This window comes from Dyadobacter sp. 3J3 (assembly GCF_009801115.1).
Classification (GTDB): Bacteria; Bacteroidota; Bacteroidia; order Cytophagales; family Spirosomataceae; genus Dyadobacter.
The window spans coordinates 57,672-173,014 of the sequence record NZ_VTOL01000013.1; the positions used below are offsets into that span (position 1 = coordinate 57,672).

Sequence of the window (115,343 nt, forward strand, 5' to 3'; positions counted from 1 at the left end):
TTTTCCTGCTCCATAGGCAACGTCGAAAAGCTGCTTACCTGGCAGAGGATAATGATTCTCCCAGTTATTTTGGGCGTTCGCATTGAAGATATTCAAGAGGAGAATTCCTGTGATCAACGTGTTCAGGATATAGCGATGTGATACGGTTGTGAATAATTTTTTCATGACTAATAATTAATTGAAAATTGAGTTTGAAATTGGGGAGTGACGGTATTTAGTGCTACTCTCCCAGATTAAGATTGAAAATGCAGGAGGTAAGTCCGACAAATAAAAAGAGATTACTTTTAAAGCGATTTTCCATAGCAACGGAAGTAAAATTTTGATTGTAAAAACTGTAAACTGTTTTGCCTGACCTGAACATATTGCTGTGTTTCGGAAGGCAATGCAAACTTAGAGCTGACAAAAAGCTGTTGCAATTATTACAGGTACACAAAAGGTAAACGACGATAAAAAGAAAGTATACAAAAAGTGAACAGACTCAAATTGGGTCTCATAATGTGGGAGTTACAGATCAGGTATATCGGTATTACATCAGCTTGTTGTGACCGGATCCGGGTAATTCTCCTTGCAGATTCAACAGATATTGTAGAAAAAAGCTGATTGTGAAGTTGACATATTTGAGGTTTTTACATCTGTTATGTGAAAATATTTTACCGCAATACTCGAATTTTTCTCTGCTCGGTCAACTGGTAAAGTGAAAGTTGATGGAGTCATCAACCATCGTGGAGGCGTAGAGGAGAGTTGCTGGTTTAGTAATTTTAAGACTAAGCTATCACATTAAACTACCAATTACCTGGTTTTGAATCTGCTCAAAAAGTCATTCTGCGGCAAAAAACTATGAAAACTAACTATTTTAGGTAGGACGGGATAGGTTTGGACTTTTGATTATTTAGCCGGGTAAAATGGTGTTATTATCACTCCATGTTTTAAATTCATTACATTATGCATCGCAAAATTTTGCTCGTCACCGGGGATGGTGGCGAAAGTTACGAAACGCTCTACGCCGTTCATCGCTTTCAGGAAGAAGGCGACATCGTGAGGATTGCTGCCCCCAGCAAACGCCGGCTTAACCTGGTGATGCACGACTTCGAATCCGGTTGGGATACGTATGTAGAGCGGCCTGGCTATTGCCTGGTTTCAGACATGACGATCGAGGAGGTGGTAGTAGATGACTATGACGCCATTCTGCTGTTGGGTGGCCGTGCCCCCGAATACCTGCGTAACCATGCTGCGCTGTTAGAAGTAGTACGTGAATTTGACCGGAAGGGGAAATGGGTCTTTGCCATCTGCCATGGTATCCAGATTCTGGTTACTGCCGGATTAGCCAGGAATCGAAAATTAACGGCTTACGAACATGTGCGAACCGAAATTGAAATGGGTGGTGGCATATATTCTACACAACAGGCAGTTCGCGACGGAAATATTATAACCGGACAGACTTGGCAATCACACCCAGAGTTTTATCGCGAAGTTTTTGCCTGTTTTAAAAAAGTAGAACTCATGGAAGCTTAGATGCCAAATCGGTAGCCTATTGTTCTGCCTTCTTCATTCTTTTGGTGGAGAAGGCAGAAACAAAAGAGTACTGTTTTAAGCCAATATATGGACAAAGATCCGGACAAAATTATCCATCTTTGCTTCATTCGTAATATGATCGCTAAATGTCGCTCAAAGAGTATAATGAGGTCAAAAGGAAGTTATATCCTACACCTGTAACAGGAAATCAAGAGGGTGCATTCGTTAAATGTCTTCTATCGGATTATAAATACTTACGAAAAACAAAAATATTTACTTGACGCCCTGGTATTCTTCGACAAAATAATGAACCAGATCTGCGAAGAACGTTTATAGCACATTATTGAAACGTGTTGGTTTTTGAAACAGGTAAATCACTTCGTAGAAAGATCAGAACGCAGTGCGGTAGGTGCCATGCCGAACTTCTTCTTGAAAGAATATGAAAAGTGTGAGAGGCTTTCAAACCCCAGGTCAAGATAAATGGCCGAAGGTTTTTGATGTTTGGTTTCGATAAGGTGTTTTGCTTCTGTAAGCCGTTTGTCCTGCAGCCATTGACGAGGTGGAGTACCAAATGTTTTCATGAAATCGCGTTTGAATGCTGCCAGGCTTCGTCCCGTAAGCTGGGCGAATTTTTCAATAGGAATATTGAAATGAAAGTTACTGAGCATGAACTTTTCCAGGTCGATCTTACAAGGTTCTGCAAAGTTGAATAAAAAATTACGAAGGCCTGGTACGGCCAGTAGTAATAATTTAATTCCTTCTTTTATTTTCAGTATACCCATTTCATCCGTCATAGCGGCTCCTGAGCTTCGCGCATATGGAATAATAGACTGAAAATATCCCTGGAGGAATTCGTTATATGGAATTAAGATATTGAGTGGGCCAATATATTTCTGGTCAGCTTCAAGCTTTTCTTCCAATACAATCTTGCGTAAAAGGTCTTCTTGCAGGGATATTACGATTGTTTCATAGTTACCACCAGGCAGCGGTGTTTTGGTGAGTGTACCCAGCTGATTTTTGCTTACCAGAAGCAGTTCTCTACCGGTCGTTGACATGTTTTGCCCGGAAGTTTCTAAGATTAACCGCCCAGAAACCTGCAATATTAACGTATGGTGGTTCCAGAAACATACTTTCTCTTTCCGCTCAGAGGAGAGGTAAGAATAGAAAATCACTCCCGGAAGAATTTCTGCTGGACTGGTCATTTAGCGTTGTAAGTAAGTGCCGCCATGAATGGCGCCGATTGCAAAAGTAGTGTTTAAGGTGTTCATTTCTTCCGGAGTAAATACAATATCCATTGCTGCAATGTTTTCAGGCAGGCGCGATCTGCGACTCATACTTACCAAAGGCATAATTTGATCGCCTTGCTCCTTCACCCAGGCGATTGCAACCTGTGTGGGCATACAACCTTTATTAAGGGCTAATTGCCTTAGTATTTCTACTTTCTTTAAATTGGAAATCAGGTTTTCACCTTGAAAACGAGAGAAATGGTTACGGTGATCATTTTCTGCTAGCGGTGCTTGCAGTTCACCGGTTAATAATCCTTCGGCTGTATTCGCGAAGGCCACAATTGCAATGTCTAATTCCTTTGCTGCTGGCAGCAGCTCGCTTTCTATTTGACGGTCGGCCAGCGAATAGCCAATTTCCAGTGCGCTTATGGGGTGAATTTCGTTTGCTTTACGAAGTTGGTCAGCCGTAATTTCCGATACGCCAATGTATCGTACTTTACCTTCTTTAATCAGGTCTGCGACCGTTCCGATGATATCTTCCACCGGAACACTACCGTCCATTCGGCTGGGTTGGTAGAGGTCAATGGTTTCAATACCCAAACGGTTCAGGGAGTAGTTTATAAAATTCTTGATAGCCATTGGGCGCAAATCCATTCCAAGCCACTGACCATTGTGAAAGATTGCGCCGAATTTTACGCTGATAAAGGCATCGTCGCGCCTTCCTTTAATGGCTTTGCCTATAAGCATTTCATTATGACCAGCGCCGTAAAAGTCTCCGGTGTTCAAAAAATTAATACCGTTATTCAAGGCTTCATGAATCGTGGCAATACTTTCTTTTTCGTCAGGCGTAGTTCCGCCCCAGATAGAGGACATACGCATACAGCCCAAACCAAGTCTTGACACTAAAGGGCCATTTTGACCCAACTGAATTTTTGTGATGTTTTTCATGATACAAAGATCAAACTTCAAAACACATAATAGTTTCTTCCACGGCTCAAATATATTGCCCTTACGGCTCATTTTGATTTCAGGGGTCGAGAAAATGATTTTGTCGGAGAAAGTATAGGATTAAGTTCAATAAGAAATTTATAGTATTCTCTCAATTATTCAACTTGGCTGTGATTTTTGTGATACCTGCCATGGAGAATTGCTTTTTCAGGAAATCAGGGTTATATAATATTATAACTTCGCTTTTCAATGATAAGTAGACCAGAGGAGCTTTGCTCTTGTGTGATTGTTTACAACCATAATTTGTCCGGAAATTAGGCCTATGCAGGTGGTGATGAAAAACAGGTATCGGATCTTTGCAATTCAGTGGTTTTCTTTGCTGGTAATTGTTTCTTTATCATTAGCTTGTTTCGCAAATGCTGCAAATTCAGAGCCAATGATGGTAAGCTTTAAGGATGTTTTGGTTAAGCCAGATTTTGATTCGATTGTATTACTGACACCGGATACATATTGCCGGGATACTAATCCGATTATCTTAACTGTGACGGGTGAAAATATTACCTGGTATGCCGATGCTAGCAAATTAACCAGGCTTGCGCAAGGCAACAGCTATAATCCTTCTCTGCTAAATAAAACCACCACCTATTTTCTAAGTCAAACGATCAAGGGAATTGAATCGCCTGTCAAGGCCATCACTATTGAAATCGTGGAATATTTTTTAACCGATGTTAAGACAACTCGTGCCGGTTGCGGGAAAAATGATGGCACAATGACCGTCAGTGCCCGTGGTGGATCAGTTAGCTATCCTTTGCGATATCAGTTAGATGACGGCCCTTTACAACTCTCTCCGGTTTTTACAAATCTTTCGGCAGGTACTTACAAGCTGGCAGTTTACGCCGCTAACTGTTGGGGTTCAATTGATATAACAGTGGATGGGCAGACATCACCGATAATTTCGGCTATTGATTCAAATTCACCTCATTGTGGTAGCACAGATGGATCACTGCGTATTGTCGCCTATGGCGGAACAGGCATTTTGAGCTATTCCCTAAATGGTATTGATTTCAAGGATGCTAGTTGGTTTGAAAATCTATCTGGTGGAGTTTACAAAGTTTCGGTTAGAGACGATAGCTTATGTACCGTTTCGAAGCAGATCTCCCTGAAAAATAGCATAAAACTTCAACTAAATGCAGTTGGACTAATTCCTACCAGCTGTGGCAAACCCAATGGCCAGGTGACAGTCAATGATGCAGAAGGAAATGGACAGCTGACTTATTCGCTCACAGGTCACTCTGATCAGCAGTTGCCTGTATTTGACAATTTGTATGCCGGTAATTATCAAGTATCAGCAAAGGATGAGGATGGCTGCAGCGACACGCAGTTAATTGCAGTTGCTGACAGTGAAGGACCAATAATTACGCATATTGACAAGCATATGCCTACTTGTGATTTGTCGGATGGCGGCCTAACTATCTCTATCACTGGCAGGGGAAACCATTTTTACAGTATTGATGGTGAGCATTATCAGCAGGATTCGTCGTTTGCCCGACTCTCGGCAGGAAATTACATTGTGACTGTAAAAGATGATGCGAACTGCACTACTGAAAAGAACATTAATCTTGACGAGCCCTGCGGTCAGCAGCTTTACTTACCTACTTCATTTACCCCTAACAATGACGGAATAAACGATAGCTGGACTATTTACTTTCCAGTTGCCAGTCTGGATATAAAGGAGCTGACAATTTACAATCGGTGGGGTGAAGTTATTTTTAACAGCAAGCCAGGAAGTGTGCAAAGCGGAACGATTCTTTGGGACGGTAGTTATAAGGGAATTATTTTAAATGGATTATTTACTTACCAAATAAGGGTACAGCTATCTTCTGGCCAAAGTTACCTTTACCACAGTACGATTATTATACTTTAAGAGCTGATATTTGGTCTTAGCGACATTGTTTTTTTGAATCTTGCTGCATATTAGGCTGCGCAAAAAGTTAGCATACAAATAGCAAGATCTCAGCTAAAAGATCTGTCTCAAATAAAATCGATTTAAATTAGTATTAGAAAATACCTTCCGTGAGTCAGACAAGCACCCGTCAGACATCCATATTAAAATTATGTTAAATAAATTCCAGTTTAGGAGGTAAGTTAAATTATTAGTAATTGTTGTAATTTAATAAACTATAACAATTTGGATGGGTGTATAGTTAAAATACTAAATCGTGGCATAGCCAGTTTTATGTTTGAACTACCTCTGAAAAATAGGAAATGAAGGATACGCTGATTGATCGGTATTGGAAGAATCCAGATGCCTTGGTCATCCGATTATAAATCATTGACCTGATCTAGTTAATTTCAGCAGTGGCTGCCTTTCCTCAATTTCTGAATTTTGGTGATTATTAGCTTCGAATTCTCCACCCCCCGTGAACGCTACGGAGCAAACCGTACTGAAAGGGCATAAGTATCATGTAGTCATGTTTGAGTAAAGGACTTTTGAGAATCAGGTATTGGTCATTTTGTTAAATCTTTACGACAACTTCCTGGTAATCAACTCCGCTGCCTCCCGCAAAGCTTGCACGATTTCCCTTTTACGGGATGCGGAAAAACGATATTCAGGAAGAAATATGCTAAGTCCGGCAACGACAACTTTATTTTCGAAAATAGGAACCGCAAATCCTAGCAGGTGTGTATGTTTGAAATGGGTCATGGCAAGTCCCTCCTGTCTGATGTAATCCAAAGCGGACAGTAAGCCCTCTGGCGAACTTGCCTCCTCCCATGTAACCGTGTCGGGGAGGCCATTTTGTTGCAGGAATCGTTCTCGTTCTTTTTCAGGCAGATAGGCAAGCAATAATCTGCCACTTGCCGTTTCGTATACGCTGCGTTCTGAACGAATGCGCACCTGAATATCCTGATTGCTGTTTACAACGTGTAGTATGTAGCGTTTATAGTGCCTTAGCGTACCCAGGATACAGGATTCATTTAATCTGGCTGTCAGATTTTCCATCTCGTCCTTTGCTGCATTGACAAGATTCTGTCCATAGGCAACCTCATTGGTAAGCTGAAAAGCAGCAGGCCCGAGACGATATCCTTTCTTTTTTCCAATGTGCTCCAGATAGTTCTTTTCTGCGAGTGTCTTGATGATGTTGGCGGCCGTAGCCTGATTCAATTGAAGTTCATCAGAAATCTCGGTCAGTGAAATTGCCTGCCCGTTGCGCTGCGCGACGAGTTCCAGAATATCCAGTGCTTTTATGACGACTTGTACCATACTTGATCAATGTGAGAGTAAATGTAAAAAAATATTGGAATTAAAAATTTATTTCAAACCTGTTTTGAATTGAAGGAAAAAATTAAATATATGGTTTTTTGAAGCACCAAATGATTTTCAATAACTATTCAGCTAGTTTTTATTGTATAATTCCAGGTTTATAAATCCATATTATTTTTACCAGGAAATATTTTTATTGGATTTTTTGGTTGATAAATAAAAATATAATAATCTTGCAATGTGATAGTATAATTTATCATTGTTAAAGTATAACCTAGGACTTATGAAAATATTCATTACCAACCTGACAAAATACTGGCTCTGCACAGCTCTTATGTGCTGGACTGGTTTAGCTGTTGCGCAGGAAGTGACAGGCAAGATTTCGGATGAACAGGGGCAGGCGCTGCCTGGGGTTAGCGTGGTAGTAAAAGGTACCCAAAAAGGTACATCGACTGACGTAGAAGGTATTTTCAAGGTAAATGTTACGGAACCTAATGCCGTCCTTGTCTTCTCCTTTGTCGGCTATCTTTCTCAGGAGGTGGCGGTCAGCAACCGATCCAAAATTAACCTGACTCTGAAAGAGGATAATAAAGCGCTCGATGAGGTAGTAGTTGTGGGTTACGGTACGCAGCAGAAGAAAGACCTCACGGGTTCCATAGCATCTGCTGACCTTGTTGCGTTTAAGGAATCTCCAAACGTCAGCATTTTACAGTCACTAAAAGGTTCATTACCAGGTTTAACGATAAGCCAGACCAACCGGGCAGGGGATGAACCATCGATCAATATCAGAGGTACTTCCACACTGAATGGCAACACAGCTCCGCTTATTATCGTAGACGGAATAATTTTTAACGGACGACTTTCAGACATCAATCCCGCCGATGTGGCCAGTGTGGACGTATTGAAAGACCCCAGCAGTAAAGCAGTTTATGGTTCACAGGCGGCAAACGGTGTGGTATTGGTAACGACCAAAACAGGCCGGTCAGCCACCAAACCATCGATTACATATTCAGGTAGTTATGCAGTTTCTTCGCCAACAGTCAATGCCAAATTGCTGCGCAGGGATGCGTTTCTAGAAAAGGTAAGAGATATTAACTACTTGAAAGCCTTCACCAAGGAATCAGGCTATACGGTCGCTGATCCAGCCTGGACTTTTGCAAATTCAGAGTTCCTGCCTCCAAATCTGGCAGGATTCAATGCTGGCAATGATTATGACTGGTATGGAGAACTCACCCAAAACGCACTGATCAATAACCAAAACATCAGTATTTCCGGCGGTTCTGAGAAGACGAATTATTTTATGTCAGGCGGTTATACCAATGAAAAAGGGTTCATCAAAAATGACGATTATTCCAGGTACACCATGCGTATCAATCTGGATACGGAAGTTGCCAAATGGCTTACGCTGGGAGCAAACACTTCGGGATCTTTTACCAACTTCTTCAAAGATGCGCCTGATATGAATTCGATTGTGGGTACCAGCCCACTGGTAACGCCTAGGGACGCAAACGGAAATTACAATATCAATCCGATTGGAGATTTTAATACAAATCCATTTCTGGCCGCCGAAAACGACCGTTATGAGGTACAAAGTCGCTTTGTAGGTAATTTCTATGGCATCTTTCGCATTCCGGGCGTGACAGGTTTTAGTTATCGATTGAATTTTGGACATAACCTGAAATTCTTCAAAAACTATGCTTCCAGCATTTATGGTGCGGGCCAAACAGGGTCTGCTTCAAAGAATGATGCAACGCAATATGATCAAACGCTAGATAATATTTTTAATTACACCAAAAGCTTTGGTAAACACAATATCAATGCAACGGCAGTGTATGGCTACAATACCTCGAAATTCAACCGGACAATAGCCTCAGGCACAGGATTTTCAGACTTGAATTTATCTTACAACAGTTTGCAGCAAGCCGGAATCCAGAAAATATCTTCGGAAGCCTGGGAAGAGGCTTTGCTCTACCAAATGGGAAGTATAGCCTACAATTACAACAGCCGGTACCTGGTCAAGGCAACGGTTCGCCGGGACGGTTTCAGCGGGTTTTCGAAGAAGAACAAAACGGGTATTTTCCCCTCCATCGGATTAGGCTGGGTCATTTCGGAAGAAAAATTCTTCAAAGTTCCGGGAATAGAATATCTCAAAATTAGAGGAAGTTACGGCGAAAACGGTAATAAAGTAGGTCGTTACAGCTCGCTGGCCCGCGTGAGTGCCGATGATGCTTCGAAATATGTTTTTGGTGACGGGGGACTTACCTCTATTGGCAGGTCCGTATCTTCTCTGGCCAATCAAGACCTTAAATGGGAGAGAACCCGGGGCATCAATATTGGGCTTGATTTTGCGATTTTGAACAACCGGATTGATGGAAATATCGAGTATTACACATCAAATACCAAGGATCTGCTTTGGCAAAAAACACTACCGCAGACCTCCGGGTTCTCCAATGTCTTCACCAATTTGGGGCAGATAAATAATAGGGGGATAGAATTTATGTTGCACGGACAGCCGGTGAAAACCAAGGTAGTGACATGGGATTTAACTGTTAACTTTACCAGAAACCGCAATAAAGTTGTTACGATTTTAGGCGAGGACAACAACGGTGATGGTGTAGAAGATGACCTCGTATCAAGTGGTCTGTTTATCGGAAAACCAATTGGAACCATTTACGACTTCAATACGCAGGGCATTTACCAATTGGCCGATGAAAAGCTGGCGGGTTTCCAGGCAGGAACGTATAGGTTGGAAGACATAAATGGCGATCAAAAAATCACGGCGGCAGACGATAGAAAGATTTTAGGCAATACAGAGCCCGCATACCAGTTTGGTATTCAAAACACGGTATCCTACAAACACTTTACGCTTCGGGCCTTTATCAACTCCGTGCAAGGTGGTAAAAATAGCTATTTGAGTGCCAATTATCCTTATGGCTACAACGGTACGTCGGGCAATGCCACCAACTCAAACTGGTTTGATTTTACAGATTATTGGTCACCACGTAATCCGAACGGGAAATATCCAAACCCCTGGATAGCCTCGCCTGCTTTTGCCAGACAATACGTTCAAAGAAATTTTGTACGGTTACAAGACATTTCTTTATCATATAGCCTCAGCGAGAAACTGGCCAGGAAAATCAGGGCAGCCAATGCCAAAATATTTGTGAGCGGGAAAAATCTTTTCACCTTCACCAAATGGGAGGGATGGGACCCGGAAACGAACACGACATTAACACCAGTGGACGGCTCGACGGTCAATACGGCTTTGGGCGTAACTTCCATCAATGCTTTTCCCGTGCTGAAATCGTACTCTGTTGGCCTTGAAATCACCTTTTAATTTCCGATCTCTCATGAAAAATATAATATCTAGACCATTCCTTTTTGCACTTGGTGTGCTGCTCTTCACAGCATGTAAAGAGGAGCCGTTTTTGCGGGAAGAACCTTTGGATTTTTACAGCCCCGAAAACTCTTTTATCAACGCAGGTAACTTTGACGCTGCTCTCACGGACTTATACGCCCGGGTTCGGGCAATTCAGAGCGTGGATGGCGGCGCATCCCTTTATTCAGAAGTTTTGGGGACGGACCTGGCCTTTAACGCACGTTTAGCACCCGACCGCTTGGGAAGTTACGCAGTGGCATTAACTCCCCAGGGCAATATTCCAAACCAGCACTGGATTCGTTGGTACAAAATTATCGCTAATGCCAACACCATTATTTCAAGATCCGCAACGGCAAGTCTTACGGATGTTCAGAAGACCGCATTCAGCAGCGAAGCCAAATTGTTCAGGGCCTATGCTTATTTCAAACTGGTTCACTTATTCGGGGATGTCCCTTTGATTATTGAAGAAATAAGCAACCCGAAAAGTGATTTTACCAGGGCACCCAAAGAGGAAATTTTGAAACAAATCGTTGCCGATGCCACCGATGCAGCAACGAACCTGCCCAATGTAGATGTCGTAAAAGACGGAAAATTGAGCAAAGCAGTTGCCAATCATTTATTGGCAGAAACATACATTTCCCTGAAAGACTACGACAAAGCAATCGCGGCGGCAACCGAAGTAATCGAAAAATCGAATCTGAAACTGATGAACGAACGTTTTGGCAGTTTGAGAAATAGTCCTGGTGATGTTTATTACGATTTATTCAGAGTTGGCAATCAAAACCGCAAGTCAGGTAATTTAGAGTCTATTTGGGTAATTCAGTACGAGCTGGATGTGATTGGTGGCGTATTGACTTCATCAGGGAGTGCTTTGAATAACTTGGAAAGATCCGCAAGCCCGGCTACATTTTCCATCGTTGATCCTGATGGAAAAGCGAGTCTGATTGACGGTTTGTCAGCTTCTACTTTAAATTCGGGTGGCAGAGGCGTTGGATTTGTTCAGCCCACTGATTACTGGACTTACGAGATTTGGGGATTAGACCCGAAAAATGATAACCGCAAATTGGATGCTTCGGTCACGGATATCAGAACATCACCATTTAATATTCCCAGGGATTTTATCTATACCAATCCACTCTCAACGAAGTTTTTTGGTAAAAGCTTGCTCGACTTTCCGGCACCTAACTGGAATAATGCCACAAGCAGATGGCGTTGGTTCCCATATCCATCTAAAATTACGACACCAGGGCAGCACCCCGTTGGAGTAGTACAAGACCAAACAAAACTGACCTTGAAAACTTCGGCCGGCGCTACGTTCAGGGATATGTATATGATCCGTCTCCCGGAAACAATCTTGCTGAGAGCAGAAGCCTATTTACTTAAAGGAAATTCCGCATCCGCAGCCGCCGACATAAACTTGGTACGTAACAGGGCGAAAGCCAAGCCTGTAACCGCTACGGAAGTTACGCTGGATTACATCCTGGATGAACGGGCCAGAGAGTTAATGTACGAAGAAGACCGCCGCATTACGCTTTCCCGGATGGGGAAATTGGTAGAGAGGGTAAAGAAATACAATGCACTAAGCGGCCCCACAATACAGACGTTCCATGCTTTGTTTCCGATTCCATTCTCAGAAATACAGGCCAATAAGGATGCTAGACTGGAACAAAATCCTGGGTATTGACAGGGCTTTTTATGAGTTGTAGCTCTCTGGTTGAAAATAGAATGATGTGAAACGGGTAATAGGACACATGCGATTGTTTACAGAAAAACAAAATAAAAAAACATGAAGCAGATCACGCATGTACTAGCCATTTGGGTCATTTTGATCGGATGCAGTGGCACCCCGGAGAGTCAGTTTGTTCCGCAGGTTGAGACGCCCGCAGCGGCCAACCGCACTCGGTCAGTTGTGTTTGATTATCTTAAAAAAGTGATTGAAAATAATCAGGTGATCATCGGTCAGCAATGCAGCGAGACTGCTAACATAGCCGCTGATTATGCCAAACATTTTAAAGGCATTTATGATCTTACAGAAAAATACCCTGCCTTATTAGGTCTGGAATATGGCTATTTTTCGAATGTCAACATCAGCCTGAACAACCAGTATGCGATAGAGCACTGGAAAAAAGGAGGATTGGTAACGATCAGCTGGCACGCGGATAATCCCTGGAAAGATGGCTATAATGTCCGTTGGAATTCTGAAACGAATAAAGATACCATCCAGGTTCGTCAATTACTGAAATCAGCGGTTGCATCCCCGGCCCGGACGAATTACCGGAATGAACTTGAAAAAGTGGGTGCTGCTTTGAAAGAACTGAAAAACGCCGGAGTGATCGTGCTCTGGCGACCCTTTCATGAAGTAAATGGCAACTGGTTCTGGTGGGGAATTAATAACAGCAAAAATCCTACCAATCAAGCTGATTATCAAATGCTTTGGAGAGATATGCACGATACATTTACAAATGAATTCGGACTTGATAATCTGCTTTGGGTTTACTCGCCAAGTGCACCGGGTACCTGGGTTCCACCCGTCGATGTCATGTATCCGGGAGATGCCTACGTGGATTTGGTTGGTACGGATATATATTCAAAAACGCCCGATTTTCAGGATTACGGTGCTCTAAAGAAGTTGAACAAAATAGTGGTCAACGGAGAAATTGGGCCGTCAAATGAAGGTTACGGCAAGTTTGATCAAATGGCTGTTTTGAATGCCTTTAAAGGCAAAGCGGCGTACTTTTTACAGTGGCACAGCTGGACAAATGCCAAAGTGGGAATTAAAGACAATCTCAATTTTAAGGAAATGATGAACGATCCGGCGGCGATTACGCTGGATAAAATGAAATAAGAAATCAATACTATAAATACTTTCAGTGCTATGCCGAAAAAGAAATATTTAACAATAATTGGATTGACGTTTTTTGTTTTTCAGTTGATAATTGAAAGTTCATTTGCGCAATTTGTGGATTCCTCCACAGAGCGGGTAAAAACACCCTTATCGGTTTCTTACAAACAAATCGGAACGCTGAAACCACGGTCGACAAAAGAAATCGAATCCTCCCGCATCACCGTCGGCTGCGAAACCCTTGACAGAGATTTTACAGATTTTAATACCTACAAAAACTATTTGTCTCTTTTGGGGGTAAAAAAAATAAGATTACAAGCGGGTTGGGCCAAATGTGAACAAGTCAAAGGGCTTTACGACTGGAAATGGCTGGATGAAATCATTGATTTCGCAGTAGCTAACAAATTGGAGCCTTGGTTAGAAACCTCTTATGGAAATCCGGTTTATGAAGGTGGCGGCGCAAAAGGCTTGCTAAACAGTATGCCCACATCGCCCGAAGGTTATGCTGCTTATGATCGCTGGGTTGAAGCATTGGTTACCCGTTACAAAAGCAAAGTGTTTGAGTGGGAAGTTTGGAACGAGCCTGACCATCCCAGTCAAAAAAATGAACCTGAAACCGTTGCGGACTTAAATATTCGTACTGCCGAAATTATAAAAAGGATTCAGCCCGATGCTAAAATCGCGGGTTTAGCCTTTGCTTCGCACACCGATACTGTTTATTTAGACCGCTTTTTGAAAGTAATTAGCAACAAGAAAAAGCTAGATTTATTTCATTGGATTTCCTATCACAGTTACGATTACCGGCCAGAGGATTCATACAAAGGAGTAATGAATTTGAAGAAAACGATTGAAAAGTACTCAAAAAAACTGCTTTTAAGACAAGGCGAAAACGGCGCTCCGTCGGGTTATATTCCAAATTATGCTTTGGATAAGTATTACTGGACAGAGTACAGCCAGGCCAAATACGATATGCGTCGGTTGTTAGGCGATTTGGGAAGAGATATAGAAACATCGGTTTTTACGATCATCGATATTGCCTACGCAGGAAACCCGCCTGTTTTGAACATGAAAGGTCTCATTCAATCGGATTTTACGAAGACTGCTATCCGCCCCAAAGTAGCTTATTATGCCGTTCAGAATCTGGCTTCCGTTTTTGACAATTCATTGGAACTGATACCTGATTTTTCGGCGAGGGCAAGCACTAACGAGTCAGTTTCGCTATTTGGCTACCAACAAAAAAACACGAAAAAACAAGTAATAAGTCTCTGGCTGAATGGCAAAACGCCAGCTAATTCCTTTATCACTGTGCCCACTGATATTGTGGTTGAAAATGGTAATTTCAAGGAACCTGTTTGGGTGGATTTAATGACAGGACACGTTTATGACATTCCCAAATCAGACTGGTCTAAATTGGGAAATACATATACGTTCAAACACATTCCGATGTACGATTCGCCTGTTCTAATTGCCGAAAAATCAGTGCTAACCTTGATCAAATAATGAAAGTCAGATTATTACAGCGCATTTTCTTACTTCTTGGTTTACTCGCGATCTGTTTCACACATCCCGTGCACACGCTGTCGCAGTCCACGAAATCCATTGGTACAGAAGCCATTGCTGAAATCGCTATGGAAAGAGGATTGAAAGAAATTGATCTGGGAATTTATGGCGGAATACTATTTATGCAGGGAATGAGCGAGCTGGCGGTTCTACAAAAAGACCCGAAAACCTTGAACAGAACCATTGAGATCTTCGAAAAATTCAAAACCAAAGAAATCAAGGGACGAGGAAGTTTTATCAGTTACGAGGCCGGGGGAAGTGGGGTGGCATATTTGAATTATTTAAAAAAGTCGGACAAACTGAAAGAACAAACTGAGGAGTTTGCCGATAAAATGTTCAAAAACCAAAAACGTACCTCCGAGGGGTTACTCACTGCTCCATGGCTTAAAGACAGCCTCGATCAATTTATGATTGACTGCGCTTTTGCTGTGACACCTTACATGTTGTACGCAGGTTTGAGCATGAACAAGCCCGAATACGTAGATCTGGCTGTTTTTGAAACTCTGGAAATGTTCAAAATCCTGAAAGATACCAACAGCCTGATTCATCAGGGCAGAGGTTTTCAGGGATTGGGAACCATTTCGGAAGACAACTGGAGCCGCGGAAATGGTTGGGGCGCTTTTGCGCTGGCATTTCTCGTGCGGGACTTGCCGGCTACCCATCCAAAGAAAAAAGAAGTGAACGAGCTTGCCAAAAGTTTCTTTACGGCTGTTCTAAAATACCAAAATCAGGAAGGATTGTGGAACCAGGAAATGACCGAACACACCTCTTATGTAGAAACTTCGGGTAGTGGCTTGATGCTGTTTGGTTTAGGCATTTGTATTGAAAAAGGCATTATTGACAAATCTTATTTACCGCAATTCGTCAAAGGATTGAGCGGGTACACTTCTTACATCACCTCCGATGGATCCATAAGTAACGTAACCATTGGCTGTCTTTGTCCGGGAAAAGGCACCAAAAAAGATTACATCAAACATGCCTGGAAACGCAACGATATTCATGCATTCGGGCCGGTCGTGTTGGCATTTGCCCAGGCTGCCAAGATGGGAATAAAGGAAATAACGCCTGCAAAAAGCATGGGCTGTTATGTCGCCGATTTTGATAAACCGGTGAAACCTCAGGCTTATGTAAGATACATGCCGGAAGCCAACGGAAATATTTGCTGGGAAAACGACCGTATCGCCTTCCGGGTATATGGTCCGCCGGTGAAAAACAGAGTGAGCAGCGGTATTGATATCTGGACAAAATCGGTGAATTATCCCATTATTTCAAAATGGTATAACGATAATAACATGGGCAAGTCGTATCACGAAGACCACGGCGAAGGTAACGATTTTTATCATGTTGCCTACGGAAGAGGCTTGGGAGGAACGGCTATCTGGCGAAATGGAAAGCCTTTTATCTCTCAGCCTTATGCAACACACCGGATTCTAAAAAATACCGAAGAAGAAGTTTCTTTTGAACTCAATTTTGACGCTTGGGATGCCGACGGCGTCAAGGTGAGCGAAAAGAAGGTCATCAGCCTGAAAATGGGAACAAACTTTTGCAAGGTAACCAGCACGTTTATGACGGATTCAAAAGAGGCCTTGACGATTGCTTTGGGGATTTCTTATACCAATAAACCTGAAATCATAAGTGACGGAAAAAATGGTACACTTACGCTTTGGGAATCCTATCTGCCTCAAAATGGAGCGTTAGGCACTACGGTTAGGGTAAAACCTGCTGATTTCAAAGCTTTTGTCGATTATGAAAAAGAAAAATATATTCTTTTGAAGGCCCAATCGGGCAAGCCGATAACGTATTATGTGGGCGCAGGTTGGAGCAAAGCGCCGCAGTTTAAGACCAGGCAGGATTGGCTGGATTATGTATCCACACTGGCATTTTATTGATTTGAAATGAGGAAAGAATTAAAGTATATATTATTGGGATTATTGTTTTGCTTTTCCGGCTCATTTGCCCAGACAGAAAAGTTGGCTGACTCCGTATGGCAAAATCTACCTGAACATCCACGACTATTTGCTAACCAAACCAAGATCACTTTGTTGAAATCGCAAAAAGATGAAACATCCATTCAACTTTTGAAACTTCTGAAAAACGAAGCTGATCAATATTTAGTGGCCGATAAAATTATGTACCCAAGTCAGGGATTCAAGTTTGGTGCCATGCGACAAGTACAGGGAAGGATTTTGGCATTGTCACTGGCATACAGGGTTTTTGGCGAAAAAAAATATTTTGAAAGGGCCAGAAATGAGCTGATGGAAATTGCTGAACTACCCGACTGGTGTCCGGGTCATTTTTTAGACGTGGGCGAAGGAGCATTGGCGGCAGGGATTGGTTTTGATTGGCTTTATGACGAATTAAGTTTGAAGGAAAGAGAAAAAGTAAAAAATGCCATCGTTAGAAATGCCCTTTTGCCGTCATTAGAAGTGAAAGAAAGCAATATCAACAAAAGCTGGCTCAATGGAACCTTTAACTGGAATCCAGTTTGCCACGGAGGGCTTGCTGTTGCAGCGCTGTCCATCGCTGAGTCAGAACCGGAGTTGTCGCGGCGTATAGTAGAGCGGGCGATCCAGTATTTGCCTATTGCTGGTAACGAATATAAACCCGACGGAGCGTATCCCGAAGGGCCCAGTTATTGGTCTTATGGCACCAGCTTTTATGTAATAGCCATAGAAGCCTTACGCACAGTCGTTGGCACAAGCTTCGATCTGGAAAAAAAAGAAGGGTTTTTGAAAACTGCCGATTACAAAAAGCACATGCTCGGTACCATCGGGGAGGAGTTTAATTATTCTGATTATCATGTTGAAAATCTAAACGAACCTATCATGCTTTGGTTTGGTAAAGAACTAAACAGGTCAGATTTAGTAGCCGACGAAATAAAAAAAATACAAGAAGGTCTACAACAAGACACGGATGCCAATGTACCAAAAAACGTGTCTTTGAACCGTCATTTTCCGTTGGAGATACTGTGGTGGGTACCAGATTTAAGGAATGACAAACAAAAGTCCCTAACAAAACATTATACCTCACAGGGTAACCTGGATTTGGGCGTAATGAGGTCGATGTGGAACGATCCAAAGGCTGTCTATGTGACAATTAAAGGCGGGACGCCTGACTATTCCCACGCACACATGGATGTTGGGAGCTTCGTTTTAGAGGCGAGGGGTGTTAGATGGGCCGTAGATTTAGGCACTGAAAATTACGATAAAATGCGCGCTGCCAAAATTGACTTATGGAATTACAGCCAATCCAGTAGTCGTTGGACCACTTTTCGAGTTGGCTCAGAAAGTCACAATATTCTCCGATTCGATGGCGGGAATCAACAAATTGATGGCAAAGCAACCATCAAGGTGCTAAAAACAAAAACCGAAGCCATAGGAAACAAGGTTGATTTAACCAGCTTATATTCAAAAAAAGTCAAAAAAGTAGAAAGGACTATTTTGCTCAATGCGGATAAATCGGTTTCAATTCTTGACGAATGGACGACCAAAGATGCCACCGTAGACGTTGCCTGGCAATGGATCACCATGGCAAATGTCAGTAAAACGGCATCTGGTTTATTGTTGGAACAGGACGGAGAATCACTGGAACTGCTGATAGAGCAGCCACTTACCCTGCGTGGTATTTCCATAGAAATAGAAGATGTTTCGGCACCCAAAAATTTGCAGGATTCCCCTAATCCAGGATTGAAACGGATTGTAATAAAGCAGACAACACCTGCAAAATCAGAAGGAATGTTATTTATCAAAGTCAATTCAGTTATTACTAATAGATGACAAAGTCATCCAACCAATGAAATATTTAAAATTACTTTTAGTGCCACTGCTTTTTTGCAACATGTCAATTTTTGCCCAAAAAATTGACACATCTGCCAATCGTGTAAAAACGGATTTTTCAATCCCATTGAAGCGAATTGGCACCCTAAAATCCAAAAAAGCAACTGAAATCAACAGTTCCAACTGGATTATTGGCTGTGAAACCCTGGATCGTGATTTAACCGATTATGAACAGTACAAAGAATATCTTGTTCCGCTGGGTATCAAAAAATTGCGAATGCAGGCTGGTTGGGCGAAAACCGAAAAGGTAAAAACGCAATATGACTGGGCCTGGTTAGATAAAATCATTGACGATGCACACCAAAGAGGTTTACAGCCTTGGTTAGAAACCGGTTACGGCAATACGATTTATCAAGGTGGCGGCGGCATCAATCTAAGTGCAGGGATTCCATCTTCCGATGAGGCGCTGAAAGCCTGGGATAAATGGGTAGCGGCTTTGGTGGAAAGGTACAAGGATAAAGTGACAGATTGGGAAGTTTGGAACGAACCAAATTTTGGAGATAATGAGATCAATACGCCGGAAAAAGTGGCGGAGCTGAACATCAGGACTGCAGAGATCATCAAACGGATTCAGCCGAAAGCCAGAATATCCGGCCTGGCGATGGGGCATATCAACGTGAAATATGCCGATACCTTTTTCAAAACCATTCATCAAAAAGGAAAAATGAACCTTTTCGACAACATGACCTACCATGACTATGTCTATAATCCCGATGCCAATTATGGTAAGGTGGCCGAACTGAGACTGGTTCTGGACAAATATGCGCCGCAGGTAAAGTTGCGCCAGGGCGAAAACGGCTCACCTTCTTTCGGTGGCGGAAACAGAGGAGCTATCGGAGATTATGACTGGTCCGAAATTTCTCAGGCAAAATGGAACATCCGGAGAATGCTGGGCGATTTGGGTCATGACATCGAATCAAGCATCCTGGGGATCATTGAAATGAACTACGGCGCCACCAGTGGGCCGATCACAAAGATGAATGTAAAAGGCATTATAGAGTCGGATACTTCAAAAAGAGCCATTCGCCCAAAAATAGCCTATTATGCCATGCAAAATGTTGCTTCTGTTTTTGACGATCAGCTGGTCAGGATCAAGGATCTGGAAGACACGCACAACACCAATGCAACCATCGGAAAGGGTGAAGTGCGCTATAACAAAGGAACCGACAGAAGTCTCGCTGTTTACGCCTACGAACATAAAAACTCGAAAAAGCAGGTTTTTACGATTTGGAATAATGAGTATATCCCAACCTCTTCGAACGCGACCAGAAACATCAATTTTACTGTTCTGAATGGCAATTTTGAAAATCCGGTTTATGTAAATATGCTCACCGGCGGCGTATACGAAATCCCGCAGGATCAGTACAGCGTGAAAGGAAATAAGTACATTTTCAAGAACGTCCCGGTATATGATTCGCCTGTTTTGATCGCAGATAAATCGGTAATTATTTTTAAGTAAAAAGGCCAGGCTGTTTCAATCGCTCATAAAAAAATTGTTAATGAACTTCTCAATAACCCGTCGTGAAATGCTCGCTGCCTCTGCATCGTTACTTGCCTCAGCCTCCGCTTTTGGGAAGTTGCAGCGGGAAGAAGTTTACGCATACCTGATCGCTACGGTCACAGGCGCATCAGCGACTTTGCCGGAAGGAAAATACATTCCATTCGAATGGGGATTCGGTGAAATTTCAGCAGAGAGCGAAGGTGTGAAATTATCGTGGAAACAGTCGGATTTTTCTATAAATGGTCCTGCCCTGCTTCGTCTTACCAGTGCGACGGATGTGCGTGAAGAGCTGATTTTGGAAGTGAGAACCTCCGTTACCGGTAAAAAAATCGCCGATTGGGATATGCGTTTTGCCGCACTTTTACAGCCCTTTGAATTACAAATTCCCCGTGAAGATCTAAAAGCAGTTTTTGCAGAAGGAGTCACCGTTAAAATGATAAAAGGGACAAAACCTTTTTGGTTTTTTAATGCAAATAATACTTCGAACACGGCGCCAAAATCCTATTTGCCACACTTGTTGACCTATGAAGAAAATACAAAAAAAGATACCGGATCTCCGGACCGCTGGAAAGATCGCCTGCTATCGCTGGGATCCATACAGACTTTTGGCTGGCAGCAAGGCATTGTTTGGGACGGACTTTTAGAGCTGAGTCAGCATGCTACTCAGGCGAGGAACGTTTTAATGCAACAGCTGGATCTGTATTTTGCCCAAAATAGCCTGGTATACTGCAATTTAAATAATATCAAAACGGTTAAAGAAATCCATACGGTAGAGTCGATATTACCCTTTGCGATTTTAGCACAGACGAATCCAACCCACCCATTGCTTCAAACGGCTGTTGCTTTTTGTGAAAATCATGCCAATGCAAACGGTGTAATCGCAGACGGAACGGGAAATAACCGGATCATTAAAACAGAGGAATGTTATACAGTAAGTTACCCGCTTGCGGTACTTGCAAAAACGTTGAACAGACCGGAATTGGCACAGCTGGCCATTCAAACCCTGATGGCAAGGATCACACTGCTTGAAAAAGGAAACAGTATTTACCAGCGCGGCACCGAGCAGGGCGAACTGTATTTTGAAAACTGGGGACGCGGAGTGGCCTGGTATCTGTTGGGATTGGTGAAAACCCTGGCCCATTTACCCGAAAGCGATGAAAAAACAGTGATCAGGACTGCTTTCCAAAAAGCTGCCGAAAAGGTCATGGCATATCAGCAGCCCAATGGTTTATGGTACTGCTTTTTCCACAAACCAGAAACCGGTTTGGAAACCTCCGGTACGGCAGGGATCGCAGCCGCATTCAGCTACGCTTTTCAGCACGGTTTGGTTGATAAAAAAGTGAAAGCCTGTGCTGTGAAAGCTGAAAATGGTCTTTTGTCTTACCTTACGGCAGACGGATATTTGACAGGTACGGCCCAGGTCAACAAGGGTGGAGATGCCTTACAAGAAAACGGATTCAGAATTATTTCGCCTTATACCCTTGGGTTTTTAGCCCATTTAAATATGACAAAGCAATGAACAAACTGCAAACGCTCGATTACGCAGCCATTCTTCTGTATATGGTCATGGTATCCGGCATCGGTATTTATCTGGGCCGGTATGTGAAGAATATCAACGATTATTTCAAGGGCGGAAATTCTGTGTCCTGGGTCGCAAATGGCATCAGCAATTTTATGACGATGTTCAGCACCTCGATTTTTGTTGCCTATGCAGGAATTGCATACAGTCACGGGTTAGTGGCTTTGACGGTGATCTGGTGCTCCGTACCACCCTCTGTATTTGCCGCTTTGGTTTTAGCAAAACGCTGGCAAAGAGCCGGTATCATGAGTCCTGTGGAATTTCTTGAAACGCGGTTCAATGCGCCGGTCCGACAAATGCTTTCGTGGGGAGGGGTAGGATTTAAGGTGCTGGATGAAATGATCAAACTCTACGCCATTGGACTTTTTGTAGCCACAGCAACCCAAATTCCGCTCGAAACCGCCATTCTTTCCTGCGGTATAGTAGTTTTACTCTATACGGTTGCTGGTGGTTTGTGGGCTGTGGTGGTGACAGACGTGGTACAATGTATCATTTTGGGACTGGCAACCGTCATTTTGTTGCCGCTATCATTGCAGGCAGCGGGAGGATTTTCCAGTTTGAGCGCACAATTGCCCGAGCACATGACCTTTTTCAATGGCCCAAAGGGACAACCTGCCTATTTGATTGTGTATTACATCATGGTTTTAATAAAATTTTGCGGAAACTGGGCATTCATGCAGCGTTTTTACAGCGCAGAAACAGAGTCGGATGCACGTAAAACGGGCTGGTTATCAGCGTCCTTATTTTTGTTGTTCCCGATCATTTTTTTATTGCCCGCCATTGCTGCCCGCGTGGTCATCCCCGAGCTGAAAGACCCCGAAATGGCTTATGTGAGTATTTGTCTGAAGTTACTGCCGCAAGGGTTAATGGGGCTGATGATTTCGGCGATGTTTGCCGCAACGATGTCGACGCTGAGTGCCGAATACAATGTGACAGCCAGCGTGATTACCAGCGATATTTACAAACGACTGTTCAATCCCAATGCAACTTCAAAACAGCTCCTGCTAATGGGCAGGGCATCGACAGTTGCGCTGGGATTGATGGTGACTGTTGGGGCCCTTTTTGTCGGCGGATTTGGAGGAGCTTTTGAAGCCAACAAACTATTTACCGGGCTATTTGCTATTCCTATGGTCATTCCTCTGGTATTCGGGATTCTGATGCGTAAACCCAATCCGGCTGGTGCCATCGGCGCCGTTATGGGCGGTGTAATTATTGGTTTGGTATTAAATGGTTTTTCATCGCTATCATGGGAAATAGCCACACTCATCGAGATGATTGCCTGTTTCCTTATTTTCTGGTTATCGGGGCTTCTGAAAAGTAAAGACCAGGCTTATAACCATCGGGTAACTGCTTTTTTCGCAAAGCTGGAAATCCCGATTTCAAGGGTAAAAAATTCGACAACCAATGCGATGCAACCGATTCTTCGGAGGTTATATGGCGTTGCGCTGGCTAGCACGGGCTTGCTTTTTGCGGTACTTGGTATTCCTTCTATGGGCGTTTATAGCGGAAAAATGGCCATTGCAGCTGGTGTGTTGTGCTTAACTGCTTCGTTTTTTCTATTTAAAATAAAAAAGAAGGAAACGACCAAAAAACCGATAAGCCAGATTCATTGAAATGAAAAACATCATCTATATACATTCAGGCATTAACAATTGATTTAATATGTCCAGTTTATCAAACAAAGTAGTATTTATCACAGGAGCATCAAGCGGAATCGGAAAAGCCACCGCACTGATGCTTTTGGAAGCAGGCGCGAAAATCTTCGATTTTAGCAGAACAAATAAACTTTCAGATGAAGTTTCGCACGAAAATTTACGATCATTCAAAGGTGATGTAAGCGTTGAAGGAGACGTGATCGCTGGTTTTGCAGCCTGTGTAGAAGCGTTCGGAACGGTAGATGCTTTGCTAAATAATGCAGGCTTGGGACTCGTTTCACCAGACCTTTCTTCAACAGAACTGGATGCCTTTGAGCAGATGTTTGACGTCAATGTAAAAGGTGTTTTTCTATGCAACCGTGAAGCTTTAAAGATCATGAAAAACAACAAGTCCGGCCATATTCTGACCGTGATTTCGATGGCCGGACAAAGAACAAATCCTAATGCACCGGTTTATTGTGCCTCAAAATTTGGCGCAAGAGGTTTGAGCAGCGGTATGGCCGACCAGGCCCTGAAACTCGGGATCAAAGTAACGGACATCAATCCGGGGCCCACCGATAGCAACTACTGGGGGGACCGGCAAGTACCACGAGAGAAGTTTCTGAAGGCTGAAGATGTTGCAAGGGTGATCACCTTCGTATTGGATCAGCCTGAATACGTGCTGATTAGAGAAATTAATTTTGATAACATGAAATTCTTAGCCTGATGAATTCCAACGGACATATTTCCAAGTCACCCTTCCCGATTCCTGTTTCAGAAATGCGGGAACGTTATCTAAAATTATACACGGGCGCAGTTAATGATGTGCTTCGGTTCAATTACCAGATGCACGCCACAAGTCTGCCGGCTGCTTTCGCTCCTTTACGTGAAAAAATGAAGCTTGCCGGTATGGCATTTACTGTAAAAGGAGGGCCGGATATCACCACCGAAGGAGAATTTGAAATGCGGGCAGAGATGCTGGAAGCATTGCATGAAGATTCTGTCGTGGTATGGGATTGCACAGGTGATATGGTTACCTCGCAATGGGGCGAGGTGATGACCATGGCAGCGATGAAAATCGGTTGCCGCGGTGCAATAGTCAACGGCATTAGAGACACGATGGCATTACTGGATCTGGGTTTTCCGATATTTCATAAATACAAAGCGAACACGGGCATGTTGGGGAGGTTCAGGATGTATCATTACCAAAAGCCGATCCTGATGGGCGAAGTGATTGTCAATCCCGGAGACTGGCTTTTCGGTGACGTCGACGGTGCAATCTCAATCCCACAGGCCATTGCTTACGATGTGCTGATCGCTGCTGAAAAGTTACTTTTCAAAGAAGACGAGATCCGGATCATGGTTGAAAGCGGAATGAAACCGACAGATGTGGTTAAAAACGGGGGATACTTCTGATATGGCGATTTTTTTGAATGATACAGAGAAGGAAATCATAGGTAAAGAAATCGGTAAACAAGATTCGTTGATTTCTGTTTTCTATGCTGCACTTCAAAAAAGAGTGTACCGGAGAGTTGCCTGGGGAAATTTACTTGGCCCGGATGCAACCACGATCTGGTGGCATTCTGCGGCGGAATATTTGTCAGATGCGGCAATTTGTTATGCGATAGAGCCTTCCCCGGCATTGGCGGACTGGCTCTGTGCCATTACGCTTGAAATCGTTAGAAAACCGCCTTATGAGTGGGTAGGTCCCCCTTTTCGTGATCATTCAGAACCGCTGACCGGTCATCTGGAAACTGCGCATATTTGCTGGGGAATTTCCGCAGTTTACGACCTTGCAAAAAACGTATTCTCTGAAATTGAGCAAACAGAAATCCGCGATGCACTTCGCGAAAAAGGCATCGGGTTATGCCGTCAATGGATTGAAACAAATAATCATCTGGCCAATTGGCGAAGTGTTTTGGTCAGCGGCGCGCTAGTTTCGGCAGTCGTTTTAGAAGATGAAAAAACGGTAGCTGAACTACTTCCTGAGCTGAAACTTTGCCATGAAGCCATGCAGGACGATGGATCGTACGGCGAATCTTTGCAATATGGAAACTACCTGCTGCTGGCACTGACTTTCGCAAAAGAAGCGGTTTTTAGAAAATACCCTTCAATGGCGCAGGATGTTCTTCCTTCATTTGATTCATCGGCAACCTGGTTTGCAACGAGTATGTTTTATGCCAAACCACTCGTTGGCTGGGGCGATGAACCACGGGCCAGAGCAGCCAATTTTAATGATAGTGCCGCCATTTTTCGTCCGTCTGGTGATCTGCTTTTGCACATGGCCGTTCGGGGTCATTCTGAATCTGCAAAAGGTTTGGCGAAATGGCTTTTTGAAAAATACTATGCATCAGTACCGGAACAAGGACCACACGATCTGGCAACTTTGGGCATGAGAAACGACTGGGGCTTTTTGACCTTGCCGCTCTTAACTTATCCAACAAAGGCCATTTCACCAGAAGAAGCTGACTTACCTTTAACGGCTATTTTCTCAAATGGAAATGCATTTATCAGAGATGCCTGGCATGGGAAAACCATCATTGCCACCAACGGAGGAAGCCAGCCGCTTAACGGTTTGGGGCATTTGCATGGCGACTTGAATAGTTTCATTCTAGTACACAACAACGAGCGCCTCCTGGCTGATCCGGGTCACAGCTGTTACCGGAACCTGATCCACGGATTAGAAAGCAGTTCACAGACACACAATACCTGCACCTTTTTGATTGAAAAAGAATCTTTGGGTTTGCAGGAAGATTTGGCAAAAGCCTCCTTGTTGGAGCAGAAAAGCGTTTTCCCAAGAAGGATTATCGTTGATGGAAAAGGTAGTGAGAAAATTGACCGAGGCGATAAACTTCTGATTTGTGAAAAAGACGATGTGATTTCAGTCATCGGTTCGGAAGTGGGTAAAGCATATGGGCAACCTATTCAAGAATTTTCAAGGTTCTGGATTTTGGCAGGAAGTAACGCTTTATTTGTAATTGATAGTATAACAGCCGATTACCCGGAAAATACCATTTGGAACTGGGTTGTGAATAACCGGGATGGAAAAGCAATATGGCAAATGGAAAATAACTGCTTAACTGTTCGGAAAAATGACTCCGGCATGAAGCTCTTCCATGGCGGAAACGGCTCGTTTTCGTATCCTGTTCATGGATTTTTACACGATGCTTATCACCCAGAACCGAATCAATTAGGCGAAGGGAGATCGGGCGATAGCTATGTGTTTCGTTTTACAGAAAAAGAAAAATTGGCAACTCGCACTGTAGTGCATGTCATTGCCTTGGATAAACCTGATTTGTTGGTTAACTGGAATTTGGAAGTAAGCCGGAATAACTATACACTAAAAAGCGATACTAAATATTGGACGTTAAAAATCAATGATGATGATTCTTTCTCATTGAGTTCGGGGCATGGACGCACTTGGAATTTAAGGAAAAATGAGGAGCAATATGAACTGGAACGAATTGAATAAGCCATGAGAGACCTCGTTTTATTTTACGTTTTATTTATTTCATCGACACATTTTGTTGTCGGCCAACCACCGATTCCTAAAAAGCAATTTCACCTGTTTCTTTTGGCAGGCCAGTCAAATATGGCAGGGCGAGGAGTTGTGGAAAATGAAGATAAAACGACACACCCACGCGTGTGGATGCTTAACAAAAGTAATCAATGGGAATTAGCTGCTGAGCCTTTGCACTTTGATAAGCCCACCGTTGCAGGCGTTGGTCCAGGGCTTGCTTTTGCCAAAGAAATGGCTAAAATGGACACGAATATTGTGATTGGCCTCATTCCTTGTGCTGTGGGTGGTTCGCCCATTGGCGTTTGGGAACCTGAAAAATATTACGAACCAACTAAAACTTATCCCTACGATGATGCCATTCAACGAACCAATATAGCCATGCAAAAGGGTATTTTGAAAGGCATTTTATGGCAGCAAGGCGAATCAGACAGCGACTCAATTTTGTCAATTATTTATTTGACAAAATTAGAATTGCTGGTTAAAAATTTTCGTAAAAATCTCAAAATCAAGGACTTGCCATTTGTAGCCGGGAAAATAGCGGATTTTTACATTGCAAACCATGCTTATGCAAATAAAGTAAATGAGGCAATTGAACAACTACCAAACCAAACTAAATACACCGCGGTCGTAAGTTCTGCTGGCTTAAAACACAAAGGCGATGACACCCATTTTGACAGTGCATCAGCCAGGGAATTGGGAAAAAGATATGCAACTGCTTTTCAGGAATTTAACAAGAAAGAAAAATGAAATTCATAGGAATAGACCACCCGGCCGTTGCCGCCGATGATGTCGAAAACCTGGCTGATTGGTATTGTAACGTATTCGGCTATGAAAAATGGTTTCGGCATCGAAACGTCGAACCGGACAAGCCCGTTTGGATGCTGAGAGCGCCAGATAATACTTTACTAGAAATTATGCCAAAAGATGAAACCATCAGACAAAGCCGCACTACCTGGACTCCTGGCTGGTCACATTTGGCTTTTCGGGTTGAAAATATTGAAGAATCCATCACATTTTTAGATGCAAAAGGCATCGTTTGGGGAGGAGCAGTGATTAACGCCATCGGCGGTGGAAAGGTAAGAAACGCCTTTGATTGTGAAGGAAATATGATTCAAATTTTAGAAAGAATAAATTTATGAGCTCATTCAAAATCAAGGGTTTAGATCACCCGGCCGTTGCTGCGGGCAACGTTGATACACTTGCCGACTGGTATTGCGAAACATTGGGCTTTGAAAAAATATTCAGAGACGACAGGCCCATATGGCTATTGAAAGCACCCGATGATTCAATTTTAGAGATTTTACCGAATGATGGGAAGCCTCGTCCGGAGCGCACTAACCTAACTTTGGGCTGGTCGCACGTAGCTTATGGTGTTGATGATATTGAAGCAGGAATTGCTCATTTGGATACATTCAAAGTGGAATGGATAAGCCCGCTTTCGCCCGCAACGGGTGGCGGACAAGTCCGCACATTCAAAGACCCGGAAGGAAATACATTACAATTGGTCAAAGATAAAACTCCCGCAAAAGCAAGGGAAAATAAGTCTATTGATAGCAAAAAAACTAAAAATATGAAAGCATTACAGTATGAAGGAAATCATTCCTTCACTTTAAAAACTGTTGAAAAACAACCAGTTAAAGCCGGCGAAGTACGTCTAAAAATGGCTTATGTTGGCGTTTGTGGCACAGATGTGCATATCTATCACGGCAAAATGGATGCAAGGGTGAAGCCACCTCAAATTATCGGGCATGAGGTTTCGGGCGAAATTGAAGAAATTGGAGAAGGGGTAACAGGCTGGCAAATAGGTGATAAAGTTACTGTTCGCCCTTTAAATCCAGGTGCAGAAGTTCCATCCGATAACGGTTTCAGGCATATCGGCCAAAATCTTAAGTTTATAGGAATCGATTCTGCGGGAGGCATGCAACAGTACTGGAACGTTCCTGCGTTTACACTACACCGTTTGCCGGATAACCTCTCCTTAGCACTGGGCGCGATGATTGAACCACTAGCTGTGGCCTGCCATGACATCAGGCTCGCCGGGCTGAAATCAGGAGAAAATGTTGTAGTCCTTGGAGGTGGACCAATCGGTTTGCTGATTGCACTGACAGCTCGCCAGAAAGGTGCAAATGTCCTGATTTCTGAGGTTAATGAAAACCGGAATTCATTTATTCAGTCGCTTGGTTTCAACACGGTCAACCCACTGAGTGAAGACGTGCTTAAAGCGGTAGAAGAATTCTCCGATGGTGCGATGGCTGATGTGGTTTTTGAAGTTTCTGGTGTGCAGGCAGCTGTTACGACGATGACACAACTATGCAGGGTACGCGGACGGATTGTGATGGTAGCGATTCACCCGGAACCCAGACAGGTGGACTTGTTTCGCTTCTTCTGGAAAGAAATCCAGTTGATCGGGGCACGTGTATATGAACCGGAAGACTTCGAAGAAGCGATCGCTGTGGCAGCATCCGGGGTTTTACCACTTGACAAACTGATCACTGAAATTGCCCATTTGCAAGATGCCAAACGGATTTTCGAAACCATCGACAGCAACCCGGCCGGGATGAAATATATTCTTGAATGTAACCCTCAGCTGGCAACTTTTTAAGAGAATCCATTTCAAAAACTGCGGCCCTATTGGCCGGATTCTACATTGGAATCAAAACACATTGTAAACACGAAAGAGAGATATGAATGTACTGGACGCTTTTAAAATAACAGGAAAAACGGCACTTGTAACAGGTTGCAAGCGCGGAATCGGAAAGGCGATGGCGATCGAACTTGCCGAAGCGGGTGCGGATATCATTGGTGTATCAGCTTCTTTGGAACTTACCGGCAGCGAGATAGAAAAGGAAGTAGTAGCGCTTGGAAGGAAATTTTATGCCTATCAGTGTGATTTCAAAAATCGCGCTGATTTGTATGTATTCATTCAAAAAGTGAAAGCAGAATGCCCTCCGGTGGATATTTTAATCAATAATGCAGGAAATATTCTGCGTAAACCCGCTGCGGAGCATCCTGATGAATACTGGGATGAAATTATTGAAATTAACCTTAATGCGCAGTTCATTCTCGCCAGAGAATTTGGTAAAGACATGGTCATAAGAGGAAATGGGAAGATCATTTTCACCGCTTCATTGCTCACTTTTCAGGGAGGCATCAATGTGCCGGGATATGCTGCCAGCAAGGCGGGAATCGGGTCGCTTACCAAGGCATTAGCAAACGAATGGGCTTCAAAGGGAGTTTGCGTGAACGCCATTGCACCGGGCTATATTTCGACCGATAATACAACTGCCTTACGGGCCGACGGAGACCGGAATACCGCGATCCTGAGCCGGATTCCGGCCAACCGGTGGGGCAATACAGATGATTTTAAAGGGCCCGCAGTATTTCTGGCCTCACCTGCATCCGATTACGTAAACGGAACGATACTCACGGTGGACGGTGGTTGGATGGGAAGGTAATCCAGAAGTTACCTGTATGAAAGTATTTCTGACTGTCACGTTCAGAACTGGGTGGGCAAAGCAAAAGCAGAAAAAAATAATGGATTATATTGACTAAATCATGGACAAATTTATTCACACGAATTACGGATGCCACGTTGGTCCGGGTATTCACAAGCATAAGCAGTAAAACCATAAGTGGCTTTTAAACCACATGAATGCAAACGTTTGCGTAAACGGTTATAAAATTCTTCGATTTTTAGGTAGTTGATTTCGTAATTTTGGATTTTTGTTAAACCGGCTTTTGAATGTTACGCATTTTTGCTGTTTGAGGGTAGATGGATAAATTACCGGTCTTAGAAGAATATTAACATTAAAAAGTAGTTCAGCTCAATTTATGGTTTTAATTTTTTCGCCAGATGATAAGGGATAAACTGACTCCGCAAGAGCATAGATCTTTGTGGGATGAATTTAGGTCCGGAAGCCAGGATGCATTTTCTCGGCTCTACGAACTGTTTTCAGCTGACCTTTACAGGTATGGCTACAATCTGGTGCGTAACAGGCAACTGGTCGAAGACTGCCTGCATGAACTCTTCTTGCACATTTATAACAATCGTCATAAAATCGGAACCACGGATAATATCCGGTTTTACCTGTATCGTGCACTCCGCAGGCGCCTTACTGATGCTTCGGCCAGGCTCAATAAACTGGATTCGGAAGACTATATTTTTGACCGGGCTGAATTTTTAATCCAGTCTTATGAGACTGAGCTTGTAGAGCAGCAGGTTGTTGACCGGCAAAAAGAGGTGGTGGTGGCCGAGCTCAATCGGCTGCCAAAGCGTCAGAAAGAAATTTTGTACCTGGTTTTTATGAAAGAGCTTAGTTACCAGCAGGCAGCCGAAGTGATGAATATTACCATGAAAAGCGTATACAATACCATTCACGTAGCATTGTCGGCATTACGGATTTCCGTCATTGAACGGCTAAATCGTGAAGGTATATTTATCAATGTGAGCATTGCCGTCCTTGTAGGGTACATGGTAAGAATACGGTAAATTAATCACCGGGAAAACGGGAAAATGCTCATAAAGTACGTTTAGCAATGAGATGCCTGTTGTTTGAGCATCTTTTAAAATAATTGAAAACATGGAAAAGGAAGATCAGCCGGAGGATCATATAAAAAAAATTCAGTTTAAAGAAAACTCGCCTTCACAGGAGGACCTGGAAAGGATAAGAAAGAGGATTTGGAATGATATAAATAAGCACGAAGTAATTGTTCCATGGTGGAACCGCCCGTATTATCTAGCTGCGGCGGCAGTTTCATTTCTGGTGGTAGCGTTAGGTATTGGGTGGTGGAATATAAATCAGGAAAATTATAAGACTGCCTATGGCGAGATTAGAAAAATTACGCTGGAGGATGGATCCCGGGTAACACTTAATGCCAATTCCACTTTAAAGATTGGCAATAATCTCGACGATAACAAGGTTAGGGAGGTTTGGCTTACCGGGGAAGCTTATTTTGCCATTGCCAAACACAACGGGGCAAAGTTTATCGTGCACACTACGGAAGCAGAGGTGGAAGTACTTGGCACTGAGTTTAACGTGATCGCGAGAAGGAAAAATACCAAAGTGGTGTTGCACGAAGGCAAAGTAAAACTTCACGCCCCAAATCTGCCCGCTGTGATAATGAAGCCTGGTGACATGGCAACTGTTATGGATAAAAAGCAGCCGATCGAGCTGAGGATTGTGCGCACGGAGCTTTATGATTCGTGGAAAGAATCGATGATGGTCTTGGATGACAAGCCCGTGTCTGAAATTGCAGAAATGCTTCAGGACAATTATGGAATCCATATATCCTTCGCTGACACGTCTTATTTAAACAAAAGATTAAATGGGAAACTGAGCCTTAAATCGACGGACGATTTTATCACAAACCTGGCTACTATTCTGGATTTGGAGGTTGAAAAGAGAGATGAAACGTTTCTTTTTAAATAGCACAAGCTAAAATTAAAAAAAATCAGAAAAAAATCATAGAAAAACGGGAAATGTCGGTAGGTCGTCTGTTTGACAGTTGAAAGCGATACAAATCATTAAACCAATGTTTGGACTATGAAAAAAATTCTCCATTTAATTTCCTTGTCTATCCTGCTCTTTTCTTTTAGGGTTGGTTTGGAGGTAAAAGCCCAGGATACTTATGTGTACCTTGACCGGCAGGTAGTTCATGCTCAGGGGGCCGGGCAGGAGGGGGCCAACAGTGTTATACTGTTTTTGAATAAGGTAGAGTCCATCCACAAAGTGAATTTTGTTTATCAGCGGGAATTGATAGAAGGCAAGGTGATGCCCTTGGTTGTCAATGAAAATGATAATGTGGAAAGTATCCTGAAACGGATGCTGCCACTGTTAAACCTCAAGTACAAAAAATTGAAAGGTGGTGGATACACCATTCTGCCGGTGAAAGTAGTAAAGAGTATCTCTACGGTATCATCCGGCCCCAAATTGTTAGGGGATTTCCATGAGTCTGCTCTGTCAGAAAAAAAATCACTTCCGCAGTTTCCTATTGGAACGATGCACCCGGCAGACTTTACTGTCAAAGGGAAAGTTACCGATCAGGCCAATGGAGAGGGGTTGCCAGGGGTCAATGTGGTGATCAAAGGTTCGCAAATCGGTACGGCAACCGATGAAAATGGTAATTTTAGCCTCGAAGTGCCTGACAAAAATGTCATGTTGGTTTTTAGTTTTGTTGGTTACGAAAAGCAGGAAATAGCGCTGGCCAACCGTTTGAAAATCGATGTTGTGCTTGCTGCCGATAATAAATCTTTGGATGAAGTAATCGTCGTAGGTTTTGGAACGCAGAAAAAGATCAATTCAACAGGTGCTATTTCAACGATCGGGACGAAAGAACTGGTACAGTCACCTGTGGCCAATATCAGCAATTCTCTAGTTGGTCGCTTACCGGGTTTGTTTGCGACCCAATCGGGCGGGGAGCCGGGAAATGACGGCTCTAAAATCAGGATACGCGGTGTAGGTACATTTTCAGGAAGTACTGACCCGCTCGCACTGGTAGATGGTATTCAGGTTGATAATTATAATAACATCGATCCCAATGAAATTGAGTCCGTTACCATCCTGAAAGACGCTTCCTCCACAGCCGTGTATGGTATACGTGGAGCAAATGGTGTATTGATTATTACGACGAAAAGAGGAAAAGTCGGGCCACCTAAAATCAGCTACACCTTTAATCAGGGTATCAATTCATTTACCGGCATGCGTGAAATGATGAACAGCGCTGATTACGCCACCCATTTTAACGATGCTTTGAAGGCTGATGCTTACACAACCGGCACCGTATATTCACCTAAATATACCGATGAGGACATAGCCTTATATGCCAATGGTAAAGATCCTGTTTTTCATCCGAATGTCAACTGGCCTGATGTAATGTTTAAGAAGTCATCAAAACAATCCCAGCACAATGTCAGTATCAGTGGTGGGCAAAATAAAGTGCGGTATTTCGTTTCCGCGGGTCTTTTTAGTCAGGAAGGTTTGTTTAAAGATACCAAAGATGTGACAGACGCATTTTCTCCGCAGTCTGTTTTTAAAAGATACAACATCCGCTCCAATTTCAATTTTGATCTGACTAAACGGTTGAAAATGTCATTGGATCTTTCCTCACAGACTGAATCGAGAAGCGGCAATAATGGGTCCAGTACGGAACGTGTTGTGGCCGATGTGTTTCGCGCCAGCCCGTTAAGTACACCGGGCGTAGTAGATGGAAAGATCGTCAATATTTCTACCGGATCCCAAAATAATCCTTACGTATCCCTTCTCTACCCCAACCTCGCCGGAGGACTGAAAAGGTCCTATCGCAATTATTTAAATGGTTTACTCCGGTTTGATTACGATCTTGGTTTTGTTCTTGACGGGTTATCTACCCATGGCAATATCGCCGTGCAGACCTACAATGACCAGCAGATTGTCAATACAAAAACCCTGATCACTTACCTGGCTGTTAAACTTCCCGATGGAAGCATCAATTATGTTCCTTCCACAACCGACGCGCAATTTGGCTTTAGCCAGACCGGTACCTACAACAGAAGGATCACAGCTGAATTTGGTATTGATTACAAAAAGAGTTTTGGCAAACATAACGTGACTGGATTGTTGCTATACAATCAGCAAAAAACCTTTGATCCGACTTTGGCTTTTTTGGTTCCTAAAGGATACCAGAGTTTTGTAGGACGCGCTACTTACGATTATGACGGACGTTATCTTGCGGAGGTCAACGTGGGTTATAACGGAACTGAGAATTTTGCCCCGGGTAAGCGTTTTGGTTTTTTTCCTGCCTATTCATTAGGCTGGGTTGCCTCTCAGGAGCCATTTTTTCCTAAAACAGCTTTTGTAACCTTTTTGAAAGTCCGCGGTTCTTACGGAGAAGTGGGTAATGATAACATCGGCGGTACCCGTTTTCTTTACAGGCCGACCAGTTACAGCAGCGTTCCCAATATGTATTATTTTGGTAATGTAGGCTCTACTTATAGCGGATACACCGGAATTCGTGAAGGGGCAACAGGCAATCCCGATGTTACCTGGGAACGCGCTGTGAAACAAAATGTCGGACTTGAAATGGCTTTCTGGAAAGATAGAATCAAATTTACAGGCGATTTATTCAGTGAGCAGCGTAGCGATATCCTGGCCACACCCCAGTCTATTTCAGCTATCACAGGGCTTTCACAACCTGCAAGCAATCTGGGTAGGATGCAGAATAAAGGTTTTGAGGCCGATATCACCTACCAGGGAAACGCGGGAGAATTTGGTTACCGTATTTCAGCCAATTATAGTTTTGCAAGAAATAAAGTACTTTACCGGGATGAGGTCCCTAATATTTATACCTACCAGAATCGTACTGGCAAACGTTTAGGCCAGAACTTTGGCCTCATTGCGGATGGACTTTACAATACTTGGGAAGAAGTGAACGACACCCAAAGGCCTGTTTACCAATATGTAAATAACAAAATACAGCCAGGTGATATCAAATACAAGGATTACAATGGAGATGGTGTTATTAATGACTTCGATGCCGTCCCGATTGGCTATTCTAATTTACCCGAAAAAACTTTCGGTGCCTCGTTAGGCCTCAATTACAAAGGTTTTGACTTATCCGTCTTGTTTCAGGGCGTAGGCAATGTGTCGCATTATTACACCCGCTTTCAGCGTGGAACCGGTTATGGTCAGGCACCGCCCGAGGGCTCTGCCAGTTACATGAACGAAAGCTGGACGCAGGAACGATATGATGCCGGTTTGCCGATCAAGTTTCCAAGATTTTCGGTGAATAGCAGTCCCAATAATGCCGGTTCGTCCTATTGGCTTGCGGACGCAAGTTATGTGCGTTTAAAAAATGCGGAACTGGGATATAAATTTCAGGAAGGATTGCTCAAAAAGCTGGGCATAAAAACTTGCCGTATATACGTCAATGCGAATAATCTCTTCACCTGGAAAAAAATGTATCCCGGTATTGATCCTGAAAACACTGCGACGGGTGATACCAATACGGAACCCTATCCCCTTGTTCGTACGATCAACGCCGGCCTTAACCTTAGTTTTTAAGCATATCGATCATGAAAAAAATATATTTACTTTTCGCAATTTTTGCAGGCTGCCTTTTGACCTCATCCTGTGACAAACAGTTCCTGGATAAGGCGCCTGGTGTCGATCTTACTGAGGATAATGCATTTGTGGATAAAGCCAGTCTTGAAATTTTTATGGCCACGATCTATAAATACGCAGTACACTCCAACTTTCGGTACAGGACTCAGGGAGAAACAGTAACGACTCCCGCCAGTGGTTACACGCCTTTTTCGGGCGTCAACGCAACGGATTGTATCCACCCCAGTTCAAGTATGAGTGATGAAGGAGATGCTTCTGAGGCTGCCTTCGTAAGCAGCAACCGCTGGAATGAAGGGGTGATCCTGCCCAACAACATCCTCAATAATGAGGATTTTAGATATTTTATCCGCTGGATCGCCATCCGTCAGATCAACCTGGTTTTGAAAAGGATCGACGAGGTGCCGGATGCGGACGATACTTACAAAAAGCAGATCATAGGTGAGGTGAGGTTTTTAAGAGCCCTGAATTACATGGAAATGCTCAAACGTTACGGAGGGGTACCCATCGTAGAGCAGGTGTTCGAAGCTGGTGTCAAAGTGGACGTACCCAGAAGTTCGTTTGCTGATTGTGTCAATTTCATCGTAAAGGATATTGACGAAGGATATAAAGACCTGCCTGCTACCTATTCCGCTTCCCAAACCGGGAGGGCTACTTCTGTGGCAGCGCTTTCGCTGAAATCGGAGGCGCTGTTATACGCAGCCAGTCCGCAATTTAATACCGCCACGCCGGTTTTAAGTATGGGTAATGCCGCTAATAATAACCTGATTTGTTATGGAAATTATGATGTAAACCGCTGGAAGCTGGCGGCAGATGCTGCCAAAGCAGCACTGGACTTGGCACTTGCCAACGGGTATGGACTAATTGATGAGGTGGCAAACCGAAATCCAAAAGAGACAGACAATGGAACGCAGGGTGCCCTGGGAAATTACAGGGTATCGTGGGAAACGACTAATCACAAAGAGTTGATATTCATGTACCAGGGCGGTGCTGCCGGTGTTGGAGGAATTACGAATATTGGAAATGCTCCTTTGACTTTCTGGAACGCGTCCTGTTATGGCTCATTCTGGAGTGGTATCAGTGTGCCTCTGAATTTTATTAAAAAGTACGAAAAAATGGACGGCACTCCGCAAACCTGGGACGCAGCCGGCGGCGATGACCTTATCGGGAAATATACTCAGCTCGATCCGCGGTTTAAACAAACCATGTCCTACACCAATTCCTATTATACCGCAAGGGATCCCATTGCCCAGATTTATAGTGGCGGTAAGGATTATGTCAATTGCAAGGGAGGCGTTTGGCTTAGAAAATACATTCCAAGAAATGCAACCAGCGGAAATTTTGTAATGAATGATGTATTGTTTCGGGTAAATGAATTATACCTCAATTATGCAGAAGCACTCAACGAAGCTTCTGGGCCTGTAAAAGCAGCTCATGATGCTGTAAATGCCATCAGAACACGCTCAGGAATGCCGGATTTGCCTGCATCATTAACGCAAGAGGAATTTCGCCAAAGGGTCAGAAATGAAATAGCCATAGAAATGGTGAACGATGACCATCGTTTCTGGGACGTAAAACGCTGGCTTATTGCCGAACAGGAAGGTGTAATGAAAGGTAATTTTGACGGCTTGCAGATTACCAGATCAGGTACTGCGCCTGGCTATAAATACGCCTGGAAACCCTACACCTTCGAAACCAGAACTTTCAACCAGAACATGTATCTGCATCCTTTCCCTCAAAACGAGGTACAAAAGGGAAATCTGGTTCAAAATCCAGGTTGGTGACATTGGTTTAAGTGATGTTGAGTTAGATATTTTAACCCGTCAGAAAAATGATTATGAAATTACCATATACAATAAGAACCGTTTTAGTGCTTGTTCTCCAACTTGGAATAACAGCACTGTACGCACAAAATACAGGAAAAGAGGATACCGCTGTTGTTTACCGGAAATCAAATCTGACGGATATCGGATTTGGAAAGCAGCCTTCGCACCAGGTTACAAGTGCGATATCGACAGTTAACGGCGTTGATCTGGAAAAGAACTTTACACTGAATTTGGGCAATACTTTATATGGCCGGCTACCCGGTCTTACGGTATCACAAGGAGGATCGGAGCCGGGTGCCTCAACACCAGGCCTTTTTGTAAGAGGGATCAATACGATTGGCGGTGCCGGTACAGCTCCTTTGTATATTATTGATGGCTACATCAGCAACGGAGCCGGAGCTTCAAACGCGGTGATGCAATTAATGCCTGAAGAGATTGAATCTGTTTCTGTCTTGAAAGATGCAGCAGCCACGGCAGTATATGGTGCGAGGGCTGCCAATGGGGTAGTGCTGATCACAACAAAATCAGGCAAGGAAGGCCCGTTGAAAGTTTCTTTCACAACCAAACAAGGTTTTAATAATGCCCAATACCTGCCCAAATTTTTGAATTCTTATCAATATGCTTCACTTTACAATGAAGCACTTACCAATGACGGCCTCGCTACCCGGTATACACAGGCTGATTTGGATGCTTATCAAAATGGAACGGATAAGTACTTTCATCCGGATGTGAACTGGTATGAGCAGGTCCTGAGAAAGACGGCTCCGGTGTCCAGTTATAACCTTACGTTTAGCGGGGGCGACAATTTTGTACGCTATTTTGTAATGCTCAACGCTTTGAGCAGTCAGGGTTTGTTCAAGAAATTCGGAGATCAAAACGATGAGAGTTCCAATTCCAAGTATGCAAAGTATAATTTCCGGACAAATCTGGATGTCAACCTGACATCACGACTTTCCGCTGAATTTAAAATTGCAGGTTCCATCGAACAAAGCAACAATCCGAATAACTATACGACCGGAGGGACTTTTAACCTGCTGGCTTCATTGTCTCCGAACGCATTTCCTATCTACAATCCCAACGGTAGTTACGGTGGAAACAGTCTGTACTCAAACCCTGTTGGCAACATGCTTTCAACCGGTTTTTTTAGAAATAATTCACGGACCATTTTATCCTCCTTAAAACTGACCGAACAGCTGGATATGATCACCAAAGGACTGAGTGTTTCAGGCGCGGTTTCCATCAATAATTATTTCGAATCAGGCTCGCAAAAGAGCAAGACTTATCCGAGGTTTTCAATTTCTAAAAGTGTAACGGGTGATACGCTCTACGGACCCGCCATCGGCCAGCTGAGTTCCCTTGCAGGTACTGAGCAAACACTGGATCAATACAGAAATCTGATCATTCAGGGTTTTCTAAACTACAAAAGGGTATTCGGGAAAAGTGATATTTCGGCAATGGCCATGTTCAATTCTGATAATGTTACGCTGTTTGGGCCAACATCTGATCCTTCAACACCTTCTGCAAACTCAACAGATGCGTACAAACATAACAATGGTGCAGGACGTTTAACCTACGTATACAACAACAAGTACATAGCCGAATTTTCTGCCGCTTACATGGGCAGTGAAGGCTTTGCCCCTGGAAAAAGATATGGATTTTTTCCGGCAGGTTCTGTTGGCTGGATTGTTTCAAATGAAGGATTTTTGAAAAACGTAAAAGCGATCTCATTTTTGAAACTGAGAGCTTCGTATGGTATCACTGGAAATGATATTATAACTTCCCAGGGACTTTCTACGCGGTATGCCTATACGCCAACCTTTGGCGGGGCAGGTTACTTTTTTGGTACAGGTAATAATGGCGTGGGCGGTTTTGCTGAGAATACCATTGCCAATCCCAACGTAACCTGGGAGAAGGAAAAAAATCTCAATATTGGCGTAGATGTGTCCTTGTTCAAAAACCTGTCTTTATCTGCTGACTTTTTTAACAGGGATCGTTACGATATTTTAGTTTCTTCCAGCAGTACAACGCCCTTATTTTCAGGTATCCTTACACCTAACCTTAATCAGGGCAAAACAAATAACCGGGGTTTTGATTTATCTCTGAGATACAGCAGTATGGACAAAGGCAAACTGCACTATTTTGTAGAAGGAAATATCTCTTATTTTAAGAACAAAATTATCTTCAACGCCGAAGCTCTTCAGGTCAACCAGCAGTTGTACGCGACCGGAAAAAGAATTGGACAACCGCTTGGTCTTAAAGCCATAGGGTTTTATTCTGCTGATGACATTGCAAAACGGCAAGCCGATCCAAGAAGTGTTGCAGGCGTGCTGACGGAGGCTATCAAAGCAGGAGATATTAAATATCAGGATATCAGCGGAGCTGCTGGCAAGCCCGACGGTATCATTGACGCCAATGACCGGATGCCTATCGGAAATCCAGGCCTTCCTAATTTTACAGCAGGTGTCCATGCCGGTCTTCAATACAGAGGATTTGATCTTGATCTTGTTTTTCAAGGGGTTACGGGCAGTACTGTTTATTTGGGCGGTAACTATTTCCACGCTTTTCAGGGAAATGGTCAGGTAGCGCCAATTGCGGAAGGAAGATGGACACCTGAAACTGCTGAAACAGCAACCTATCCAAGACTGTCTTCAAAAGACAATCTTAATAATTACCAGTTCTCTTCCTTTTGGCAGCGCAACGGCAATTTTATCAAATTACGTAGTGCAGAGATCGGTTATACGCTGCCGGGTAGCTTTTCCGAAAAGATCAGGATCAACGCAGTCCGTGTTTTTGTCAACGGAACCAATTTATTCTCTTTGGATAAAGTAAAATACGGAGATCCTGAATCGCTAACTGGCTATCCCGTGACCAGAACTTTGACGGCCGGAATCAAAATTCAATTGTAATCTTTTCAAATCGATTCGAAAATGAAAAAATATATTTATGCCTGTTCTGTTTTTTTTGCAGTAATGCTAAGTGCCTGCCAGGATCTTGACCGGGAATTTGTAACGACCATCGGGCAAAATGAAATTCAGCAATCGTTCACCAATGTGCAGGCAACGCTAAGCTCAATTTATGCTGATGTTCCTGACGGCACGGTTTACATAGGAGGAGCAGCCATGATGTCATCCGCTACCGACGAATCAGAGTTTACCACAGAAACAAATTTTGTTCAGGCCTTTAACACGGGCAGCTGGAATGCCATCAGTAACCCGGATCAGGTTTGGGGGAATTATTACCGGGGCATCCGCAAAGTGAACCAGTTTCTATTATCAACCGGGAAAATTAATCTGGATCCCTGGAAACTGGATCCTTCCTCTTCAGGGCAGGCTGTTTACAACACGAACCTTGCCGCCATTAAAAGATGGCGTTATGAAGCAAGATTTTTGAGAGCATATTTTTACTTTGAACTGATCAAAAGATACGGCGGCGTACCAATTCTGAATAATGCGCTTTCGTTGGAAGACGATTTCTCGGGTATATCGCGTAACTCGCTCAATGAATGTTTGCAATTTATTACTTCCGAGTGTGACTCAGCGGCGGTTCAGCTTCCTTTGAACGCCTCAACGGCTCCTTACATCGCTGCCACAGATCTCGGCAGGGTAACAAAAGTAGCTGCGCTGGCGCTAAAAAGCAGAGTGCTTTTATATGCCGCAAGTGATTTGTTCAATAACCCTTCCTGGGCTGGGGGATATGCAAAACCTGAACTGATATCTCTACCTTCCGGCGACAGGATGGCTCGCTGGAAAGCAGCTTCGGACGCTGCCAAAGCGGTAATAGATGCTGATGCACTACCGACCCTGGGAGCGTATAAATCGCTTTTTAACACCTTCAACAATGGCGAAATCATCTTTACGAGGAGAAACGGTGCGAGTAATCAGTTTGAAAAAAATAATTCACCCATCGGCTTTAATCTGGGTCTCAGTGGTAATACGCCTTCGCAGGATCTGGTTGACGCCTATGAGGTAAAAGTAAATGCGACTACCGCCGTTCCTTTCAACTGGAACGATCCGGTTATGGCGGCAAATCCCTACGCCAACCGGGATCCGCGGTTAGGGTTTTCGATTGTTACAAACAACAGCGCCTTCGGTACACCTTCCCGCAACGTTGAATTATGGAACGGGGGATTGGATGGAAAACCTATAATAAATGCTTCTAAAACAGGATATTATCTTCGTAAATATCAGATTGAAAGTTTGAATCTGTTAAACGGGAATACAGGTGTACATAGCTGGATCGTTTTACGCTACCCGGAAATTTACCTGAATTATGCCGAAGCCCTGAACGAATGGAGCCCGGGAAATGCTGACATCAAAAAATATGTGGACCTGGTCAGGACCAGAACCGGTGTCGCTATGCCTCCTCTGGCGGCGGGTCTTTCGCAGGCGGATATGAGAGAAAAGATACGAAACGAAAAGCGGGTTGAGTTTGCTTTTGAGGATCACCGTTTCTGGGATGTGCGCCGCTGGATGCAGGGACAGGCTTATTTTGCCAAAGCGCTGAACGGTGTAGAAATCAAAAAGAATCCGGACAATACTTTTACCTACAAACCGGTGAAGGTGGAAGACCGGGTTTTTGAACCTAAAATGTACCTCTACCCGATACCTCAAAGCGACATAAATATCTCAAATGCCCTGGAACAGAACCCAATGTGGTAGCATCAGCCATTGTCAGGGAATTTTGCTAAGTGGTTCAGGATTCGGCAATCAGATGGATGCTTAAATCGGTTTCAAGAAAATTGCCAAATGACGACCGTCAGGTTGATTTTATAATTAAACATGTGATAGCTATCCGTTATGAAAATGATCATTTGGTCCTGCCTGCTTTTTATATCGACTGGTGGTTGCAAAAAGGAAATAAATAGCTTACCGGCCGCAGCGATAAAAGTTAGCGGAACGCTGACGGTTTATCCTGCTCCGGGGGATCTTAACCTGGTTGAACATCTGAAAAAATCTGATGATTATATCGTTGAAGTCCGCAAAAAGGGAGAAACAGATTATCAGTCTCTTTTTGTGTACAAAACCGATAATTATTGGATAGATACCTATTTTGGAGGAGCTCCAAAACCGCAGGCTTCGGCCTCTTTCACCAGTTTTGCCATGCTTGAAACCGCTGTTGAGGTGAAAGTGACGTTCAAATCTGCGGCAGGTCAGGTTATGATAAGGCCTCTGAATTTTGGTATCAACCCAGTAGTCAATGGAAACACAGTCACTTTTACCTTAGGCGAACCCCGCAAACTTTCCATCGAAATTAATGACAGGAAAAACCCTTTATTTCTTTTCGCCGAAGCCCCGGACGTTCCTAATACGGCCGCCACGTATTATTACGGGCCGGGTGTACACAACATTGGCCTGCAAAAAAGTATAAAGTCCGGCGAATCTGTTTACATCGCCGCAGGTGCGGTGGTGGAAGGTTCTTTTATGCTTCCGTACAATACCAAAAATATCAGCATCAGGGGAAGAGGTATCCTGACCATGGGTGAGTGGAAACATGAGTCTACGGATATCGCCTGGCTTGGGGCACATTCTGCGATTAAAGCGAACGGAACCAGTAATTTGCAAATGGAAGGCATCATCATTGCCAACAGCTGCGGCTGGACGATTCCTATTTATAATAGTGATAATTTGACTTTTGATAACCAGTTTCGCAATCTGAAACTCATTTCCTGGAACGGCAATACGGATGGGTTCTGGGTAAATGGCAACAACCATCTGATTGATGATTGTTTCATTTTTAACAATGATGATATTTTCATGTCCCACGGCGCGACCAATTGCAAGATATCAAATATTGTAGCATGGGGCGGGCCATGGGGCAGGCTTTATTGGGTAAGCAACCAAAAATCTACCTCAAAAATAATACTGGAAAATATTAACCTGATCGGCAAGGATGGTGGTGTAGGGGTGATCGTAGTGGACGGAGCAACCGGCACGGACCTTACAGTAAGTGACATCACATTTAGAAATCTGAGAATTGAGGCCCATCCTAAAACCAGCAGTTACAATACCAATAAACTTTTTGTTTTCAATTCAGGATACAAAAGTACAACCAACTGGCTTTTTGAAAATGTAACTGTGGACGATAAAAATCCCGATGAGGGAGGTTTTTTCGGGACGGAGCGTGCAAGAATTACAGGAGTGAAATTTAAGAATTTCAAGATGGCCGGGTTGAAGGTAAATTCCTTATCGGAAGGCAACTTGGGAAGCAATGCTTTTGCCTCTGGTATAACCTTCGAATAGGGATCAGCTTTTCGTGGATAGGATACCATTTTCTTATTTGAATCATCAAAATTTTGTGACAATTCTCTACTCTTTGCAGTTTTAATTGGCGACAGTAAACCGTCTTCCTGAGTTTGGCACCTTTACATGTCATGATTGTCGATAGTTGCCTGAGTGGAAAACAATGGATTGTATCATCACTTAAAGTGCAGAACCAAAAAGTATTTTTCGAAATAATTAGAATGAATTTTTAAAGAAAAACCGGAAATAATGGACTTTAATCAATACAGGTATACGATGATCTCAGCCTGCCTGGCAGTATTTATCTGTATCACAAGATGCGAACTGGCAGCTTCCCAGAGCAGTCAAATTTCTATGTTGAAAAACAAGGCGCCTTTTCCTGTTGGTTTTGCCATTGATCCGGCAATGGTTAAAAATAATGCGCTATACCGCCAGACAATCATTGAACAGGTAGCCAGTTTAACAGTCGCCAATTACATGAAACCAAGTCGGATTAGTCCGCAAAAAGGCGTTTTCAACTTCGAACAGGCGGACTACCTTATCGATTTTGCGAAACAACAAAATAAACGTGTACATGGCCATACCCTGGTTTGGTACATCAACACGGCACCCGAATGGATGAAGGCAATAAAGGATTCAACAGAACTTGAAAATGTCCTGAAAAATTATATTGCAACCGTGGGTAATCATTTCAAGGGAAAAGTAGCTTCCTGGGATGTGGTAAACGAGGCTTTTAATAATCAGGACGGTGCGGTGCGAACTGAGGTACAGGACAATAAAGGAAAAACAGTTTTGAACCTGGGCGGAATTTTAGGGAAGGATTATGTGGCCAGAATGTTTCAGTATACCCATCAGGCCGATCCCGGAGCTTTGCTTTTCTACAATGAATATGGGCAGGAAGGAAATCCTAAAAAGCTGGAATCTGTCCTGAACATGGTAGCCGATTTTAAAAAGCGCAAAATACCAATCCATGGTCTGGGTTTGCAAATGCATATCAGCATCAGTACTTCGGATGCAGGTATTGAGAATGCCCTTCAAAAATCGGCAGATACAGGGCTGATGATCCATATTTCAGAGCTGGATATCGCGATAAATGCTACCAAAAAGCCTGATTTTAAAGCAACCCCGGAATTAATAGAAAAGCAGAAGGAAAAATACAAGTTTGTCGTCGCGGCTTACAAGCGTATTGTTCCGGTCAAACAGCAATTTGGTATTACCATGTGGGGCGTTGGAGATGCGGATAGCTGGATTCCAGGATTTTGCAGCTGTTCAGATTTTCCATTATTATTTGATGAAAAATATAAACCCAAGATAAGTTACGAAGGTTTTGCAGAAGGGTTAAAATAAAGTTTGGGTAAAGCAAACGGGATAAATCGTACGAAGGTGCGTTTCACAGTAGACTACGATTTGTCTTATTTTTCGAATATAATCAGCTAATTTAATGAAGATAATTATCTCAATAGGTATTTTATGTTGTGCCTGTTTGCAGGGTATAGCGGCTAATTTTTACGTAGCAGCGTCCGGAAATAATAGCAACACAGGCGCCAGTATAAAGTCACCCTTCCTGACAATCCAGAAAGCTGCCGATTTGGCCACAGCGGGAGATACCGTTTTTGTAATGAATGGTACTTACAAGTCTGTTTCGGGCCCACTATTGAACATTACCAAATCGGGGAAAGCGGATAAGTACATTGTTTTCAAATCATATCCCGGACATACCCCTAAACTGACTGCATCTGGGAATGTATGGAATACGGTTGCGATTAATGGCTCGTACATTTTATTTGAGGGGTTTGAAATGGAAGGTAATAATGCGAATCTTACCTATGAGGGAGCGATGGCAGTTTACAACGAGCATCTCAACGGTGGAAAGAATTACTCCGGGTACGCAGCTTTCAATACCAACGCAATCACCATCGGCGGGCCTAAGGCAGAATCCAAATTTCCGCATCATATTGTAGTGCGCAATTGCATTGTCCACGATTTTCCGGGTGGCGGCATCAGTGCGATCCAGACTGATTATGTTACAATTGAGAACAACGTAGTCTTCAATAATGCCTGGTATATGATGTATGCAGGAAGCGGTATCAGTATTCTTACACCATTCAACAGCGATCAGGTAACGGGTTACAAAAACATCATCAGAAACAACATCGTAAGCGGCAATAAAACCACCGTTCCCTGGATCCAGCTGAAAAGGCTCAGCGATGGCAATGGGATCATTATCGATGTAAATCAGCATGCTTACAATAATCAGGATTCACCTGCCGCAACCGCCAAAGAGGCATATACGGGCAGGACGCTGGTCGAAAATAATGTGAGTTTCAACAACGGGGGGTCGGGAATCCACTCGTTCAAGGCCGATCATGTGGACATCATCAACAACACCGCTTACCACAACGGAACCGTGATGAATTATCCGGATATTTTCACCAATCAATGCCAGGATGTCAACATCATCAACAACATCATGTACGCACGTGACGGTGGGTTATGCAATTCCAAACCGAAAAACACAACGGAGGTTTATGCCAATAATGTCTATTTCAATGGCCAGGTGGGCCATAAAGGAGAAAACGACATCGAAGCAGACCCTCAGTTTGTAAAACCGTCGACCGATCATAATTTGGCAGATTTTAAATTGAAGAAAAGCAGTCCGGCTGTCAATCACGGGAGCGGTGTAAAGGGCTTTTTTAGTGTGAAGGACATTTTAGGGACAGTTCGGCCCAAAGAAACAGCGCCTGATTGCGGCGCTTACGAACAGACATTTTGACCCAATTTCAACTATTTTATGAGCCTAAGAAAACTGATTTGTCTGTTGAGTTTTCTGCTGCCTTCCTTTGCGATCCATGGCCAGCAGTATAATATCGTGGATTTTGGAGCGAAAACCGATACCACTTTTATCAATACAAAACCGATTCAGGCAGCGATTGATTTATGTTTTACCAAAGGCGGGGGAGAAGTGCTTGTACCTGCGGGGAGATATTTTACGGGCACCGTTTTTCTTAAATCCAATGTATACCTGAACCTCATGCCCGGTGCGGTTTTGCAAGGCAGTTATAGCCCGGAAGACTACCCGGATCATAACATTCTGGCAGCGAAAAAATTTGGTACCATCACTCATAATGGCCTTTATGTGGAAAACATGAAAGCGGTCATCATCGCTGATAAAGCAGAGCATACTGGAATTATCGGCATGGGTGCCGTGCGCGGGGCAGGGGATGGGAAGGCTTTTCAGCTTGGGCTCAACAAAGACGGAAAACCTAAAAACCTGTTTTTTATCGACTGCAAGGACGTTCTGTTAAAAGGGATTCAGGTGCTGAACGCTGCCCAGATCACCATCTCCATATCGGGCTGTGAGCGCGTGACTGTCGAAGGGATCTACCTTCGGAGCATGTCCAACTGGAATTGCGATGGCCTGGATATGGACGCAAAAGATGTCACGATTTCGAACTGCACGATTGACTCCGAAGATGATGCGCTTTGTTTTAAAAGTGAATACCTGGGCAAATTTTGCGAGAATATCACCGTGACAAACTGCATACTTTCATCGCTGTGCAATGGGATTAAATTTGGTACCGGCTCCCGCACCGGTTTTCGCAACATTTCTGTCAGTAACTGCATTATCAAAAAAGCGTCGTTCAATGGCTTTCGGCACTGGAATATGACGCCTGATATGGTCTATAAACCAGAAGAGCAAAGCGTGAATACGGGCATAGTCATCCTGGGTGTTGACGGTGGTCTTGTTGAAAATATCAATATTTCCGATATCGACATGACAGACGTGCTCAGTCCGATATTTATTCGGGTTGGAGCTCGATTTGTCAGTCCGGATGGCAAGCCTTCAGTGATGCGCCATATCAGTATTCAAAACGTACGCGCTACCAGCCGAAGCATTATTCCTTCCATTATTGCTGGCCTGGAAAGTAGCCCGGTGGAAGATATCAGGCTTTCCAATATACACATCTCCGTTCCGATTGCAGTAGATGTTTCGCAAATAAAAGCTTTTCCTGCAATACCTGCTGAGAATACAAAAGGTTATCCTGAAAACCGGCTCACGTTCGGCGCCAGGCTTCCTTCCAGCGCATTCTATATCCGACATGCAAAAGGAGTTGTCCTTTCTGACGTTACGTTAACATTTCCAGCTAGTGAGGCAAGAACGCCTTTTGTTATGGACGATGCAAAAGGTATTTTGTTGAAAAATATTGAAGTAAACGGCCGGAAAATTCGTAGTGAAGCAGGCACAATTTGCAAAATCGCAAGTGAGGTGCGTGTGGCCGAATAGCAGCGGCAACCGGAGGCTTTTAATCACTAAACAGACTATTCAAACGAATGTATATTTCTAAAATATTTAATGCAGCATTGGCCATACTTTTTCTGGCTTACAGCAGTATTCATGCACAGGAACAAAAGCCCTCAAAGCTGACGGGCAGATACTATCAACTGATCGAAGCACCGACGAATCCGGAAAAATGGGATACCTGGCGAAATGAGCTTCGGGCCTGGAAGGATTCTACCTTGCAGGAATTGAAATACAACAATGAAAACTACCGTAATCAGGAATTCAAATGGGCTTCGCAGGCCTATTCGACCTTCTTTTTAATGGCCAATGAAAAGACACTTTATGACAAGGACGGGAACTATGATATCAGGGCTTGTCTGAAAAAATATGAACAGGAATATGGCGGTGTGGATATAGTCGTGCTCTGGCCCACATACCCGCAACTGGGTTTTGACAACCGGACCCAGTTTGACTTTTACCGCAACCTTCCGGGAGGGGTGGAGGGACTTAAAAAACTAAGCACGCAGCTGCATGCAATGGGCAAAAAGCTGATGATCGCCTACAATCCCTGGGATAATATTGGCAGAAAACAAGGTGTCCGCGACGAGGATGAGCTTTTAAAAATGGTGAAAGAGGTTGAGGCCGATGGTGTTTACCTGGATACAATTTCGATTGTGGACGGATTTTTCGACGATCTACAAAAGGCCAAAAAGGGTGCTATATTTCAGTCGGAGATACCCATCACGCCCGAGGCGTTGAACCTGGTGCATCAGTCGTGGCTCGAAGTGGGCTGGAATGAGAAATTCAAAAACCTGGAATTTGCCGAAGTTCCGCATCTGGTCAGAAACCGCTTTTTGGAACAAAAGCATCTGATTTACCGACTCTCACGGTTCAGTCACGAACAATCCACATTGCTTCAGAATGCCTGGGTCAATGGCTGCGGACTGGTGATTTGGGAGAATGTTTTCGGGACGGTAAATCCTTTGAACCCGCGTGATAAATATCATTACAAGACTATGTTGCCGGTTTTGAGACAATACTCTGCTTTTTTTACAGAAGGTGAATGGACGCCGCTGTTTCCAATTAAACTAAACCGCATTTTTGCATCGCAGTGGAAACTGGGCAATAAGATACTTTGGACGGTCATTAACCGCCAGGAACAGCGCACGATAGGAAAGCTTTTCGAGGAAGATTTTGTCGAGGGTACGCGTTATTTTGATTTGATCACCGGAGAGGAGATGCACACCAGCATCGAAAATGGCAAGGTCAGCATCTATGCGGATTACAGGCCAAAAGCTATCTCCGGAATCCTGGCGATCCCGGCACAGGAATGTACGCCGGAGTTTTACGCTTTTCTAAAAAAGCAGGCAGATGCCTATCTTGCGGCTGATTTCAGTACCGTTGTGAATCTTCCAAAGCATGTACTTAAACCCGTTGATTCTACAAAAAAATACAAGTCCAAAAAATTTCCCAATAATATGGTTGAAATTCCCGTTCCGGCAGATTCTGTGAAGATGACTTTTGCCTTCCGGCAGCGGGAATGCAATTTTTATCCGATTGGCAACTATGTTGACTACTCTTATAGCCAGGCCCGGAATGAGATTACTAAGGGACAAGTAACTTTAAAATTAAGTCCATTTGCAATGGATGTAACGCACGTGTCCAATGCTGAGTTTGCCCGGTTTCTGAAAATGTCGGGCTACAAACCTGAGCATGCAGAAAACTTTCTTAAACATTGGGTCGCTGGAAAGCCTCCAAAAGGCCAAGAAAATCACCCGGTAACGTATGTTGATCTGAATGATGCACGCGCCTATGCCAAATGGTCTGGGAAAAGACTGCCTACAGAGGCAGAGTGGCAATGGGCTGCGCAAAACGGGGCTGTGGCAACGGTTTATCCCTGGGGTAATAACTTTGACTCGACAGTCGTAAATACCGGACAATGGGAGGGAACGACACCTGTTAAAAAGTTTGAGAAAGGCAGGACATCGGTCGGTTTATACGATATGAGTGGAAACGTATGGCAAATGACCGAAAGTGAGCGCACGGATGGCTATAATGATTATTACATATTACGCGGCGGCGGATGGTATATTAACAGGGCATCGGAATGGTATGCAGATCAGGGCGCTCAAAAAAACAATTTTGGAGCGAAATACTTGCTGACCTGGCCAGGGTTGGACCGATGCGCCACCGTTGGTTTCCGCTGTGTGGCGGATCTGGAATAGTTATGGAAGGAAAATACGTTAATCTAGAAAAAAGAAGATTGGGATTGCTTAGCAGTTTCGCGAAGACAATGACGATCCCAAAGTCTTTCATTCATTGATATTTTGGAGTTCCGTCTGACGTTTCCGGTACTTCAATGGGGAAATGTGGAAGTGGTTCGCGAAATGAGCGCTAAAATTTGACCAGTTCTGGAAGCCGCTTTCATAACATATTTCCGTCACGGACATATCCGTAGATGTCAATAGTTTGCAGGCATGTGCCATCCGAATCTCCGTTAAAAAGCCAATGTAACTTTTTTTTGTACTTTTTTTAAAGTAATGGCAAAATGCAGATACACTCTTGTTAGTCAGTGCTGCTACCTCTTCGACACGGATCGGACGCTGAAAGTTTTGCATGGAATACTCAAAAACGAGGTGAATACGGCCCTGATCCAGTTTGGAAAAGTTGATGATTGGCGAATTTGTAAGAAAACTGATCTCATCCGAGATGCTGATCTGGTGTAAACAATCCAGCAATGCTGCCATTTGTGGAAAACCAGTCAGTGACTCAATTTGAAGCAAGAGAGCTCCTATTTTTTGTTTAAGATCACCTTTAAGCAGAATGCCCTGCGATGCTTTTGTCATCAAGGCGCGTATCAGCTGCATTTCGGGTAGTGACGAGAAGTTTCCGGAGAAGATTTCCTCTTGAAACTGCACGACGACGGCACTGCTTATCATGTCGCCTTCCCATTTTCTAAACCAATGAGGCAGATTTTTGCCAAGCAGAAACACATCACCAACATGGTACTCGCCGATGTAGTCTCCTACAAACACGGTTCCATCCCCACCATTCTCCAGCACCAGTTCATATTCAATATGCTGGTGCCAGGGAGTTTCGAAATTTGGGGTGGTGTAAGTACGCGCCACAAACGACGAACTGCTGTCTATCGGAAGCTTCTGGATCAGTGGTTTCAATGGAATGTTCGGGCTATTATTCGACAGTTTTCTAAAAGAATTCAAAATACCATATAAAATTACGAAAATATTGGTAGAACCAGGCTGTTTCAAGAACTTACTTTGCATTATACTATTTCATGAAAATTTTATCTGATACTTAGCATCTTTAAAAAAACAGTATTATGCAAACGACGATCGATAGTAACGACCAGGCCGATTTTAAAGACAATGGTTTTGTAATAAAACGTAATTTTTTCAGCCAGGATGAAACCGACTTGCTCTTCGGGCTGGCAACGGACGAAAGTGTAACCAGTCACGCATTCGATCTGAAAGATACTAACGGAAACCGTACCAAGCTGACACTTTGGTTCACGCCGGGAGATGATTCCTTCGGACTGATGTCCCGCTCGGAGCGTATGGTCAATGCAGTACAATCGCTTTTGGGTACCGAGGGTAAAGTTTGCCATTTTCACTCTAAAGTGATGCAGAAGGAGCCGCAGAAGGGAGGTGCCTGGGAATGGCATCAGGACTACGGTTACTGGTATAAAAATGGGTTTCTGTATCCGGAGGCCATGATTTCTGTGATGGTTGCATTAACGGATGCAACGATTGAAAACGGCTGCCTGCAGGTCCTGAAAGGAACGCATAAAATGCAGCGTCTTGAACACAATTTTGTGGGTGAGCAGCAAGGTGCAGATGCTGATTTTGTTGCGGAAGCGGAGAAGGTGAGCGAGCTGGTATATGTGGAACTGAAAGCAGGTGATACTCTTTTTTTTCACAGCAACATTCTCCACCGTTCCGACGCGAACCTTTCGGATAAACCCCGGTGGTCGGTTATTTCGGCTTACAATTTGTCTTACAATAAACCATTCAGGGAAAAACATACGTCTTGCATTGAGCCTGTAAAAGTTGTCTCAGACGCAGCATTGCTGGAAAGCGGGAAACGGGTCGTTGCGCATTCGGACTTTTTGAGCAAAGAAGCGGAGATCACCCTCCAGGACGTGAAGCGTTCTTAATTACATGGATATAACACTGGACTATTTACCATTATTACCGGAAGACAAGTCGCCCGGGATTGGCTGTGTGGGTGCTGGTTTCATTATGGCAGACTGCCAGCTGGTAGCCTACCGCGACGCAGGTTTTAACCCCGTAGCAATTACTTCCCGTTCTTTTGCGACAAGCCAATCCGTTGCGTCACGGCATCGGATCGGCAAGGTGTATGCGTCTTACCAGGAGATGTTTGCTGATCCGGAAGTTACCGTCGCTGACATTGCCGTGCCGCCTGATATTCAAATGGCAGTGATACGGGAGGCAGTCAAAAATAAAAACATCAAAGGAATTTTAGCCCAGAAGCCGTTGGGGATGAATTATCCCGAAGCGCTGGAAATTGTCCGGATTTGTGAAGATGCGGGTGTCGTGCTGGCCGTGAACCAGAATATGCGCTATGATCAGTCGGTGCGGGCTTGCAAAAGTCTGATCGATAAGGGTTTGCTCGGAAAACCGATATTGGGCACGATCGATATGCGGGCAATCCCGCATTGGACGGGCTGGCAGGCTGGTATGGGCTGGCTCACGTTACGCGTCATGAGCATACACCACCTGGATACATTCCGGTACTGGTTTGGCGACCCCAAGCGCGTGTACTGCAGTGTGACGCAGGATCCGAGAACGGCTGCCCGGTTTCCGCATGAAGACGGCATAGCGATGTATATCCTCGAATACGAAAATGGCGTACGGGCCTCCTCCTGGGACGACGTCTGGACAGGGCCTGCCATGGAGGGAGCTGAAAAAGATATTTATATCAATTGGCGTGTCGAAGGACTGGAGGGCATGGCAAAAGGGACGATTGGCTGGCCTTCCTATCCAGACCACGTGCCGAGCACTCTTGATTTCACGTCTACGAAAATCCCATCCGGATGGCAGAAACCGAGGTGGGACGAGGCCTGGTTTCCAGACGCTTTCGCCGGTCCGATGGCTCAGCTCCTGGTGGCCATTGAGCAGAAAAAAGAGCCTGAGATAAGTGGACGTGACAATCTGAAAACCATGGCGCTTGTTGACGCCTGTTACGTTTCTGCCAAAGAACACCGTTCTGTGGAAATCGAAGAAATTTTATCAAAATATCGAATCCATTCATGAATATTTTTACGCGAACGAAAAAAGCGGGTTTGCTGGTAATCGGCAGCTTGCTACTTTCCTGGCAACTTTCAGACCCGGCTATTCCTCCGGTTGGCCGGACATCGGAGAAGCCGGATGAAAACCGGTTTTCAAAAGTGGTACTGGCTGAAAACCTGAATGAACCCATGGAACTGGTTGTATTGCCTGACGGCGGCGTGCTGGTAGCAGAGCGTAATGGAGGATTGTTAATGTATGACCCTTTTACGTCGAAAATGCAAAAGATCCTGCAAATGCCTGTATTCAGTAAAATTGAAGATGGGCTTTTGGGAATTGCGGTCGATCCGAAATTTCAGGAGAACCATTGGATTTACCTTTTCTATTCTCCCGTAGGCGACACGCCGCAGCAATATGTTTCACGGTTTGTTTTCGAAGAACGAAAACTCGATCTAAAATCGGAAAAGATTCTTATCAAAATACCTACGCAACGCGATGAGTGTTGCCATTCAGGAGGTTCTATTGCTTTTGGCAAGGACGGTAACCTCTTTATTGCTACCGGAGACAATACCAGTCCCTTTGGCTCCAATTATTATGCACCTCTTGACGAGAGGGCCGGACGCTTGCCCTGGGACGCCCAGCGTACTGCCGGTAATACGAACGATCTGCGTGGTAAAATACTTCGGATCCATCCGGAAGCCGACGGTACCTATACCGTACCAAAAGGGAATTTGTTCCCGGAAAATATCCCGCTTACGAGGCCTGAGATTTACGTCATGGGTTGCCGAAATCCTATCCGTATTTCGGCAGATCGGAAAAATGGTTACTTGTATTGGGGTGATGTAGGGCAGAATGGCGAGAAAGACAGTGAGCGGGGGCCAAGAAGCTGGGACGAATGGAACCAGGCAAAACAGGCAGGAAACTTCGGCTGGCCTTATTTTGCGGGAAACAACAGACCTTATGCCGAATACGATTTTGCTCAGGACAAAGCGGGCAAATTTTTCGATCCGCTCAATCCGGTCAATCATTCGGTAAATAATACAGGTCTCAGGAAACTTCCACCTGCCCAGCCAGCAATGATTTGGTATAATTACGCGGAGTCGGACGAATTTATGCATTTGGGTACGGGCGGAAAAAGCCCAATGGCGGGGCCTGTATTTTACTCAGATCAGTTTAAAAAGTCAGACCGGTCCTTTCCCGACTACTACAATGGCAAGCTGTTCATATTTGAGTGGATGCGCGACTGGATCAATGTGGTGACTATGAAACCGGATGGCAGCTTGGAAAGCATTGAGCCCTTTATGCCAAAAACGCAGTTCGACCACCCGATTGATATGGAATTCGGGCCGGATGGAGCCATGTATCTTTTAGAATATGGTACCTATTGGTTTGCCCAAAATGTTAATTCCCGTTTGGTCAGAATCGATTATTCAGAAGGAAACAGACCTCCGCTTGTTAAAATAAACGCGAGTGCCACAGTAGGATCTGCTCCGCTTAAGGTCAGCTTTTCGGCCAGGGGTACGATGGACTACGATGCCGGCGACAAGCTGACCTATGCATGGAATTTTGGAGAATCCAGCGCTTCTCAATCCAGTCAAAGCAAATTGGAAGAGCCGGAATTTACATTTAAGAAAGCAGGCATTTATCAGGTTACCCTGAAAGTGACGGATCAGGGGGAGAAATCGGCATCGCAAACCTTGAAAATCAAAGTTGGTAACGAACCGCCGAAAATTGTGATTGATTGGTCGTCCAATAAATCTTTTTACTGGCCGAAACAAGTTGTGCCTTACAAAGTGATGATAAGCGATAAGGAGGATCAGCTTAAAGGAGGCATTGATGCAAGCAGAGCGGTTGTTACATTTGAGCATATACCGTTTGGCGAGGACATTACCTTAGCCGCACAGAATTATGAGTCCGCTGTTGGTAGCAGCAGGATCAGTAGTGGCGAGAAGCTGATCAGCCAGAGCGATTGTAAAGCCTGTCACGGACTTGATCAGAAATCAATCGGGCCGGCATATAAGGAAATTGCGAAACGCTATCAGCATGATCCTAATGCGATCGAGAAACTGGCGGCAAAAGTCATCAGCGGTGGTAACGGGAATTGGGGAGAGAATGCCATGTCCGCACATCCCCAGCTTACCCTGGCGCAGACTACCGAAATGTTAGGCTACATTCTTTCATTGGCAAAGCAGCCTGCGAAAATCAAGTCCCTGCCGCTTGCCGGAACAGTTATAACGAAACCGGAAGCTGGAGAACAAGGACCGGGAAAATACCTTCTTACGGTTTCTTATGAGGATAAAGGGGCGAATGGAATGTCTTCTCTTACCTCACGCCGGGAAATTCTGCTTCGTCCACCGGTATTGGAAGCCATCTCATGTGATACATCTTTCAGGGTAGCATTGAACAGCGGCAGCCAGAAAGAGTCTGGAAAAGTGCGGTTTACCGAAAATAACGCGTTCATCGCATTCAGAAAAATTGATCTTAAAACGATTAAAAAGGTTTCTCTTCAAATACTTTCGTCCGGCGTGGACGGTCGCGTTACCTTACATGAGGGATCTCCCGATGGGTTTGTCCTGGGCACATTTTACATTAAAAGGTCGGACGCGCCTGTACGGCTGGACACAGATATTGTTAAAGCGACAGGGTTGCAAGACATTTACTTTGTCTATCAGGATACCAAAAATGAGACGGGCATGTTTAATGGGCCTTTGTTAAAAGATATTTTATTTCAAAAATGATTCAACCAAAACCATGATGCAAGTCGGGATTTTTACCGGATATTTTCCGTATTCACTCGAAGAAACTGCCAGGAAGATCAGAGCATTGGACTTCAATACCGTGCAGCTTGACGTGTCTTTCAAGGATATGGATCTTTCCACAACGGGGATCGATTCTCAGAAAGCAAAAACGATTCGGGATACATTTCGCAGATACAATCTTCCGGTCTCCTGTATATCCGGGTATACCAACCTGGTGCATCCGGATCCGGATAAAAGAAAGGCGAACCTGGAACATTTGTTTCAGATTATCCGCTATGCCAACGAACTGGGTTCTCCGTATGTGATCAGCGAAACGGGCACCTACAATGCAGAAAGTGACTGGGTGCATGATCCCAAAAATAAAACGGATGCCGGATATGCCGAATGCCGGGATATTATCGGTGAGCTGGTACATTTTGCATCATCGCACGGAGTGACATTCTGTATTGAGACTTACGTGAATAATGTTATCGGATCCATTGAGGAGACATTGCAGCTTTTTGCGGACATTGACCATCCGAACCTGGGGCTGCTGATGGATCCTACCAATTATTTTGAGGAGCATAACATCGGGTTAATGGATCTGACGATTAACCGAATTTTCGATGCACTGGCTGACAAAATCAAAATTGCCCATGCAAAAGACGTCAAACTTGCAGCATCCGCATTGGGTGTTGCCCTGGCCGAAATTGACGGAGACGAAGCACACGCGCTACGGGGCGTCGGAATGATCGAGCTGCCTGCGCCGGGATTAGGTTCTTTGAACTATGATTTGTACCTGAAAAGGCTTTCAAAAAAACATCCCAACATTCCCATCGTCATTGAACATCTTGAAGAACAGGATGTTCCCCGGGCAAAAAGATTTCTTGACGAGCGACTGGCTGCCAACGGATTGTAATTTGACTAACCAAAACAAAAAACATGCAGACAATACTAAACCGCCGCACATTTCTCAAATCATCTGTCCTGCTCACCGGCGGAGCTTTAACGGATCTTTCTTTACTAAATAATATTGTTTCCGGGAAAAAGAGCGGTCTTACGCTCAGCGCCCATTTGTGGGTGTATGCCAGTAAGTATCCACCGGATTGGAACTGCACGCCGGTTTTGGACCAGGTTTTTTCAGAGATCAAAGCAGCAGGTTATGATGGCCTTGAACTGATGAACATTTTACTGGAAGCAGAAGATTCCGTGGAAAGGATATCAGGATTGATTAAAAAACACAAACTTCCGGTAACGGGTTGTTCCTATAGTGCTGAAATGTGGAAGAAAGAAAAACATGATGAGATACTGGCCAATGCAACCAAAATTATAGACAGGCTTCATCAATTGGGGGGTAAAAATTTTGGTGCTTCGGTGGGAGATGCGCGGCGGGTGAAAACGGACGAAGAACTGGATGCCCAGGCCGGATTATTAAAAAAGCTGATTCCATATTGTGAATCAAAAGACATAATCCTTAATATTCATAACCACACCTACGAGGTCGTGAATGGTATGCATGACCTGAAAGGAACTTTGGAGCGTGTGCCTGAACTGAAACTGGGCCCCGATCTAAACTGGCTGATCCGTGGTGGAATTGATCCGGTGTGGTTTATAAAAACGTACCAAAAACAGATCGTGTATATGCACCTCCGCGACCAGAAAGCAACGGGCAAATGGGCCGAAGCACTAGGGGAAGGCACAACTGACTTCAAGGCCATTGCCGCCGTCTTGAAGCAAATCGATTACAAAGGTGACGCCGCAGTTGAGCTGGCTTTTGATGAACCCAACAGCAGGTCGGCAGCTGAAAACTGGAAGTTGAGCCGGGGTTATGTTCAACGGGTGTTTGGGTGGTAATCAGGCATATATTTTGTAAAACTGCCGCAGAAATAATCCGCTTGAGTGGGAACGTCATCGAACAGTTAATTTTTTCGAAAAAGACGGGATAATGCGGCAGTATTGCTGTTTCACATTTATGGACATTAACACGATCACATTTCATTTAGAAATATGCCAAAGGTTGTTAATTCTTGACTTGATTTTTTCTAACGCTCTATGGTAACAGGTTGGAGCCCGCAACTTCTTCCGGAAGATTATGGAGATGAAAAATCATTTGAAATACTATAAATGAATTCATTTTTTGTATTTCGTTTTTTGTTGCCGTTAGTATATATGGGTGCTCCGTACCCCGTAGATTTGTCAAACATCAAACACAATGAGAATTCTTATTTTGTCCCTTCTTTTTTTATGGACGGCCCGTGGCATTAAAGCCGCCGGCGTGTTGATCGTGGCGGATGAAATTCCTGCGATGGAAATATTGGCAAAAGCTTTGAAAACTCACGAAAATATTGATTCGAAAATCGTGTTGCAGACACAATTACCAAATGATTTGTCAGATTACAAAGCGGTGTTGGTCTATATCCACCAGGACATTTCTCCGGAAGCCGAGAATGTATTTGTGAATTATACCAAAGCAGGCGGAAAATTGATTTTGCTTCACCATTCAATCAGTTCGATGAAGCGAAAAAATGCTGAATGGTTTCCATTTCTGGGGGTAGAGCTTCCCAAAGGCGATATCAGCGACGGTGGTTATAGCTACGTTGGTGATATAAGCATGGAGGTAGTAAATTTGTTTCCCAGGCATTTTATTACCACGCATAAAATCAGTTATCCTGAAAAAATCAGCTATCGGCGCGAGTCAGAAAACGAAGAAAAGCAACTTAAAGGCTATCCGCTTTTTCATACAGAAGGATTTGTCAACCACAAACTCAGTGGGCATAAAACGATCCTGATGGGCTTTAAATTTACTGATAAAAAAGGTAAAACCTGGATGCAGGACCGTGCTGCCTGGTGCATGAAGGCCGAGAAAGGCTGGATTTTTTACTTGCAGCCAGGTCATGCCATGACCGATTTTGAAAACACGATAAATGCTCGAATCGTAATGAATGCCGTTATTTACAAATTTTAAAAACAAAGCCATTCGGGCTATACTGAATAACCAGGAATCATCACGATTTAGACCTAAAACTTTTAATGAAAATATATTTTTTTATCCTGTGCATCGTAAGCACTCAGCTTTTTGGTCAGGGGGTTGAAACCTGTCGCGCGGAATTGAATGATGATACCTTGATTGTTGAAAATCAGCTTATTGCAAGAAAATTCTTTTGGAATAACGGTAATATCATAACCCGTTCCCTGACTGATAAAACAAGCGGCCACGTGTGGCAAACCAAAACTGCAAAACCTGACCTGGCCTTTCCGGGGCAATCGGAAAAAGCAGAAAATGGAAAATTTAGCTCACGGATCGTTTCTGAAAATGCGGTTGCTCCGGCGCATCTAGAGGTGGAAATTACCTATATGCTGGAAAAGCTGGAGGTGAAACGCATATTCCGTCTCTATCCCAACTGCGCTGTTATTGCATGCGACCTGTATTTTCGCGGTTCGTCGACTGCTGTTTGGCTACAACCCGGTACCAATCTGGCCGATATGGTCAACCTCGAAAAACTAACAGGAAGCGCAGCCGGCAGCAATACCCCTGTAATAGAGAAACTGGAACTGCCGGGAAAGCACTGGAAACTAAACGCTGTCGAGTTTTTTGACATTACCGACCGCTTTAATAATTTGGTCAGTAAAGTGGATGCCATGTCGTATCGACCTAACCTGTACCGCGGGAACCTACTTTTTGCTCATGACAATGTTACGGACAACGGCCTGTTTATCCTGAAAGAAGCACCGACATCCAACGTGCAGCTGGCGTATCCGGGAGGGGATTTTTTAACAGAATTTGGCAAATTGAGTATCATTGGTGCGGGCTTGAATCCATCCGATTTACACCCCACGGAATGGCGCCGGGGTTACGGTTTTGCAACGGGAGTGTATTCGGGCGATGAGAAAAACCGGGACAAAACCTTGCGGCTTTACCAGCGTAATCTTCGGATCCATAAGCCCGGCAGAGACGAAATGGTACTGATGAATACCTGGGGCGACCGAGGGCAAGATACGCGTGTCCGCGAAAAATTTGCCCTGACCGAACTGGAAGTTGGGGCAAAACTTGGTATTACGCACTTTCAAGTGGACGATGGATGGCAAACGGGCCGTTCATCGAATTCTGCGTTGAAGGGTGGATCATTAAGCAACATCTGGCAAAATAAAAATTACTGGGAGCCAAGTCCAGAAAAATTCCCCAATGGTCTTGAACCTGTTGTCAAAAAAGGGAAAGAATTGGGCATTGAAGTATGTCTGTGGTTCAATCCGAGTAAGGACAATAGCAACGAGCATTGGGAAAAAGACGCCGACGCGCTGATTGGTATTTACAAAAAATATGGGATCCGGACCTTTAAAATCGACGGAGTGAGCCTGCCTGATAAACTGGCCGAAATTAATTTCAGGAAGTTTCTGGATAAAGTAAGCCAGGAAAGCAATCATAACGTGGTGTTTAATCTCGACGTAACGGCTGGTCGCCGGGGAGGCTATCACTATCTGAATGAATACGGGAACATTTTCCTCGAAAACCGTTACACTGATTGGGCCAACTATTATCCCTATACGACACTCCGTAATCTATGGATGTTGTCTGGGTACGTGCCTGCGCAGAATTTTCAGATTGAGTTTCTGAACAAATGGCGAAATGAGGATAAATACCTTTCCAATGATCCTTTCGCACCCAAAAATTACACTTTTGACTATCTTTTTGCTATTACAATGTTTGCACAACCCTTGGCATGGTTTGAAGGGACTGGTTTGCCACCCGAAGCATTTTCGACAAGCCGGTTGGTAAAAACGTATCTTAAACACAACACAAGGATTCATTCCGGGCAGATATTTCCCATTGGTAACCAGCCCGATGGGACGCAATGGACAGGTTTTCAATCGATACTGAATGACAGGGAAGGTTATATAGTGGTATTTCGGGAAGATAACGAACAGGTTAAAGGCAATATAAAAACATGGTTTTCCGTAGACGCAAAAGTTGTCTTTACGCCCATTGCGGGTTCAGGAAAAGCATTTCAGAGTCAGGTGTTGAAGGATGGAACAGTCGAGTTTACATTGCCTGTGAAAAATAGCTTTGGGTTGTATAGCTACAAAGTGAACTGAGCGGGAGGCGTGCAACTCATCAAATCTTTTTCAGTGCTTATTTGTAGCGGGGTTGGTTCCGACTCCTGACGGAGGTGAGGGTTCTTACCGCTAATGATGTGGTGGTGGATAAACCTTCGACTAATCATAAATTAGCTTCCGGAGCGCGATCTGCCACCGTTGCAAAACACCCATTATATTCCGTTTTTCTGTCCGCGAAATTGTTTTGGTTTTAAATTTTGCTGTGCAAGTTCCACAATTTCAATTATTCTTTTTTCTCTTGTTTCCTTTCGTTTTGCCAGAGTAAGCCATTGTAAAATATTTCTTTTATCTGATCTGCTCAAACCTAAAAAGTAAGTTTTCGCATTAGGTCGTTTTTCGAATTCTTTTTCTAAGTCTTTTGAGATAATTAGAGCCTCTGCTTCGTCCAGGACTGTCCAGGAGCCATTTTGTTTTGCCTTTTCAACTGTTTCAAAACCTGCCTTTGTCATCAGCCCCTCTTTTGTTAGACGTTCAATTTTTTCCTTATTGATTTTCGACCAAACACTATTTGCTTTTCTTTTACAGAAAAATTGCATAAATCTTTCATCGTCTAATGGTTTTGATTTGCTGTCAATCCAGCCAAAACAAAGTGCTTCGTCCACGGCTTCGCTGTATATTATCGTCGGAATATTTGATTTTTTTTTGTAATAAATAAGCCAAATTGATTGTTTTTTATCGTGATTGTCTAGCAACCATTTACGCCATTCTTGCCGGCTTTGGGGATAAAATGTGTCAATTATTTCTTTGCTCATTTGGTGCAATGGTTACTTATTTTTCTTATTTATTTCGGTTATAAAAAAACATTTACAGTTTTTTTATAACCGAAATAAAAGATATTCATGCAGATCATCCAGAATGTTTCTCAATACAATAACTTTATTCTCCCGAGTGTAAACCCACCATATTGCCCTCTGTATCAATAAAAAAGGCCATATTTCCATTTTCTCCAATACTGGTTTTTGGCATGGTAACCTGGCCGCCTGCTTTTTCTATCCTGTCCAGAACGAGTTGCAGGTCAGGATTCGCGTTTAGATAAATCACGGCTCCTTCAGTGCTCGGCTTGTGGTTCGGGCTTTGGACCAGCGCACCGCAAGATTTTGGGCTTTCCGAAGGAAACATCGACATTTGCATGCCCATCATTTCCATGGGATGCATGGTTACTTCAAAAATCGTTTCATAAAATTTCTGTGCCCTCTCTATATCCGTAACCGATATCTCAAACCAGTTCAGAGCATTGGTATTAGCGCCTAATTTTTCCATTTTATTTGTTGTTTAGAGATGAATGAGTATTATCCGTTAGCCTATGATACGTTTGTCTTTTGCTACAAAACCGGCGAAACCGAGTAACGCACCGGTAACCATGATATTACGAAATAGGTTAACCATTTCAAGTTCCTGTTCCCGGGCCAGGTCGGCGGTCATGTTTTCTACACCCAGTTCGTGGCCCATTGCCCTTGGAAGGTGGACCAAAACCGCCATCAAAATTACATAAATTGCCATGAAAGTATAGGCCAGTTTGTCATATTTTCCAATGACCGCACTGAAAATGAATGCAATGATGCAAAAGGCGGTAAAATAATTCCAGAGATAGGGGTAGGGCAAATAGTCCGGAACAAAGGCAGCACCTACATCAGGTTTGCCAAAGTGAAGGCCGACATACATCAGAAAAGAAAGGGGAAACAGCCATCGCCCAAGATTTAAAATTTTGTCCATAATCGCTAATTTTAATTGCTGGGAAAGGGAATGATCGGGCGAATTTCGACGCTGCCGTTTTTGTATTTCAGGATCGGGCAGGTTTTGCTCCATGCCTCCACTTCCCCCGGACTGTCGGCCTTGCAAATCAGGAATCCGGCTACTACCACATTGTTTCCTCCTTTGTCCGGGCCCTCATAAATACCTTCGTTATTGATAATTGTTCCCTGGTATTCAATGGGTTGGGTCGCTACCAGTTTACCCTGCATGGCAATATTTCCGATCCAACCCTGCCAGGCCGGCATGTCTTCGGCCATGTCCTGTGGTGTGAGGATGTAACTGTTGTCTCCACTGATATTACGGAATAATAGCAAGTACTCTTTCATTTATCGCGATTTTAAATTGTGATTGATGGATCAAAATTCTGCAATTAAAAATCGTTCAACATTGACAAATGTCAACGTTTCAGAGCTTACCTTTCAACCGGCTGAAAGTTTCCTGTGATATGCCCAGATAGGAGGCAATCAGTTTGCTGGAAAGTCTGCTCATGAGTTTTGGGCGGTATTCCATAAGCCATTTTATTCTTTCAAGTGCGGTAAGTGAAACAAATGTGTTAATCCTGTACACCGAATTGGCATAAGAGGCCTCCAGGATTTGTTTGTATACCTTGTCAAACTGTGGAACAGTTTCCATTAGTCGCTGAAAACCCTGGTAGTCAATGGCCAGCAGTTCACACGGTTCTACGAACCGAATATTTTCTGCGGCTGGTTGCTGGCTACCAAAACTGATCAGTTCGGAGCACCAGTTGTTTTCTGTAATGATATCACGGGTCTTTCATTCATTTCCTTGTCGTAAACAAAAACCTGCAAACAACCTGATGAGACAAAATATACATATTTACAGATTTCTCCTTGTTTTAAAATGACCTCGTTGCGCTTTAATTTCACATACCTGAAGGTCGCCAGAACTTCATCGAGGTGTTCAGGTTCGCTGCCGAGGCGGTCAATAATGTGATGACGTAGTTCGCTGACCATCGTATAAATAAGGGGCTTTTGTGTATCAGGAAATCTGATTTCAAAGGAAGCAATATTCTGACAAAAAACCAGAAATCGTAACGTGTACGTTTGGCTTCTGAATCGTCTTGAAACGAAATGTAGCTGTGAAGGTGATAATAATAACAGGCCTCAAGAATTCGGAATAGCCAAAACCGCTGAAAAATTTGGCGATCACGAGAGTTACAATAGTGACCAAAGAAACGTCATAATTCATTAAAATCCAGGCCTGTTTATGTTCGTTTGACATTGATTCTTTTTAGCTATATTTATTGTGAACATCTTCTGAAAACGGGAAGTTGATGATCCAAACGAAGCAAATTGCCCGAAGAGTAACCAGTTTTTTAACTTTCATTTATAAAAAGTTATATTCAAAAGCTAAGCCCTTGTTTTCGTCCGGATTTGCAGCAATTGCAATTTTTCCTTCAATGCAATACCGACTCCCTTGTCGAGCATAGCAGGCAATTCCTTCATCGCTGCATCGATTTTTGCAATCACGGTCTCATCATCTTTTTTCAGACTGGCCATAGCAGCCTCTGTGGCATAAATCTGCGCTTTGGAGATCATTGCCGAGAGCTTGAATTGGTCCCAATACTTTTGTGCTTCTTCTATATCACGTTTTCCAAACGCATAAAAAAAAGTGGCATCCATCCAAACAGCATTTCTGATGCCCTCGGGAATTGCGTCGGCCTTACGGACATATTCGATCAAATGTTTTTCGGCGTCCCCCAAATCCGCGCGGTCAAAAGCTGCCTGGTGAAAAAAGCTGTGCACATAAACGCCAAACGGAGGGTTTATTTCGGCTGCGATTTCCTGCGCCTCGGTTAACTCTTTCATGTTGAGTAGTTTTGGTCTTATACCACTCATGCTATCTGCAATAATTTTTAAGATCAGGGTTTCAAATCTGGCCTTTTTGCCGCCCCTAAGCAAACTTAAAATCCGCGCGCCATCAGAGGAAAAACCACCATTTTGCATGGGAATGGAAGTGGCGACAAAAATGACGGACGAAAGAAAAGCAACGGTCAGCAATATAAACGAAACCGTTTCCATACCTGAATCTACTGATCTATTTGTAATTGAAATCAGCCGGGATAAGCCGTATGCAAAAACAGCGAGTAGCATGCTTGCCATAGGCCCTCCGGCTGCATAAATAGAAAATCTTTTACTAAGATTATCAGTCCCGACTGGTACGCACAGTACCAATCCTCCGGCTGTGTTTATGTTTTTATTCCATTTGAATTTCCACTTGTTTTGCTCTTTTTCCCACATAAAAGGGCCAATGACGTACATTCTGAAATCAAAATTAACCTTTATGCCAGCCCATGCATGCCCGGCTTCATGAATACCGATCACGATAAAAAACAATGGAATAAAAAGAGCCGCTACCACAAAAACTGTTGCTTTGGAAACCTCTTTTGCGGCGTTTACACCCATTTTTCCGGCAAAGTATCCGGTAACTGCGCCAATAAAAAGAATCAACAAAAAACCAGGAATTTTCGCCGATTTGTTTTGCTTTTTTTTTACATTGAAAGATGTAATTTACCCTATATTGCCATGGATGAATTTAATAAAAAATCTTTTATTTCCTTCTGCGCCTCTATGAAAATAAATTAGTTAAAAAAATACTGGCTGTTTCGTTTACAAGCTGCACGTTGATGGTTGATTTGGGTTACACCTGAAATCCATGAAGCCGCCTGGGGATTTTTCATAATCGATTTACACATAAAATTGTAGCTTTGAAAAATTTAAATAAAAGATGATCCATAAACTTGCTGCGGTCATATCCCGGAAAATTGGTTTGCCCGAAGGTGAAGAAGTATTGCTTGAAGAATACTTTGAGCCGATGTCCTTATCCAGAAACACGGTAGTTGAAGCACAAGGAAAAGTGCCCCAACATTTGTATTTTATCTGTTCGGGATTTATGAGGTTATTTTATATCGATGACCTTGGTAATGACGTAACGACAAACATCACGGGACCGGATCGTTTTATTACACAGTTCCTGAATTTTATTCACGAAAGAAAAGCCAGGGAAAATGTGGTATGCATCACGGATTGCGATGTTCTCAAAATTACAAAAGCCAATCTGGCAGCCTTAATTGACCGCAGCGAAAATTTTAAAAAATTCAGTCTCATTATTTTTGAAGAAGCAATTGGTGCCAGTGAAATGAGGGCCAATGATCTGGCGACAATGACTGCCGAACAGCGCTACAAAAAGTTGTTTCAGGATCATGCTTCCATTCTTCAACATGTTCCCATACAGTATATCGCCTCCTTTTTGGGAATGAAGCCCGAAAGTTTGAGCCGTATCCGCCGACAGATGATTAACTAACAAATGTCAAGTATTTTGTGTTGTGGCATGATGACTTTTGCTTTGGATTTAAACCTGAGCAAAAATCATGGAAGCTGTTTTTCAAATTTTAAAAAATTTCCCAAAAGGATTCATCACCGGGCTGCTGATGAACGGGTCAGTCATCGTTTTGGCATACCTGGTATTCTGGAAAAAATTCAAAACGCGTTTTCGAAAGTTCCGGATACAACTATTGGAACGGGTAGATGAAAAACAAATCAAAAAGGAAATAAAGAATTCGGTGCAGACATTGATGGTTGGTGCTTTGTTCAGTAGTATTGTAGTATTTCTAAGTACAAAAGGCTATACCAAAATTTATACAAATTTTGGTGACCATCATCCAATATTTGGCATAGCGGGATTTTTCATACTGCTGATCATCGATGACGCCTGGTTTTATTTTACCCACCGTCTGCTTCATCATCCCTGGATTTTTCGATATGTCCACTCGGTACACCATCAGAGCATCGATGTCAACCCGTTTACGTCCATGTCCTTTCATTGGATAGAGCCGTTTTTACTTTCATTCTGGATTTTTCCCGTTACGTTTATCATGCCTACATTTGCTCCTATGCTGGCTTTGGTGCAGGTTTGGGGATTGTTGGATAACGTGAAAGCACACCTGGGGTATGAGTTTTATCCGGTGAATTTTAACAAAAGCTGGTTGAGTTTTCTAACCACAAGTACACACCACAATCTGCACCACAGCAGGTTCAAAGGTAATTACAGCGTGCATTTTCGATTTTGGGACCGCCTTTTCGGTACGGAAATAAAAGACTATGAGACTGAATTTGACAAAATACAAAACCGCAAACAATCGGTTTATTCAGAGCTGGTCAGCTGCCGGGAGGACGCATGTGTATCTGGTGGACTAGTTCATTTTAACGGAACGCATCCCATTACTGTCTATGAGGGTGAGACAATCCTGGAAGCACTCCTGCGACAGGGGCTTGCAGTTCCATATTCCTGCCGCAAAGGGATTTGCGCCACATGTAAATGCAGATTGACAATTGGCCAGGTTACTGTGTCAAAAACGAATGCATTGACCGAGCACGAGATAAGAGATGGTTTTATTTTAATATGTCAGAGTCTGCCGGAATCTCCGCATTTTGAAATCTTTATTCGGTGAGAGCGTTGGTGCTAACGGGATCAACTCCCTGCCTGCCGCTTTTACGGTACGCGACAGGCGAAAGCCCCATTTGCTGTTTGAATAATCTCGAAAAATAGAACGGATCTTCCATTCCGATCTGCAATGCAACTTCATTGATCCGGAGCGAACTGAAATGAAGGAGTTGACAGGCCTTTTGAATGCGTAAATAATTGAAGTATTCTACCGGAGCATAACCGGTTTCCTGTTTGAATTTTCTTGAAAAAAATGATACAGATAAATTCGCCGACTGGGCAATATTATCCAGTGTAACGGTTCTTGTAAGGTTCTGTTGCATGAAGGAGATTGCTTTGTCTGTCGCACTTAGTTCCTTTGTTGTTTGTGCTATGGTCTGGAAAAATTCAGGAGAAATAAACGTTGCCAGATAGTGCGGGAGAAGAAGGTTGGCAAGAAGCAGATTGGAAGCGCTGTATCCTCTCAGAAATATAGAAGACATCTGTTTGAAAATTTCATTTCGCTCAGACGAAAAACCAACCCGAATTCCCTTTGACAGTTTTTCAATATCCCCCATGATTGTGCTAAATGCATCATCACAATGGCTTCCGGTGATGTGAAACCAGTATATAGTCCATGGATTTTCCTCATCAGAGCCATAGGAGTGTGGCATATCTGTAGGAATCAGAAATACTTCTCCAGGCTCGATGCTGATCCTTTTTTTGTTGAAATGCACCCATCCTTTCCCAGCCGTGCAATACAGCAAAATCACCTGCGAAATACCTGATGGCCGCTGGTAATAATGGTGCAGGGCTTTGGGGTAAAATCCCATTCTGGCAATGTGCAGTGCTTGGATCAAGGGTAAATTCTCGCTTTGTGTAAGCGCAATCTTAGGGATTTCAATAATGAGTTCTCCTTCAAATCCCCTGCTTTTCTGAATGGTATCCGGCATGTTCTGGTTGCTATGTAATCATATAAAGATAGGATAATCCATGTTTATAATAAAATCGTTCAGTTTTACTTTCTCGGAATAGCTGAACTTTGTGTTTGTAAAATGCAATTTTAAATCCAGTCGCGAGGGTTATTATCAGTTTCAAGTGAACCCTGTCTGTTTAAACAAATATCCATTTCAAACGATTAATACGTTGGGTCATTTATTGAAAAACCATCATACCAAAGAAATGACAGCTTCTGTCCTCAGAAATACCTTGCTGATTTTTTTTAAAGTGGTCCTTATGGGCAGCCACGGATACGGTCAGGACGATTATGCCATGTGGAATGACAAAGAACTGATCCTGACCAACGGGGCAGTGCGCAGGGTTATTAGCCTTCCCGGTAAGCTTGGCAATATTTCCACTGCTTCTTATAAGCCTGTCGCAGGCGACTTTAATTACTTTGCTGAAGCGAGCCCGGAATTTCAATTTGAGATCAATAATAAAACTTACTCCGGGGCGGGTAATTGGAAACTTGAAAGAATCGAAAAGATAACGGATACCTATGCTGGCCGTGGGGCTGCGGTAATCCTGCTTAGTGAAGACAAGCAACTGGAAGTTACCGTTCGGTATTTGCTTTATCCCAAATTAGCGGTGGTAAGAAAAAATCTGGTCATAAAAAACCTTTCGGCTGTCAGTTTACAGCTTGAATCAGTAGATGTTGAAAAATTTAAAATGACCAATTACCTCGCTACAACTTTTAGCTGGATATGCCACGACTATGGCCGGCGGCGGTCGATAGGACCGTACGACGGGAACATGCAGGATGCACTGGTTATCGTACATAACAGTGTCTGGAGCCAGGGGATTGTGATTGGGAACGAAGCTTCGGGTGTGGTGAAGCATACTTCTGTATTTTGGGACGAGCCCGAGATTCTGAGCGGTTTGACACATAAGAATTCACGTTTCCCATTCCGGAAATATATCAATAAAGGGGATTCTTTTGTTACGCCACAGGTTTTTACAATGTTGTACAATACCCACAACGACCCTGATGAAATGCTCAATACCGAAGTGCCGGATTTTGTACGTAAACACCTTGGTGCCAGGCTTTCTGAGTTGGATAAAAAGCCAACTTTTGTCTACAATACCTGGGTTCCGTTTCGTAAAGATATTAATGAAAAGCTTGTCATGGAGCTGGCAAAAGCCGCTGCGGATGCGGGAATGAAAGAGTTTGTGATTGACGACGGCTGGGCAGACAACTACGGAGACTGGATTATCGACAAGAAAAAATTTCCGAATGGGTTGAAACCGGTTTTTGATTACATCAAATCCCTTGGCATGAAACCTGGCCTATGGGTAAGCGTTGGCAGTGCATCCCCGGATAGCAAAGTATATAAAGCACATCCGGACTGGTTCGTTCTGGACGAAAATCAGCAGCCAGCCAATCTTCATGAGGATGATCTGAAAATGCGGACGGCTTGTTTTGGTACGGGGTGGAGCGGGTATATTAATGAAGTCCTGCAAAAACTGGCGTTAGAATATGGGCTTGAATATCTGAAGCTGGATTTCACTGTTGTCACCAGTACTTACCGGTTTGGGAACAAAGTCACGGGCTGTTATGCCAAAGGGCATCCGGGGCATAAAGACCATCACGAATCTCTGTATTCAAATTATGAGGAGGTTTGGAAACTTTTTGATACTCTGCATGCAGCAAAACCGGCTCTTTTTATTGACTGTACTTTTGAAACCATGGGCGGTTTGCAGCTGATTGATTATGCGATGCTAAAACATGCTGAGGGTAACTGGCTTTCTAATTTTATGGGGCCAGACGCCAAAGTGGACCTTCGTGTCAGAAACATGGCCTGGTGGCGGTCACCTGCTATGCCGGCCACTGCCCTGGTGATAGGTAATCCTGAAATGCAGGATGCAGGCTGGGAAATGCATATAAAATCACTGGCAGGTGCGCTCCCGATTATGCTGGGTGATCCGAGAAAATTGTCAGCTACGGACCTGAAAAGATACCGGGCCTACGCGGATTGGCTGGAATTGATGGATAATAAATACCAAATCATGAGCTATCGTCAGGATTTACCAGGTTTTGGTGAACCAATGGAAGGGATGTGGGATGGCTTTATGAGGATGAATACCGACAGCCGGTCCGGTGGGATACTTGGAGTTTTCAGGCATGGAGGAAATGTTTCAGAAAGACAGGTAACTATCAAATACCTGGACCCGTCAAAAATATATTTGGTCAATGAGGCTTTAAGTGGGAAGACTATAAGCCAGGCCAGCGGCAAGGAATTGGCCGAAAAAGGATTCGTGGTCGGGATAGGGGAGGTTTATGGCGGGGAGCTATTTGAGGTAAAAATGAAATAACTAAAAATAAACAAACTAACTGATATCATGGCAAAACAAGTATTAACACCAGAGCAAATTGAGCAGTATCATCGGGATGGATATCTGATTCTAAAAGGATTTTTTGACGAGGCTGAGGTAAAGAAACTCTACCATGTTGCAATAGAAGATGATGCCGTGAGTAAAAATGCGATTAATGTCAATGACAGTTCCGGAAAGCGGAGTAAACTTTCGCTTTGGTACAAACCTGGCGACGATATTTACGGGCTGCTCACCCGGGGTGTCACATTGGTTGGTGCTGTGGACAATTTGCTGGAAGGCGACTCAGCGGTGTGCCATTTTCATTCGAAACTTATGCAAAAGGAACCACGGGTCGGTGGCGCCTGGGAGTGGCATCAGGACTATGGCTACTGGTATAAAAATGAATTTTTGCTACCAAACCAGATGATGTCGGTGATGGTGGCGATTACAGAGGCGAACAAGGCAAATGGATGTCTTCAGGTGATCAAAGGCTCTCATCAGATGGGCCGGGTGGAACATGGTTTTTCCGGGGAACAGGTGGGTGCTTCGCAGCGGTTTGTTGACCTTTCTTTGAAAACGATGGAATTGGTCTATGTCGAACTGGAAGCTGGGGACACCCTTTTCTTTCACAGCAATCTGTTTCATCGTTCTGAGGCAAACCTGTCGGACAGGCCGCGTTGGTCTATGATCTCCTGTTACAACAGAGCCCGCAATATCGGGTATAATGATTCGGCCTCTTCTTTATCCAGTATAACACCGATCTCCGTCGTTCCTGACGAAGCGTTGTTAACCTGGGATGCCGCAGGGCTGGCAGAAAGCGGCGCCGATTTTCTGGAAAAAGACGCAGATGTATCTTTAAAGTAATTGTGAGTAGGTTAAATGGTGTTCTTGCCCAGGTGCGCAGCACTACCAGATAGCCGAAAAATGAAAATTTAAACCAATCCATGCCGAAGGTGAAGGACTTTCCGGCTGGTTAATATCTTTGATCAAATGGCATCAATTGTTCCTGTGGAGTCCGAAGTTGTTACCGGGAATTATGATTTGAACCGGAATTACGTTTATCTGATTAGTGCGATTGCAGCGCTTGGCGGAGTTTTGTTCGGGTTTGACCTGGTCATTATATCCGGCACCGTCTCATTTTTCAGCTCTCATTTTTCACTCAATGCCCTTGAAACGGGTTGGGCCGTAGGTTGTATCAACCTCGGTGCAGCCATTGGGGCGGTCATTGGGGGAAAGCTGAGTGAAAGTTTAGGCAGGAAAAAATTACTGATGATTTGTGCAGTCTTATTTGCCGTCACCGGAGCAGGTACGGGCTGGGCAGGGAATTTTACACTTTTCGTGGTTTTCAGGATGTTGAGTGGCGTTGCAGTAGGGGCTGCGGCGCTGGTGTGCCCGATGTATGTGGCCGAAATTTCACCTGCCGGTATGCGTGGTAAAATGGTTTCTTTCTATCAGCTTTCTATTGTGATCGGGATCTTGCTCGCCTATCTGTCCAACTATCTACTTTTGAATTCCGGTGTCAATAACTGGCGCTGGATGTTTACATCCCAGTCAGCCCCATCCCTGCTGTTCTTTTTAGGTCTCTTTTTTGTGGCTGAAAGCCCGCGATGGCTCATCGGGAAAATGCGTCACAGCGAAGCATTTCATATTTTAAAACGGATTGGTGGCAAAGCATATGCAGAGGCAGCGTCGGGGGAAATCAGGCTTAGTTTTACCGACACGAAGGGAGGCGGGCTTGCGGACCTGTTCAAAAAAGATGTATGGCATATCGTATTCGTCGGGATTGTGATCGCTGTTTTTTCTCAGGCAGTCGGTCAAAACTCTCTTTTTTCTTACGCACCCGAATTGTTTAAGCAGGCAGGAATGGCCGAAGACTCTGCCTTTTTGCAATCCATCATCATCGGGATCATCAATTTTGTTTTCACTTTCATTGCCATTGGTACCATCGATAAAATCGGAAGAAAAAAGCTGTTGCAGTATGGTTCTTTCCTTTTATTTTTAGATGCACTGGCCCTTGCCGGGGCATTTTACTGGCATCTTCCGGGCATTTGGGTACTTGTTTTCGTACTTGGGTTTATTGCAATTTATTCGGCTACCCTTGGGCCGGTAACCTGGGTTGCTTTATCCGAAATTTTCCCTAACCGGATTCGTGGCAGTGCGATGGCGCTGGCAACTTTGGCGTTATGGATCGCTAACTTTTTCACCACATCATTATTTCCGGTCATGAAAGAGCAGATCGGGCTGCCGTTCACCTTTCTGATCCATGGAGCAATTTGTTTTATATACTTTCTTTTTGTGCGTGTAAGGGTGCCGGAGACCAAAGGCAAGTCTTTGGAGGAAATTGAAAAATTGCTCACCGATCATGGGCAGTGATGAGGCAACGAGCTCAGTGGACACTGTTAAAAAGTCATGATTAGAAGTATTTTATTTAAAAATCAGAGCTTTGAATAATTAGGTGCACTTACATGCTCAGATTCTATGGAAAGAAGAAAGCATTTACCGCAATTTTTCAGTTTTATTTAATCGAGATCTACTGCTTTGTTTACCGACTGATGTGCAGCTTAACCTCTGTTTGCCAGGAAAATGCTCAGGGAAGTTATATTAAGATTTGGCGGAAATGAGCCCATGTAGAAAAGTCAGAAGAACGTTATCAAATCTATTGGGAACAGAAGAATTTTTCTGAAAATGATCCAGTAAGATCAGAATTACTCTCAAAAGGCTATTTCCCAACCTTATACTTCAAGATTTCACTATATACTATCACAAAGTTTTTCTTTACATTAAACCCGGAAATAGCTCAATATTAAGACGGGTAAGTTATTCATAGAGCCTGGAAGCAGACAGGTGTGGGAGCGCAAATGACTAGTAAATTCACGGATTTTTATTGGAGCGCCAACCGAAAGAAATTGGTGGATACGAGAGCTAATGATGTTTTGAGTATAGGCAATTTTTGCGGTGTCAATGGCAAGGATTTGTTACGGCTATATGGGGATTTCCGGAACGGATTCAGGAACCAAAGAGATCTTGCAAAAAAATGGTTTTTTGTACTCCGAGGATTTGTTATGCCAGTTATCAATCTGCGAAACTAGCCTCTCACCTGGAGAATTATACACAATTCTCACTAACAAAGTTGCAAAAGTAGTCTTCGGTCTTATCTATCAGAAAAACAGCGAGTTGTCGGGTAAAAAAATAGGGACAAATCTGTTGTTTTCAGATTTGTCCCATGTGGTGATCCCGCTGGGATTCGAACCCAGGACCCATACATTAAAAGTGTATTGCTCTACCAGCTGAGCTACGGAATCGTATTTGTTTCAACGGTAAAAATTGCCTACGATTATTGCAATTTCTGTGTCCAAGAGGAGAGTCGAACTCCCATACCCAAACGGGCACTACCCCCTCAAAGTAGCGTGTCTACCAATTCCACCACCTGGACATTCCTGAAGTTTTGTACTATTTGGTCCTATGAAATTCTGGTTAGAATAACGAAGGAAATACTCAGTTTTTTTCTGTGATCCCGCTGGGATTCGAACCCAGGACCCATACATTAAAAGTGTATTGCTCTACCAGCTGAGCTACGGAATCGTTTGGCTATTGAATGACAATTTCAAAAATTGAATTTTGTCATGATAGAAAAAGTTAACTGCCAATTTCTTTTTCTGTTTTACTCCGCTGGAATGCTTTTTATTTCTAAAATTTCCTGACCGGTGTTAATCAAACTTTTTATTAATCGTAATTTTTAATATTACCGAATATTTCGTGTTTGCATTTTGTCGTGCTGTGCACTGATATCGTGGTGCAAAAGTACTATTTTAATGATTCAATCCAAATTTGATTGAGATTTATTTTTTGAAATAATTTGGAGGTTACATTCAAACAGCTCTGTTTGAGATTATTGATTTGGTAATTTTTTTTTCTTCTGTTTCCTTTTCTAAGGTATTGAGCAGTAGTAAGTCAATTTTTTTGATTAAAAATGCGACAATCCTTGCTTCCAATATCACATCAAGCCTTGAATTGCCGAAGATGATGGTCGGTATGTTTGTAAACTAAATGACCAATTTGTTCTTTCGTCATTTTTCCAAAAAACCAGTGAACGAAATCAAGATTTGAGAAAGACCCATATGCTTCAATCACAGAAATCCATTTTTCCTTTTCGAAGGAAACATCTCCATCCATTTCTTTTATCTTGAAATCATCGCTTGTGGGCGCATTTTTGCCCATAGGATCATCGTTTTTGAGCAAGTGACGTAAAGCGAATTTTCCAATGAGTAGCCCCAAAAACACACGTTTGTGATGTCTTCTACCCAAATATAGTTCATCTGCCAAAATGCAGTGTTTAAGCATTTGGCAGACATTCATGCTACCCCATTGTGCCAATGAATTGTCATTCAGTGTTTTAATCCGGGTTATTAGTTCCTCTCTTGTTATCCTGTCAAAGATCGTTTTCATATCCATATTGTTTTATCCAACAAACTTACAAAGGAAGAAATAATATGGGTGGTGGACACCGGGACTAATTAAGGGGTTAAACGCGACAAAGAAATTGCAGAGGATGAGATATTTACAAGATATAGTTTTCAGATTGAAAGAGAAGTCTTACAACCTAATTTTGGCAGAATTTCAAATTCAGTATCGGAGGATAAAATCATCGGATTTAGGGGTACTGACAGATTCACTTTATAGTCATATTCTACGGGTAGGAGCCAACCCAAAAGCAAGTTTACCAATCGTTAAAAATCCGGATTGCAAAGAACATTTTCAAGTTGAACCGAGATTTGGGAGGCAATATTTTTTGTAATTCTGGTAAACCTGAGTCAAGTATACCACAAAAAAAAGATCTGCGCCAAAAATTGCCTTACTGATTTCAGACACATGCAACGCGACAAGATTTTTGCCATACATTATGTGTCCGTCCGATCCGCTGTTCATAACTTGCTTGTGAGTTGCGGGTGATGCCTTCGTTTTTTTAATTTGTACTCGGTCGGAAGCATATTGAATTTCGCCTTAAATGATTTTGCGAAATAATTTGGTGCTGTAAAACCCGTCATATAGGATATCTGCGAAATACTCAGATCGCTGTTTTCTAAAAGTAAAGCAGCTTTTTCAAGCTTAATCGAGCGGATAAATTCGATGGGTGTTTGTCCACTCATTTCCAGGACTTTGCTATAAAGTGTCCCACGGCTCATACCCACATGTCTACTCAAATTCTCTACGCTCAGTTGAGCGGTGTGGAGATTGTCTTCAATATACGAAAGCATATCTTTAAGCAACTTTTCCTGACTTGATTCCATTTGCAACGGCTCGTCAGAAACTTTGATCTGCCGGGAATATACACCTTTCAAAAGTCTGTTTAACAAGATCAGATTATTGATTTTGGCATTCAAAATTTCAAAATTGAAAGGTTTGGTCAGGTAATCGTTTGCTCCTGAATTAAGTCCTTCAAGCTGCTGCTGTTCACCGTTAGAAGCGGTGAGCAATATGATTGGAATATGTTTCGTCCTTTTGTCTGCCTTGATCTTTTGACTTAAAGTAATCCCGTCCATTTCCGGCATGGCGATATCACTGACGATAAGTTCCGGGTGATGGCTTAGCGTTTTTTGCCAGCCTTCTTTTCCGTTATTTGCCTCGATTATATGATAAAAAGGCATCAGGCTTTCTTTGAGATAATGTCTGAATTCTTCGTTATCTTCAATAATTAAAACACTGGACGGATCTTCGAGATTTGATTTCTCCTTTTTATTAACTGCCATATCCTGTTCAGTAGAAGGCGTTTGGAGGCTATTGGTACCAGATTGCTCAACCGGCAAAACCGGTATTGAATTTAGAATAACAGGAAGTTGGACCATAAATGAACTTCCCAATCCTGGCTGACTTTTTACCGTGATTTTTCCCTGATGCAACTGGACAAACTCTCGCACGATCGAAAGTCCGATTCCGCTTCCCTGATTTAGGATTGATATATCTGTGTCGTCCTGAAAAAATCTTTCAAAGATCTTTTCATGGTTAGCCTCCGAAATACCAACGCCGGTATCCGTTATGGAAATGTTGAGCCAGGACCTGGCATCCGAAGAATCTTGCTGCGAAATTTCGAGTTTTACTTCTCCTCCTTTCGGTGTAAATTTAAATGCGTTCGAAAGCAGATTAAAAAGTATCCGTTCCAGTTTTTCAGGATCAAAATCCATGTATAACAAAGGAATGGCACATTCAATTTTAAATTGAATGCCTTTTCTGAACGAAAGGTCGCTGAACTGCTCACAGGTATCTTTGATAAAAAGGATAATATCCTTTGTTTCAAGATTTAGCTTCACTTCTTGCTGCTGCATATTTTTTATATCAAGAAGCTGGTCTACAAGATTGAGCAGTCGTTTGGCATTTCTTTTAATTGCCAAAACCGGCGAATTTAACTCAGTAGCTTTGGTTTTGACCAATAAATTTTCGGTGGGCGCAAGAATTAAGGAAATCGGAGTCCTCAGTTCATGACTTAAATTGGTAAGAAACTTAATTTTTTGCCTGTCCAGTTCTTTTGCCTGTTCAGCTTCTGCCTGTTTTTGCTGTTCATTAAACTCCCGTTGAAGTTTTTGAATGCCCCGGCGACGCATCGCAAATACAATAGCGATTGGCGTCAGAAGATAAAATATATAGGCATAAATAGTGAGATAAAACGGCGGTTTTACATGGATATTTATGGAGGTGGTCTGCGGACTCCAGTTGATACCGTCACTGCTTGCCTGAACTTCGAACATGTAATTGCCAGGGCTTAAATTGGTATAACTGGCAAAATTATTCAGTCCGGTTTCATTCCATTCAGGTTGCATACCAACAAGCCTGTGCCGGTAATGCATCTGTCTTGGATTAGAATAGTTCAACGCTGCGTAGCCGAGTGAAAAATTCTGTTTATAGTCAAGATTTATCGTTTTGGCAACGGAGATATCTCCATCTATAAAATTCGAATCGGCAGACGTGATGCTTCGGTTACCAATCCGCAGATCTTTCAGGATGATAGGTGTTATGTTTTTATAATCGGGTAAACTGCGCGTGTCAATGTAGTTGAACCCGGCAATTCCACCAAAAAAAAGGATGTTGTCGGCCGTCCGGATACCTGCACCCAATACAAAGGTTTTATTTTGAATTCCATTGTAGGAGCTGTAATTGGTGAACTTTTTATTTTTCGGGTCAAAAAAACTGATTCCCTGATTCGTACTTACCCAGATACGACCCTGATCATCTTCGAGAATCTTATTGATTACGTTACTTGCCAAACCTTCCTTTTCTCCATAACAAATGAATTTTTTTGACCGCGGATCGAATAAGGCCAATCCTTCTCCGAATGTGCCAACCCAGATATTTCCTTTTTTATCTTCTAAAATGGAAGAGACAATATTTCCTGGAAGATTACTGGATTGTTTATCCAGTAATATGGATTTTTGTTTGACAGGATCAAACAGAGCCAGACCGGTTCCGTGTGAGGCTATCCAGATTTTTCCTTCAGTATCCTGCAAAATATCCCTGATATAACCATTAAGGGGAATCATTCGCTGGGAAGCCGGAATTGTCGGATTGAAATATCTTTCAAAACGTTTTGTTTTCGGGTCGAACAATTGTACACCACCACCATTGGTACCCACCCACAACTTGCCGGATCTATCCTTTTCAAAACAGAAAATTTCGTTATTACTCAGGCTGGAAGAATCTTTCCCACGGATATACTGCTTGTAAAAACCTGTTTTTGGATTCAACTCGAACAGACCATCCTGAAATGTGCCTATCCATAGTTCATTCTCAGAGGTCATTTCAAGTGTGAGAATGGCTAATCCCGAAGCAGCGTTTTTATTTTGTGGATTGATCAGAAATTTTTTGAAAAGATTTCTCTCCCGGTCATACAAGTTCAGCCCTCCACCATCTGTGCCGACAAACAGCTGACCGGAGGGGCTCTCGGCAAATGAGGTTACAAATGGTGCGCTCAGACCAAACGGGTCATTGGTATCAGATCTTTTTAATCCGAAAATAGCCAGATTTTTATCGTACTTATTGACACCGCCTTTGTAGGTACCCAGCCAGCAGATACCCTGACTATCAATCAATATGCTGCGTACCGATTTATTGGTTAAACTAAATTCAGTCCTGGCGTCCGGCCCATACCGTTGAATGTTCCCGCTCCGGGTATCAAGAATATTGAGTCCGGCGTCGGTGCCTATCCAGATATGGTGGTCATTTTCCAACGAGATCGCAAAGACCATATTGGAACTTAAAGAATTTTTGTTGCCAGATTCGTACCGGATGTGCTGTAATACCTGCCCACTGGAATTAAGCTTTAATAAGCCGCTATAGGTCCCAATCCATAAATTGCCATCCCGATCCTCGCTGATAGATTTTACAGTTCGGGCACCCGTTTCATCCGGTAAAGCCTGAAGATAATTAATGTATTCGTTATCCTTACGGGAAGGGTCAATTCTGAACAGACCGTTTTTTGAGCCAACCCATACTCTTTGCTTACTATCTATCGCAACACTGAGTATCAATCCTTTCGAAATCTCCTCAGGAATGTTGGGTAATGAAGCAAACGTACTGATCCGGTGACTTTTCGCATCCACGTTAAGTAATCCACTGGTCGTTCCTACCCACAATTTACCTTTTGCGTCGCTGCTTATGCTTGTGACACTGTGAGAAGACGGTATGCTTAAAAAAGAATCTTTTCTTCTATCGTAATAATGTAGTCCGCCTTCAATGGTTCCAACCCAGATACCACCGTCCCGGTCTTGGTGTAAGCTGGCAATATCATTGGATTTTATTGAAGTTGAATCCTTTTTATTATGACGATATACCGTCACATCAGTTCCATCAAATTTGTTTAGGCCATCGTCCGTAGCAAACCACATCAGCCCATAACTGTCTTTTAAAATAGCTGTCACAGTATTTGACGACAACCCATCCATGGAGGTAATCGACGTGAACTTGGGTTCCGGACGCTGAGCCCTTGCTGTGTACCCGGCCGCACATATTATGGACAGCGAGCAGACAAGGCAGTATATAAAATTGATTTTTGAACGCATTGATCCGATAGAATTAAAAGCCATCCGGTGTTGAGACGAAAATATTAAATATGCCCGGGAAAAACGGAAAAATATTTTTCCGTTAAAACGAAAGGGCTGTAAGAGCTTACTAAGACATTCCACCTACGAAAGACGGTATTTTAATCCTAAAAATGCAAGTTTCTCCTTGAATCGGGCATTTTTTTACTGCATTTGAACAATTGTAGCGGTAAAATGAACAAATCTGCTCACAGTAGACACAGCTCTCTCGTTACATTTGTCGATAATTAATTAAATAATATCTGGGAAAAATGATGAACTGAGTTGAGTGCTTATTCAGGTTTATCAATACTGGTTGACAAATAACTGTACATGTGAAAAAGCATGTGATCGGGAATTTGAAATCCAAAATAATGTCCAGATTAAATAATGTCAAATTGACACTAATTGATCACTGAAAACCAAATGAAAGCGTTCTTGAAAACCTTATCAAACTCAAATTTTATGATATGACACTGCACCAATTAAAACATTTCCCGGACAGCACTTTGATGCTCCATAAACTGAATGACAACCATTCAGTATGTACAACTCAATCAATTCAAAAACATTTAATCACTCATAACTTATGCAAGACTCTTTATTAAACCGTAATATGCTGGCAAGAGTCCTGGGGATCTCCGGCCTTCCTATATTACTGCTGAGCGGATTTGCAACCGAAACTTTTGCCGGTGGGACTTTAATCAATCATGCCATTAAACCTAGATCTATGTCTGTTGCAGAGGTAGAGATCAGAGGCAAGGTAACTGGTGAAGATGGAGCGGCGCTTCCTGGTGCAAGTATCCTGATCAAATCCACCACCCGCGGAACGATAACAGATACGGATGGAAATTTCAAGCTCAACATCGCCGATGATGCCAATACAATTCTGGTCGTATCCCTTGTTGGGTATGTTTCGCAGGAAGTCGTGGTTGGTACTCAAAAAGTCGTGAACGTTTTGCTAAAAGGGGATAGTAAGGTACTTGATGAGGTGGTGGTAGTAGGGTACGGAACACAGCGGAAAAGAGATGTAACCGGCTCCGTTGTTTCAGTCAGTGAAAGTACACTAAAAGAGGTGCCTGCGCCAAACCTGATCAGCCAATTAAAAGGTCGTGCGGCAGGTGTTTCTATTATTAGTAACGGAAGTACGCCCGGTTCTCAGGGACAGATCAGAATCAGGGGAAACCGGACGCTTACTACGAGTTCAGGTACTGCCGATAATCAGGATGGTCCGCTTGTAGTGGTCGATGGGATACCATTTGGTGGTTTGAATGACATAAATCCTGACGATATCCTCAGCCTGGAAGTATTAAAAGATGCTTCTGCAACAGCGATTTATGGTTCCCGTGGGTCGGGAGGGGTAATTTTGGTAACAACCAAAAGAGGTAAGGTTGGTAAACCGGTATTCAGCTATGACGGATATCACGGAGAAACGCGGGTAATGGGTAAATTCAACGTGATGAATGGCCCGGAATATGCTCAGTTCAAACTTGATGCGGCGAAATACAACCGCACAAGCCCTGGAACATCCGGTTATGTGTTAACCCAAAAAGAGCAGGAAGCACTTGATAAAGGAATATCAACCGACTGGCAGGATCTGATTTACAAACCAGGTTTTATGTCTAACCACCAGTTAGGTGTGCAGGGTGGTAGTGAGACAACGCAGTATTCCTTAGGTCTTGGTTATTTCAACGAAACCGGGATCATTCCAAACCAAAATTTTCAGCGGTTCAACATTCGTGCGACCATCGATCAGCGGATTGGAAAACATGTAAAGATTGGGCTTAATACGCTAAACACACTGACTTACCAGAACACACCTGGTGGAGGCGGCATACCAGGCGGACTTGTGCGGTTGACACCGCTGGCATCGCCTTATAATGCGGATGGTACAGTAAATACATTTCCTTCGGAAGGTTCTATTGATGCAGCTGGTGTAAGTCCACTTACGATTTTGACAAAAAAAGATTCCTATCTGGGACGTACACGCTCACTGAGGACATTCAACAGTATTTATGCCGAGGTAAATATTTTACCAGGACTGAAATACCGTTTCAACGCGGGATTGAATTTTAGCCAGTCGAATTTCAATAACTACAATGGTCCCCTGACCTATTTTAATTCGGCCACCACACAGGCATCATCCAATGCCGAGATCAGTAACACAGAATATTGGGATGTGAACCTGCAACATTTGCTTTACTTCGATAAAACATTTGCAGGCAAGCATAAATTTGGTTTCACAGCGCTTTATGAGTATACTAAAAACCACTCGCTGGGTAGCCGCTTCACCGTAACAGGTGTGCCGGCAGATTATATCAAAACGTCCAACTTTTCGCTTGCATCGGGACAGCCTGTTGCCAGTTCGGATTATGGAAATTCATTTTCTGAAACCGGATTGCTATCCTATATGGGTAGACTTAATTACAGCTACGCCGACAAGTATTTGTTGACCATGACGTTACGCCGCGATGGATCTTCTACGCTATCTCCTGGTAATCAGTATTTTAATTATCCGGCTATTGGTTTGGGATGGAATGTGATTGAAGAAACTTTTATGAAATCAGCCACTTTTGTCTCTAATCTTAAATTACGCGGCGGATGGGGTATATCTGGAAACAGGAATGTTGGTGCATATTCTACACTTGGCGCATTATCAGCTGGGTATTACAATTTTGGCACAGGTACTGCCGGACAGCAGCTGGCTTATACAGTGACCAGTCTTCCCGCCAATGACCTGACCTGGCAATCGACTGCGCAGCTGGATATTGGTATTGACTTTGGTATACTGAACAACCGCATTACTGGTTCGGTGGATTGGTATCATCAAAAAACGAAGAATATTTTGCTGTCAGTTCCGTTGCCCGCAAGTAATGGTGCAGGCTCTACGTTGAAAAACCTTGGTAAAACAGAAGGCAAAGGGGTGGAAGTAACCACAACCTTTGAGATCATCAGAAAACCAAAAGGATTTAACTGGAGCGTGGATGCAACTTATTTCTTCAACCGTGAGAAAATCACGCAGTTGACAACACCACAAGAACAATCCAATATTGGTGCTGGTTGGTTTGTAGGTCAGCCGCTTTCCGTTATTTATGATTATAAAAAGCTGGGTATCTGGCAGACTGCCGACAAGGAAAACGGCACTTTGGCAAAGCAAACATCTCCTGTACAATACCCTGGGCAGATCAGAGTAGAAGACTTGAATGGTGATGGAAAAATTGATGCCAACGACCGTCAGCTTTTGGGTAATTTTCAGCCCAAATGGGAGGGAGGCCTTACCACCCGTTTCAGTTTCAGAAATTTTGATGCTTCCGTTGTTACTTATGCACGGATGGGCATGAAAGTAATTGTGCCTTACCTTACCGGTAACTCGACTGGATCAGGCGGATTTGCCTTCTTTAACCAAAGTCGTGTAAATCAGGTGAAAACGGATTATTGGACAGAAACAAATCCTACCAACGCATTTCCTGCTCCTGATGCGAGCGGCGCTGTGGCAAACTTTGGTTCTACGCTCGGGTATTACGACGGTTCATTTATTAAATGCAGAAGCATAAACCTGGGTTACACTTTCCAAAGTGCTGTTTTCAAAAAGATTGGTGCAAGTTCGGCAAGGATCTACGTAAACCTGACCAATCCATTCATAATCTATTCGCCTTTGGTGAGAGATAATCTTGCTATCGATCCGGAAGGAAATAGCTATGCGAGTGGTCAGTCGACGCTAAACCCGGATGCTTCCAGCGACCGTGGGACGCCGGAACGTCAGATCTCGGTAAATCTTAATAATCCTCCGGTAAGACAATTCACTGTGGGCGTTAACCTTAAATTCTAATCCGATCATGAAATCCATAAAAATTCTGATTACTGCCGGGCTGATCGTTGCATTGAGCTCCGGTTGTGAAAAAGTGCTCGAAGAGCATCCACAATCCCAAATTGTCCCTTCTTATTTTAACAGTCCGTCAGGCGTACTCGGAGGGATAGCAGGAGTTTATAATGATATCCGCGGCCAGTGGGGCACGGAAGGATTTACCGTTGAAATGCAGGCGGGAACCGACGAATTTATTCAAGGTGTCAATGCCGGTACGGGTAATGCTTATACTTACAACGGTCTGAATAGCAGCAATTTCGGTTCTGCCTGGGGTGTTGCATTTCAGGATATAAACACCATAAATGGCGTGCTTCAATATGGTCAGACCATAGAATTACCCGAAACCACACGGAAACAATACCTGGCTCAGGCTAAATTTTTGAGAGCTTTCTGGTATTTCTACCTTGTGCAGACCTGGGGCGATGTGCCGTTGCATACGGAATTTATAACCGTGCCCTCACAGGCAGCCACACGCCAACCTGTGGCAGAGGTTTATGCGCTGATTATTAAAGATCTTACAGAAGCTGCGGCCGACTTGCCTAACCAGCCTACTGCTCCATTCCTTGGAAAAGCGGCAACAAAACCGGTGGCTCAGTTCCTTCTTGCCAAAGCATACCTGACCCGCGGATGGCTGAACAATACTGCCAGTGATTTTACGGAAGCTGCAAAACTGTGTGACGAGATTATTGCTAACAAATCGGTTTACGGCCTGGATCTATGGCAGGATTATGGCGATGCATTTGTTCCTGCAAACGACTATGGAAAAGAAACCATGTTTGTCAGCGACCACGTGCTGGATCCAAAATATGGTTATTATGCTGTCGGTGGGGCATCAGGGGGTGGTGCCGCACAAAACCTGAGTCCATGGTTTACCAACTGGAATTATCCCAACAATAGTGGCATTAACTCTATCAAAAATGCTGCCGGCGTTTTCACCAACAGCGGAACCTCGGGGATGATCCGCGATTCGTATTACGGTCGCCCTTATGTGCGGATGCGCCCGAATTCGGATAAACAGGCCACAGGGACCCGTGCCGGGAAAAACTATTTCCTTGATCAGGCGTTCACAAACCGTGATGTAGATTCTCGTTTTGCCAATTCGTTTTACACGGTTTATATTTCAAACACTGCTGTAACCAACACACCAACGACTGCCAATAATACCCGTGGAATTGGTTATACGACAGTTCCTGGTGCGGACACTGCCGTTTGGCTTCCTGATTATGAAGTGCCAGGCGCACCTCAGTTTGTTGGATCGAGGCCATTTAAAGGTATTGTAGTACCGCCAAGCCTTTGGAATAATGGTATTTATCCGGCATTGAAAAAATACATGGATCCAAGTCGTGGTGCCAATTTTAATGATCCTTCTACGCGCCCCGCTGTTTTGTACCGCTTTTCGGATGTTTACCTCACAGGCGCCGAGGCGAATTTCAAAGCCGGTGACGCAGCGAAAGCTGCAACGATGATCAATGTTTTGCGGCAGCGTGCAGCTTTCCGGAAAACCAATAACACGGCTCAGAATACAGCTGCCGCTACGGCTATGAATATTACGGCGGCTGACGTGACACTTGATTTTATCCTTGACGAACGGAGCCGCGAATTCTTCGGTGAGTGGCAGCGCTGGCATGACCTAGTCCGTACCCGCTCGCTGGTTCGCCGTGTGCAGGAGTGGAACAAGGAGGCATTGCCCTATATCAAAGATTTTCACATGTTACGGCCAATTCCACAGTCTCAAATAGATAGGGTGGTAGAAGGCCCCAAGTTTCCTCAAAACACGGGATACTAGTTTTAAATGATTATTAAAAATAATAAGCCTGGGACCCGGGACTGCCACAAAAGCAGTTCTGTGTTTCAGGATTAGTTTTGTCAGGATTTCAACAAAACGACATAAGTAGTAACAGTCCAACGCTTTGCTTTTTGTATAAAAATATAAATGATGATACGATTCAATAACAACCTTATAGCCACCTTCTCAATTATTGTTGCCACGGCCGGGCAGGCGATTTGCCAGAAAATGCCTGAAAAGATCAAACCTCTGGTAGACGGTCTGTATACTGCCGATCCCTCAGCACATGTTTTTAACGGTAAAATTTATATTTATCCCTCACACGATGTGGAAGCAGACGTGCCGCAGGATGACGAAGGCGGACATTTCCAGATGCGCGATTATCATGTTTTCTCTATGGAAAAGATCGGTGGAAAAGTGACCGATCATGGTGTGGCGCTTGATGTAAAAGATGTGCCTTGGGCGGATAAACAAATGTGGGCACCAGATGCAGCTTTTAAAAATGGCACCTATTTTCTTTATTTTCCTGCCAAAGACAAAGAAGGCGTTTTCCGTATTGGTGTGGCAACAAGTAAATCACCAGCCGGACCTTTTAAAGCCGAGCCTAAACCCATTGAAGGAAGTTACAGCATCGATCCGGCTGTTTTTACAGATACTGATGGTAAAACCTATATGTATCTTGGAGGTATCTGGGGAGGTCAGCTACAACGCTGGCACACGGGGACTTATGAAAAATCTTTAATGACTGATCTAGGAAAAGGTCATGAAAATGAACCGGCGTTGAGCGCGAAAATTGCCGTGATGAAAGACGATATGCTTTCATTTGCCGAGCCTTTGAAGGATGTGCAGATCCTTGACGAAAATGGGAAACCTTTACTAGCATCAGATGCCAGCAAGCGCTTTTTTGAAGGTGCATGGATGCATAAATTCAATGGAAAATACTATTTCTCGTATTCAACTGGTGATACGCACTTGCTGTGTTACGCAGAGGGAACTTCGCCTTACGGGCCATTTACTTACAAAGGCGTGATCATGAATCCTGTTGAAGGCTGGACGACGCATCATTCAATTGTAGATGTGAAAGGGAAATGGTATCTGTTCTATCACGATGCTGAACTTTCGGGGAAAACACATCTTCGCAGTGTAAAAGTCAGAGAGCTGCTACGAGATAGTAATGGGAATATTAAGACAATAACTCCTTGATAATAAAAATATTATTATTCATTCCTATCAAAAAACACTATGCAAATCGAAAGACGCGATTTTTTATCGACCCTGACTTTGGCAGGAGCCGCTGCCTTATTTTCAGGTAACCCTTTGCTGGCAGCTACCGCTCAAAAAAAAGAAAAACTAGGTATCGCCCTGGTGGGACTTGGATATTACAGCACAGACCTTTTAGCTCCGGCGCTTCAAATGACGGAAAAATGTTACCTGGCTGGAATTGTTACCGGAACACCGGCCAAAGCTGAAACCTGGAAGGCAAAATATAAGATCCCTGATAAAAACATCTACAACTATCAGAATTTCGATCAGATCGCCAACAACCCGGATATCGATATTGTGTACGTGGTGTTACCGCCATCCATGCACAGGGAATATGTGGTGCGCGCTGCAAAAGCAGGCAAACATGTATTTTGTGAAAAACCGATGGCGCCCTCAGTGGCGGATTGCGAAGCGATGATCAAAGCTTGCAGCAGTAGTAAGGTAAAACTGGCGATCGGTTACCGTTGTCAGCATGACCCTAATATCCAGGCCATCATGAAGCTTGCCAAAGAACCAAAATTTGGTAAGGTAAAGATGGTGACAAGTGCAGCGGGATATTTTGATGCACGCACGGATCACTGGAAACAAAATAAGGCACTCGGTGGTGGTGTGATGGGTGATATGGGTGTTTACGCTTTGCAGGGAGCACGTCTTGCAACCGGAGAAGAACCGATCAGTGTTTTTGCCCAGGCTTCTACTACGCGTCCGGAAATATACAAGGAGGTAGAAGAAACGATGATGTTTATGCTTGATTTCCCCAGCGGCGCCAAAGCATCCTGCCAGACCAGTTTTGGTATCAACATGAATCACTTGCAGGTCAATTATGAAAAAGGCTGGGCTAAGCTGGAACCGCAGTCGGGCTACAATGGAAATAAAGGAAGTATGTCCGATGGAACTTTGATTCAATTTCCAATCAAAAATCAGCAGGCCAAACAAATGGATGAAGACTGTGATGCCATACTTCGCAGCACGGATCTGATCGCGCCGGGAGAGGAAGGACTTAGAGATATACGGGTTGTAGAAGCCATCTACAAATCGGCCGCCGCAGGGAAAGTAATAAAAATATAAGCAGAAGTATCCGCGGATTATCTCCGCATATTTTAGATAAACAAATCGTCGATAAAGATTACTAAATGAAGACGAAGGATTTTTTATATACGGTGTTTTTTGCGGGCAGTATTTTTTTTAGTGAATGCGCGAGCGCTCAGACGACCACCATCGTAAACCCGATTTTAACCGGTTTTTACCCTGATCCGAGTGTGGTTCAGGTAGGGGCGGATTATTATCTGGTCAATTCAACCTTCTCCTATTTTCCAGGTATTCCTGTTTTTCATAGCAAGGACCTAAAAAACTGGAAGCAGATCGGGAATGTCATTGACCGTCCGTCGCAGATGGATTTTATGGGTGAAAAATTAACCAGGGGTTTGTTCGCCCCGGCAATCAGTTTTCACAACGGAACGTATTATGTTACTTGTACGGACATCGATCACGACGGAAATTTTATTGCCACTTCCAAAAATCCGGCTGGCCCTTGGAGTGATCCTGTTCGTGTTCCGCAAGTACGTGGCATAGATCCATCTCTGTTTTTTGATGAAGATAATAAAGCCTATATCATCTACAACAGCGATCCGCCTGAACGAAAATCACTGTATCCAGGGCACAGAACAATTCGTATTTATGAAATTGATCCTGCTACTTTAAAAGTGATTGGAGAAGAAAAACAACTGGTCAACGGTGGGGTAGATCTGAGCAAAAAACCGGTTTGGATTGAAGCGCCGCATATCATGAAAAGAAACGGCTGGTATTATTTGTATGCGGCCGAAGGTGGAACTTCCGTAAATCATACAGAGGTTGTCTTTCGCAGCAAATCGGTTTGGGGGCCTTTTATTCCTTATGAAAACAACCCGATTCTGACGCAAAGAGGATTGCCGGACGACCGTAAAGATCCGATCACTTCGGCTGGGCACGCCCAGTTTGTCGATGGCCCCGATGGAAAGACCTATGCTATTTTTCTTGCCGTAAGACCTTACGAAGGCAATTTCTACAACACAGGCCGTGAAACTTTCATCGCACCTGTGGAATGGAAAAACGACTGGCCGATCATTAACCCTGACAGCAAAGAGATTAAATACCAATACGCAGTCAATTACAAGGAGGTAAAACAAAAGGATGCACTTCCGCAGGCGGGCAACTTTGCCTATACCTTGACTTTTGAAAAAACGCTTGATCCTGCGCTCCTTTTTATGAGGACCCTTGACAGCAGTTCATTTTCACTATCAAAGAAAAGCGGCCTGACCATGAAGCTAAAACCGGAAACGATTATGGAAATGGGTAACCCGTCTTTCATCGGAAAACGTCAGCAGCATTTGTTCTGCACGACGGAAGTTGAACTCGACTTTTCTCCCAAATCTGAAAAAGAAAAAGCCGGACTGACGATTTTCCAGGATGAATCTCACTTTTATTTTTTGAGTAAATCAGTCGAAGATGGTAAGCCAATAATCCAGCTTTATAAAAGCGTTGCCGATAAAAAAAATATGGAACTGCTGGCAAAAATGCCGGTTACCGATGTTTCAAAACCGGTTAAACTCCGGATCACAGCCGAAGGTGATTCTTACAGCTTTTATTTTTCAAAAGGAACTTCATGGGAGCTTCTAAAAGACAAGGTTGACGCTAAATTTCTGAGCACGCAGGTTGCGGGAGGTTTTATTGGATGTCTTTTTGGGATGTATGTTACTTCATCCGGGGAGCCAACTACGAATACTGCTTCTTTTAAATATTTGAAATACAGCGGAAATGACCCGATGTTTCAAAAGGTATCAAAATAGTTTTAATAATCATCCAACTTGTGTTTTGTTCCAAAACACAAGTTGTTTTTGGTTTGTCTTTTTAAAGAAATAGTCGGGTAAAATGATATGAAAGATTCGATTTTTAGAAATCTATTACCAGTCTCCGCGCTGCTCTTTTGCAGTCTTGTCCAAGCTCAATCCAATTTTACCAGCAAGTCAATCGGCGTAGGTGTGGTAGTTGCTGATATGGAGCGTTCCCTTGATTTTTATGTCAATGGAATTGGCATGGTAAAAACCGGCAATTTCACAATCAATTCAGAGTTTGGTAAAAGGGGCGGCCTGACTGGCGGAGAAGCCACCGACGTTAATATTTTGAAACTGGAAAACAGCCCCGAAGCAAGTGAATGGAAGCTAATGAGCTTTGGCAAAAAGACAGCACATCCAAAACAAAAATTCATTCAGGACGATACCGGTGCACAATATATTACTATTCAAGTCAAATCATTAAAACCAATTGTTGAGAGGCTTAAAGCACAGAAAGTAGCTTTTCTGGGAAGTACGCCAACGCAGCTGAATAAAGACGCGCACTTTTTATTGGTGCAGGATCCTGACGGAACTTTTATAGAACTGATCGGGCCGATTGAATAGTTAAACGGCCTGAGCGCCATTTTACAATGAAAGAAAAATCTTTGCTTTGCCTGCTTTGGTGTGTTTTGTTTTTGAGCGATTTATCAAAAGCGCAAACGGCACGCAACGCGATCATTTTTGCAGACGTCCCTGATATGGCTATGATCCGCGTTGGAGATAGCTATTACATGAGCAGCACAACCATGCACATGAGCCCGGGCCTGCCGATCATGAAATCGAAAGATCTGGTGAATTGGCAGTTAGTCAGTTATGCCTACGACACGCTGGCGAATATGGATGCCCTCAATCTGACCAACGGAAAGAGCACCTACGGCCGGGGCTCCTGGGCGAGCAGTTTTCGTTATCACAATGGTTTATTCTACGTAACAACCTTCGCTCAGACAACCGGCAAGACATACATTTTCACGACAAAAAACATTGAAAAAGGGCCATGGGAAATGTCTTCATTCTCGCCGTCCTATCATGACCATACTTTATTTTTTGATGACGATGGAAAGGTTTATCTGATTTATGGCGCTGGAAAAATCAAAATGGTCGAGCTGGAAGCGGATGTCTCGGCGGTTAAAAAAGGTTCTGTTGAACAGATAATTATTGAAAATGCCAGTTTGCCATCAGGCACCGGTGGCGGGCTTCCGGCCGAGGGGTCTCAGCTTTTTAAAGTGAATGGTAAATATTATCTGTTCAATATCAACTGGCCCAAAGGCGGGATGCGAACGGTTGTGGTTCACCGGGCTGATAAAATCACCGGACCTTATGAGGGTCGCGTTGGCTTACAGGATTTAGGCGTAGCGCAAGGCGGGCTTATCGATACGCCGGACGGGAAATGGTATGCCTATCTTTTTCGGGATTATGGAGCAGTTGGCCGAATTCCTTATCTCGTACCTGTGACCTGGAAAGATGGATGGCCGGTACTGGGCAATGAAGGCAAAGTGCCTGAAATACTTGACTTGCCAGCCAGCAAAGGTTTGATGCCAGGCATTGTTGCATCGGATGATTTTTCCCGAAAAATGGGAGAACCGACGTTGCCGCTGGTTTGGCAATGGAACCACAACCCGGATAATCAACTTTGGTCGGTTACGGAAAGGAAAGGATTTCTAAGGTTAAAAACTGGAAAGATTGATACCTCATTTGTAAGTGCCAGAAATACATTGACGCAGCGTACCATCGGTCCGGAATCCTCAGCTTCCACTTTGGTTGACATCTCAAAAATGAAGGAAGGAGACATGGCAGGGTTGGGATTGTTGCAAAAAAAATATGGTTTTGCTGGGATAAAAAGGGGCAAGGGCAAATCGTCGATTGTTATGGTTCGCTCGTTAACGGGTAAGGCCGAGGAGATTGAAAGTTTACCATTGGCTCAAAATAAAGTCTATTTGAAAGCTGAATGTGATTTTAAAGACAAGAAGGATACGGCCAGTTTCTTTTACAGTCTCGACGGCAAGTCCTGGCTGCCCATTGGCAAACCACTGAAAATGTCTTATACCATTCCTCATTTTATGGGTTATCGTTTTGGGTTGTTCAATTATGCAACTAAAAATATTGGCGGATATGCGGATTTTGACTTTTTCCGAGTGGAGGACAAGATTGAAAAACGTAATTAATCAAAGATACAATTATGCTTAAAATTTGTCTGGTCTTTATCCTGTCCGCATGCCTCCCGCTTAGTGTTTTGGCACAAAAAAAGAAACCGATACCGGTTTTGATCGTGGATGGGTTTAGTAACCATGACTGGAAACAAACCACTGCTGTAACGAAATGGCTATTGGAAGAAAGCGGGCGGTTTCTTGTGGAAGTCAGTTCGATTCCGGCGGATAGCCTTGAAAGAAGTGTGTGGAATCCTGATTTCAGCAAGTATGCATTGATTGTACAAAACACCAACAACATTCAAAATCCCAGTCTGCGCTGGCCCGGGCAGGCTGAAAAAAAATTGGAGGAATATGTAAGAAATGGTGGCGGATTGTACATACTTCATTCGGCTAACAATGCTTTTCCCCACTGGAAAGAATACGATAAAATGATCGGGCTGGGATGGCGACGCGCCTCTGAGGGTTATGCGCTGGAAATAGTGGGCGCCAAAACAATTACCAGAATTGCTCCTGGCGAAGGGGAGGGAACGGGACATGGAGACAGGTTCAACGCCTTAATTCAGGTCCTGACGCCGCATCCGATTAACAAAGGATATCCCATTCAATGGCAAACTGCCAATACGGAGGTTTACTATTTCCCACGCGGACCAGCAGAAAATATCAGTGTACTTTCATGTGCTTTTGATAGTACAAGTACCCACAGAACCTGGCCGGTGGAATGGGTTGTCCGTTATGGCAAAGGACGGGTTTACAATTCGAGCCTCGGACATCTTTGGAAGGGTGAAAGCTATCCCCCTGCTTATCGCTGCATGGGTTATCAAACGACGGTGATCAGAGCAGCAGAGTGGCTGGCAACAGGTAAGGTCACTTTTCCCATTCCCGCTGATTTTCCGACAGCGTCAAAACAGAGTCTCCGCCCGGAAAATTCATACAAGACGCCTTAAATACAACACAACAATTAATCAAATCACAAAACCAATTACCCTTTCAATCCATGAAAAAATTTATATCGATTGTTACAAGCCTGTTGCTGGTTGCTCTGATAAGCAACGCCCAGGAAATTTTGAAAGAAATGCCGAAGGGTTATGATGTGGTGCAGTCCGGAATTCCGACCGGAAAAATTGATTCTGTCAAGTATCAATCGAAGACGGTTGGAACATCCCGTAAGGCGCTGATCTATACGCCTCCGGGTTTTAACAAAAAGAAAAAATACCCTGTTTTATACCTTTTGCATGGCATAGGCGGGGACGAAAAAGAATGGCTGAAAGGAGGCAATCCGCAGCTTATCCTGGATAATCTTTATGCAGAAAAGAAAATTGAGCCCATGATCGTGGTGATGCCAAATGGAAGGGCGATGAAGGACGATGCCGCCACCGGAAATATCATGGGGCCCGACAAAGTTGCCGCATTTGCCACTTTCGAACAGGATTTGCTAAAAGATCTGATCCCTTTTGTAGAAAGCAAATATCCGGTTTTGAAAGACCGTGAGCATCGTGCCATCGCAGGGCTTTCGATGGGCGGAGGGCAGTCGCTTAACTTTGGACTGGGAAATCTGGATCAGTTCGCCTGGGTGGGTGGTTTTTCATCGGCACCTAATACGAAAATTCCAAAAGAGCTTATGCCAAATCCCGAAGAGGCAAAAAAGAAATTGAAATTACTTTTCATTTCCTGCGGCGACAACGACAGGCTGATCACATTCAGCAAACGCACACACGATTATATGTTTGAAAATCAGGTGCCGCATGTCTATTATATCGAGCCGGGCGTGCATGATTTCAAGGTCTGGAAAAATGGTCTTTACATGTTTTCACAGTTTTTGTTTAAACCGGTTGACGATGCTTCTTTATCAAAATATACAATTTTGGGATCGCGCCCTGAAACCAACATTCGTACCGCGCAGTATCCGCAGATTTTGCCAGACAACAGGGTTATGTTTCGTGTGAAAGCACCCGAAGCACAAAAAGTACAGATTGATCTGGGCAAAAAATATGAAATGAAAAAAGATACTGGTGGCTTTTGGATAGTAACAACGGATTCGATCAGCAAAGGTTTTCACTATTATTCACTTTTGATCGATGGAGTCGCTTTGGCTGATCCCGCGAGCGAGACTTTTTATGGCATGGGGCGCATGGCCAGCGGAATAGAAATTCCATATAGAAATGGTGGTTACTACGCCAAGAAGGATGTTCCTCACGGAGAGATCCGTATCAGACAATATCAGTCAAAAACAATGGGAGCCGCGTGGCGTGAAATGTATGTGTACACGCCACCTGGTTATGATAAGTCCACAGAAAAATATCCTGTACTTTACTTGCTTCATGGTGGTGGCGAAGACCAGCGGGGATGGGCTACCCAGGGAAAAACGAATCTGATTCTGGATAACCTTATTGCAGAAGGAAAGGCAAAACCGATGGTGATCGTGATGCTGGACGGGAATATGGGAGATACGGGCGGACTTGCAGGATTTAATGAAAATTTGTTGAAGGCATTTGAAAATGAATTGAAACAGGGAGCCATTCCATTCGTTGAAAGCAGTTTCCGCGTTGAAACGGATGCAAAAAACCGGGCACTGGCAGGGCTTTCCATGGGCGGATTACAAACGTTATATGCAGGAATAAAGAATACAGAAATGTTCTCATCGCTCGGTGTTTTCAGTTCAGGGTGGTTTGCGAATAATACGGCGCTTACTGATCCACAATACGCATTCATGAAAACTAACATTGAAAAGATCAACGGTAACCTGAAAAACTTCTGGATATCAATGGGGGGAGAAGAAGATATCGCATTTAAAAATTGCAACATCATGCTTTCGAAATTCGATGAAATGGGTGTAAAATATGCGTACAGTGAATATCCCGGCGGACACAGCTGGCCGGTTTGGAGACACGATTTGTTCCAATTTTCGCAGCTGTTATTTAGGTAAAAGAGCTGTTGGCTGTTGGCAATTAGCTGTTAGACAAAATCAATAATTTATCAATATAAGTCATGGTAAAATCGCGAGGGTTAAAGTTTTGGGTTCAATGTGCGGCTGTATCGGCGACATTACTTACTTCAAATGAACTTTTGGCACAAAAAACGCTTAAAGAAGCCTATAAAGATTTCTTTCCGATTGGTGTTGCAGTCGCTCCGAGGAGTTTATCCGGGCCGGATGCAGAATTGATTATCACACAATTCAGCAGTCTGACGCCGGAAAATGCTATGAAAATGGGGCCGATCCATCCCGAACCAAACCGGTATGCATGGCAGGATCCGGATGCTATTGTAGCGTTTGCGCAAAAAAACAATATGAAAGTAAGAGGGCATACGCTGTGCTGGCACAACCAGACACCGAAGTGGTTTTTTACAGATTCAACGGGTAAACAGGTAAGCCGGGAAGTCCTTCTTGCGCGTATGAAACAGCATATAAATGATGTGGTTGGCCGTTACAAAGGAAAAATTTATGCCTGGGATGTCGTGAACGAGGCTGTGCCAGACACGAGTACGAGCATTTACCGCCGCTCGAAATTCTATGAAATCATAGGAGAGGATTATATTGAAAAGGCATTTGAATATGCTCACGCCGCTGATCCGGATGCTAAATTATTTTACAATGATTACAATACCGAAAGCACTGCGAAAAGAGAGAAAATCTATCAGCTTCTTAAAAAGTTAAAAGACAAAAAAGTACCGATAGACGGCGTTGGCTTACAGGGGCACTGGTCTATTTATGAGCCCACAGCGCAGGAAATAGAAAAATCCATTCAACAGTTTGCAAGCCTGGGTCTGGCCGTGCAGATTACCGAACTCGATGTTTCTGTGCATCCGAAAGAGCACGAGCGACGCGCAAAAAAGGCGACCGATACAGGTGAACTGACCGCTGAAATGGTAGAAAAACAAGCAGCTCAGTACAAAATGCTTTTTGATGTATTCAGAAAATATAAAGGGACTGTTACGGGTGTGACTTTCTGGAATGTGTCGGACAAATATACCTGGCTGGATAACTTTCCGGTTCCAAACCGTAAAGATTACCCGCTATTGTTTGATCAAAACTATAAACCGAAGAAAGCTTTTGAAGGGGTTGTTGATTTTCAGAAGTAATTCAGGGGTTGTTAGTTATGGTCAAGTTTGGTCAGGGGTTGTCAAGTATTGTCAGGCGTTGTCAATTGTAGTCAGGGGTTTCCAGGTCTGGGCAGGAAGTTGTCAGGTTTGGTCATGGATTGTCAGGTTTGTGAAAAGCTTTTAGACACCTTTATTTTACAACTATATCTATTTTATAACAAGTTGACAAATCGGTAAGGCAGTTATATGTGTACCGAAATTGTCAATTATCCGCATTTTTGATGAGATTTTTTAAGTGTTTAATTTTCCTGGTTTTTCTTTCCTGCAACCTTTCAGCACAGATCCGCTTACCAAAGCTGATTAGCGACCATATGGTTTTGCAGCGGGACCAGCCTGTAACGATCTGGGGTTGGGCCGCTCCGAAGGAAAAGGTTACGGTTATGTTGAAAAATAAAAGTTATAAAACCACAACTACGGAAAATGGTAAGTGGGAGATTCGGCTGCCAGCGCAACCTGCTGGAAGCGGTTTTGAAATGGTTTTAAAAGGTAAAAACCAGATCCGGATCAAAAATATTGCCTTTGGTGATGTATGGCTTTGCAGCGGACAAAGTAATATGGTAATCAATATGGAGCGTGTGAAAGAGCGATTTGCTGACGATATCGCTTCTGCCAATTACCCTGACATCCGGAATTTTTTCGTTCAGACACTTACCAGTCTGAGCGGTCCTGAAAAAGATTTTCCGAACGGGGAATGGAGAGCGGCGAACCCTAAGGATGTGCTCACCATGGGAGCAGTTACGTATTTTTTTGCAAGAGATCTTTACGATCAGTATAAGGTTCCTATCGGAATTATCAACAGTTCCGTAGGAGGCACACCAATCGAAGCCTGGATCAGTGAGGGCGGATACAAGGATTTTGCTGATATACAAAAGATTATCAATAAGAATAAAGACACAGCTTATGTCAATTCATTCAAACGCATGTTACCCAATAACAGACCAAAGCCACAAGTAAATGATTTGGGCCAAATTGAGCATTGGGAAAACACTACTTATGAGCCAAAGGGATGGCGGAATTTTAATATTCCGGGTTACTGGGAAGATCAGGGAATTAAAGATTTGAACGGTGTCGTCTGGTTTCGGAGGGAATTTGATATTCCTGAAAACTGGATTGGCAAGACAGTGAAACTCTATATGGGCCGTATTGTGGATGCAGATGAAATGTATGTCAACGGCAAAAAGATTGGAAATACAACCTACCAGTATCCGCCCCGTCGTTATGAGATTCCGGCGGATTTACTGAAAAAAGGAAAAAATACATTTGTCATCCGGGTTTTAAATCAAATGGGAAAAGGTGGTTTCGTTGCTGACAAACCATATTTCATGACTGCCGGGGATCAGGAAATTGATTTGAAAGGAACCTGGCAGTATAAAGTTGGGGAGGTATTCCAACCTCAGAAAAAAGGAAATTTTGGCGGCAGTCTATTGGTGCATCAAAACCAGCCGACAGCTTTATACAATGCCATGGTCGCGCCTGTTTTGCCCATGAAACTCAAAGGCTTTATCTGGTATCAGGGTGAATCGAATGTTGACAATCCAGCGCCATATAAAAAATTAATGCCCGCTTTGATCAACGATTGGAGAGGTTTGTGGAAAAATCCGGATGCTCCGTTTCTGGTCGTCCAGCTGCCCAATTTTCAGGACGTGAATTACACCACATCAGAAAGTAATATGGCGCTAATCAGAGAAGCGCAAAACCAGGCGCTTACGCTGAAAAATACCGCTGTGACGGTTACGCTGGACCTGGGTGAATGGAATGATATTCACCCTTTGAACAAAAAAGACATTGGAAAAAGACTGGCGCTATCGGCCAGAAACCTGGCTTACAAGGAAAAAAATGTCGTTTGTTCCGGGCCGGCGCTAAAATCACAAACGCTCGAAAAGGATAAAATAATCCTGACATTTGATCATGTAGCCAAGGGCATCACCTCCAAAGATTCAGAACCCTTGCGCTGGTTTTCCATCGCAGATTATGATAAAAAATTCGTCTGGGCAACGGCGCGGATTATTGGAAAAGATCAGATCGCATTGTCTAGCGAACTGGTGAAAACGCCAAAATATGTTCGCTACGGCTGGCAGGATAATCCGGAAGGAATCAATTTTTATAATTCGGAAGGTCTGCCCGCTTCTCCCTTCCGAACCGATGCGGAAATTTCGGATGATTCAAAACCCTGGAAAGGAAAAAAATGCGCGGTTGTGCTAACCTATGATGACGCGCTGAATGTGCATTTGGATAATGTAGTTCCTGCGCTGGATTCCCTTAGTCTGAAAGGAAGTTTTTATCTGACCGCTTCTTCGGATGCAGCAAGAAACAGAATTAAGGACTGGCGTGCTGTGGCTGCAAATGGCCATGAATTGGGAAACCACACGCTATATCATCCCTGTGACGCATCCGGGCCGGGTATGAGCTGGGTGAAACCGGAGTATGATCTGAGCAAATACAGTCTGGCAAGAATACAGGATGAGATCAAAATGTGCAATGCGTATTTAAAGTCGATCGACGGCAAAACGAAACGGACTTTTGCATTTACCTGTGGGCACAAAAAAGTAGCCGAAGGTGAATTTATTCAGACACTTTCCGATGAGTTTGTAGCAGCCAGGGCTGTCAGACATGAAATGCATGCACTTGATGAACAAAATCTGATGGACATAGATTGTTACGGGATGTCTGGCGAAACCGGAGAAAAGATGATCGAACTCGTTAAACAGGCACAGCAAAGCGGCAAATTGTTGGTTTTTCTTTTTCATGGCGTGGGAGGTGAACATGCGCTGAATGTTTCCAATCAGGCGCACAGCCAGCTGCTGCACTATCTGAAAGAAAATGAAAAAGATATTTATGTCGATACAATGCTGAATGTGGCAGAGCATATCGGTGATTTGAAAAAATAATATGGTCCAGTGCTGGACTTTGTGTCCACGAGCGCAACCCGAGTTTAAGAAACATAAAAAATCAGTAATTGGAAAAAAATATGATGACCAGAATATACATACTTCTGCTTTTCAGCTACATACTGATCAGTGCTCCATCCTTTTCAGCCGATCTTTTATCAGCTGAGGGTGATGACGGTTACAAGCTTTGGCTGAAATATGAGCCTGTTACGGATCCGGCTATAAAAGCTGAATACTTAAAATACACGGCTTTTATTTCAGTGTCTGGTAAGGGCGAGATCACGCAAAGTGCCGGCAGGGAGCTGCAAACAGGATTGAAGAGTCTTTTGGGTAAAAATATTTCTTCGAACAACTTGGTTGGAAATAAATCCGGAGGCATTGTTCTAAAACTGGAACCCAATCTTGATATAAAACAGGAGGAAGGTTACCGGATTCAATTGCTTGCGGGTAACCTAGTGGTCAGTTCAAAATCCGAAAACGGTATTTTGTACGGAACATTTGCCTTGCTGAGACATATGCAAATGCAACTTTCTGTCAAAGCTTTAAATCTGACAAGCAGCCCAAAAGTCCGGTACCGGATGCTGAATCATTGGGACAATCCGGACGGAAACATTGAGCGCGGTTACGCCGGTAATTCACTTTGGAAATGGTATGAATTGCCTGAGCGCGTTGACCCGCGTTACCAGGATTATGCCCGTGCCAATGCATCTTTGGGTATTAACGGAACGGTGCTCAATAATGTAAATGCGAGTGCGCGATTTATGTCGCAGGAGTATATCGTAAAAGTTGCAGCCGTCGCAAATGTGATGCGGAAATATGGTATCAAAACTTATTTGTCTGTATACTTTGCCGCCCCGAAAACACTGGGCGGTCTGCCTACTTCCGATCCGCTCGACCCCAAAGTACGTGCCTGGTGGAAAGAAAAAGTCGCTCAGATCTACAAAGAAATTCCGGACTTTGGCGGTTTTTTGGTGAAAGCCAATTCGGAAGGAGAGCCTGGTCCGCAGGATTATGGGCGCACACATGCCGACGGTGCGAACATGCTCGCCGAGGCTTTTCAACCTTATGAAGGCATCGTGATCTGGCGGGCTTTCGTTTACAAAGCGGACCCAAAGGCGGATCGTTTTAAAGCGGCTTACGAAGAATTTGTTCCGCTGGATGGAAAATTTGATCCGAAAGTAATTGTACAGGTAAAAAACGGACCGATTGATTTTCAGCCACGTGAGCCGTTTTCTCCATTGTTTGGCAATATGCCGAAAACGCCGCTTGGAGTAGAATTTCAGCTGACGCAGGAATATCTTGGTTTTGCCACACATGCCGTTTATGAGGCGCCAATTTTCAAAGAAAATCTTGATTCTGACACCTATGTAAATGGAGCGGGATCGACTGTCGCAAAGGTGGTCGACGGGACTTTGCATGGATATTCCCGAACGCTCATGGCCGGTGTGGCCAATACGGGAAATGCCAGAAACTGGACGGGACATCCGCTGGCCCAGGCCAACTGGTATGCATTCGGACGGCTGAGCTGGGACCATGCGTTAAGTTCTGAACAGATTGCCAAAGAATGGACTGAGCTGACTTTGACCCGAAATAAAAAAGCGCAGGAAAAGATTGTCGGGCTGATGCTGAGATCGCGTGAAATCTATGTCGATTACAATACGCCACTCGGACTTTCCCGCCCATGGATGGGTGTTCATTTCGCACCCGAACCCTGGCAAAACAAAGGCTCGCGGCCTGACTGGACAGCCGTATATTACCATCGTGCAGATTCCGCGGGATTGGGATTTGACAGGACTACTTCCGGAAGTAATGCGCTGGCTCAGTACCGCCCCGAAGTGCAGCAGCAGTGGAACAATCCTGATAAAACCCCGTTGCCTTATCTTCTCTGGTTTCATCATGTGGGCTGGGACAAAAAGCTAAGCACCGGCTGGACACTTTGGGAAGAACTTTGTACCCGTTTTTACACCGGTGCCGATTCGGTCGTCTGGATGCAGCAACAGTGGGATCTTGCAAAACCAAATCTGGATCCGCAGGTATATAACGATGTGGCCGAACGGCTGAAAGTCCAGCACAGGGAAGCGATCTGGTGGAGAGATGCCTGGGTTTTATACCTGCAAACTTTCGCCAAACAACCCATCCCCAAAGGTTTTGCTGCTCCTGAACAAACTTTGGAAGAAGTTAAAAAGTCGGTGGATATTTATCTGATGCGGTAGTCAACTTTACATTTTTACCCCTAATTCGAACAAATGTGCTCACCGGGAGATAGAACCAGAGTATACCTTTGCCGGCTACCCGCTGGATTATCTCCTTCATGACTGCACCAGTACCTGTTAATCGTTGAGTATCACAGATCGGGTTTCTACAATCGAATTCAATTTATTCAAATGTAAAAATGAAACATAAAATGCACAGGAATTTTTTAATAATGGCTTTGACATTATTTGTGTGGAATGCATCAGCCCAAACAAAGGGTGTGGCGGACAATACACTATCCAAAAAAGAACAGGCCGAAGGTTGGAAACTGCTTTGGGATGGGGCCACAACGAAAGGTTGGAAAAGTGGCAGTTCTGAAACTTTTCCGGCAAAAGGCTGGTCAGTGGATGGTGGTGTGCTGAAAGTTTTAAAGGACGGCAAAGGCGGAGATATCATCACCGATCAGAAGTATGAAAACTTTATGTTGAAAGTTGATTTTAAAATTACAGAGGGGGGCAATAGTGGTATTAAATATTTTGTAAACCGCGGCGGAATCGGCTGTGAATATCAGATTCTGGATGATCAGAAACATCCGGATGCAAAAGGCGGCGTTGCCGGAAACCGTACGCTGGGTTCTTTGTATGATTTAATTACCGCATCATCGGACAAGCCGTTTCATAAGGAGGATTTTAATACGGCTACCATTATTGTAAAGGGCAATCATGTAGAGCATTGGCTGAACGATGTGAAAATACTGGAATATGAACGCAACAATCAAATGTGGAAGGCTCTGGTCAATTACAGCAAGTACAAAGCCTATGCGGATTTTGGTGCGGCTCCACAGGGAAACATATTGCTCCAGGAACACGGTGATGAGGTATGGTTTAAAAATATAAAAATATTAGAGATTTAATTAGTTAATAATCTGATCGTTATTTAATCATCATTAAAGCAATAAATTATAAGTATCGATGAAACAGTTACAGTCACTGGATTACATTATTTTCTTTGTTTACTTCATCATTGTATCGGTATACGGTTACTGGATTTATCATCGCAAGAAAAGTGAAGCTGCTTCGACCAAAGATTTCTTTCTGGCCGAAGGTTCACTGACATGGTGGGCCATCGGCGCTTCGCTGATCGCTTCCAATATTTCTGCTGAACAGTTTATCGGGATGTCTGGAAATGGTTTTTCGATGGGTCTTGCCATATCAAGTTACGAATGGATGGCCGCCGCAACCCTTGTGATTGTCGCATTATTTTTCATGCCGATTTATTTGAAGAACAAGATATTTACCATGCCCCAATTTCTTAGTCAGCGTTATAATCCGACAGTCAGTCTGATCATGGCGATTTTCTGGCTGGGGTTGTATATTCTGGTGAATCTGACTTCAATTCTCTACCTGGGTGCACTGGCCGTTTCGGGTATCTCAGGCCTGGATTTTGACCTTTGTATGTGGGGACTGGCCATTTTCTCCATCATCATCACCATTGGTGGAATGAAGGTGATTGGCTTTACGGATGTGATACAAGTGTTTTTCCTGATCATCGGTGGACTTGCGACAAGTTACATCGCCATCAATCTTGTCTCTGATAATTTTGACACTACCGGCTTATTCAATGGTTTGAAACTAATGAAACAAAGTCACGACGACCATTTTCATATGATTTTCAAAGAAGGCAGTACGCACTATATGGAGCTTCCCGGACTGACGGTTTTGCTCGGAGGTATGTGGATTGTAAACCTGAATTACTGGGGCTGCAATCAGTACATTACCCAGCGGGCTCTCGGAGCAGATCTTAAAACCGCACGAAACGGACTTCTATTTGCGGCGTTTCTGAAACTGCTGATGCCGGTCATTGTAGTGCTTCCTGGTATCGCGGCATATACACTTTACAATCAAGGATTATTTCAACAGGAAATGACAGAAAACGGCGTCATCGTTGCTGATAAGGCATATCCGGTTTTGTTGAACTTATTACCTGCCGGGTTAAAGGGACTTTCTTTTGCCGCGCTTACCGCAGCCATTGTGGCATCGCTGGCGGGAAAAGCCAATAGTATTTCAACGATTTTTACGCTGGATATTTTCAAAATTTATATTGGCAAGAATAAAACAGAAGCACAGCTCGTGACCATCGGCCGGATCGTGATCGTCATTTCGATGGTACTGGCTATCCTGGTTTCTCCTTATATGGGTATCGACAAGGCGGGAGGTTTTCAATTTATCCAGCAAATGACAGGACTGCTGTCGCCGGGAATTTTTGCATCCTTTATCATGGGCTTTTTCTGGAAACGAAGCAATTCGGCAGGAGCATTGTTTGCCATAGTCGGCGGATTTATTGTGGCCCTGGCGATGCATAATAACTGGCTCCCCTTTGCAGACTGGACGCAGGTTCCGTTTTTGGATCGAATGGGTTGGGTTTTTGTAATTTGTATTCTCGGAATGTTTATTCTGGGTTATGTTTTACCTGACGAGAAAAAAGGTCTCGTCATCGATTCATCCATGTTTAAAGCGCATACGGGCTTTTTGGTAGGTGCTGCTATTATACTTGTTATGCTCGTTTCGCTATATGCTTTCTTTTGGTAGTCATTGTCTTTTATATATTGATGAGGTGTTAAAAGTCTGACTTAGCGTTTTAAACAAAACAGGTTCGGAAGAGATGTTTTCCGGACCTGTTTTGTTTAAAACGGTATTAAAATACTAGTAATATAAACAGGGGAGATGATGGATCTCAGCGAGAATCTGTGTGCTGTCAGCATCTTTTATACTTGAAAACAAACACGGATGCCTCAAATAATCATGACACATCCGCTGTAAAGTACCAACATTACAAAAATCGAATACTGAATGTCTGATAACAGTTTATTTCCTTATAAATGACCCTGTGAAGTTGTTCAAGCTATAGAAATAAACGCCGGGGCTAAGGGTTGAAATATCAATTACCGTTTGATCTGATCCTGTCAGATCGGATTGACGAACTTTTTGCCCGGGCACATTTATGATAATCAGTTTTCCCGCCATACTTATTTCCTTTAATATATAAGTGTCAGTAATACCTACGCTTTCCGGAGCCATGATTTTACAATTGATCCTATCACCCTGCTTTCTGTAATGAAATTCGCCATTTGGGCAGGCGTCCAGATATATCCCGCATAATCTGTATTCAGGTTAGTTCTGGAGAGAGATTGCATACAAGTCAACGCCGTTGGTTTTGAGGTAAGTTCGAACTCGTCCTGATATTTGGCATAATTCGCTTAATGTTCCTTCGTCAGATCGACTTAGAATATTTAGGATTTATTGCCACTGGTTCAGTGTGACATTCCTGAGATTGTGCCTTTAAATTGCCGGAGGCAAGAACTGAAAGGAGGGAAGAAATCGCCTGATTTGTGGTAAGAATATTTGGCTGAGCACGGAATTTTAAGTTTGACATCCGTTTTTTTACTGGGCTTGGAATCTAATTTGGGCAACTAACAATATTCCTGAAAGTCCGATTTTAATAATTCAAACAAAGTAAAGTTGCCTAATTTTCTCTGTATTCTTCATTTTAATTAAGAAAAGCAAAAATTCTTAAATATGTCTATTAATAAACATTTCCCAAAGATGCATTTTGCTTCTTCGCTAAATGCAAGTGCAAATACAGCTCATATTGGTCTGCTTGTTCATTAATGATTAAGCTGTGAGACGGATATAAAATGGAAAGTCTCTTTTTTACGTTTGATAAACCCAATCCACCGATGGGATGATGTGAACCGGCAGGTTTGCTGTTGGCAATCCATAAGCTTAAAAAATCGTTCTGGATAACAATACGCATTTTGATCCAGGATTTTTGCGCTGTGCTTTGAACACCATGTTTGAAGGCATTTTCTATAAAAGTAATCAGTATAAACGGAGCGATTTGCAAGGTTTGTTCTACATCCTCGGGGAATTCCATTTCCAGTGTTAGTCGTTTTGTGGTCCTAAGCAGTTCAAGATCCACATAATCCTGGATGAAGGAAAGTTCCTTTTTAAGCGGCACCTCTGCATCACCAGTTTCATAAAGTGAATAACGCATCATTGTCGATAACTTCTCCACAATTTGTGCAGCACGAGGGGTCTTCTCTTCTGTCAAAGCGTAAATACTATGAAGCACATTAAACAAAAAATGCGGATTGAGCTGGCTTTTCAGAAAGTCAAGTTCCAGGTTCGTGTATTGCTGTTGCAAACGGCTATGGCGTAGCTGACGTCTATACATTTCTATAAAGAGCTTTATTGCCAGAGGGAAAAAAGCACGTTGAATGATAAACAACAGGTGGAAAAAGGTTCCGATATTAAACAAAGCCTGAAAATAGGGCATTTTTTCAAAATGATTGATCGAGCCTGTGTAGTCATCCGGCAAACCAAAAAAATGTTTCACAAGGTGTGAAGCGTAATAATAGAAAGTGAACAGGGTGACATAATACATTAAAAGACCAGGTATTAATATAAGTGGGCGCCTCCAATAACGGGTAAACAGGAAGACCAGCAAGTAATACTGAAGTATGATACTCAAAGCATCCCTCAGGACAGGTCCCACATAAGTCAATAAGGGGTAGTTAAGCGTGGGATTAGGATACAGGAACCAAGGAACATAAGTGGAAACCACCAACAAGAAAATGCCAAGAATCAGCAGGAGGTGAAAACCTGCCCTTTTCCAGCCTTTGTATTGGGTGGGGTCAGCAAGGAGTTCTAAATTTAACATAAGCAATCAGTAAGTCCGGTATGAATGCAAGGAAAACAGATTTATAGAAAGCTTACACTTTTTTTCGATAGAAGGCAGGTTTTGCCGGACAAAACAATGGCGGATTACTTTCACCGAAAATTCCGGCCATTTCAACGAAAAAATTTATCGTAGTAGAGCCGCCTTCTTACATTTGACCCATACCAAAACGAACATTTAAAATAAAGCGTGACAAAATCTGCTGCTATAAGGCAACTAATTCATTAGCCGCTTTTTAAGTGTATCCTTCACAAAGTCCCGGTAATTAGGCCCCAGGATTAGTTGATGCCCTGTGGAAGTATGAACGGTGTTTCCTTCCAGCATCTTGATATGACTTAACTGCACCAGGCATGAACGGTGTATTCTTAAAAAGCGGTCTGATGGAAGTGTTTCCGCTAGTTTTTTCATTGTTAATAAGCTAACAAAATAACGATCAGCCATGAAAACCTTGACATAATCGCCCAACGACTCAACGAATACGATGTCGTCCAGAATAATCTGTTCCAGTTTTTTATCGGTCTTAAAATAGAAAAACTCGCCCTTTCCATCCGTTGCTGAGGACGGGTTTGAAAGCGGAAGCGGCTCGGTTGCAGCAGGTGAATGACTGGATATTTTATCCCTGACGCGGCCTACCGCCTTAAGAAATCGCTCAAAGGTGATCGGTTTGAGAAGATAGTCCGTTACCCCAAATTCAAAGCCGTCCAGCGCGTGCGCGGGGTTCGCTGTTGTCATAACCACCGCGGGGTGAGGCAGCGGGTAGGCCCGGAGAAATTCCATTCCACTCATTTCAGGCAGATTGATGTCAAGGAAAATTACATCCGGACGCAGATTCGGAAGCTGGTCAAACGCAATAATCGCATCATCAAAAGTAGCAGTCAATTCCAGGGAAGACACTCTGCTGACGTATTTTTCAAGTAACTGCTGAGCCAATGGCTCGTCTTCAACAATCGCACATCGAACCATAAAAAATTCATTAAATCAACCAAGGAAGTGCAGGAAAAGAAGTAGTACAATAGCCATACAAAGTAGAAAAATTTTCAGTACAAATCAAAATGAGGCTAGCCCTCTGAATCTTACAGCAAATCAAGCCATGAAGAATCCAAGATTTTTTAGATCAGTTAGCATTTATAGTAGTATTATTTATTTCTTGTTGTTAATCGGCACGCTTCCGGCCGCCGCACAGTATCCTGTAAGCGGGAAGGTAATAGAAAAGGACCATGGTAGTGCCGTTGCCTATGCGGTCATTGTCCTGGCGTCTCCCCAGGATTCATCGGTGATAAAAGGAGGTCTGACTGATGAATCGGGCAATTTTGTTTTGGACAACGTAGCGACAGGCCAATACCTTTTGAATGTTCAGGTTGTCGGCTACAAGACAAAGTGGCTTCCAGTATTTTCCATAGCACTCTTACCTGTGGTGCTTGGAGAAATAAAAATGGAGGCAAAAGTGGAAAATCTTCAGGAGGTGACGGTGACAGGTCATCGCAGTCTGGTAGAAAACATGGGAGACAGAATGGTATTAAATGTTGCCAATAGCGTTATCGCGAAGGGAAATAAAGTAGAGGACCTGCTGAAATATGCGCCGATGATATCTATGTCTCCGAATGGAATCAGGGTCGGCAATAAAGACAATGTGCTTATCTTAATAGATGGACGGCAGACCGGTAAAAGCTCTTTGGACAATTTTCTGCAAAGTTTTTCCGCCGAACAGGTCTTAAAAATTGAGATAATTTCAAACCCATCAGCCAAGTATGATGCGAGTTTCGGCGCAGTTGTCAATATTATCACCAAAAAAAGCCTTGAAAACGGTTTAAATGGCCGCGCTGGATTCATTTTCTCCCAGGGTAGCTATGCAAGATCAAACCCTGATATTTCATTGAATTTCCGCTCAAACCGCTGGAGCATTTTCACGACGCTTAACGGCAGACTCAATCACGTCGGATCTGATGAGTCCACCCTTCGAAAGTACCAAATGGGTGATATGGATGGCAAATCTTTTTCATTTTACAAGACCTACGATTTGTCCACTTTTAGCGGGATTGATTATGCTCCCATTGCTAATCATACCATTGGCCTGCGTTTGAACACTGGGTCGCAAACAAACGATACACGAACGGATGGAACCATTTATTTCAGAAGCTATCCGGCTCAAACCGATTCTGTGCTTTTTTTACATCGAACCGAAAATGACCGGACAAAAAATTACGACGTCAACCTGAATTATACAGGAAAACTCGATGCATTGGGTAAAGAGCTTTCTGTCAACGTAACCAGAAGCTTTTTCGACCGTTCCAATACACAGAACCTGAATTATCGTTACACGGATAGTGAACTGATCCCATTAAGATCACAACAGAATTTAAGAATCAGAAACCCAAAAGATGAAAAAAATATGATCCTGAAAGCTGATCTGAGCTTACCCTTAAAAAATGGTGGATGGCAATACGGGTTTCAGCTGACAACCCTTTCCAACGATAACCAACTAACCCAGGAAAACCAGCAGGCAAGTGGCGAGTTTATTTTGAATCCCGCATTTAGTAATCGGGGAAAATATAAGGAGCAATCTTACGCAGGCTATGGCGGGTTTAACACCAGATTAAAGTCAGGATGGGCGCTGCAGACAGGCCTGCGTTACGAATGGACACACCAGGAACTTATCAGCGCCAATCTAAAAAGGAGCTATGCCGGATTCTTCCCTAGTATTGGAATCAATAAATCATTTAACAGTGATCGGAGTTTTAGATTATCCTATACCCGCAAAATTTCAAGGCCAACCCTCTCTACACTTGTTCCGTACAGATATCAGCTGGACCCATACCTTATTTCACAAGGGAACCCTCTGGTAAAACCCGCTTTTGCACATACGCTGGATGCCAACTTTACAACAGGTGGGATTACATTCCTTGCCAATCTCACCACGACACACAATTCAATTTTAAATACCGTCTTCTTTGATCAGGACACTAAAATCTACACGGTCTCTTTCACTAACCTGAACAGGGTACAAAGTGAATATCTGGGAATTTCCTGGGGAAAGGAAATGCGCAGATGGTGGTCACTAAACTGGAATGGCGGTATCCGGGCCTCTCAAACTGATTCCCCCGTTGGAGGCTTTGCGGCAGGAAAGTTGACTGGCACCGGCTTGCACACCTATGTTAACAATATTTTTGCTTTGCCCAAAGGATACAAAGCCGAGCTGTTGCTTGTATATGAATCTGCCAGCCGTAATACAATCAACAAAAGCAAACAGATATTTTTTTCATTCCTGAGTTTTAACAAATCGATTAACAAAAACGGAAATGTGAAGGTGATCTTCAAAGACGTGTTTCATACCCAACTTTATCGTTATGTGGTTTCGTATGGTAACGTTTCATCCAGCAATCAGTATTATAATGATAATCAACGCATACAAATCGCCTTTACCCAAAGCTTTGGAAAAACGACGGTTAAGCAGGCGCGAGAAAAAAGCCTAGGCAATGACATCGAAAAGGGTCGTATGGGGGGCGGTGTAAAGTAAACGGGTGCTGCTGCAAATCTATAAGCGAGACCAGTCAAAACAAGATAAGTTGATTCCTTTAACCTGGCCTTATATTACTCCCCCAGGATGAAAACTGCTTTACCTAAAATGCCTCCTCTGGGCACTTCTTTATAGGCTTCTTTAAAATCATCCATTCTATACGTTTTTGCGATGACGACATCCATACCCTCATTCACATTGTTCACAAGTGTATGCAGGTCAGCCACCGAGGGCTTCGAAAGCAATACCTTATATTTCTGCTTTGAAAAAAGGTTATGTAAAAATGACTCGATGATTTGTTTAGGGCCGGGGATCGTATTGACATACGTAGCCCTGGCCTTCATGATCGCCCTGGCCTTGTCAAAGGGGATCTGACCGGACAGATCGATTACCACATCATATAGTTTTTCACCTGCCAGAATATTTTCTTTCTGATAATTGATCACAAAATCGCTTCCCCATTTTTTTGCCAAATCCATTCCTTTTTCACTCACAACAGCGGTTAGGATTGCGCCTTTTGTTTTAGCTATTTGGGTAGCAAACATGCCAATGCCTCCCGTGGCCCCGTTTATAAGCACCTCAGTCCCTTTATTGACGGTAATCACCTTGTTAAATATTTGCAGTGCAGCAAAACCCACAACGGGTATCGCGGCCGCTTTTTCAAAAGATATCGTTTCGGGTTTAATGGTAATATCTTTTTCAGTAACAAGTACGTATTCTGCTAATGCGCCGCCTTTAAACTGGTCAACCGACCCTAAAACTGCGTCCCCTTTTTTAAACCGGGAAATGGAGCTTCCGACAGCTTCCACTACGCCTGAAAAATCAATACCAATTCCTTTTGGGAATTTGGAGCCCGACATCAGTTTCATTTCGCCTGCCAGGATCTTCCAGTCGAGCGGGTTTATAGAGACTGCCTTGACTTTGACCAATACGGTTGTCTCCGTAATTTCCGGAATTGGGGTTTCGGTTATTTCAAGTTCATTTACCCCGCCATATTTCTGATAGCTCACTTTTTTCATCTTAATGCACTTTGAGTTTTTCTTTTAAAAAATTGCTTGCCGTTTCCAGGACTTCTTCGCCCATTTTTCCCAGACCCAAAAAGCCATGGACGTTTTCGTAATTTTGGTAGCTTGTTTTTACGCCAAAGCTTTGCAGCTTATCTGTATAAGCTTTTCCTTCATCTTTGAGCGGATGGTAATTTGCGGTCATGATCAAGGCATCCGGCAGGTCTGAAAAATCGGTTGCCCTTAAAATTACCGGGTAAGCTGCAAACTGTGCCCGCGACTTAATCCCTGACGCAGTTCTTTTTTGAGCGGTATATAATGCCATATATCCACCGGCGCTACCGCTGGCTGATTGCACAGTCCGTTAAAATCCATTGCATGTTCGATCAGCCATTCGGTGGCCGCCACACAATCTTCCAGGCCTTTCGGATAAGGGTTTTCAGATGCCAGCCTGTATTCCACCGAGATGACAATACACCCGGATTTTGAACAAAGGTGACGGCACATATCATCATGGGTATCAATGCTCATCAGCGTAAATCCCCCGCCATGGAAATAAGCCACAACAGGAACAGGGCCATCACCTTGCGGGATGTTGAGCCTGATCTGGATACTTGCAGACGTGATTTCCATGTTGATCATCTTTCCCATCGATATAGGATCAGGGTTTGCCGGTGCATACTTCATCTTTCTCTGGTTTGTGCCTTGGGGAAACTGGTTGAGCTTGTCATAACCCATTTGTGCTGCAAACGAGATCATATCCGGTTCTTCTTTTGAGAGTGCCGTTTGTTACTTTTTGATATTTTAAATTTGACGGTTCAGAGAAAGGTTAATCCAGGAAGTCTGGCGGGTACAGCTTTTGTCCGTGCTTTTCGGCAAGCTGTATGATCCTTTTTAAATCATCCTCGCCCCAAACCTCAGGAGGTAAAAACGTACCTGCTTCAACCCGAGTGCCTATTTCTTCAAAAAACGTATCCAGTCCGGCCGGGATCACAGTACATAACAAGTGCGCCATTTCTTTGCTGTTATTCTTAAAACAATGCACCTCACCGCCCTGAGGGATATTTACAAATGAACCTTGTTTTGCAGTATAGTGGCCGGCTTCGGTTTTAAATTCAATCTCACCTGCTACCACATAAAACATCTCCTGTATATCTGCATGGGCATGCGGACCAGGGCCGCCACCCGGCGGCACAAGCATGTCAATTACGGCATAAGCTCCCTGGGTTTGTTTACCAGAGATAACGATGCGGTAATTATCTCCTACAACCGAAAGGTTTTCACCCTGATTCTCGTTCACGGCAATAATGTTGTCTATCATGATAGGTAGTTTTTGTGTTAATCATTCAATATGTTTAAGAATATTTATTGCAGCGCAGGGTAATCGATGTAACCCTTTTCACCGGGTGTATACAGCGTGCTGACATCTATTTGATTTAACAATGCATCTTTTTCAATGCGGTTTACGAAATCCGGAGTTGATAAAAAACTTCTTCCAAATGCCACAATATCTGCAAAACCTTTATGCAACTGCTCTTCGGCGGTTTCTGCGGTCAGCCCGTTACATAAAATAATGGTGTTGGAAAATCCAGCCCTGATAGCGTCAAATGTTTTTTGAGGAATGGCCGGGTTTGCGGAGATATGTATGTATTGAATATCGAGCCCGTCCATTACTTTCGCCAGGTAATCATACGTTTCATGAACCTTATTGGCATCGTAAGCTTGCAGGTCGCCCAGGGTTGAAAAAGGCGAAAACCTGATACCCACCTTTTGTTTGCCTATTGCTCCGACCACTTTTTCGGCCACTTCAACAGTTAGCCTTGCCCGGTTTGTTATGCTTCCGCCGTATTCATCGGTGCGGTTATTTACATTCGGATTTAAAAACTGTTCGAGCAAATAACCGTTTGCCGCGTGCAACTCAACTCCATCAAAACCCGCTTCCATGGCGTTTTTTGCAGCTGAAACATAGCCGTCAACAATTGTTTTTACGCCCGTAGTGGTCAAGGATATTGGTTCCGAATGATCCTGCATGCCTATGGAATCGGTATAGATCTGCCCAGCAGCTTTAATATCCGAAGCACCCAGTAAAATGGCCCCTTCCGATAAATTATCCATATGGCCAATTCGGCCGGTATGCATAAGTTGTAAAAATATCTTACTGCCGTCCTGGTGTACCCTTGCGGTAATCTTTTTCCAACCTGCGATTTGCGGCTTGCTGAAGATGCCCGGTATCCGAGGATAGCCCAAGGCTTCGGGAGTTGGGGCTGTACCTTCGGTTATAATTAAACCTGCCCCGGCGCGTTGCCCGTAATAGGTTGTCATCAGATCATTGGGGATGTTGCCGATGGCACGGCTCCTGGTCATGGGGGCCATTACAATGTGGTTCTTTAAAGCGAACCCGTTTTTGCTATAGGGTGTCAATATCTTTTTCATTTTGTAGCTGTCAAATTGGTTTGTTATGACAGTACAAATCTAGCTGCCTCCGTAAGCTTAAAATACCACTCAACGACTATAAAATAGTCCTATCCGACAGCGTGTACTTTTTAGGGGTAATACCATAGTGCTTTTCAAAAAGCCTTGAAAAGTGGCTAAGGTTACTAAATCCAAGTCGGTAACCCGTTTCGGAAACAGAATAGCGCGCGTGTTTAAGTAAAAAGACGGCTTCCTGCATCCTTTCGTTCTGATAATAGTTATAAACGGTATCTCCAAAGATCTGCTTAAATAACTGCTTCATTTTTGTTTCGCTCATGCCTGCCATTTTGGCCAGGGCGCTAAGCTGTGGTGGTTGGCTCATGTCCGCAAGGATGGCCGTCCTGATCACATAGAGTTTATCAATGTCCGATTTATTTACAGGGCTTTGTTTTTCGGCAGTCCTGCCCAGTAATCTGTCAAATAGCAGGTATATCAATTCGTTCGCTTTTATGCTGTAAAGCAGGTCACTCAATTGATCCTGCTGATTTATCTCAGAGACCTGCTTCAACACCCGCGCTACTTCCGGATTCATCTTTTCGTGATAAAAGAACTGGCTGTCGCCGTGCAGAATCGTTTCCAAAGGGCCGTTTATTTTGCTGCCTGCGCGCAACAGGGAAGAAAGCACTTGCCTGCTGACGCCAATCACGCCAAAATACACCTCAACATTAGCGGGAAAAAAAGTTTCGGTAGCAAGGGCAGTAGCGGCAATTTGAATGGACGATCCATTGGTTTTTAAAAATTGCAAGGCACTTTCCCTGTCATGGGTAAAAGCCACAGGTATTTCGGTACTGTTGAATACGATGGATATCAATTCACTGTCTGCCGGGGGCGACTTACGTTTTAGATGAAAGTCCTCCTTCAATGTATAGTGGTGCAGCACGAGTTTAAAGCCTGGTTCCACTTCAACCATTTTGATGTGGCCTACACCCAAGTTTGCAGGGATTTTCAAGCCATTATTAAAAACTGGGATATTGAACCTTTCGCCAAAGCTTTTTACAAAATCAAAGCCTGGCTCCACTATAAATTCAAAAGTCATCCCTAAAAATATATTTTCTTTTTAATAATACCGGCAATTGTGTATTAAGTTATTCTTTGACCCGGGTTAATTGACTAAAAATTTCTGTCAATACTCTGTTTCACAAAGATATAGTAGTTGAAAAACTTATCAAATAATTGTTTCAATCCTTATAATTACGGAAATATTAGCGCACACTGTCTCGCATGCAAAGGTGTAAGAAACGAAATCAGGTAAAAAGTGGTCAATTTCTCCGTGGCAATCAATGACTAGTACAAGCCATAAAACAGTGAGGGGGTACACCACATTCATTCGGTGTGCCTAGTGGCCCAGTGAGGCCATAGCGCCACGGCTTTTGAAAGGTGTTTTTGGTAGAACTGTATGGCCTCATTGGGGTGGAAGCTTACGCCAATAAATCAGCTCGCAGCAGATTTGGAAGAGAACCTGGGGTTGAAAGAACTGGCCTCCCGTTAAAGAAGCCGTGCAGTACAGATGAAAAAGACGATTCAAACAAAATACTGGGATGCTGGCAAAGGGCTTTTTGCCAACACGCCTGAAAAAGATAATTATTCTCAGCATGCTAATTCGCTGGCAATCCTGTCAGGCGTTATAAATTCTGATCGGGCAAAACCGTTGGCGACCAAAATGCTCGCTGATACAAGTCTTGCGCCCGCGTCGATTTACTTCAAATTTTACCTGCACCAGGCACTTACCAAAGCTGGACTGGGCAATGACTATATGAGCTGGATGGGGAAATGGCGGGAGAATATTGCGCTTGGCCTTACTACATGGGCATAGACTTCGGATTTAAGTACGTCCCGCTCTGATTGCCATGCGTGGGGATCTAGCCCTAACATCGAATTTTATAGGACGATTTTGGGCATTGACAGTGATGAGGCCGGTTTTGCAAAAGTAAAAATTACACCTCATCTGGGTTCAGTCACAGACATCAGCGGCTAGATGCCACACCCGAATGGCACAATCTCCGTGCGCTGTAAAGTAATGCAAGGTACCCTGCAAGCAGAGATCAATCTTCCTGAAAAAACTTCGGGGAACTTCTTTTGGAAGGGTAAATCAATCCTGTTGAAGCCGGGAAGAAATTCACGGAAAATATAATCAAGTCAATTGTTGGCGTGTTTTTCGCAAAAAGGAAATATAACATTTGATTATGAATATCAAACAGACGAGTTTTACCGTTACAACCTAAGCTGTTGAACATTTCTGTTTGATAATCATAATACATAACCATGAAAGATCGTAACATTGCATCTATTTCTGAATTTGGTGCTGAACTCAGAAGCCAGGGATTCAAGGTTTTTGAGATTAAGGCAGGTGAAAATGTAGTCAGAACCTACAACCGGAAAGATTTCTATAAAATCTGCCTCGTTACAGGTTGTAGTCTTGTTCAGTATGCAGACCGTGGAATTGAAATCGATGCCAAGACCTTATTCTTTGGTAATCCGCATATTCCATACTCCTGGGAAATCATTTCGGAGGAATATACAGGGTACACCTGTTTGTTTTCGGAAAGCTTTTTAAAGGTCAATGAACGTTCGGAAAG

82 protein-coding genes and 3 tRNA genes (1 of these 85 only partly in view) are annotated in these 115,343 nt (G+C 43.5%); 58 read left to right on the forward strand and 27 right to left on the reverse strand.

Annotation, left to right across the window (positions count from 1 at the left end):
* Positions 1–942 precede the first annotated feature (942 nt).
* Entirely contained in the window at positions 943–1,512 is a 570-nt protein-coding gene (locus FZF08_RS24550; RefSeq protein ID WP_159474948.1) for a DJ-1/PfpI family protein, read from the forward strand.
* 374 nt (positions 1,513–1,886) lie between these two features.
* Here the strand turns inward: FZF08_RS24550 and FZF08_RS24555 are convergent, their stop codons facing one another.
* Positions 1,887–2,714, reverse strand: coding sequence for an AraC family transcriptional regulator (locus FZF08_RS24555; protein WP_159474950.1), 828 nt, complete (start codon positions 2,712–2,714; stop codon positions 1,887–1,889).
* Positions 2,715–3,686 carry an aldo/keto reductase gene (locus FZF08_RS24560; RefSeq protein WP_159474952.1) on the reverse strand — a complete coding sequence of 324 codons (972 nt, stop codon included), beginning with the start codon at positions 3,684–3,686 and terminating at the stop codon, positions 2,715–2,717. It abuts the gene before it with no gap.
* 334 nt (positions 3,687–4,020) lie between these two features.
* On the opposite strand from FZF08_RS24560, the gene FZF08_RS24565 reads away from it, so the two are divergent.
* Positions 4,021–5,610 (forward strand): gliding motility-associated C-terminal domain-containing protein, encoded by a 1,590-nt coding sequence (locus FZF08_RS24565; RefSeq protein WP_159474954.1) that lies wholly within the window; start codon positions 4,021–4,023, stop codon positions 5,608–5,610.
* A 600-nt stretch (positions 5,611–6,210) separates the two neighbouring features.
* On the opposite strand, the gene FZF08_RS24570 is transcribed toward FZF08_RS24565, so the two are convergent.
* Complete coding sequence (locus tag FZF08_RS24570; protein ID WP_159474956.1) at positions 6,211–6,948, reverse strand: IclR family transcriptional regulator; 738 nt, start codon at positions 6,946–6,948, stop codon at positions 6,211–6,213.
* A 283-nt stretch (positions 6,949–7,231) separates the two neighbouring features.
* On the opposite strand from FZF08_RS24570, the gene FZF08_RS24575 reads away from it, so the two are divergent.
* From FZF08_RS24575 to FZF08_RS24705, 27 genes are all read left to right on the forward strand, one after another.
* Positions 7,232–10,285 carry a TonB-dependent receptor gene (locus FZF08_RS24575; protein WP_159474958.1) on the forward strand — a complete coding sequence of 1,018 codons (3,054 nt, stop codon included), beginning with the start codon at positions 7,232–7,234 and terminating at the stop codon, positions 10,283–10,285.
* A gap of 13 nt (positions 10,286–10,298) precedes the next feature.
* A complete protein-coding gene (locus tag FZF08_RS24580) occupies positions 10,299–12,011 on the forward strand; it encodes a RagB/SusD family nutrient uptake outer membrane protein (RefSeq protein ID WP_159474960.1) in 1,713 nt (570 codons plus the stop codon).
* Positions 12,012–12,113: 102 nt separating this feature from the next.
* Complete coding sequence (locus FZF08_RS24585; RefSeq protein WP_159474962.1) at positions 12,114–13,172, forward strand: glycosyl hydrolase; 1,059 nt, start codon at positions 12,114–12,116, stop codon at positions 13,170–13,172.
* 30 nt (positions 13,173–13,202) lie between these two features.
* Positions 13,203–14,669, forward strand: a complete 1,467-nt coding sequence (locus FZF08_RS24590) for a GH39 family glycosyl hydrolase (protein ID WP_159474965.1) — start codon at positions 13,203–13,205, stop codon at positions 14,667–14,669.
* Positions 14,669–16,618, forward strand: a complete 1,950-nt coding sequence (locus FZF08_RS24595) for a DUF4861 family protein (protein WP_159474968.1) — start codon at positions 14,669–14,671, stop codon at positions 16,616–16,618. The genes FZF08_RS24590 and FZF08_RS24595 overlap by 1 nt, the downstream gene beginning before the upstream one ends.
* 6 nt (positions 16,619–16,624) lie before the next feature.
* A complete protein-coding gene (locus FZF08_RS24600) occupies positions 16,625–18,505 on the forward strand; it encodes a heparinase II/III family protein (RefSeq protein WP_159474971.1) in 1,881 nt (626 codons plus the stop codon).
* A 61-nt stretch (positions 18,506–18,566) separates the two neighbouring features.
* Positions 18,567–20,024 (forward strand): GH39 family glycosyl hydrolase, encoded by a 1,458-nt coding sequence (locus FZF08_RS24605; protein ID WP_229216684.1) that lies wholly within the window; start codon positions 18,567–18,569, stop codon positions 20,022–20,024.
* Positions 20,025–20,064: 40 nt separating this feature from the next.
* Positions 20,065–21,585, forward strand: a complete 1,521-nt coding sequence (locus tag FZF08_RS24610; RefSeq protein WP_159474976.1) for a glycoside hydrolase family 88 protein — start codon at positions 20,065–20,067, stop codon at positions 21,583–21,585.
* Entirely contained in the window at positions 21,582–23,258 is a 1,677-nt protein-coding gene (locus FZF08_RS24615; protein WP_159474979.1) for a sodium:solute symporter family protein, read from the forward strand. The genes FZF08_RS24610 and FZF08_RS24615 overlap by 4 nt, the downstream gene beginning before the upstream one ends.
* 49 nt (positions 23,259–23,307) lie before the next feature.
* The gene (locus FZF08_RS24620) at positions 23,308–24,006 is read left to right on the forward strand and encodes an SDR family oxidoreductase (protein WP_159474982.1); all 699 of its coding nucleotides are present in this window, start codon (positions 23,308–23,310) and stop codon (positions 24,004–24,006) included.
* Entirely contained in the window at positions 24,006–24,695 is a 690-nt protein-coding gene (locus FZF08_RS24625) for an RraA family protein (protein WP_159474985.1), read from the forward strand. Before FZF08_RS24620 ends, FZF08_RS24625 begins: the two co-directional genes overlap by 1 nt.
* Positions 24,667–26,751, forward strand: a complete 2,085-nt coding sequence (locus tag FZF08_RS24630) for a heparinase II/III family protein (protein WP_229216685.1) — start codon at positions 24,667–24,669, stop codon at positions 26,749–26,751. The genes FZF08_RS24625 and FZF08_RS24630 overlap by 29 nt, the downstream gene beginning before the upstream one ends.
* A 3-nt stretch (positions 26,752–26,754) precedes the next feature.
* Positions 26,755–27,546: a sialate O-acetylesterase gene (locus tag FZF08_RS24635; protein ID WP_159474987.1), complete on the forward strand. Its 792-nt coding sequence runs from the start codon at positions 26,755–26,757 to the stop codon at positions 27,544–27,546.
* Positions 27,543–27,938: a VOC family protein gene (locus tag FZF08_RS24640; protein ID WP_159474990.1), complete on the forward strand. Its 396-nt coding sequence runs from the start codon at positions 27,543–27,545 to the stop codon at positions 27,936–27,938. The genes FZF08_RS24635 and FZF08_RS24640 overlap by 4 nt, the downstream gene beginning before the upstream one ends.
* A complete protein-coding gene (locus tag FZF08_RS24645; RefSeq protein WP_159474993.1) occupies positions 27,935–29,401 on the forward strand; it encodes an alcohol dehydrogenase catalytic domain-containing protein in 1,467 nt (488 codons plus the stop codon). Before FZF08_RS24640 ends, FZF08_RS24645 begins: the two co-directional genes overlap by 4 nt.
* Before the next feature lie 82 nt (positions 29,402–29,483).
* A complete protein-coding gene (locus tag FZF08_RS24650) occupies positions 29,484–30,254 on the forward strand; it encodes an SDR family NAD(P)-dependent oxidoreductase (RefSeq protein WP_159474996.1) in 771 nt (256 codons plus the stop codon).
* A 398-nt stretch (positions 30,255–30,652) separates the two neighbouring features.
* Positions 30,653–31,288 (forward strand): RNA polymerase sigma factor, encoded by a 636-nt coding sequence (locus tag FZF08_RS24655; RefSeq protein WP_159474999.1) that lies wholly within the window; start codon positions 30,653–30,655, stop codon positions 31,286–31,288.
* A 91-nt stretch (positions 31,289–31,379) separates the two neighbouring features.
* Positions 31,380–32,228 (forward strand): FecR family protein, encoded by an 849-nt coding sequence (locus FZF08_RS24660; protein WP_159475002.1) that lies wholly within the window; start codon positions 31,380–31,382, stop codon positions 32,226–32,228.
* A 114-nt stretch (positions 32,229–32,342) separates the two neighbouring features.
* Positions 32,343–35,837: a TonB-dependent receptor gene (locus FZF08_RS24665; protein WP_159475005.1), complete on the forward strand. Its 3,495-nt coding sequence runs from the start codon at positions 32,343–32,345 to the stop codon at positions 35,835–35,837.
* A gap of 11 nt (positions 35,838–35,848) precedes the next feature.
* Complete coding sequence (locus tag FZF08_RS24670) at positions 35,849–37,678, forward strand: RagB/SusD family nutrient uptake outer membrane protein (protein WP_159475009.1); 1,830 nt, start codon at positions 35,849–35,851, stop codon at positions 37,676–37,678.
* 47 nt (positions 37,679–37,725) lie between these two features.
* The gene (locus FZF08_RS24675) at positions 37,726–40,626 is read left to right on the forward strand and encodes a TonB-dependent receptor (RefSeq protein WP_159475011.1); all 2,901 of its coding nucleotides are present in this window, start codon (positions 37,726–37,728) and stop codon (positions 40,624–40,626) included.
* A 21-nt stretch (positions 40,627–40,647) separates the two neighbouring features.
* The gene (locus FZF08_RS24680) at positions 40,648–42,378 is read left to right on the forward strand and encodes a RagB/SusD family nutrient uptake outer membrane protein (RefSeq protein WP_159475014.1); all 1,731 of its coding nucleotides are present in this window, start codon (positions 40,648–40,650) and stop codon (positions 42,376–42,378) included.
* Positions 42,379–42,516: 138 nt separating this feature from the next.
* Positions 42,517–43,959, forward strand: coding sequence for a glycosyl hydrolase family 28 protein (locus tag FZF08_RS24685; protein ID WP_159475017.1), 1,443 nt, complete (start codon positions 42,517–42,519; stop codon positions 43,957–43,959).
* 249 nt (positions 43,960–44,208) lie between these two features.
* Positions 44,209–45,306 carry an endo-1,4-beta-xylanase gene (locus FZF08_RS24690; RefSeq protein WP_159475020.1) on the forward strand — a complete coding sequence of 366 codons (1,098 nt, stop codon included), beginning with the start codon at positions 44,209–44,211 and terminating at the stop codon, positions 45,304–45,306.
* A 94-nt stretch (positions 45,307–45,400) separates the two neighbouring features.
* A complete protein-coding gene (locus FZF08_RS24695) occupies positions 45,401–46,732 on the forward strand; it encodes a right-handed parallel beta-helix repeat-containing protein (protein WP_159475023.1) in 1,332 nt (443 codons plus the stop codon).
* A gap of 18 nt (positions 46,733–46,750) precedes the next feature.
* A complete protein-coding gene (locus tag FZF08_RS24700; RefSeq protein ID WP_159475026.1) occupies positions 46,751–48,244 on the forward strand; it encodes a glycoside hydrolase family 28 protein in 1,494 nt (497 codons plus the stop codon).
* A 47-nt stretch (positions 48,245–48,291) separates the two neighbouring features.
* Positions 48,292–50,466: an SUMF1/EgtB/PvdO family nonheme iron enzyme gene (locus FZF08_RS24705; RefSeq protein ID WP_159475047.1), complete on the forward strand. Its 2,175-nt coding sequence runs from the start codon at positions 48,292–48,294 to the stop codon at positions 50,464–50,466.
* Between the two features lie 87 nt (positions 50,467–50,553).
* Here the strand turns inward: FZF08_RS24705 and FZF08_RS24710 are convergent, their stop codons facing one another.
* Entirely contained in the window at positions 50,554–51,525 is a 972-nt protein-coding gene (locus FZF08_RS24710; protein ID WP_229216686.1) for an AraC family transcriptional regulator, read from the reverse strand.
* 56 nt (positions 51,526–51,581) lie between these two features.
* Here FZF08_RS24710 and FZF08_RS24715 point away from each other — a divergent pair, with 56 nt between their 5' ends.
* From FZF08_RS24715 to FZF08_RS24745, 7 genes are all read left to right on the forward strand, one after another.
* On the forward strand, positions 51,582–52,415 hold the full coding sequence (locus FZF08_RS24715; RefSeq protein WP_159475050.1) for a phytanoyl-CoA dioxygenase family protein: 834 nt from the start codon (positions 51,582–51,584) through the stop codon (positions 52,413–52,415).
* A 4-nt stretch (positions 52,416–52,419) separates the two neighbouring features.
* Positions 52,420–53,535: a Gfo/Idh/MocA family protein gene (locus FZF08_RS24720; RefSeq protein ID WP_159475053.1), complete on the forward strand. Its 1,116-nt coding sequence runs from the start codon at positions 52,420–52,422 to the stop codon at positions 53,533–53,535.
* A complete protein-coding gene (locus FZF08_RS24725; protein WP_159475056.1) occupies positions 53,532–56,246 on the forward strand; it encodes a PQQ-dependent sugar dehydrogenase in 2,715 nt (904 codons plus the stop codon). The genes FZF08_RS24720 and FZF08_RS24725 overlap by 4 nt, the downstream gene beginning before the upstream one ends.
* Before the next feature lie 13 nt (positions 56,247–56,259).
* Complete coding sequence (locus FZF08_RS24730) at positions 56,260–57,165, forward strand: sugar phosphate isomerase/epimerase (protein WP_159475059.1); 906 nt, start codon at positions 56,260–56,262, stop codon at positions 57,163–57,165.
* 23 nt (positions 57,166–57,188) lie between these two features.
* The gene (locus FZF08_RS24735) at positions 57,189–58,100 is read left to right on the forward strand and encodes a sugar phosphate isomerase/epimerase (RefSeq protein ID WP_159475062.1); all 912 of its coding nucleotides are present in this window, start codon (positions 57,189–57,191) and stop codon (positions 58,098–58,100) included.
* 358 nt (positions 58,101–58,458) lie between these two features.
* Positions 58,459–59,211, forward strand: coding sequence for a ThuA domain-containing protein (locus FZF08_RS24740; RefSeq protein WP_159475065.1), 753 nt, complete (start codon positions 58,459–58,461; stop codon positions 59,209–59,211).
* Positions 59,212–59,276: 65 nt separating this feature from the next.
* On the forward strand, positions 59,277–61,337 hold the full coding sequence (locus FZF08_RS24745) for an alpha-galactosidase (protein WP_159475068.1): 2,061 nt from the start codon (positions 59,277–59,279) through the stop codon (positions 61,335–61,337).
* Positions 61,338–61,510: 173 nt separating this feature from the next.
* Here the strand turns inward: FZF08_RS24745 and FZF08_RS24750 are convergent, their stop codons facing one another.
* The 7 genes from FZF08_RS24750 to FZF08_RS24775 all read right to left on the reverse strand — a co-directional run bounded on the left by FZF08_RS24750 (position 61,511) and on the right by FZF08_RS24775 (position 65,584).
* Positions 61,511–62,110, reverse strand: a complete 600-nt coding sequence (locus FZF08_RS24750; RefSeq protein WP_159475071.1) for a YdeI family protein — start codon at positions 62,108–62,110, stop codon at positions 61,511–61,513.
* Between the two features lie 124 nt (positions 62,111–62,234).
* Positions 62,235–62,618 (reverse strand): VOC family protein, encoded by a 384-nt coding sequence (locus FZF08_RS24755; RefSeq protein WP_159475074.1) that lies wholly within the window; start codon positions 62,616–62,618, stop codon positions 62,235–62,237.
* A 36-nt stretch (positions 62,619–62,654) separates the two neighbouring features.
* On the reverse strand, positions 62,655–63,071 hold the full coding sequence (locus FZF08_RS24760) for a hypothetical protein (RefSeq protein WP_159475077.1): 417 nt from the start codon (positions 63,069–63,071) through the stop codon (positions 62,655–62,657).
* A gap of 11 nt (positions 63,072–63,082) precedes the next feature.
* On the reverse strand, positions 63,083–63,436 hold the full coding sequence (locus FZF08_RS24765; protein WP_159475080.1) for a YciI family protein: 354 nt from the start codon (positions 63,434–63,436) through the stop codon (positions 63,083–63,085).
* A gap of 79 nt (positions 63,437–63,515) precedes the next feature.
* A complete protein-coding gene (locus FZF08_RS31885) occupies positions 63,516–63,743 on the reverse strand; it encodes a hypothetical protein (RefSeq protein WP_229216687.1) in 228 nt (75 codons plus the stop codon).
* 95 nt (positions 63,744–63,838) lie between these two features.
* Positions 63,839–64,084: a cyclic nucleotide-binding domain-containing protein gene (locus FZF08_RS31890; protein ID WP_229216688.1), complete on the reverse strand. Its 246-nt coding sequence runs from the start codon at positions 64,082–64,084 to the stop codon at positions 63,839–63,841.
* 396 nt (positions 64,085–64,480) lie between these two features.
* The gene (locus tag FZF08_RS24775) at positions 64,481–65,584 is read right to left on the reverse strand and encodes a M50 family metallopeptidase (RefSeq protein WP_159475083.1); all 1,104 of its coding nucleotides are present in this window, start codon (positions 65,582–65,584) and stop codon (positions 64,481–64,483) included.
* A gap of 274 nt (positions 65,585–65,858) precedes the next feature.
* On the opposite strand from FZF08_RS24775, the gene FZF08_RS24780 reads away from it, so the two are divergent.
* Positions 65,859–66,434: a Crp/Fnr family transcriptional regulator gene (locus FZF08_RS24780; RefSeq protein WP_159475086.1), complete on the forward strand. Its 576-nt coding sequence runs from the start codon at positions 65,859–65,861 to the stop codon at positions 66,432–66,434.
* Positions 66,435–66,501: 67 nt separating this feature from the next.
* Positions 66,502–67,581 carry a sterol desaturase family protein gene (locus FZF08_RS24785; RefSeq protein WP_159475089.1) on the forward strand — a complete coding sequence of 360 codons (1,080 nt, stop codon included), beginning with the start codon at positions 66,502–66,504 and terminating at the stop codon, positions 67,579–67,581.
* On the opposite strand, the gene FZF08_RS24790 is transcribed toward FZF08_RS24785, so the two are convergent.
* Positions 67,571–68,506, reverse strand: coding sequence for an AraC family transcriptional regulator (locus FZF08_RS24790; RefSeq protein ID WP_200837160.1), 936 nt, complete (start codon positions 68,504–68,506; stop codon positions 67,571–67,573). The genes FZF08_RS24785 and FZF08_RS24790 overlap by 11 nt on opposite strands.
* A 229-nt stretch (positions 68,507–68,735) precedes the next feature.
* On the opposite strand from FZF08_RS24790, the gene FZF08_RS24795 reads away from it, so the two are divergent.
* The 3 genes from FZF08_RS24795 to FZF08_RS24805 all read left to right on the forward strand — a co-directional run bounded on the left by FZF08_RS24795 (position 68,736) and on the right by FZF08_RS24805 (position 73,238).
* The gene (locus tag FZF08_RS24795; RefSeq protein ID WP_159475092.1) at positions 68,736–70,865 is read left to right on the forward strand and encodes a glycoside hydrolase family 36 protein; all 2,130 of its coding nucleotides are present in this window, start codon (positions 68,736–68,738) and stop codon (positions 70,863–70,865) included.
* Between the two features lie 27 nt (positions 70,866–70,892).
* Complete coding sequence (locus FZF08_RS24800) at positions 70,893–71,729, forward strand: phytanoyl-CoA dioxygenase family protein (RefSeq protein ID WP_159475095.1); 837 nt, start codon at positions 70,893–70,895, stop codon at positions 71,727–71,729.
* Between the two features lie 126 nt (positions 71,730–71,855).
* The gene (locus FZF08_RS24805) at positions 71,856–73,238 is read left to right on the forward strand and encodes a sugar porter family MFS transporter (RefSeq protein ID WP_159475098.1); all 1,383 of its coding nucleotides are present in this window, start codon (positions 71,856–71,858) and stop codon (positions 73,236–73,238) included.
* Between the two features lie 853 nt (positions 73,239–74,091).
* Here FZF08_RS24805 and FZF08_RS24810 read toward each other — a convergent pair.
* From FZF08_RS24810 to FZF08_RS24830, 5 genes are all read right to left on the reverse strand, one after another.
* Positions 74,092–74,167, reverse strand: a tRNA-Lys gene (locus FZF08_RS24810).
* A gap of 47 nt (positions 74,168–74,214) precedes the next feature.
* Positions 74,215–74,298: transfer RNA gene (locus tag FZF08_RS24815), tRNA-Leu, on the reverse strand.
* Positions 74,299–74,374: 76 nt separating this feature from the next.
* Positions 74,375–74,447 (reverse strand) — tRNA-Lys (locus FZF08_RS24820).
* A gap of 417 nt (positions 74,448–74,864) precedes the next feature.
* Positions 74,865–75,311 carry a DUF1569 domain-containing protein gene (locus FZF08_RS24825; protein WP_159475101.1) on the reverse strand — a complete coding sequence of 149 codons (447 nt, stop codon included), beginning with the start codon at positions 75,309–75,311 and terminating at the stop codon, positions 74,865–74,867.
* A gap of 476 nt (positions 75,312–75,787) precedes the next feature.
* Complete coding sequence (locus FZF08_RS24830; RefSeq protein ID WP_159475104.1) at positions 75,788–79,912, reverse strand: hybrid sensor histidine kinase/response regulator transcription factor; 4,125 nt, start codon at positions 79,910–79,912, stop codon at positions 75,788–75,790.
* A gap of 607 nt (positions 79,913–80,519) precedes the next feature.
* On the opposite strand from FZF08_RS24830, the gene FZF08_RS24835 reads away from it, so the two are divergent.
* From FZF08_RS24835 to FZF08_RS24900, 14 genes are all read left to right on the forward strand, one after another.
* Positions 80,520–83,759, forward strand: a complete 3,240-nt coding sequence (locus FZF08_RS24835; RefSeq protein ID WP_159475107.1) for a TonB-dependent receptor — start codon at positions 80,520–80,522, stop codon at positions 83,757–83,759.
* A gap of 7 nt (positions 83,760–83,766) precedes the next feature.
* Positions 83,767–85,581 carry a RagB/SusD family nutrient uptake outer membrane protein gene (locus FZF08_RS24840; protein WP_159475110.1) on the forward strand — a complete coding sequence of 605 codons (1,815 nt, stop codon included), beginning with the start codon at positions 83,767–83,769 and terminating at the stop codon, positions 85,579–85,581.
* Positions 85,582–85,731: 150 nt separating this feature from the next.
* Positions 85,732–86,784, forward strand: a complete 1,053-nt coding sequence (locus FZF08_RS24845; protein ID WP_159475229.1) for a glycoside hydrolase family 43 protein — start codon at positions 85,732–85,734, stop codon at positions 86,782–86,784.
* Positions 86,785–86,823: 39 nt separating this feature from the next.
* Positions 86,824–87,912 (forward strand): Gfo/Idh/MocA family protein, encoded by a 1,089-nt coding sequence (locus FZF08_RS24850; RefSeq protein ID WP_159475113.1) that lies wholly within the window; start codon positions 86,824–86,826, stop codon positions 87,910–87,912.
* 65 nt (positions 87,913–87,977) lie between these two features.
* Positions 87,978–89,669: a glycoside hydrolase family 43 protein gene (locus FZF08_RS24855; protein WP_159475116.1), complete on the forward strand. Its 1,692-nt coding sequence runs from the start codon at positions 87,978–87,980 to the stop codon at positions 89,667–89,669.
* 87 nt (positions 89,670–89,756) lie between these two features.
* Positions 89,757–90,278, forward strand: a complete 522-nt coding sequence (locus FZF08_RS24860; protein ID WP_159475119.1) for a VOC family protein — start codon at positions 89,757–89,759, stop codon at positions 90,276–90,278.
* Between the two features lie 26 nt (positions 90,279–90,304).
* Complete coding sequence (locus FZF08_RS24865; protein ID WP_159475122.1) at positions 90,305–91,876, forward strand: glycoside hydrolase 43 family protein; 1,572 nt, start codon at positions 90,305–90,307, stop codon at positions 91,874–91,876.
* Between the two features lie 14 nt (positions 91,877–91,890).
* Positions 91,891–92,805 (forward strand): ThuA domain-containing protein, encoded by a 915-nt coding sequence (locus FZF08_RS24870; RefSeq protein WP_159475125.1) that lies wholly within the window; start codon positions 91,891–91,893, stop codon positions 92,803–92,805.
* A gap of 50 nt (positions 92,806–92,855) precedes the next feature.
* Entirely contained in the window at positions 92,856–94,784 is a 1,929-nt protein-coding gene (locus FZF08_RS24875; protein ID WP_159475128.1) for an alpha/beta hydrolase-fold protein, read from the forward strand.
* A gap of 62 nt (positions 94,785–94,846) precedes the next feature.
* On the forward strand, positions 94,847–95,938 hold the full coding sequence (locus tag FZF08_RS24880) for an endo-1,4-beta-xylanase (RefSeq protein WP_159475131.1): 1,092 nt from the start codon (positions 94,847–94,849) through the stop codon (positions 95,936–95,938).
* 242 nt (positions 95,939–96,180) lie between these two features.
* The gene (locus tag FZF08_RS24885; protein ID WP_159475134.1) at positions 96,181–98,847 is read left to right on the forward strand and encodes a sialate O-acetylesterase; all 2,667 of its coding nucleotides are present in this window, start codon (positions 96,181–96,183) and stop codon (positions 98,845–98,847) included.
* Between the two features lie 83 nt (positions 98,848–98,930).
* Positions 98,931–101,060 (forward strand): alpha-glucuronidase family glycosyl hydrolase, encoded by a 2,130-nt coding sequence (locus tag FZF08_RS24890; protein WP_159475231.1) that lies wholly within the window; start codon positions 98,931–98,933, stop codon positions 101,058–101,060.
* A gap of 212 nt (positions 101,061–101,272) precedes the next feature.
* A complete protein-coding gene (locus tag FZF08_RS24895; protein ID WP_200837161.1) occupies positions 101,273–101,953 on the forward strand; it encodes a DUF1080 domain-containing protein in 681 nt (226 codons plus the stop codon).
* Between the two features lie 58 nt (positions 101,954–102,011).
* Entirely contained in the window at positions 102,012–103,628 is a 1,617-nt protein-coding gene (locus tag FZF08_RS24900; RefSeq protein ID WP_159475140.1) for a sodium:solute symporter family transporter, read from the forward strand.
* 276 nt (positions 103,629–103,904) lie between these two features.
* On the opposite strand, the gene FZF08_RS32370 is transcribed toward FZF08_RS24900, so the two are convergent.
* From FZF08_RS32370 to FZF08_RS24915, 4 genes are all read right to left on the reverse strand, one after another.
* Positions 103,905–104,117: a T9SS type A sorting domain-containing protein gene (locus FZF08_RS32370; protein ID WP_159475143.1), complete on the reverse strand. Its 213-nt coding sequence runs from the start codon at positions 104,115–104,117 to the stop codon at positions 103,905–103,907.
* Entirely contained in the window at positions 104,099–104,233 is a 135-nt protein-coding gene (locus FZF08_RS32100) for a hypothetical protein (RefSeq protein WP_255463699.1), read from the reverse strand. Before FZF08_RS32100 ends, FZF08_RS32370 begins: the two co-directional genes overlap by 19 nt.
* 389 nt (positions 104,234–104,622) lie before the next feature.
* Positions 104,623–105,759, reverse strand: coding sequence for a sensor histidine kinase (locus FZF08_RS24910; RefSeq protein WP_159475146.1), 1,137 nt, complete (start codon positions 105,757–105,759; stop codon positions 104,623–104,625).
* 234 nt (positions 105,760–105,993) lie between these two features.
* Positions 105,994–106,740: a LytTR family DNA-binding domain-containing protein gene (locus FZF08_RS24915; RefSeq protein ID WP_159475149.1), complete on the reverse strand. Its 747-nt coding sequence runs from the start codon at positions 106,738–106,740 to the stop codon at positions 105,994–105,996.
* A gap of 127 nt (positions 106,741–106,867) precedes the next feature.
* Between FZF08_RS24915 and FZF08_RS24920 the strand changes: the two genes are divergently transcribed.
* Positions 106,868–109,291 (forward strand): TonB-dependent receptor domain-containing protein, encoded by a 2,424-nt coding sequence (locus tag FZF08_RS24920; RefSeq protein ID WP_159475152.1) that lies wholly within the window; start codon positions 106,868–106,870, stop codon positions 109,289–109,291.
* Positions 109,292–109,365: 74 nt separating this feature from the next.
* Here the strand turns inward: FZF08_RS24920 and FZF08_RS24925 are convergent, their stop codons facing one another.
* From FZF08_RS24925 to FZF08_RS24945, 6 genes are all read right to left on the reverse strand, one after another.
* Positions 109,366–110,310, reverse strand: a complete 945-nt coding sequence (locus FZF08_RS24925) for an NAD(P)-dependent alcohol dehydrogenase (RefSeq protein ID WP_159475155.1) — start codon at positions 110,308–110,310, stop codon at positions 109,366–109,368.
* Position 110,311: 1 nt separating this feature from the next.
* Complete coding sequence (locus FZF08_RS32105; RefSeq protein WP_255463700.1) at positions 110,312–110,620, reverse strand: alpha/beta hydrolase; 309 nt, start codon at positions 110,618–110,620, stop codon at positions 110,312–110,314.
* Complete coding sequence (locus FZF08_RS24930; protein WP_200837163.1) at positions 110,545–111,054, reverse strand: alpha/beta hydrolase fold domain-containing protein; 510 nt, start codon at positions 111,052–111,054, stop codon at positions 110,545–110,547. Before FZF08_RS24930 ends, FZF08_RS32105 begins: the two co-directional genes overlap by 76 nt.
* 70 nt (positions 111,055–111,124) lie before the next feature.
* Positions 111,125–111,616, reverse strand: a complete 492-nt coding sequence (locus FZF08_RS24935) for a cupin domain-containing protein (RefSeq protein ID WP_159475157.1) — start codon at positions 111,614–111,616, stop codon at positions 111,125–111,127.
* 44 nt (positions 111,617–111,660) lie between these two features.
* Positions 111,661–112,728 carry an alkene reductase gene (locus tag FZF08_RS24940; protein WP_159475159.1) on the reverse strand — a complete coding sequence of 356 codons (1,068 nt, stop codon included), beginning with the start codon at positions 112,726–112,728 and terminating at the stop codon, positions 111,661–111,663.
* A 76-nt stretch (positions 112,729–112,804) separates the two neighbouring features.
* On the reverse strand, positions 112,805–113,803 hold the full coding sequence (locus FZF08_RS24945; RefSeq protein WP_159475160.1) for a helix-turn-helix transcriptional regulator: 999 nt from the start codon (positions 113,801–113,803) through the stop codon (positions 112,805–112,807).
* Positions 113,804–114,274: 471 nt separating this feature from the next.
* Between FZF08_RS24945 and FZF08_RS24950 the strand changes: the two genes are divergently transcribed.
* Both FZF08_RS24950 and FZF08_RS24955 read left to right on the forward strand, forming a co-directional pair.
* Positions 114,275–114,580, forward strand: coding sequence for a hypothetical protein (locus FZF08_RS24950; RefSeq protein WP_159475161.1), 306 nt, complete (start codon positions 114,275–114,277; stop codon positions 114,578–114,580).
* 449 nt (positions 114,581–115,029) lie between these two features.
* A protein-coding gene (locus FZF08_RS24955; protein ID WP_159475163.1) for an AraC family transcriptional regulator crosses the window boundary here: on the forward strand, positions 115,030–115,343 show its start. It continues 565 nt past the right edge of the window; 314 of the gene's 879 nt are visible here — the first part of the coding sequence; it begins with the start codon at positions 115,030–115,032; its stop codon lies beyond the right edge, outside the window.

What these genes read in the sequence shown, in the direction of transcription:
- FZF08_RS24550 (WP_159474948.1), top strand. Translation starts at nt 943, where the DNA reads ATGCATCGCAAAATTTTGCTCGTCACCGGGGATGGTGGCGAAAGTTAC.
- FZF08_RS24555 (WP_159474950.1), bottom strand. Translation starts at nt 2,714, where the DNA reads ATGACCAGTCCAGCAGAAATTCTTCCGGGAGTGATTTTCTATTCTTAC.
- FZF08_RS24560 (WP_159474952.1), bottom strand. Translation starts at nt 3,686, where the DNA reads ATGAAAAACATCACAAAAATTCAGTTGGGTCAAAATGGCCCTTTAGTG.
- FZF08_RS24565 (WP_159474954.1), top strand. Translation starts at nt 4,021, where the DNA reads ATGAAAAACAGGTATCGGATCTTTGCAATTCAGTGGTTTTCTTTGCTG.
- FZF08_RS24570 (WP_159474956.1), bottom strand. Translation starts at nt 6,948, where the DNA reads ATGGTACAAGTCGTCATAAAAGCACTGGATATTCTGGAACTCGTCGCG.
- FZF08_RS24575 (WP_159474958.1), top strand. Translation starts at nt 7,232, where the DNA reads ATGAAAATATTCATTACCAACCTGACAAAATACTGGCTCTGCACAGCT.
- FZF08_RS24580 (WP_159474960.1), top strand. Translation starts at nt 10,299, where the DNA reads ATGAAAAATATAATATCTAGACCATTCCTTTTTGCACTTGGTGTGCTG.
- FZF08_RS24585 (WP_159474962.1), top strand. Translation starts at nt 12,114, where the DNA reads ATGAAGCAGATCACGCATGTACTAGCCATTTGGGTCATTTTGATCGGA.
- FZF08_RS24590 (WP_159474965.1), top strand. Translation starts at nt 13,203, where the DNA reads ATGCCGAAAAAGAAATATTTAACAATAATTGGATTGACGTTTTTTGTT.
- FZF08_RS24595 (WP_159474968.1), top strand. Translation starts at nt 14,669, where the DNA reads ATGAAAGTCAGATTATTACAGCGCATTTTCTTACTTCTTGGTTTACTC.
- FZF08_RS24600 (WP_159474971.1), top strand. Translation starts at nt 16,625, where the DNA reads ATGAGGAAAGAATTAAAGTATATATTATTGGGATTATTGTTTTGCTTT.
- FZF08_RS24605 (WP_229216684.1), top strand. Translation starts at nt 18,567, where the DNA reads ATGTCAATTTTTGCCCAAAAAATTGACACATCTGCCAATCGTGTAAAA.
- FZF08_RS24610 (WP_159474976.1), top strand. Translation starts at nt 20,065, where the DNA reads ATGAACTTCTCAATAACCCGTCGTGAAATGCTCGCTGCCTCTGCATCG.
- FZF08_RS24615 (WP_159474979.1), top strand. Translation starts at nt 21,582, where the DNA reads ATGAACAAACTGCAAACGCTCGATTACGCAGCCATTCTTCTGTATATG.
- FZF08_RS24620 (WP_159474982.1), top strand. Translation starts at nt 23,308, where the DNA reads ATGTCCAGTTTATCAAACAAAGTAGTATTTATCACAGGAGCATCAAGC.
- FZF08_RS24625 (WP_159474985.1), top strand. Translation starts at nt 24,006, where the DNA reads ATGAATTCCAACGGACATATTTCCAAGTCACCCTTCCCGATTCCTGTT.
- FZF08_RS24630 (WP_229216685.1), top strand. Translation starts at nt 24,667, where the DNA reads ATGTGGTTAAAAACGGGGGATACTTCTGATATGGCGATTTTTTTGAAT.
- FZF08_RS24635 (WP_159474987.1), top strand. Translation starts at nt 26,755, where the DNA reads ATGAGAGACCTCGTTTTATTTTACGTTTTATTTATTTCATCGACACAT.
- FZF08_RS24640 (WP_159474990.1), top strand. Translation starts at nt 27,543, where the DNA reads ATGAAATTCATAGGAATAGACCACCCGGCCGTTGCCGCCGATGATGTC.
- FZF08_RS24645 (WP_159474993.1), top strand. Translation starts at nt 27,935, where the DNA reads ATGAGCTCATTCAAAATCAAGGGTTTAGATCACCCGGCCGTTGCTGCG.
- FZF08_RS24650 (WP_159474996.1), top strand. Translation starts at nt 29,484, where the DNA reads ATGAATGTACTGGACGCTTTTAAAATAACAGGAAAAACGGCACTTGTA.
- FZF08_RS24655 (WP_159474999.1), top strand. Translation starts at nt 30,653, where the DNA reads ATGATAAGGGATAAACTGACTCCGCAAGAGCATAGATCTTTGTGGGAT.
- FZF08_RS24660 (WP_159475002.1), top strand. Translation starts at nt 31,380, where the DNA reads ATGGAAAAGGAAGATCAGCCGGAGGATCATATAAAAAAAATTCAGTTT.
- FZF08_RS24665 (WP_159475005.1), top strand. Translation starts at nt 32,343, where the DNA reads ATGAAAAAAATTCTCCATTTAATTTCCTTGTCTATCCTGCTCTTTTCT.
- FZF08_RS24670 (WP_159475009.1), top strand. Translation starts at nt 35,849, where the DNA reads ATGAAAAAAATATATTTACTTTTCGCAATTTTTGCAGGCTGCCTTTTG.
- FZF08_RS24675 (WP_159475011.1), top strand. Translation starts at nt 37,726, where the DNA reads ATGATTATGAAATTACCATATACAATAAGAACCGTTTTAGTGCTTGTT.
- FZF08_RS24680 (WP_159475014.1), top strand. Translation starts at nt 40,648, where the DNA reads ATGAAAAAATATATTTATGCCTGTTCTGTTTTTTTTGCAGTAATGCTA.
- FZF08_RS24685 (WP_159475017.1), top strand. Translation starts at nt 42,517, where the DNA reads ATGAAAATGATCATTTGGTCCTGCCTGCTTTTTATATCGACTGGTGGT.
- FZF08_RS24690 (WP_159475020.1), top strand. Translation starts at nt 44,209, where the DNA reads ATGGACTTTAATCAATACAGGTATACGATGATCTCAGCCTGCCTGGCA.
- FZF08_RS24695 (WP_159475023.1), top strand. Translation starts at nt 45,401, where the DNA reads ATGAAGATAATTATCTCAATAGGTATTTTATGTTGTGCCTGTTTGCAG.
- FZF08_RS24700 (WP_159475026.1), top strand. Translation starts at nt 46,751, where the DNA reads ATGAGCCTAAGAAAACTGATTTGTCTGTTGAGTTTTCTGCTGCCTTCC.
- FZF08_RS24705 (WP_159475047.1), top strand. Translation starts at nt 48,292, where the DNA reads ATGTATATTTCTAAAATATTTAATGCAGCATTGGCCATACTTTTTCTG.
- FZF08_RS24710 (WP_229216686.1), bottom strand. Translation starts at nt 51,525, where the DNA reads ATGCAAAGTAAGTTCTTGAAACAGCCTGGTTCTACCAATATTTTCGTA.
- FZF08_RS24715 (WP_159475050.1), top strand. Translation starts at nt 51,582, where the DNA reads ATGCAAACGACGATCGATAGTAACGACCAGGCCGATTTTAAAGACAAT.
- FZF08_RS24720 (WP_159475053.1), top strand. Translation starts at nt 52,420, where the DNA reads ATGGATATAACACTGGACTATTTACCATTATTACCGGAAGACAAGTCG.
- FZF08_RS24725 (WP_159475056.1), top strand. Translation starts at nt 53,532, where the DNA reads ATGAATATTTTTACGCGAACGAAAAAAGCGGGTTTGCTGGTAATCGGC.
- FZF08_RS24730 (WP_159475059.1), top strand. Translation starts at nt 56,260, where the DNA reads ATGATGCAAGTCGGGATTTTTACCGGATATTTTCCGTATTCACTCGAA.
- FZF08_RS24735 (WP_159475062.1), top strand. Translation starts at nt 57,189, where the DNA reads ATGCAGACAATACTAAACCGCCGCACATTTCTCAAATCATCTGTCCTG.
- FZF08_RS24740 (WP_159475065.1), top strand. Translation starts at nt 58,459, where the DNA reads ATGAGAATTCTTATTTTGTCCCTTCTTTTTTTATGGACGGCCCGTGGC.
- FZF08_RS24745 (WP_159475068.1), top strand. Translation starts at nt 59,277, where the DNA reads ATGAAAATATATTTTTTTATCCTGTGCATCGTAAGCACTCAGCTTTTT.
- FZF08_RS24750 (WP_159475071.1), bottom strand. Translation starts at nt 62,110, where the DNA reads ATGAGCAAAGAAATAATTGACACATTTTATCCCCAAAGCCGGCAAGAA.
- FZF08_RS24755 (WP_159475074.1), bottom strand. Translation starts at nt 62,618, where the DNA reads ATGGAAAAATTAGGCGCTAATACCAATGCTCTGAACTGGTTTGAGATA.
- FZF08_RS24760 (WP_159475077.1), bottom strand. Translation starts at nt 63,071, where the DNA reads ATGGACAAAATTTTAAATCTTGGGCGATGGCTGTTTCCCCTTTCTTTT.
- FZF08_RS24765 (WP_159475080.1), bottom strand. Translation starts at nt 63,436, where the DNA reads ATGAAAGAGTACTTGCTATTATTCCGTAATATCAGTGGAGACAACAGT.
- FZF08_RS31885 (WP_229216687.1), bottom strand. Translation starts at nt 63,743, where the DNA reads ATGGAAACTGTTCCACAGTTTGACAAGGTATACAAACAAATCCTGGAG.
- FZF08_RS31890 (WP_229216688.1), bottom strand. Translation starts at nt 64,084, where the DNA reads ATGGTCAGCGAACTACGTCATCACATTATTGACCGCCTCGGCAGCGAA.
- FZF08_RS24780 (WP_159475086.1), top strand. Translation starts at nt 65,859, where the DNA reads ATGATCCATAAACTTGCTGCGGTCATATCCCGGAAAATTGGTTTGCCC.
- FZF08_RS24785 (WP_159475089.1), top strand. Translation starts at nt 66,502, where the DNA reads ATGGAAGCTGTTTTTCAAATTTTAAAAAATTTCCCAAAAGGATTCATC.
- FZF08_RS24790 (WP_200837160.1), bottom strand. Translation starts at nt 68,506, where the DNA reads ATGCCGGATACCATTCAGAAAAGCAGGGGATTTGAAGGAGAACTCATT.
- FZF08_RS24795 (WP_159475092.1), top strand. Translation starts at nt 68,736, where the DNA reads ATGACAGCTTCTGTCCTCAGAAATACCTTGCTGATTTTTTTTAAAGTG.
- FZF08_RS24800 (WP_159475095.1), top strand. Translation starts at nt 70,893, where the DNA reads ATGGCAAAACAAGTATTAACACCAGAGCAAATTGAGCAGTATCATCGG.
- FZF08_RS24805 (WP_159475098.1), top strand. Translation starts at nt 71,856, where the DNA reads ATGGCATCAATTGTTCCTGTGGAGTCCGAAGTTGTTACCGGGAATTAT.
- FZF08_RS24825 (WP_159475101.1), bottom strand. Translation starts at nt 75,311, where the DNA reads ATGAAAACGATCTTTGACAGGATAACAAGAGAGGAACTAATAACCCGG.
- FZF08_RS24830 (WP_159475104.1), bottom strand. Translation starts at nt 79,912, where the DNA reads ATGCGTTCAAAAATCAATTTTATATACTGCCTTGTCTGCTCGCTGTCC.
- FZF08_RS24835 (WP_159475107.1), top strand. Translation starts at nt 80,520, where the DNA reads ATGCAAGACTCTTTATTAAACCGTAATATGCTGGCAAGAGTCCTGGGG.
- FZF08_RS24840 (WP_159475110.1), top strand. Translation starts at nt 83,767, where the DNA reads ATGAAATCCATAAAAATTCTGATTACTGCCGGGCTGATCGTTGCATTG.
- FZF08_RS24845 (WP_159475229.1), top strand. Translation starts at nt 85,732, where the DNA reads ATGATACGATTCAATAACAACCTTATAGCCACCTTCTCAATTATTGTT.
- FZF08_RS24850 (WP_159475113.1), top strand. Translation starts at nt 86,824, where the DNA reads ATGCAAATCGAAAGACGCGATTTTTTATCGACCCTGACTTTGGCAGGA.
- FZF08_RS24855 (WP_159475116.1), top strand. Translation starts at nt 87,978, where the DNA reads ATGAAGACGAAGGATTTTTTATATACGGTGTTTTTTGCGGGCAGTATT.
- FZF08_RS24860 (WP_159475119.1), top strand. Translation starts at nt 89,757, where the DNA reads ATGAAAGATTCGATTTTTAGAAATCTATTACCAGTCTCCGCGCTGCTC.
- FZF08_RS24865 (WP_159475122.1), top strand. Translation starts at nt 90,305, where the DNA reads ATGAAAGAAAAATCTTTGCTTTGCCTGCTTTGGTGTGTTTTGTTTTTG.
- FZF08_RS24870 (WP_159475125.1), top strand. Translation starts at nt 91,891, where the DNA reads ATGCTTAAAATTTGTCTGGTCTTTATCCTGTCCGCATGCCTCCCGCTT.
- FZF08_RS24875 (WP_159475128.1), top strand. Translation starts at nt 92,856, where the DNA reads ATGAAAAAATTTATATCGATTGTTACAAGCCTGTTGCTGGTTGCTCTG.
- FZF08_RS24880 (WP_159475131.1), top strand. Translation starts at nt 94,847, where the DNA reads ATGGTAAAATCGCGAGGGTTAAAGTTTTGGGTTCAATGTGCGGCTGTA.
- FZF08_RS24885 (WP_159475134.1), top strand. Translation starts at nt 96,181, where the DNA reads ATGAGATTTTTTAAGTGTTTAATTTTCCTGGTTTTTCTTTCCTGCAAC.
- FZF08_RS24890 (WP_159475231.1), top strand. Translation starts at nt 98,931, where the DNA reads ATGACCAGAATATACATACTTCTGCTTTTCAGCTACATACTGATCAGT.
- FZF08_RS24895 (WP_200837161.1), top strand. Translation starts at nt 101,273, where the DNA reads ATGGCTTTGACATTATTTGTGTGGAATGCATCAGCCCAAACAAAGGGT.
- FZF08_RS24900 (WP_159475140.1), top strand. Translation starts at nt 102,012, where the DNA reads ATGAAACAGTTACAGTCACTGGATTACATTATTTTCTTTGTTTACTTC.
- FZF08_RS32370 (WP_159475143.1), bottom strand. Translation starts at nt 104,117, where the DNA reads ATGGCTCCGGAAAGCGTAGGTATTACTGACACTTATATATTAAAGGAA.
- FZF08_RS32100 (WP_255463699.1), bottom strand. Translation starts at nt 104,233, where the DNA reads ATGCAATCTCTCTCCAGAACTAACCTGAATACAGATTATGCGGGATAT.
- FZF08_RS24910 (WP_159475146.1), bottom strand. Translation starts at nt 105,759, where the DNA reads ATGTTAAATTTAGAACTCCTTGCTGACCCCACCCAATACAAAGGCTGG.
- FZF08_RS24915 (WP_159475149.1), bottom strand. Translation starts at nt 106,740, where the DNA reads ATGGTTCGATGTGCGATTGTTGAAGACGAGCCATTGGCTCAGCAGTTA.
- FZF08_RS24920 (WP_159475152.1), top strand. Translation starts at nt 106,868, where the DNA reads ATGAAGAATCCAAGATTTTTTAGATCAGTTAGCATTTATAGTAGTATT.
- FZF08_RS24925 (WP_159475155.1), bottom strand. Translation starts at nt 110,310, where the DNA reads ATGAAAAAAGTGAGCTATCAGAAATATGGCGGGGTAAATGAACTTGAA.
- FZF08_RS32105 (WP_255463700.1), bottom strand. Translation starts at nt 110,620, where the DNA reads ATGGCATTATATACCGCTCAAAAAAGAACTGCGTCAGGGATTAAGTCG.
- FZF08_RS24930 (WP_200837163.1), bottom strand. Translation starts at nt 111,054, where the DNA reads ATGATCTCGTTTGCAGCACAAATGGGTTATGACAAGCTCAACCAGTTT.
- FZF08_RS24935 (WP_159475157.1), bottom strand. Translation starts at nt 111,616, where the DNA reads ATGATAGACAACATTATTGCCGTGAACGAGAATCAGGGTGAAAACCTT.
- FZF08_RS24940 (WP_159475159.1), bottom strand. Translation starts at nt 112,728, where the DNA reads ATGAAAAAGATATTGACACCCTATAGCAAAAACGGGTTCGCTTTAAAG.
- FZF08_RS24945 (WP_159475160.1), bottom strand. Translation starts at nt 113,803, where the DNA reads ATGACTTTTGAATTTATAGTGGAGCCAGGCTTTGATTTTGTAAAAAGC.
- FZF08_RS24950 (WP_159475161.1), top strand. Translation starts at nt 114,275, where the DNA reads ATGAAAAAGACGATTCAAACAAAATACTGGGATGCTGGCAAAGGGCTT.